101 protein-coding genes (1 of these 101 only partly in view) are annotated in these 115,343 nt (G+C 53.2%); 38 read left to right on the top strand and 63 right to left on the bottom strand.

The genetic code is table 11. The annotated features are described in order from the left end of the window. A protein-coding gene (locus ACFQ88_RS27540) for a DHH family phosphoesterase (protein ID WP_379459188.1) crosses the window boundary here: on the top strand, positions 1-1,193 show its 3' portion. Its footprint begins 16 nt before the window's first position; the window shows 1,193 of its 1,209 coding nt (coding positions 17-1,209); its start codon lies beyond the left edge, outside the window; its stop codon occupies positions 1,191-1,193. Positions 1,194-1,282: 89 nt separating this feature from the next. On the opposite strand, the gene ACFQ88_RS27535 is transcribed toward ACFQ88_RS27540, so the two are convergent. From ACFQ88_RS27535 to ACFQ88_RS27510, 6 genes are all read right to left on the bottom strand, one after another. Continuing rightward, positions 1,283-1,432, bottom strand: coding sequence for a hypothetical protein (locus tag ACFQ88_RS27535; protein ID WP_239630710.1), 150 nt, complete (start codon positions 1,430-1,432; stop codon positions 1,283-1,285). 4 nt (positions 1,433-1,436) lie between these two features. Continuing rightward, complete coding sequence (locus ACFQ88_RS27530) at positions 1,437-1,733, bottom strand: ferredoxin family protein (protein WP_379459186.1); 297 nt, start codon at positions 1,731-1,733, stop codon at positions 1,437-1,439. Then, on the bottom strand, positions 1,733-3,028 hold the full coding sequence (locus ACFQ88_RS27525; RefSeq protein WP_379459184.1) for an FAD-dependent oxidoreductase: 1,296 nt from the start codon (positions 3,026-3,028) through the stop codon (positions 1,733-1,735). The genes ACFQ88_RS27530 and ACFQ88_RS27525 overlap by 1 nt, the downstream gene beginning before the upstream one ends. After that, the gene (locus tag ACFQ88_RS27520; protein ID WP_379459182.1) at positions 3,012-4,046 is read right to left on the bottom strand and encodes an electron transfer flavoprotein subunit alpha/FixB family protein; all 1,035 of its coding nucleotides are present in this window, start codon (positions 4,044-4,046) and stop codon (positions 3,012-3,014) included. Before ACFQ88_RS27520 ends, ACFQ88_RS27525 begins: the two co-directional genes overlap by 17 nt. Further along, positions 4,043-4,876, bottom strand: a complete 834-nt coding sequence (locus tag ACFQ88_RS27515; RefSeq protein WP_239630706.1) for an electron transfer flavoprotein subunit beta/FixA family protein — start codon at positions 4,874-4,876, stop codon at positions 4,043-4,045. Before ACFQ88_RS27515 ends, ACFQ88_RS27520 begins: the two co-directional genes overlap by 4 nt. 307 nt (positions 4,877-5,183) lie before the next feature. Then, on the bottom strand, positions 5,184-6,446 hold the full coding sequence (locus ACFQ88_RS27510; RefSeq protein WP_239630705.1) for a Glu/Leu/Phe/Val family dehydrogenase: 1,263 nt from the start codon (positions 6,444-6,446) through the stop codon (positions 5,184-5,186). 217 nt (positions 6,447-6,663) lie between these two features. Here ACFQ88_RS27510 and ACFQ88_RS27505 point away from each other — a divergent pair, with 217 nt between their 5' ends. Together ACFQ88_RS27505 and ACFQ88_RS27500 are read left to right on the top strand one after the other, a co-directional pair. Further along, a complete protein-coding gene (locus tag ACFQ88_RS27505) occupies positions 6,664-9,345 on the top strand; it encodes an ATP-binding protein (protein WP_379459179.1) in 2,682 nt (893 codons plus the stop codon). Then, on the top strand, positions 9,332-10,033 hold the full coding sequence (locus ACFQ88_RS27500) for a response regulator transcription factor (RefSeq protein WP_379459177.1): 702 nt from the start codon (positions 9,332-9,334) through the stop codon (positions 10,031-10,033). Before ACFQ88_RS27505 ends, ACFQ88_RS27500 begins: the two co-directional genes overlap by 14 nt. Before the next feature lie 408 nt (positions 10,034-10,441). Here the strand turns inward: ACFQ88_RS27500 and ACFQ88_RS27495 are convergent, their stop codons facing one another. After that, entirely contained in the window at positions 10,442-11,350 is a 909-nt protein-coding gene (locus ACFQ88_RS27495) for a LysR family transcriptional regulator (protein WP_379459445.1), read from the bottom strand. 114 nt (positions 11,351-11,464) lie between these two features. Between ACFQ88_RS27495 and aroA the strand changes: the two genes are divergently transcribed. After that, positions 11,465-12,817, top strand: coding sequence for a 3-phosphoshikimate 1-carboxyvinyltransferase (gene aroA / locus ACFQ88_RS27490; protein ID WP_379459175.1), 1,353 nt, complete (start codon positions 11,465-11,467; stop codon positions 12,815-12,817). Between the two features lie 1,049 nt (positions 12,818-13,866). Here the strand turns inward: aroA and ACFQ88_RS27485 are convergent. The 8 genes from ACFQ88_RS27485 to ACFQ88_RS27450 all read right to left on the bottom strand — a co-directional run bounded on the left by ACFQ88_RS27485 (position 13,867) and on the right by ACFQ88_RS27450 (position 24,940). Next, on the bottom strand, positions 13,867-15,018 hold the full coding sequence (locus ACFQ88_RS27485; protein ID WP_379459173.1) for an FtsW/RodA/SpoVE family cell cycle protein: 1,152 nt from the start codon (positions 15,016-15,018) through the stop codon (positions 13,867-13,869). 237 nt (positions 15,019-15,255) lie between these two features. Further along, positions 15,256-16,482, bottom strand: a complete 1,227-nt coding sequence (locus ACFQ88_RS27480; protein WP_379459171.1) for a beta-propeller fold lactonase family protein — start codon at positions 16,480-16,482, stop codon at positions 15,256-15,258. Between the two features lie 128 nt (positions 16,483-16,610). After that, positions 16,611-18,080: an S-layer homology domain-containing protein gene (locus tag ACFQ88_RS27475; RefSeq protein WP_379459169.1), complete on the bottom strand. Its 1,470-nt coding sequence runs from the start codon at positions 18,078-18,080 to the stop codon at positions 16,611-16,613. Positions 18,081-18,487: 407 nt separating this feature from the next. Continuing rightward, a complete protein-coding gene (gene pdaA / locus ACFQ88_RS27470) occupies positions 18,488-19,279 on the bottom strand; it encodes a delta-lactam-biosynthetic de-N-acetylase (RefSeq protein WP_379459167.1) in 792 nt (263 codons plus the stop codon). 58 nt (positions 19,280-19,337) lie between these two features. Continuing rightward, positions 19,338-20,624 (bottom strand): polysaccharide deacetylase family protein, encoded by a 1,287-nt coding sequence (locus tag ACFQ88_RS27465; protein ID WP_379459165.1) that lies wholly within the window; start codon positions 20,622-20,624, stop codon positions 19,338-19,340. 15 nt (positions 20,625-20,639) lie between these two features. Beyond that, on the bottom strand, positions 20,640-21,827 hold the full coding sequence (locus tag ACFQ88_RS27460; protein ID WP_379459163.1) for an MFS transporter: 1,188 nt from the start codon (positions 21,825-21,827) through the stop codon (positions 20,640-20,642). Between the two features lie 52 nt (positions 21,828-21,879). Then, positions 21,880-23,022 (bottom strand): MGDG synthase family glycosyltransferase, encoded by a 1,143-nt coding sequence (locus ACFQ88_RS27455; protein WP_239630696.1) that lies wholly within the window; start codon positions 23,020-23,022, stop codon positions 21,880-21,882. A gap of 352 nt (positions 23,023-23,374) precedes the next feature. Further along, complete coding sequence (locus ACFQ88_RS27450) at positions 23,375-24,940, bottom strand: AraC family transcriptional regulator (protein ID WP_379459161.1); 1,566 nt, start codon at positions 24,938-24,940, stop codon at positions 23,375-23,377. A gap of 169 nt (positions 24,941-25,109) precedes the next feature. On the opposite strand from ACFQ88_RS27450, the gene ACFQ88_RS27445 reads away from it, so the two are divergent. From ACFQ88_RS27445 to ACFQ88_RS27435, 3 genes are all read left to right on the top strand, one after another. Continuing rightward, positions 25,110-25,964, top strand: a complete 855-nt coding sequence (locus ACFQ88_RS27445) for an ABC transporter ATP-binding protein (protein ID WP_379459159.1) — start codon at positions 25,110-25,112, stop codon at positions 25,962-25,964. Positions 25,965-27,111: 1,147 nt separating this feature from the next. Continuing rightward, a complete protein-coding gene (locus ACFQ88_RS27440) occupies positions 27,112-27,315 on the top strand; it encodes a hypothetical protein (protein ID WP_239630693.1) in 204 nt (67 codons plus the stop codon). A gap of 233 nt (positions 27,316-27,548) precedes the next feature. Beyond that, positions 27,549-27,821 carry a hypothetical protein gene (locus ACFQ88_RS27435; protein WP_379459156.1) on the top strand — a complete coding sequence of 91 codons (273 nt, stop codon included), beginning with the start codon at positions 27,549-27,551 and terminating at the stop codon, positions 27,819-27,821. Positions 27,822-27,858: 37 nt separating this feature from the next. On the opposite strand, the gene cidR is transcribed toward ACFQ88_RS27435, so the two are convergent. Beyond that, positions 27,859-28,749 (bottom strand): cidABC operon transcriptional activator CidR, encoded by an 891-nt coding sequence (cidR, locus tag ACFQ88_RS27430; RefSeq protein ID WP_239630691.1) that lies wholly within the window; start codon positions 28,747-28,749, stop codon positions 27,859-27,861. Between the two features lie 111 nt (positions 28,750-28,860). Between cidR and ACFQ88_RS27425 the strand changes: the two genes are divergently transcribed. After that, a complete protein-coding gene (locus tag ACFQ88_RS27425) occupies positions 28,861-29,238 on the top strand; it encodes a CidA/LrgA family protein (RefSeq protein ID WP_239630690.1) in 378 nt (125 codons plus the stop codon). Further along, complete coding sequence (locus tag ACFQ88_RS27420; RefSeq protein WP_379459153.1) at positions 29,235-29,921, top strand: LrgB family protein; 687 nt, start codon at positions 29,235-29,237, stop codon at positions 29,919-29,921. The genes ACFQ88_RS27425 and ACFQ88_RS27420 overlap by 4 nt, the downstream gene beginning before the upstream one ends. A gap of 400 nt (positions 29,922-30,321) precedes the next feature. Here the strand turns inward: ACFQ88_RS27420 and ACFQ88_RS27415 are convergent, their stop codons facing one another. Further along, complete coding sequence (locus ACFQ88_RS27415; RefSeq protein WP_379459151.1) at positions 30,322-31,155, bottom strand: helix-turn-helix domain-containing protein; 834 nt, start codon at positions 31,153-31,155, stop codon at positions 30,322-30,324. A gap of 123 nt (positions 31,156-31,278) precedes the next feature. On the opposite strand from ACFQ88_RS27415, the gene ACFQ88_RS27410 reads away from it, so the two are divergent. Genes ACFQ88_RS27410 through ACFQ88_RS27395 form a run of 4 tightly spaced genes read left to right on the top strand, consistent with a single transcriptional unit; the run spans position 31,279 to position 35,630 of the window. Continuing rightward, complete coding sequence (locus ACFQ88_RS27410; protein ID WP_379459149.1) at positions 31,279-32,823, top strand: GMC family oxidoreductase; 1,545 nt, start codon at positions 31,279-31,281, stop codon at positions 32,821-32,823. A 21-nt stretch (positions 32,824-32,844) separates the two neighbouring features. Continuing rightward, positions 32,845-33,273 carry a gluconate 2-dehydrogenase subunit 3 family protein gene (locus ACFQ88_RS27405; protein WP_239630686.1) on the top strand — a complete coding sequence of 143 codons (429 nt, stop codon included), beginning with the start codon at positions 32,845-32,847 and terminating at the stop codon, positions 33,271-33,273. After that, positions 33,218-34,192 carry a helix-turn-helix domain-containing protein gene (locus ACFQ88_RS27400; protein WP_379459147.1) on the top strand — a complete coding sequence of 325 codons (975 nt, stop codon included), beginning with the start codon at positions 33,218-33,220 and terminating at the stop codon, positions 34,190-34,192. The genes ACFQ88_RS27405 and ACFQ88_RS27400 overlap by 56 nt, the downstream gene beginning before the upstream one ends. Beyond that, positions 34,176-35,630 carry an aldehyde dehydrogenase gene (locus ACFQ88_RS27395; RefSeq protein ID WP_379459145.1) on the top strand — a complete coding sequence of 485 codons (1,455 nt, stop codon included), beginning with the start codon at positions 34,176-34,178 and terminating at the stop codon, positions 35,628-35,630. Before ACFQ88_RS27400 ends, ACFQ88_RS27395 begins: the two co-directional genes overlap by 17 nt. 57 nt (positions 35,631-35,687) lie before the next feature. On the opposite strand, the gene ACFQ88_RS27390 is transcribed toward ACFQ88_RS27395, so the two are convergent. The 6 genes from ACFQ88_RS27390 to ACFQ88_RS27365 all read right to left on the bottom strand — a co-directional run bounded on the left by ACFQ88_RS27390 (position 35,688) and on the right by ACFQ88_RS27365 (position 42,881). Then, entirely contained in the window at positions 35,688-36,782 is a 1,095-nt protein-coding gene (locus ACFQ88_RS27390) for a Ger(x)C family spore germination protein (protein ID WP_379459143.1), read from the bottom strand. Next, the gene (locus tag ACFQ88_RS27385; protein WP_379459141.1) at positions 36,779-37,870 is read right to left on the bottom strand and encodes a GerAB/ArcD/ProY family transporter; all 1,092 of its coding nucleotides are present in this window, start codon (positions 37,868-37,870) and stop codon (positions 36,779-36,781) included. Before ACFQ88_RS27385 ends, ACFQ88_RS27390 begins: the two co-directional genes overlap by 4 nt. Continuing rightward, the gene (locus ACFQ88_RS27380) at positions 37,851-39,305 is read right to left on the bottom strand and encodes a spore germination protein (protein ID WP_239630681.1); all 1,455 of its coding nucleotides are present in this window, start codon (positions 39,303-39,305) and stop codon (positions 37,851-37,853) included. Before ACFQ88_RS27380 ends, ACFQ88_RS27385 begins: the two co-directional genes overlap by 20 nt. 243 nt (positions 39,306-39,548) lie before the next feature. Then, complete coding sequence (locus ACFQ88_RS27375; RefSeq protein WP_379459139.1) at positions 39,549-40,418, bottom strand: transglutaminase family protein; 870 nt, start codon at positions 40,416-40,418, stop codon at positions 39,549-39,551. Then, positions 40,415-41,368 carry an alpha-E domain-containing protein gene (locus tag ACFQ88_RS27370; RefSeq protein WP_379459137.1) on the bottom strand — a complete coding sequence of 318 codons (954 nt, stop codon included), beginning with the start codon at positions 41,366-41,368 and terminating at the stop codon, positions 40,415-40,417. Before ACFQ88_RS27370 ends, ACFQ88_RS27375 begins: the two co-directional genes overlap by 4 nt. Positions 41,369-41,414: 46 nt before the next feature. Then, positions 41,415-42,881, bottom strand: a complete 1,467-nt coding sequence (locus ACFQ88_RS27365) for a circularly permuted type 2 ATP-grasp protein (protein ID WP_239630678.1) — start codon at positions 42,879-42,881, stop codon at positions 41,415-41,417. A gap of 422 nt (positions 42,882-43,303) precedes the next feature. Between ACFQ88_RS27365 and ACFQ88_RS27360 the strand changes: the two genes are divergently transcribed. After that, positions 43,304-43,960: a cell wall hydrolase gene (locus tag ACFQ88_RS27360; RefSeq protein WP_379459135.1), complete on the top strand. Its 657-nt coding sequence runs from the start codon at positions 43,304-43,306 to the stop codon at positions 43,958-43,960. Positions 43,961-44,018: 58 nt separating this feature from the next. On the opposite strand, the gene ACFQ88_RS27355 is transcribed toward ACFQ88_RS27360, so the two are convergent. Continuing rightward, positions 44,019-45,437, bottom strand: coding sequence for a YfcC family protein (locus tag ACFQ88_RS27355; RefSeq protein ID WP_239630676.1), 1,419 nt, complete (start codon positions 45,435-45,437; stop codon positions 44,019-44,021). Continuing rightward, positions 45,430-46,638, bottom strand: coding sequence for a M20 family metallopeptidase (locus tag ACFQ88_RS27350; protein ID WP_379459132.1), 1,209 nt, complete (start codon positions 46,636-46,638; stop codon positions 45,430-45,432). Before ACFQ88_RS27350 ends, ACFQ88_RS27355 begins: the two co-directional genes overlap by 8 nt. Before the next feature lie 543 nt (positions 46,639-47,181). Here ACFQ88_RS27350 and ACFQ88_RS27345 point away from each other — a divergent pair. After that, entirely contained in the window at positions 47,182-47,727 is a 546-nt protein-coding gene (locus ACFQ88_RS27345; protein WP_379459130.1) for an NAD(P)H-dependent oxidoreductase, read from the top strand. 42 nt (positions 47,728-47,769) lie between these two features. Here ACFQ88_RS27345 and ACFQ88_RS27340 read toward each other — a convergent pair whose 3' ends face one another. Genes ACFQ88_RS27340 through ACFQ88_RS27330 form a run of 3 tightly spaced genes read right to left on the bottom strand, consistent with a single transcriptional unit; the run spans position 47,770 to position 49,724 of the window. Continuing rightward, complete coding sequence (locus ACFQ88_RS27340; protein ID WP_379459128.1) at positions 47,770-48,660, bottom strand: LysR family transcriptional regulator; 891 nt, start codon at positions 48,658-48,660, stop codon at positions 47,770-47,772. A 42-nt stretch (positions 48,661-48,702) separates the two neighbouring features. Beyond that, positions 48,703-49,458 (bottom strand): twin-arginine translocase subunit TatC, encoded by a 756-nt coding sequence (gene tatC, locus ACFQ88_RS27335; RefSeq protein ID WP_239630672.1) that lies wholly within the window; start codon positions 49,456-49,458, stop codon positions 48,703-48,705. Between the two features lie 35 nt (positions 49,459-49,493). Then, positions 49,494-49,724: a MerR family transcriptional regulator gene (locus tag ACFQ88_RS27330; RefSeq protein ID WP_239630671.1), complete on the bottom strand. Its 231-nt coding sequence runs from the start codon at positions 49,722-49,724 to the stop codon at positions 49,494-49,496. Positions 49,725-49,961: 237 nt separating this feature from the next. Here ACFQ88_RS27330 and ACFQ88_RS27325 point away from each other — a divergent pair, with 237 nt between their 5' ends. The 3 genes from ACFQ88_RS27325 to ACFQ88_RS27315 are packed head-to-tail and all read left to right on the top strand — an operon-like array spanning position 49,962 to position 52,424. Beyond that, positions 49,962-51,572, top strand: a complete 1,611-nt coding sequence (locus ACFQ88_RS27325; protein ID WP_239630670.1) for a flavin monoamine oxidase family protein — start codon at positions 49,962-49,964, stop codon at positions 51,570-51,572. Between the two features lie 22 nt (positions 51,573-51,594). After that, entirely contained in the window at positions 51,595-52,149 is a 555-nt protein-coding gene (locus ACFQ88_RS27320) for a RidA family protein (RefSeq protein ID WP_239635618.1), read from the top strand. 50 nt (positions 52,150-52,199) lie between these two features. Further along, positions 52,200-52,424 carry a twin-arginine translocase TatA/TatE family subunit gene (locus ACFQ88_RS27315; RefSeq protein ID WP_379459124.1) on the top strand — a complete coding sequence of 75 codons (225 nt, stop codon included), beginning with the start codon at positions 52,200-52,202 and terminating at the stop codon, positions 52,422-52,424. 276 nt (positions 52,425-52,700) lie between these two features. On the opposite strand, the gene add is transcribed toward ACFQ88_RS27315, so the two are convergent. From add to ACFQ88_RS27290, 5 genes are all read right to left on the bottom strand, one after another. Further along, positions 52,701-53,747, bottom strand: a complete 1,047-nt coding sequence (add, locus tag ACFQ88_RS27310) for an adenosine deaminase (protein ID WP_379459122.1) — start codon at positions 53,745-53,747, stop codon at positions 52,701-52,703. Positions 53,748-54,201: 454 nt separating this feature from the next. Beyond that, positions 54,202-55,089, bottom strand: coding sequence for a DMT family transporter (locus ACFQ88_RS27305; protein WP_379459120.1), 888 nt, complete (start codon positions 55,087-55,089; stop codon positions 54,202-54,204). An 80-nt stretch (positions 55,090-55,169) separates the two neighbouring features. Then, positions 55,170-55,970, bottom strand: a complete 801-nt coding sequence (locus ACFQ88_RS27300; RefSeq protein ID WP_239630667.1) for a helix-turn-helix transcriptional regulator — start codon at positions 55,968-55,970, stop codon at positions 55,170-55,172. 39 nt (positions 55,971-56,009) lie between these two features. Then, complete coding sequence (locus tag ACFQ88_RS27295; protein ID WP_379459117.1) at positions 56,010-57,029, bottom strand: leucine-rich repeat domain-containing protein; 1,020 nt, start codon at positions 57,027-57,029, stop codon at positions 56,010-56,012. A 197-nt stretch (positions 57,030-57,226) separates the two neighbouring features. Next, a complete protein-coding gene (locus ACFQ88_RS27290; protein WP_379459115.1) occupies positions 57,227-58,165 on the bottom strand; it encodes an alpha/beta hydrolase in 939 nt (312 codons plus the stop codon). Positions 58,166-58,369: 204 nt separating this feature from the next. Between ACFQ88_RS27290 and ACFQ88_RS27285 the strand changes: the two genes are divergently transcribed. Then, complete coding sequence (locus ACFQ88_RS27285) at positions 58,370-59,107, top strand: MBL fold metallo-hydrolase (protein WP_379459113.1); 738 nt, start codon at positions 58,370-58,372, stop codon at positions 59,105-59,107. Positions 59,108-59,165: 58 nt separating this feature from the next. Then, complete coding sequence (locus ACFQ88_RS27280) at positions 59,166-59,756, top strand: CGNR zinc finger domain-containing protein (RefSeq protein ID WP_379459111.1); 591 nt, start codon at positions 59,166-59,168, stop codon at positions 59,754-59,756. 195 nt (positions 59,757-59,951) lie between these two features. Here the strand turns inward: ACFQ88_RS27280 and ACFQ88_RS27275 are convergent, their stop codons facing one another. Next, on the bottom strand, positions 59,952-60,662 hold the full coding sequence (locus ACFQ88_RS27275) for a TetR/AcrR family transcriptional regulator C-terminal domain-containing protein (RefSeq protein WP_379459109.1): 711 nt from the start codon (positions 60,660-60,662) through the stop codon (positions 59,952-59,954). Positions 60,663-60,758: 96 nt separating this feature from the next. Between ACFQ88_RS27275 and ACFQ88_RS27270 the strand changes: the two genes are divergently transcribed. Further along, positions 60,759-61,475 carry a DUF6022 family protein gene (locus ACFQ88_RS27270; protein ID WP_379459107.1) on the top strand — a complete coding sequence of 239 codons (717 nt, stop codon included), beginning with the start codon at positions 60,759-60,761 and terminating at the stop codon, positions 61,473-61,475. 78 nt (positions 61,476-61,553) lie between these two features. Here the strand turns inward: ACFQ88_RS27270 and ACFQ88_RS27265 are convergent, their stop codons facing one another. From ACFQ88_RS27265 to ACFQ88_RS27210, 12 genes are all read right to left on the bottom strand, one after another. Then, positions 61,554-62,546, bottom strand: coding sequence for a siderophore ABC transporter substrate-binding protein (locus tag ACFQ88_RS27265; protein ID WP_379459105.1), 993 nt, complete (start codon positions 62,544-62,546; stop codon positions 61,554-61,556). 99 nt (positions 62,547-62,645) lie between these two features. After that, a complete protein-coding gene (locus tag ACFQ88_RS27260) occupies positions 62,646-63,404 on the bottom strand; it encodes an iron ABC transporter ATP-binding protein (RefSeq protein WP_379459103.1) in 759 nt (252 codons plus the stop codon). After that, complete coding sequence (locus tag ACFQ88_RS27255; protein ID WP_379459101.1) at positions 63,401-64,348, bottom strand: iron chelate uptake ABC transporter family permease subunit; 948 nt, start codon at positions 64,346-64,348, stop codon at positions 63,401-63,403. Before ACFQ88_RS27255 ends, ACFQ88_RS27260 begins: the two co-directional genes overlap by 4 nt. Next, positions 64,338-65,291, bottom strand: coding sequence for an ABC transporter permease (locus ACFQ88_RS27250; RefSeq protein ID WP_239630657.1), 954 nt, complete (start codon positions 65,289-65,291; stop codon positions 64,338-64,340). The genes ACFQ88_RS27255 and ACFQ88_RS27250 overlap by 11 nt, the downstream gene beginning before the upstream one ends. A 10-nt stretch (positions 65,292-65,301) precedes the next feature. Then, positions 65,302-65,871: a nitroreductase family protein gene (locus ACFQ88_RS27245; RefSeq protein WP_379459099.1), complete on the bottom strand. Its 570-nt coding sequence runs from the start codon at positions 65,869-65,871 to the stop codon at positions 65,302-65,304. A 272-nt stretch (positions 65,872-66,143) separates the two neighbouring features. Further along, complete coding sequence (locus ACFQ88_RS27240; protein WP_379459097.1) at positions 66,144-66,872, bottom strand: glycerophosphodiester phosphodiesterase; 729 nt, start codon at positions 66,870-66,872, stop codon at positions 66,144-66,146. A gap of 26 nt (positions 66,873-66,898) precedes the next feature. Then, positions 66,899-68,242 carry an ABC transporter substrate-binding protein gene (locus tag ACFQ88_RS27235; RefSeq protein ID WP_239630654.1) on the bottom strand — a complete coding sequence of 448 codons (1,344 nt, stop codon included), beginning with the start codon at positions 68,240-68,242 and terminating at the stop codon, positions 66,899-66,901. A gap of 495 nt (positions 68,243-68,737) precedes the next feature. After that, positions 68,738-70,552, bottom strand: coding sequence for a rhamnogalacturonan lyase (locus tag ACFQ88_RS27230; protein ID WP_379459443.1), 1,815 nt, complete (start codon positions 70,550-70,552; stop codon positions 68,738-68,740). A 266-nt stretch (positions 70,553-70,818) separates the two neighbouring features. Next, a complete protein-coding gene (locus ACFQ88_RS27225; protein WP_379459073.1) occupies positions 70,819-71,235 on the bottom strand; it encodes an SRPBCC family protein in 417 nt (138 codons plus the stop codon). 69 nt (positions 71,236-71,304) lie between these two features. Next, complete coding sequence (locus ACFQ88_RS27220; RefSeq protein ID WP_379459071.1) at positions 71,305-72,195, bottom strand: AraC family transcriptional regulator; 891 nt, start codon at positions 72,193-72,195, stop codon at positions 71,305-71,307. Positions 72,196-72,492: 297 nt separating this feature from the next. After that, positions 72,493-75,174 carry a phosphoenolpyruvate synthase gene (locus ACFQ88_RS27215; protein WP_379459069.1) on the bottom strand — a complete coding sequence of 894 codons (2,682 nt, stop codon included), beginning with the start codon at positions 75,172-75,174 and terminating at the stop codon, positions 72,493-72,495. Between the two features lie 15 nt (positions 75,175-75,189). Then, a complete protein-coding gene (locus tag ACFQ88_RS27210) occupies positions 75,190-75,744 on the bottom strand; it encodes a TetR/AcrR family transcriptional regulator (protein WP_239635615.1) in 555 nt (184 codons plus the stop codon). Positions 75,745-75,929: 185 nt separating this feature from the next. On the opposite strand from ACFQ88_RS27210, the gene ACFQ88_RS27205 reads away from it, so the two are divergent. After that, positions 75,930-76,751 carry a class I SAM-dependent methyltransferase gene (locus tag ACFQ88_RS27205; protein WP_379459067.1) on the top strand — a complete coding sequence of 274 codons (822 nt, stop codon included), beginning with the start codon at positions 75,930-75,932 and terminating at the stop codon, positions 76,749-76,751. A gap of 179 nt (positions 76,752-76,930) precedes the next feature. Here ACFQ88_RS27205 and ACFQ88_RS27200 read toward each other — a convergent pair whose 3' ends face one another. Both ACFQ88_RS27200 and ACFQ88_RS27195 read right to left on the bottom strand, forming a co-directional pair. Then, complete coding sequence (locus tag ACFQ88_RS27200; RefSeq protein WP_379459065.1) at positions 76,931-77,572, bottom strand: NAD(P)-dependent oxidoreductase; 642 nt, start codon at positions 77,570-77,572, stop codon at positions 76,931-76,933. A gap of 352 nt (positions 77,573-77,924) precedes the next feature. Further along, entirely contained in the window at positions 77,925-78,386 is a 462-nt protein-coding gene (locus ACFQ88_RS27195) for an SRPBCC domain-containing protein (RefSeq protein WP_379459063.1), read from the bottom strand. 419 nt (positions 78,387-78,805) lie between these two features. Here ACFQ88_RS27195 and ACFQ88_RS27190 point away from each other — a divergent pair, with 419 nt between their 5' ends. The 7 genes from ACFQ88_RS27190 to ACFQ88_RS27160 all read left to right on the top strand — a co-directional run bounded on the left by ACFQ88_RS27190 (position 78,806) and on the right by ACFQ88_RS27160 (position 87,430). After that, positions 78,806-79,429, top strand: coding sequence for a TetR/AcrR family transcriptional regulator (locus tag ACFQ88_RS27190; protein ID WP_379459061.1), 624 nt, complete (start codon positions 78,806-78,808; stop codon positions 79,427-79,429). Positions 79,430-79,452: 23 nt separating this feature from the next. Continuing rightward, positions 79,453-81,822, top strand: a complete 2,370-nt coding sequence (locus ACFQ88_RS27185; protein WP_379459059.1) for a PEP/pyruvate-binding domain-containing protein — start codon at positions 79,453-79,455, stop codon at positions 81,820-81,822. 341 nt (positions 81,823-82,163) lie between these two features. After that, on the top strand, positions 82,164-83,216 hold the full coding sequence (locus ACFQ88_RS27180; protein ID WP_379459015.1) for an LLM class flavin-dependent oxidoreductase: 1,053 nt from the start codon (positions 82,164-82,166) through the stop codon (positions 83,214-83,216). A gap of 335 nt (positions 83,217-83,551) precedes the next feature. Further along, positions 83,552-84,355 carry an AraC family transcriptional regulator gene (locus ACFQ88_RS27175; RefSeq protein WP_379459013.1) on the top strand — a complete coding sequence of 268 codons (804 nt, stop codon included), beginning with the start codon at positions 83,552-83,554 and terminating at the stop codon, positions 84,353-84,355. Between the two features lie 98 nt (positions 84,356-84,453). Continuing rightward, positions 84,454-85,425 (top strand): ABC transporter substrate-binding protein, encoded by a 972-nt coding sequence (locus ACFQ88_RS27170; RefSeq protein ID WP_379459011.1) that lies wholly within the window; start codon positions 84,454-84,456, stop codon positions 85,423-85,425. Between the two features lie 2 nt (positions 85,426-85,427). Beyond that, entirely contained in the window at positions 85,428-86,450 is a 1,023-nt protein-coding gene (locus ACFQ88_RS27165; protein ID WP_379459009.1) for a FecCD family ABC transporter permease, read from the top strand. Then, the gene (locus ACFQ88_RS27160; RefSeq protein WP_379459007.1) at positions 86,447-87,430 is read left to right on the top strand and encodes a FecCD family ABC transporter permease; all 984 of its coding nucleotides are present in this window, start codon (positions 86,447-86,449) and stop codon (positions 87,428-87,430) included. Before ACFQ88_RS27165 ends, ACFQ88_RS27160 begins: the two co-directional genes overlap by 4 nt. Positions 87,431-87,515: 85 nt before the next feature. Here the strand turns inward: ACFQ88_RS27160 and ACFQ88_RS27155 are convergent, their stop codons facing one another. Together ACFQ88_RS27155 and ACFQ88_RS27150 are read right to left on the bottom strand one after the other, a co-directional pair. Beyond that, entirely contained in the window at positions 87,516-87,779 is a 264-nt protein-coding gene (locus ACFQ88_RS27155; RefSeq protein ID WP_239630637.1) for a hypothetical protein, read from the bottom strand. A gap of 80 nt (positions 87,780-87,859) precedes the next feature. Further along, the gene (locus ACFQ88_RS27150) at positions 87,860-89,623 is read right to left on the bottom strand and encodes a methyl-accepting chemotaxis protein (RefSeq protein ID WP_379459004.1); all 1,764 of its coding nucleotides are present in this window, start codon (positions 89,621-89,623) and stop codon (positions 87,860-87,862) included. A gap of 467 nt (positions 89,624-90,090) precedes the next feature. Here ACFQ88_RS27150 and ACFQ88_RS27145 point away from each other — a divergent pair, with 467 nt between their 5' ends. Together ACFQ88_RS27145 and ACFQ88_RS27140 are read left to right on the top strand one after the other, a co-directional pair. Further along, complete coding sequence (locus ACFQ88_RS27145) at positions 90,091-91,659, top strand: methyl-accepting chemotaxis protein (RefSeq protein WP_379459002.1); 1,569 nt, start codon at positions 90,091-90,093, stop codon at positions 91,657-91,659. Between the two features lie 10 nt (positions 91,660-91,669). After that, a complete protein-coding gene (locus ACFQ88_RS27140; protein WP_379459000.1) occupies positions 91,670-92,113 on the top strand; it encodes a chemotaxis protein CheW in 444 nt (147 codons plus the stop codon). A 71-nt stretch (positions 92,114-92,184) separates the two neighbouring features. Here the strand turns inward: ACFQ88_RS27140 and ACFQ88_RS27135 are convergent, their stop codons facing one another. Continuing rightward, positions 92,185-92,499 carry a hypothetical protein gene (locus ACFQ88_RS27135; protein WP_379458998.1) on the bottom strand — a complete coding sequence of 105 codons (315 nt, stop codon included), beginning with the start codon at positions 92,497-92,499 and terminating at the stop codon, positions 92,185-92,187. 139 nt (positions 92,500-92,638) lie between these two features. On the opposite strand from ACFQ88_RS27135, the gene ACFQ88_RS27130 reads away from it, so the two are divergent. Together ACFQ88_RS27130 and ACFQ88_RS27125 are read left to right on the top strand one after the other, a co-directional pair. After that, complete coding sequence (locus tag ACFQ88_RS27130) at positions 92,639-93,595, top strand: helix-turn-helix transcriptional regulator (protein WP_379458996.1); 957 nt, start codon at positions 92,639-92,641, stop codon at positions 93,593-93,595. A gap of 2 nt (positions 93,596-93,597) precedes the next feature. After that, entirely contained in the window at positions 93,598-93,873 is a 276-nt protein-coding gene (locus ACFQ88_RS27125; protein WP_239630631.1) for a TfoX/Sxy family protein, read from the top strand. Between the two features lie 143 nt (positions 93,874-94,016). On the opposite strand, the gene ACFQ88_RS27120 is transcribed toward ACFQ88_RS27125, so the two are convergent. Continuing rightward, positions 94,017-94,409, bottom strand: coding sequence for a winged helix-turn-helix transcriptional regulator (locus ACFQ88_RS27120; RefSeq protein ID WP_379458994.1), 393 nt, complete (start codon positions 94,407-94,409; stop codon positions 94,017-94,019). 141 nt (positions 94,410-94,550) lie between these two features. Between ACFQ88_RS27120 and ACFQ88_RS27115 the strand changes: the two genes are divergently transcribed. Next, positions 94,551-95,798: an MFS transporter gene (locus tag ACFQ88_RS27115; RefSeq protein WP_379458992.1), complete on the top strand. Its 1,248-nt coding sequence runs from the start codon at positions 94,551-94,553 to the stop codon at positions 95,796-95,798. Positions 95,799-95,942: 144 nt separating this feature from the next. Then, positions 95,943-96,785, top strand: a complete 843-nt coding sequence (locus ACFQ88_RS27110; RefSeq protein ID WP_379458990.1) for an aldo/keto reductase — start codon at positions 95,943-95,945, stop codon at positions 96,783-96,785. 58 nt (positions 96,786-96,843) lie between these two features. Here ACFQ88_RS27110 and ACFQ88_RS27105 read toward each other — a convergent pair whose 3' ends face one another. Next, positions 96,844-97,320, bottom strand: a complete 477-nt coding sequence (locus tag ACFQ88_RS27105; protein WP_379458988.1) for a MarR family winged helix-turn-helix transcriptional regulator — start codon at positions 97,318-97,320, stop codon at positions 96,844-96,846. A 225-nt stretch (positions 97,321-97,545) separates the two neighbouring features. Here ACFQ88_RS27105 and ACFQ88_RS27100 point away from each other — a divergent pair, with 225 nt between their 5' ends. Further along, positions 97,546-97,857: a putative quinol monooxygenase gene (locus ACFQ88_RS27100; protein ID WP_379458986.1), complete on the top strand. Its 312-nt coding sequence runs from the start codon at positions 97,546-97,548 to the stop codon at positions 97,855-97,857. A 107-nt stretch (positions 97,858-97,964) separates the two neighbouring features. On the opposite strand, the gene ACFQ88_RS27095 is transcribed toward ACFQ88_RS27100, so the two are convergent. From ACFQ88_RS27095 to ACFQ88_RS27080, 4 genes are all read right to left on the bottom strand, one after another. After that, entirely contained in the window at positions 97,965-98,330 is a 366-nt protein-coding gene (locus ACFQ88_RS27095) for a DUF4180 domain-containing protein (RefSeq protein WP_239630625.1), read from the bottom strand. Positions 98,331-98,377: 47 nt separating this feature from the next. Beyond that, a complete protein-coding gene (locus tag ACFQ88_RS27090; RefSeq protein ID WP_239630624.1) occupies positions 98,378-98,689 on the bottom strand; it encodes a hypothetical protein in 312 nt (103 codons plus the stop codon). Next, positions 98,686-99,252 (bottom strand): hypothetical protein, encoded by a 567-nt coding sequence (locus ACFQ88_RS27085; protein ID WP_379458983.1) that lies wholly within the window; start codon positions 99,250-99,252, stop codon positions 98,686-98,688. Before ACFQ88_RS27085 ends, ACFQ88_RS27090 begins: the two co-directional genes overlap by 4 nt. Positions 99,253-99,425: 173 nt before the next feature. Beyond that, a complete protein-coding gene (locus ACFQ88_RS27080; protein WP_239635614.1) occupies positions 99,426-100,013 on the bottom strand; it encodes a TMEM175 family protein in 588 nt (195 codons plus the stop codon). Between the two features lie 306 nt (positions 100,014-100,319). Here ACFQ88_RS27080 and ACFQ88_RS27075 point away from each other — a divergent pair, with 306 nt between their 5' ends. Beyond that, positions 100,320-102,611, top strand: coding sequence for a glycosyl hydrolase family 95 catalytic domain-containing protein (locus tag ACFQ88_RS27075; RefSeq protein WP_379458981.1), 2,292 nt, complete (start codon positions 100,320-100,322; stop codon positions 102,609-102,611). Between the two features lie 62 nt (positions 102,612-102,673). Here the strand turns inward: ACFQ88_RS27075 and ACFQ88_RS27070 are convergent, their stop codons facing one another. Then, entirely contained in the window at positions 102,674-103,639 is a 966-nt protein-coding gene (locus ACFQ88_RS27070; protein WP_379458979.1) for an aldo/keto reductase, read from the bottom strand. Positions 103,640-103,944: 305 nt separating this feature from the next. Between ACFQ88_RS27070 and ACFQ88_RS27065 the strand changes: the two genes are divergently transcribed. Next, positions 103,945-109,272, top strand: coding sequence for an S-layer homology domain-containing protein (locus ACFQ88_RS27065; protein ID WP_379458977.1), 5,328 nt, complete (start codon positions 103,945-103,947; stop codon positions 109,270-109,272). Positions 109,273-109,422: 150 nt separating this feature from the next. Here the strand turns inward: ACFQ88_RS27065 and ahpF are convergent, their stop codons facing one another. The 5 genes from ahpF to ACFQ88_RS27040 form a co-directional block, all read right to left on the bottom strand. After that, positions 109,423-110,952 (bottom strand): alkyl hydroperoxide reductase subunit F, encoded by a 1,530-nt coding sequence (gene ahpF, locus ACFQ88_RS27060; RefSeq protein ID WP_239630619.1) that lies wholly within the window; start codon positions 110,950-110,952, stop codon positions 109,423-109,425. Positions 110,953-110,966: 14 nt separating this feature from the next. Beyond that, on the bottom strand, positions 110,967-111,530 hold the full coding sequence (ahpC, locus tag ACFQ88_RS27055) for an alkyl hydroperoxide reductase subunit C (protein WP_239630618.1): 564 nt from the start codon (positions 111,528-111,530) through the stop codon (positions 110,967-110,969). Between the two features lie 218 nt (positions 111,531-111,748). Continuing rightward, positions 111,749-112,444 carry a Na-translocating system protein MpsC family protein gene (locus tag ACFQ88_RS27050; RefSeq protein WP_239635613.1) on the bottom strand — a complete coding sequence of 232 codons (696 nt, stop codon included), beginning with the start codon at positions 112,442-112,444 and terminating at the stop codon, positions 111,749-111,751. 322 nt (positions 112,445-112,766) lie between these two features. Beyond that, positions 112,767-114,236, bottom strand: coding sequence for an ATP-binding protein (locus ACFQ88_RS27045; RefSeq protein ID WP_379459440.1), 1,470 nt, complete (start codon positions 114,234-114,236; stop codon positions 112,767-112,769). 240 nt (positions 114,237-114,476) lie between these two features. After that, positions 114,477-115,172, bottom strand: coding sequence for a Na-translocating system protein MpsC family protein (locus ACFQ88_RS27040; protein ID WP_379458974.1), 696 nt, complete (start codon positions 115,170-115,172; stop codon positions 114,477-114,479). Positions 115,173-115,343 lie beyond the last annotated feature (171 nt).

The raw sequence follows: 115,343 nt of genomic DNA, 5'->3' as shown, positions 1-115,343 counted from the left end.
CTCATAACGATCTGGATGGCGTAGGCTGCGGCATCGTAGCAAGATTCGCCTTCGGGTCGAAGGTGGAAATCCGTTACAATTCCGTCGGTGGCCTCAACACGCAGGTCGCACATTTTTTGGAAAAACCGCGAAAAAAGAAGCAATTGTTCATAACCGACTTATCGGTGAATGAAGATAACGAACGCGGACTGGACGATTTTGTAAAATCCGGCGGCAAAGTCAGGCTGATCGATCACCATAAATCCGCGCTTCATTTGAATCAGTACAGCTGGGGCATGGTGAAGGTGGAGGAAGAGGACGGAAAGCTATGCTCGGCCACTTCGCTGTTTTACGACTATTTGATTCAACACGGCTTGTTGACCCCTTCGAACGGATTGAGTGAATTCGTGGAGCTGGTCCGGCAGTACGATACGTGGGAATGGGATCAGAACAACCAGCTTCAGGCCAAACGGCTGAACGACCTGTTCTACATGGTGTCCATGGAGGAATTCGAGGAGAAAATGATCGACCGGCTGCGGCACAGCGAGCATTTCTCATTCGATGAGTTTGAAGAAAAAATTTTGGATATGGAAGAAGAAAAGATCGAGCGGTACGTACGGAGAAAAAAGCGAGAGGTCGTGCAGGCAACCATCGACGATCGTTATGCGGGCATTGTCCATGCGGAGTCGTACCACTCGGAGCTGGGGAGCGAGCTTGGAAAGGAGCACCCTCACCTCGATTATATCGCCATCCTGAACATGGGCGGGAAAAAGATCAGCTTCCGGACAATTCACGATCATATCGACGTCTCGGAAATAGCCGGCCGCTATGGAGGCGGAGGCCATGCCAAAGCGTCCGGCTGCTCCATGACGGAAGAGGCTTACCGGAAATATGTCGCCGAAGCGTTCCCGATCGAGCCGCTGCGAACGGACGCAGTTCACAACTCGTTCAATCAGAAGGACTCGGTGTACGGCTCGCTGTACGAAAACCGCCAAGGGCAGAGCCTGTTCGTCTTTCCGTCGGACGGCGGGTGGGAGATCGATGTCGACGGCAATCCGGGCGGAAGTTTCGCCACATTTGAGGAAGCGGAGCGATCGGCGAAAAGGCAGTATGCCGCTTGGCTGGCCCGGGACGAAATCTATGTCTCGTATCTTATGGAGCAAATGGCGGCGAACCGGAAGACGGCTTCGGCACCGAAAGGCGTCTCCCCTTAGATAATTCCGTTTCTCCCGATTCCATGAGAAAAAACCGCACACTGGGTATCCCAAGTATGCGGCATCACTCTTTTGAAAGCGCATTCGAATCAGTCCTTCACTTTCTCGAGCATCTCTTCTTTCTCCCAGCTGGTGAAATGGTCTTCCCAGACGATGTGATAAAAGCCCTGCTCCGCTTCCATGACGATGCCTCTCGCACCGTCCAGTATGAACATAACCCGATCTCCGACTTCAAACATATGATCACCCCAGTCTAAAGACGATTCCGTGACCACCTTTCGGGTATTCCCATTTAATATTTTGGTGAGGACAGCCGATCCGGCAGCTGCCGCACTCATGACAGCCCTCGTAGCCGACGTGCATACGGATATCCTCCCATTTGTACACTTCCGCCGGGCAAAAGATAGTGCATATTTTGTCCGGACATTTCGTCAAACAAGTATCCGCATCCAATACGGTAAGATGTGATTTTGTATCCGCGTTAAAGCGAAGTAGATACTGCTTTTCCTCGATAGACTGGCCTTTCGCCTGCTCGCTCATTACTTTATCACCTTCCATGCCCGGTACATATCGCGGGCGATTTTCAGCTTTTGTTTGACCGTGCCGATATCCTGCCATATTTTTTTCTGCTTCTCCCGCTTCGACGTGCCGTCCACGGTGAACATTTGACTCGCCGCGCGGTTCATCATCGGGATATATTGATCAAAATATTGCGGGAACTTGTCAAAATGGTGCGTCGCGTCCTTGTACTTCTTCAAATCTTCGCCGACGAAGCTTTCCATCAGCCGCTGCCGGTAGTAATCGAGCATATCCTCCGAGAAATTGCCCGCCTGTTTGGCCATCACGATCGTTTCCGCCGCCAGCCTTCCGGAGGTCATCGCCATGTTCGAGCCTTCGCGGTGAATGGCATTGACGAGCTGCGCCGCATCGCCGACGACCAGAACGCCGTTGCCGACCACCTTCGGCATCGAATGGTAGCCCCCTTCGGGAATGAGGTGGGCCAAATATTCCTGCGGCTCCCCGCCCTGCAAATACGGACGGACCATCGGATGCGTCTTGACGTACTCCAGCAGTTCGTACGGTTTTATCTTATGCTTGATGAGCCCGGATAGTAACGTCCCTACGCCTATGCTGAGCGTATCTTTATTGGTGTAGAGAAAGCCGGTGCCGAGAATGCCTTTGGTCGCGTCGCCGAACAGCTCGATCGTACAGCCTTGGCCTTCCTCGAGATTGAACCGGTCCTCGATCACTTTGCGGTCGAGCTTGATGATCTCCATCGTGGCCAGCGCGACTTCATCCGGCTTGAACTCCTTATGGAACCCGAGCGACTTGGCGAGCAGCGAGTTCACGCCGTCCGCCAGCACGACGACATCCGCATACAGATCGCCGTCGGGACGATCCGTGCGCACGCCGACGACGCGGTCGCCCTCTACGATGCATTCGAGCGCCACGGTCTCGTTAATGAGCAGTGCACCTTGATCGACCGCCTTTTGCGCGAACCATTGGTCGAACTTGGCGCGCAGCACGGTAAAGTTGTTGTACGGCTCCCTCGCCCATTCCATGCCTTTGTAGCCGAAGGTGACGGCCGATTCCTTATCGAGCATCATGAACCGCTGCTCTACGATGGGCCGTTCGATCGGCGCCTCTTTGTAAAAATCGGGGATGACGTCCTCCATCATTTTGCGGTACAGGACCCCGCCCATGACGTTCTTGGAGCCGGGATACTCCCCTCTCTCCAAGAGCAGCACATGGATGCCGGCCTTGGCCAGCTCGAATGCGCAAGCGATTCCCGCAGGTCCGGCACCGACGACGATACAATCAAACTTTTCCGACATTTGCGTCTTCCTTTCTGCCCAGAGCCTTGGTAAACTGCTCGATCAGCATCGGAACGATTTCGAACGCATCGCCGACAATGCCGTAGTGACAGCTGCTAAAAATCGGCGCCGCCGGATCCTTGTTGATGGCGATGATCAGCCCGGAATTTTGCATCCCGACGATATGCTGAATCGCTCCGGAAATACCGATGGCAAAATAAATTTTGGGCGTCACCGTCACTCCGGTCTGCCCGACCTGGTGATGATGTCCTATCCATCCCGCCTCGACGACATCCCGGCTCGCGCCGACAGCCGCGCCGAGTGTCTGCGCCAGCTGGTGGACAAGCTGGAACCCGCTCTCGCTGCCGAGCCCTTTGCCCCCGGCCACGATAATGTCCGCCTCGTCGATGCGCACCTTGTGCGTCGTCTGACGGACGATCTCGAGCACCTTGGTACGCACGTCCTCCTCCTGCAGCGGAATCGTCTCCTCGATCAGCTTCCCTCTTCTTCCCGCTTCCCGGGGCAATGCTTTCATCACCTTCGGCCGGACGGTCGCCATTTGCGGCCGATACTTTTTGCACAGGATCGTCGCCATAATGTTCCCGCCGAACGCCGGACGGCTGGCCAGCAGCAGACCCGTATCCTCCTCCACGTCGAGGATCGTCGTATCGGCCGTAAGTCCGGTCGGCAAATCCGTCGCTACGGCGCTCGCCAAATCTTTGCCTGTCGAGGTCGCGCCGTACAGTATAATTTCCGGCTTATACTTCTCCGTACAAGCCAAGAGCGCTTTCATAAACGTCTCCGTCCGATAATTCTTGAATATCGGAGCGTCGTATACATACATCGTATCGGCTCCGTACTCGAAGGCTGTTGCTGCGAGCTGCGTCACATGGTCGCCGATAAGCACGCCTGCAAGCTCGGTTCCCCTCTTGTCGGCCAGCCTTCGTCCGGCCCCTAGCAGCTCCAGAGAAACCGGCGCGATGACTCCGTCTTTTTCCTCTACAAACACCCATATCCCGCGATAATCGTCGAAGTTCATTCGGAAGCTCCACCTCCGGGCTGAAAAAACTCGCGTTTCTCCAGCAAAATAGCAAGCAGCCGCTCCACCTGTTCGTTAGCGGAGCCCTGCAGCATTTCGCCTCCCTGTGGCTTCTGCGGCGCCCATACCGACGATACGATCGTCGGGGACCCTTTCAAACCCAACTGGGAGCGATCCACATCCTCCAGCTCGTTGACGGACCAAATGTGCGGCTGATAACGGGCCGCCCGGATGACGTTCGGCATCGACGAGTACGGAACCTCGTTAATCTCCTTCTCCACCGACAGCAGACAGGGAAGTGTCGACCGGATCACCTCATGGCCGTCCTCCAGCTTGCGGTGAATGACCGCGAATCCTTCCTGCTTGTTGATCTCCACCACCTTGTTGACCGAGGTCAGCGGCGGGATGTCCAGTCTGCGGGCGATCCCCGGCCCTACCTGGCCCGTGTCACCGTCAATGGTCATTTTCCCGCAAATGACCAGATCGATCGGCTTCGTTTTGCCGATTTTCTCCAGCGCCTTCGTTAACGAATAGCTGGTAGCCAGCGTGTCCGCTCCTGCAAAAGCGCGGTCGGTGATCAGGTACCCCTCGTCCGCTCCAATCTCGATACATTTGCGGATCGCCTTCACGGCAGGGGGAGGCCCCATCGTCAGCACGGACACCGTTCCCCCGTACCTTTGCTTGAGCCGGACGGCTTCTTCCACGGCATGCGCGTCATAGGGGTTCAAAATCGCCGGGGCGCTGGCCCGATCCATCGTGTTCGTCTTCGGGTTCATCTTGATGATCTTCGTATCCGGTACCTGCTTGATACAGGCGACAATATGAAGCATTCGCAGCACCTCTTCACGTTATGATCCGTTAGGTCTGAATACTCTAGTATATAAGCCGGTTCCGGATAAAATGCATAAATTGGCAGGCAGAGCGGCTCGCCGGGCGCGAACCCTATCTACCCGTGCCGGCGACATGCCGATCAGCCGCCTTCCCTTGCGTTGAATAATTGTTTGTGCAGGGGAAACGCTCCTAAATCTGTGCATAAAAAAAAGGCTGTCCGCCAGCTTATTAAAGCTTTGCGGGACAGCCTCGATGATACATTACCGTTATAAAGCATGAAGGTAAATAAAAAGTCCGGTTATTCGATTAAACCCAACCGCGAGCTTCCATCGCTTTCGTGATGCGCTCCAGAGAGATCATGTATGCCGCTGTACGGAGGTCGGTTTGGTAACGGGTTGCCAAAGACTGCACTTCACGGTATGCGTCGGACATAGCTATTTTCAGCTTGCCGTTAACCTCGTCCTCGCTCCAGTAGTAGTTCATCAGGTTTTGTACCCATTCGAAGTAAGAAACGGTTACGCCGCCGGCATTGGCCAAAATGTCAGGAATGACTTTAATCCCTTTGTTGAACAGGACTGCGTCCGCTTCCGGAGTCGTTGGGCCGTTAGCCGCTTCCGCCACGATTTTCGCTTTGATGTTACCAGCATTGGCGGACGTAATTACGTTCTCCAGTGCAGCCGGTACGAGGATATCTACGTCCAGCTCAAGAATTTTCTCTGCCGCGATGCTGTACGATGCGCCGTATTCCTGAATCGAGGATTCGTCCTTCAGGCGTTCCACTTTGGCCAGATCCAGACCTTGCGGATCGTAGATCGCGCCTTTGGAGTCGCTGACAGCAACAACCTTACATCCGAGCTCGGTCAGCAGTCGAGCGGCGATTCTTCCGGCATTGCCGAAGCCTTGAATTGCTACAGTCGCGCCTTCCGTCGATTTGCCCATGTCATGAAGCGCATCTTGAATGACGAATACGCAGCCGCGGGCCGTCGCTTCGTTTCTTCCTTTGGAGCCGCCGATAATAAGCGGTTTGCCCGTAATAACGCCCGGGGAATTGAAGCCTTTCAAGCGGCTGTACGTATCCATCATCCAGCCCATAATTTGAGGTGTCGTGTAGACGTCCGGAGCAGGGATATCTTTCTCGGGACCGACGATTTCATGAATCGCTTCCATGAAGGCGCGGCTTACGCGTTCCAGTTCCCCTTTGCTCATTTCGCGCGGATCGCAAATAACTCCGCCTTTGCCGCCGCCGTAAGGCAGACCGACAACGCCGCACTTGAAGCTCATCCACATGGACAGCGCTTTGACTTCATCCAGCGTTACGTCCGGATGGAAGCGGATGCCGCCTTTGGTAGGTCCCACCGCGTCATTGTGCTGGGAGCGGTAGCCTTCGAACACTCTTACTTTACCGTTATCCATTTTGACAGGGAAAGTAACGGACAATACCCGTTTCGGATGCTTCAGAATCGCGACAACTTCCTCCGGCAATTGCAGCAAAGCAGCCGCCTTCTCGATTTGTGTCTGAGCGATCTGGAACGGGTTCAGATTCTCTGGGGTCAATGTTGATTCAACCATGAAAAATACCTCCTGGACCAAGTAGAGTTTGTCACCTTTTCTCCTAACTTACGTAAGGTTGTTATTTATTTTATATTTTTTTTCTCAATTTGACAATTGATGATAAATATTTCGTTTTTTCGTGGACAAATCATCAGCGTGAAGGTGACTAGGTGTAAGCTTTTTTATGTTACAATACAACTACGAGTAATGACTTACGATACAGATGGAGGACACCGTGAATAACCCATCGCTGCGGCTGCATTTGACGATCACTTTTGCCATATTGGCTTTGATTCCCATCCTCGTTCTCGGCAGCATTCAAATATTCCAAATTAAAAATATTACGAACGACTATAACAAAACGCAAATGCAGACGACCTACCGGCTGGCGGACGCCGTACAGACGTATACGTACTACCACCGCAATGCCGTAGAAACGCTGGCAACGACGATCAGCGCGTCCAGTCCGCCGTTTCGGACGAGGGAGAGCATGACGCTCAAGCTGCAGTCGGTCAAAAACAACCTGCCCGGCTTCTCCGGACTGTTCGTTGTGAACCGCAGCGGCGGTGTCAGCGCGCAGTTTCCTGAAGCTGCAGCCGGCCAGAAGCCTCTGCTCGGCACGGACTTGAGCGGGCGCAGCTACTTCCAGAACGTCAAGGCGGCCGAGACTACGACGATTACGCCTTTGTTCCGCGGTCCTGAAGGAGCGGACAAGCCGGCCATCGCCATCGCCGTGCCCGTGTACAGCGATCAAAAGCAATGGGACGGCCTGGTCGTCGGCGTTCTGGACCTGCAGGAGGTCGCCAGACTCGTAACCAAGTACGATTACGGCACGGACGCTTATCCGGTCGTTCTGGATGCGGAAGGAAGGGCAATTTATCATCCGGAGGCGGCCATTTCCGACTCGTTAACCGACTTGTCCGGCGAGCCGGTCGTTCAGGATACGAAGACGCATGACCAAGGCCAGGGCAAGTACCGCTCCGGCGTTTACCGCCAGGACGAGCTCGTCACCTACAAAAAAATCGGCGACCTCGGCTGGACCGTCTGGGTCGGAAGATCTTACAAGGCGGCCAATGCCGCTTTTACGGATACGCTGCAAACGACAATCATTCTGCTTGTGCTGACGCTCGTGCTGACCGTAGTCGTCGGCAACCTGCTGGCGAAGCGGCTGAACGGTACAATCCATGCCTTGGTCGGCTATACGCAAAAGCTTGCCGACGGCATCTTCAGCGTGCCGGACAAGAAGCTGGCCTCCCGCGGAGCCCCGTACGAGCTGCAAATGCTCGCGGATCACTTTTTCCGGATGGCCGGCCAAATCCGGGAAAATCAGCGCGCGCTGATCGAGCTGAACGCCGAGCTGGAGAACCGCGTCGCCGACCGGACGCAAAGCCTGTCGCGCAAAAATCAGGAGCTGGAAATCGTGAACGGCCTGCTGACTCCGATCATGACGCGCCGCAATGCCGGCGAATTTATCGAGGACAGCATGGCTCACTTGCGCGGGCTGATTCACCGCGAGGTCCGCTTGCGCCTGCACCCGCTCACCGTCTCCACTTCCCTCGGACGCTTCAAGGACGCGGAAGCGACGGCGGCGCCTGACGGAGCGAGTCATCCGGACGGATCTGCATTGGGCTCTGGCTCTGATTCAGGCTCTGATTCGATTTCTGGCGCGATAGTTCCGATTCAAACCGGAGGACAAACGCTCGGAAGCATCGTCGTAGGGGGGAACGCAGACTCCGATTCGACATTGACCGACAATGATCGAAAGTTTCTGCTTACATTCGCCAATACGGTCGCCATCATTTTGCAAAACGATATGCTGCTCAGCAGCATCCGGCATGAACATGCGACGCTGAATGCGGTGTTGGAGAGTATGTCCGATGCGATCGTGCTGATCGATGCGGATCGCCATGTCGTCTATGCGAACCGGAGAATGACGGAGCAGTTCGGCATTCCGATGCCGCAGCTCTTGTCGATGACGGAGGAGGCGCTGTTCAGCGCAATCGCTGCGAAGCTGCCGGAGCCGGACGACGAGTGGGCCGCTTTTACAAGAAAACAGCGGCTGCACGCGAAATGTAAGGTTACGGGAGAAAACGGCAAGGAGAGGTTCATCTCGGTTTCCGCCTTCCAGGTTTCGGGAGACGGGCACAGCTTCGGCAGAGGCTACGTGTGGCGGGATATTACGAAGGAGCACGAGGTCGATGCGCTGAAAAACGATTTGATCTCGCTCGCTTCGCACGAGTTCAAAACGCCGATTACAAGCATTAAAGGCGGCGTAGAAACACTGCTGCGCCCGGACGCCGTCTGGGACGAGGCCTTCAAGAAGGAGCTGCTGGAGGGCATCCATGAGGACATAGGGCGCATTCAGGACCTTATCGACGAGTGGCTCGATATTTCCAAGATCGAAGCCGGCGCGATGCGGGTGAACGTGCAGCCTGTCCGGGTCGCTTCGATAGTGCAGAGCGCCATCCACCGCCTGCCCCAGCATGCCGGTGCCGAGCACGCGGAGTTCGAGCTTGAGCTCGACAGCGAACTGCCGCTGCTAAAGGCGGATAAGCTGCGCATGGAGCAGGTGCTTGTCAATTTGTTCACCAATGCGATCCGCTACAACCAAGGCAAGCCGGTCATCCGGATTTCGGCCGAATCCGACGATTCGTTCGTCCATATCCGCGTTCAGGATAACGGAATCGGCATTGCACCGGAGCATGCGGATAAAATATTCGATCGGTTTTACCGTGTCGACGTATCGTCCAGCCGCCAGACCGGCGGTACGGGACTGGGGTTAGCCATAAGCAAAGGGATTATCGAGGCTCACGGGGGCCGCATCCGTGTAGAAAGCGAGCCCGGTTCGGGAAGCACCTTCATCATTTCCGTACCGAAGTTTCGTTGGGAGGAAGGTCATGAACATGAAGAAGCATAAAATTCTCATTGTGGACGATGAGCCCAAAATTATCCGGTTCATCTCCGCCAATCTGAAATCGCTGGGCCATGAGACGGCAGCCTGCTCCAACGGCCCTGAAGCGCTGGAGACGATCGACAGCTTCGATCCCGATTTGCTGCTGCTGGATATCATGATGCCAGGCATGGACGGCTTCGAGGTGCTTCGGCGGCTGCGCAGCTTCTCGAACGTGCCGGTCATCGTCTTGACCGCCCGCAGCGACTCGAGCGATAAGGTGCAGGGCTTGAATCTCGGCGCGGACGATTATTTAACCAAGCCCTTCTCGCTCGACGAGCTGTTCGCCCGGGTCAATGCCGTGCTGCGCCGGTTCGAGGGCCGGACGTCGGCTCCTTCGTCCTCATCAAGTGAGATCGAGCTGGGCGCGGTAAGGCTGAATCTGGCGCAGCGAAGGACGTGGCTCGGCGAAACGGAGGTCAAGTTTACCGAGACCGAATACAACTTGTTCGTCCTGCTGATCCAGAATGCAGGCAAAGTGATGACGCACGAGCAGCTGTTAAGCGATGTATGGGGCAGCGAATACCGCGACGATGTCGAATATTTGCGGGTCGCCATAGCGCGGATTCGCCAAAAGCTGAAGCAAATCGACGATACGCTGGATCTCATTGTCACTTATCCGGGCGTCGGTTATATGGCCAGATCGGGCGAATAATCGGCTTCCTTGTTGGAGACAGAAGCTATGTTAGGTATCTTCGCTTGGCCGCTATCGATCCGCAGCACAGAACGGGAGCATGCGCAGGGTTCGACTGACCGTTTCGCAAACTGCTGAATCGCACGTCCGGGACTGGTGCACATTGGATGATTCGTGGGCTGGAATCTAGAGCTCGATTGGTTTTACACGGTTTATACCTAACACGATATGTTATATTTAATCTTAAACGTTCTTACCTAACCTCCGGGACATTCGCTCGTATTGCGTGCGTTTAGTCCGGGAGGTTATTTGCACATGGCGGAGGACAGCTGCCGTGAACCGGCTGGCAGGGCCTCAGGGCTCCTTCTGCGCAGCTTCGGCGGCGGGAAGCACCCCATGATGCATCGGCAGAGTTGAAAGGCGGAGAAGCTATTCTCCGCCTTTCACAGAGCCAGGGAACGCCGACCTCAGCATGTCGAGAAACCGGGATGCCGCGAGCGACAGAGGCATCTCGCGATGGACGGCTATGCCGATCGTCCGCGATGGAAGCGCGTCGCCGGTCTCCAGCTCAATCAGCGTGCCTGAGCTTAGCTCGCCCTCTACGAACGAGCGGGTGACGTAGGCAATGCCGAAGCCCCGGCGCGCGAATTCGACGAGCAGGTCGATGCTGCCGAGCTCGATATCCGCCTCGATCTTCACTCCCCTGGCGGAGAACCACTGCTCGACGTGCCGGCGCGTGCTGCTTCCTTGCGACAGCAGCAGTAGGGGCTGCGCCCCCAGCTCGTCGGCAGGCAGAGGCCGCCCTGCCAGCTTACTGTACGTCTGTCCCGCGACGAAAGTATCCTGAATGACCGTTAGCGCCTCCGCTTCAATCTGCGGGTCGGCCACAGGCATATGGACGATGCCGAAGTCGATCTGGCCTTCCTTCAAGCGCTGCACAATATCGGGTGTTTTCCCGTGGGAGAGGCGGATGCGGATGTCCGGGTATTGGGCATGGAACGAGTCCAGATGAGGAAGCAGCAAATGCTTCAGCAGCGAATCGCTGGCCCCGACCCGGAGCTCGCCTCCGGCTAGCCGCTTCAGGTTGTGGAGCTTCGACTCTCCTGCATCCAGCAGCGCAAACGAAGGCTCCACAAAATCGAGCAGCGCCTTCCCTTCAGCGGTCAGCTTCACCCCCTTGGGCAGCCGGTGAAACAGCGCGACGCCAAGCGCCTCCTCCATTTGCTTGATCGCATAGCTGACGGAAGGCTGGGTAATGTACAGCTCTTGCGCCGCTTTGGTCAGGTTACCCGCCCTTGCCGTATGCAGAAAGATACGATACCATTCGAGATTAAACATGACATAAACACCCTCTATGACATAATGGAAAAATCCGAATTTCATCTATTTCATCCTGTTCATTATAATCGGGTTACACGATTCCATCAACGAACGAAAGGGTGTATCCGAATCATGAACCATACGACTGCACAGCCGCCGGACCGCGAGGCCCGCTCTCCCTGGTCGCGTTATAACGAGAAAGCCGAAGTTCGCGTCATGCCGGCGGGCTCGCCTATCGAAGGGACCATCACGATACCGGGAAGCAAAAGCTTGACGAACCGAGCCCTCATCATCGCCGCCATGGCGGAAGGAACCTCACGCGTGAAGGGCATTTTGAAAAGCGACGATTCGTACTGGTGCATCGAGGCTTTGCGCCGGCTCGGCATCGAAGTGGAGCTGGAGGACGATACGGCCGTTATCGCCGGGGGCGGTGGAAGCTGGCCGGTCCAGCAAGGCGAGCTGTACTTCGGCGCTGCCGGAACGATCGCCCGCTTCCTGCCCGGGGCGCTTGCCGCAGGCAACGGCATCTGGCGGCTCACGGGCAGCGCCCGGCTCAGCGAGCGGCCGCTTGCGCCGCTGCTCGATACCTTGTCCAGCCTGGGCGCAGACATCCGCTTCGACGAGGCGAGCGGGCGCCTGCCCTTGACGCTGCACGCTCGCGGTATCTGGGGAGGGGAAGCCGTCATGTCCGGCTCCACCTCCAGCCAGTTCATCAGCGGCATGATCCTGGCCGCTCCTTATGCGCAGAGCCCGTTGACGGTGCGGATCAACGGACCTGTCGTGCAGCGCGATTACGTGGAGCTGACGCTCGACATGATGCGGGCCTTCGGCGTCGATCCGAAGAGCGGCGAAGACGGGCAGACGATCGCCGTACCGGCCGGCAAATACACAGCGCAATCGATCGCCCTGGAGCCGGACGTTTCTACCTGCGGCTACTTCTGGTCCCTCGCCGCCTTGACGAACGGACGCATTCGGATTGACGGCATAACGGCCGGCACACGGCAGCCCGATATTGAGCTGCTGGACGTTTTGGAGAAGATGGGCTGCTCAGTCACACGAGGGAACGATTTCGTAGAGGTGCGCGGCACCCGGCAGCTGAAAGGCGGATTCACTGTCAGCATGAAGCGGTGGTCCGACCAGACCCTCACCGTAGCGGCTCTCGCGGCTTTCGCCGACGGTCCGATCACGCTCACCGATGCGGCCCATATCCGGCATCACGAATGCGACCGGATCGCCGCCATCTGCACGGAGCTGACGAAGGCAGGCATCCGAGTCGACGAGCATCCCGACGGCTTGACCGTCTACCCGGGAGAGCCGACGCCGGCGCTGCTGGATACGCACGATGACCATCGGATGGCGATGGCGCTGTCCTTGCTTGCCGTCAAAGCGGACGGCATCCGTATTGCCGATCCGGGCTGCGTCTCCAAGACATGTCCGGACTACTGGGAGCGGTTCCAAGCCTTAGGCATCGAAGTTCAATTGTGAGAAAAGCCTCTATCGAGGCCTTTTCACAGAGGAGTGACCTTAAAGTTATGCTTTAGCAAAACCCGCTTCGTAAGCAAGGCTGTTTTTATCGCCAAATAGAATTTTTACATCCGATGACCTCGGAATCTTATAAATTCTATTGTGGTAAAAAGCAATAGGCGGAACCCCCTTCTCAGGGTGGTTCCGCCTTATTTCCATCCTTTGCGTCCTAGGCAGCAGCCAGGTGCATTTCTTTTTACGACGCCCGTTCTCCGCGGGAGTGCATTCTCTCACGTTCGCTTTCGGTTTTCGTCCGCTGGCCGTCAACGAACCTTGCGATATTCCAAAAATCCAAACCGTTCGAGCGTGCAGGTATCCCTAGGAGTACGGTAAGTGCTTGCGGACCGTAGTTCCGCTATTTTAGAACAAATAGCTCAATTCGCATGGTGATCGGACACCAGATCCTTTATTTCGCCAAATTACGCTGCTTTTGCTGGTAAAATGGGCAAATAAGCGCACCTGTGTCCGATAGCTCAGTAAAAACAGCACGTTTTCTGGAAATAACGTATCTCTCGTCCGATAACCCGCATCCAGCACCGATAGTCTGCCCCGAATTCCGTTAGCCGCCCCCCCTCCCAACTCCGAGGGGCAGCTTCGCTCATCCCATTGTCTTCAATGAAATTTTAGATAGAGCTTAGACTAGAGCCAGCAAGGCTAATGGCAAAGGACTCATCAAAGTTATGCTTGTATAAGCACTCAAATGCACTCTACATGGGTTTGACCGACCGCCGCGCAGCGCCGAAACACGCGCTTAGGGAGGCCGGAAAAAGGCGGTGGGCAGCAGTTTTATGGTGTGGAGCGGTCTTGGGCGGCCGGTAACACGGACAGAAGGCGGATGCGCTGCTCCCATGTATGGCATACAGATTGCATTTAAGGATTACAACATTTTTCAGGGCGTCAACATGTGTCCTTGGAATAATTTTGAAACATTCAAGCTTGCCGGCCTATTGGCAGGGGTCGTCCGGTCACGGTTTCTTTTTATTTCAGCAAGCTTTCTTCCTCCCCATCACCTACTCGATAGAATCGTCATAAATGTAAATATTCAGAACAAGCCCGATAGAAAGCATATTGATCAACAGCGATGTCCCGCCGTAGCTGATAAAAGGCAGCGTAATCCCGGTAATTGGCATCAGACCGACGAGCATGCCGACGTTCTCGAATATTTGAAACAGCAGCATCGCGGAGATGCCGGCTATAATGTATACTCCCGATTTGGTTTTCAGCCTTTGCGCAATGATCATCATCCGGTACATGAGGAGCAAATAAAGCATCAGGAGCGCCGAGGAACCGAGGAAACCGAACTCCTCTGCAATAACGACGAAGATGGAATCCGAATAAGTGTACGGGACTTGCCCGCTGTGAATCGAGGAGCCCTGGAGATAGCCTTCTCCGAGCAAAGAGCCCGAGCCGATGGCCATGACCGCCCTTTTCATATGGTACGTCGCTTTGTCCGAAGCTTGATCCGGCAGCACCACGGCATCGATCCGGTCCAGCCAGTAGGCCTTGTTCTTGGATGCCATGAATTGCTTCACTTCATCGTGGTGCTCGACGTAGCTGTATAATGCGGTCACGCTTACGACAGCGACCAAGACCAGGCCGATCAGCGCATGGCTGTAACGGAGGTTGCCGATCCAGCACATAACCGCCCAGATGACCACATAGCCGATCGAATTGCCCAAATCCGGCTGCATGAGTACCAGGATAAACGGAACCAGCGTAATGATACCCATCGGCAGTACGTCCCGAAACAGCCCGAGCGTGTCCGCATTCCTTTTGGTCAAATAGAACGCCAGCATCAAAATAAGAAGCAGCTTGCAAAGCTCGGCCGGCTGAAAGCTTAATCCCCCCGGCAGCGAAAACCACCCCTGCGAATTGTTTATCGTATCGCCTTTAAAATATAGGAAAACCAGCAGCCCGAGCCCTATGGCATAATAGATCGGCGCAAAGCGCAGCACGGTTTTGTAATTGAAAAACAGGCTGGAGAACAGGGCGGCAAACCCGATGCCGTAAAAATACATCATTCTGATGTGGGAGCCGGCCAAATCGGGATGGATCAATGTAGCGCTGTATACGCAAAAAATACTGATTGTCATCAAAATAAGAAGCAGCAGCAGGATCATCAAATCCAGCTTGCGCGCAATGTTCTTAAGCAGAAATCCCATCAGCAGCCTCCTATCCTACTTCTTAACAATGGCCCTATAATATAGACGAACGATGTCTACATTTTGTTACATTCCTTGGTGGCGGCCTTCAACGCAAAAAGCCCCTGTGCATAAGATGCACAGGGGTGCTTCGATAGGAAGTAGTGATTAAACAAACTGCCAGGCGGCTGGAATATGAGCCCGGGCTGCCGGCTGAGCATCCATACTCCGCCTGCCGGTCTCAGCCCCTCTCCCGCTTCAGCTCTTAGCCGCATCAGGCTGCTGTTGGACTATTTTGACGTCCAGCGGATAATCCGGCAAAGCCATCTCCTTGGTCGTGCCTTTCTCCAAGTCGACGATGGTTAGACCGTCCCAGCCGGTATCGGCATATGTGACACCCCCTGTAAGGTATGCCAGTTTTCCGTCCGGACTGGATGCCACCATCTGATGGACGCGGTTCAGCGGGATGATTTTCTCACCCAGCGTCCGCATATCCAGCACGGTAAGATTAGGGCTTCCGGTAGCGCTGCCTGCGGCTCCATTGCCGATGATCAGCATATGGGTACCGTCCGGCGTCAGCGCTACTCCTTCCTGATGCGAATTCCCGTTCAACGGCTTGGTCTCGTACGTGCCGCGGACGGGATCAAAATCTACGAGCCCTCGCCCCTGATACGGCAGCAGCAGATGGCCGTCCTCCCTTATGACAGCGTAGTGCGGCTTTTCAAAGCCTCCTTTGCCGTATGGGGCTACATCTATTTTGCGGGCGGTCCGTTTCATGGGATCGACTATGGTGACGGAATACGAGTCGTGGTCGATTGAGTACACTTCATTGCCGTCCTTGCTGACGACAACATCGAACGGTCTCGTCCCGACGGGGACCGCTCCAACGATGGCAAGCTTCTCCGTATCCAATATTTCCACCTGGCTCGCCTTGCCCGGCAAATAGACGCCGACGTACACGAAACGACCGTCGGGCGAGACGGCAATCCCCATTCCTCCCGGCCGGTATTCACCGAACTTGATGGCCTGGATAGCCGATTGATACGGCACGAGCGCAGTTCGTTTGCGCTGCTTCGTATCGACTACGGCCACGCCTTCCGCTGTAGAGACGTAGGCTCTGCCGCTTCCTGCGTCGAGCGCTAGAGCGAATGGAGCCGTTCCGGCTTCCAGCTGTTTTTCTATAACGCCGCTTTCGGGGTTGACGAAAGAAACGGTATTGCTTTTGGAGTGCGTAATCATCAAGCTGTACGCAAAAGCTTTGGCTGCCGGTGCCTCCTCCTGCTTGGGCGCAGGCGCCGGGGTCGGGGTCGGAGGCAGCGTAGGATCGGCGGCTGCGGAGCCTTGACCAGCCAAGCCTGGGATCGGCGCCGGCGCCTCCTGTCCGCTGCGATCCGGCTGAAGCTGGCAACCTGCCAAAGCCAGTACGACCATCATCATCAGCAGCAGCCTAGCTATGTTTCTTGATCGGTTATGCTTTCGATTCATCATCTTCACCTCGCTTATTGTTGTACGGCGGCCAATGCCATAAATGAGAAAGAGAGCACCCTCTTCCACATACAGGGCGCTCTCCTTTCGTTGCCGTTTTTCCTGTCTATCTCATGTTCCGATAATTATTACTTAGTCGTCAGTGTGACTGAAGCTGCAGTCGCCCATCCGCCAACAGGCGCTACCGTATATTTCGTACCTGCCGCCAGCTTCGCGCCGTTCTGCAGATCGAATGTTCCTGTCGCTCCTTTGCGGCTGGTCAGCTTGTATTGAGCCGTGATAGGAGCACCGCCGCCTTCCGGCGTCAATGTTACGCTGCGCAATGCGAACAGCTCGTCTTTAGGATCTTGGGCCAACGTAATATCGAGGGACGTTTCGCTGACTTGTGCAGCCGACTGGATAGCAAGCGGTGCGATCTCTTTAGCGGTGAACGTACCGCTGGCAATATCAGCCCAATCGGAAGTCACGGTGTACTTCACGCCCGGCTTGAACGTTTGACCGTTCGGCAGGCGGAACTTCGGAGCTTGTCTTCCGTCCGTAGCTTGCGTGAACGGAATGTAGTTGGCGATCATCGCCTCTCCGCCCTCAGGAGTAATGGTCACCTGCTTGTCTCTCATGGACGAAAGAATTTCGTACTGCTTGCCGTTGTACACATTGTTGTCATCCACGATGAAGGCACCTTTGCGGCCGGCGCTGTAAGCTGCCACGATATAGCCGTAATCGGCAACGCCGTCTTCAAGGCTGGATTCCACTTCGAATGTATCGGCGGCCACTTGTTGTGCGGAGCGAAGCTGAAGCTTCTCGGTGTTGGCCGTAAAGGTCATCGAAGCTTGACCTTTGTAGCTCATCGTATAGGTCGTTCCTTCTTTTTGCGTAGTTACCGGAACGATGTAGGTTGCTGTCGCTCCTGTTTTCAATTGCGGGATGTTCAAAATTTTCAAGCCGTTGTCGAAGGAAATATTAGCTTTCGCTTTATCCACGTCCGTGTTCTCTTTCGGAAGCGGAGCGGAGAAAGTAACCTGAAGCGTGATCGCATTCAACGGCGTAATGCTTGTAATTTGCACCGGTGCGATTTGCTGTGCTGCATACATGAGCAGTGCCGCTTCACCGCGCGTTGCAAACTTGCCTTTAACAAACGAGCTGCCGAGCAGAGCCTGCACTTGAGCGGCGTCTACCTTCAGAACTGCGGCCGTTACTTCTACCAGCTGCTCATGAGTAACCGGCTTGTTAGGCTGGAATTTGCCGTCTTCGCTCTTCATAGCGCCGACGCTAACAAGCGCCGCGGCATACGATTGATACCAGTCGCTGTCCGCTACGTCGGATAAGGACAGCTTGCCGTCGGTTTTCAATTCCACGTGAAGCGCCAGAGCAACCATTTTTGCCAATTCCGCGCGAGTAACGTTCTGGTTCGGCTTAAACTCCTGGTCGCCATAGCCTGTAATGACGTTTTGCTTAGCCATTTCTTCAACAGCTGCTTTATAAGGCGTCGCCGCCCCGTTATCGGTAAAGTTAACTGCTGCGGATACTTGAGGAACGATAGCGGATAAGCCTACGGCCGTCGTAATAACCCATGCTGCGAACTTTTTGCGTTTCATCATTAGTAATCTCTCCCTTATGGTTTGCTGCTTGCTTGAATAACCTAGGTATAGATTACTGAATCGCCCGTTACAATCGAATAAAAAATCAGCCCAAAACATTAAAAAAACATAACAAAAGCATTTCGCTTGTTAATATCGCCTGCAATTGTGACAAAATCCGGTGGACGCCGCCTTCTGCAACGACGTGAATCCGTACGTGCAGCAGCTGAGCGAGAGTCTCGATATTTCCAGCGAAGGTCGCTTATGTGAAACAGGAGAAATTGCGGGGCCGTCCGAAGAAAATTTACCGGATCGATTTTCGGTCTCCCGCAGGAACCGCTCCATCCGGAGGATAGTATGGGCAGAAAAAAGGCACCGTTCTCTTAATCAGAGGATCGATGCCTTTTCATTTTGCAATGGGTATTCGGCTAATAAGTTCGTGCCTGCATTTGATCGAGACTTTTGAATTCGTAGCCCTGCTCCTTGGCTGCGATAATAATCCGGCTTAATGCCGCCGCGTTGTCACTGGATACGGAATGGAGTAAAATGACCGCTCCCGGGTGAAGCTGGTTCATTACGCTATCGTAAGCGTACTGCGCCCCTCTTTGCGCTTTCGTATCCCAATCCTTGTATGCAATGGACCAGAATACGCTGGTGTAGCCCAGCTCCTTGCTCGCTGCAAGAATCCGGTCGTTGAAGATGCCTCGAGGCGGGCGCAAATATCGCATCTCCTTTTGGCTCGTCAGCTGGCTCACTCCCGATTTGACTTTGTCGAGCTCCTCCTTGAGCCTTTGATTGGAAATTTGGCTCATATCGGGATGGCTCCAGGAATGATTGCCGACGAGATGCCCTTCATCCACAATCCGTTTGACCAGCTCCGGCTGATCCTGTACATAATGTCCGGTTACGAAGAAAATAGCGGGCACCTGATGCTCCTTGAGCACATCCAAAATTTTGGCCGTATAGCCGTTCTCGTAGCCGTTGTCGAAGGTCAAATAAAGTTCCTTCTTCGTAACATCACCGAGGAATATCGCCTCGTTCTTTTGGACGATTCCTTTGAAGCCTTCCTCATTGATGGAGGCTGGCTCCTGATGCTTGCTTTTCTTAAACCCGAAGTGATACGGATTCAAGGCAGCCGCATCCGCCGCCGCAGAAACGGGCATCCACCCGATGCCGGCCGTCAGCAGCAAGCATAATGCCCAACCAGCTGCTCGCTTCATGCCTTCACCCCTAACCCATAAAATCAGATCAGGGATAATATGCCCTAACCGCAGGCGGTTATGTACCGTGGGAAACCGAATACCTTTTTTGCAATTCCTTGGTGGAGATGGCAAGAATTTTGGGTGTGAGCAGGTCGCTTTTGAGCTCGAGCCGCTTTTTCCCTTGGGGATGAATTACCCAGAGCAGCATACGCAAATACAGCTTGGTCATGATATAAAATACCCCGCGGGGCATATCTCTCACCGTGAATCCGAACTGCTGGGGCCCCCTGTAAATCATGGTAATGCCGTAAATCCCCTTGATGTCCGAATTGCTGAGAATTTGCTCCGTCATTTTGGGCATCAGCTCTTGCACCAGGCGGATCAGCTGTACGGCCAGATGCATCATGGAACGGGTGCCGGAAGCCAGCCGGAAGATCATCTCGTTGTTAAAATGAAGCTCGACCACCCGGTCGCCCTTGCGTATCTCTTCTCCGTCGGGAAGCGTAATACGGATTCCTTGATACGTGCAGATGCGGTAATACAGAAGTCGGTTATTCGGATCTACGGGAGTAAGGTCAAATACGGTATGAAACAATTGCTCCCACTTCAGCCACAGGGCGATCGGCAGCCTGCGGTGCCACCCGAGGACCGTGGTCTGATCCTGCGGCCATGAAGATACGGCATCTACTCGCAGGAAGGTGTACTTTTGCCGCTTCATTTCCTCCACAAATTCCTGCAGCGCCTCCAGCATAAAGCCAGGAGCATCCTCATTCGCCCCGAACGTCTGACCGCTGTCATGAAGGACGATAACCGCCCCATTTCGCACCTTCGACAGGAGCCTGCGCTTGATTTTATCCTTGCCGCCGCGGCTTCTCCAATCTCCTACGATGAGGGACCAGAGCACCATGTGAAACCGTTTGAGCAGCAAAAAATCGAACAGATTGATGACTCCCCACGGCGGCCGGTAATACACCGGCTTCTCTCTCGTGATGCTCTCTACAGCCTGTACCGCGTCATCGATTTGTTTTCTTACTCTTCGCGGCGTCATGAGCGCATTAGCCCGATGGGAATAATTATGCAGCCCGATCAAATGCCCTTCTTCATGCATGCGCCGAATCAGCTCCGGATGCTGCTCCGCCTTCGATCCGAGCACGAAAAAAGTGGCCTTGCAATCGTATGCTTTCAGCAAGTCCAACAATTGCGGCGTATATTGCGGATCGGGACCGTCGTCGAACGTAAGGAACATGCACCGCTCGGTGGTTCTCTCTTTATACACGCCCAATCTGAACAAACGAACGAGTATCGTCGGAATGATCGTATAAATGCACAACACTCCAATGATGATCCAGAACAAATGCCCCATATGCCTTCGTCCTTCCTAATTCTTAAGTGCCACCCTTTCCCCTGTTCCCTCGGGCGGGGCGATCCAGTAATATACCGCAATGGCCCCTAGCAGCACGGCGCTGGCAAGCACAGCCATACTCTCGCTGAACGTATCGGCAATCCAACCTCCGATTACGGGTCCTATAATGACGCCTATCCCTTCCACGCTGGAGAACAAGCCCCAGCCCAAGCCTTGATTGTTATTCGGAACATATTGCGCAAGAAGCGCGTTCCAGGCTGGCAGAACCGCTGCATAGGATATGCCGAGCAAGCCTGCAAGAGTAAGCGCCATCCACAGCTGGGACGCTAAAGTTAAGGAAAATAACGTTACCGCAAAGGCGGTGAAGCCGAGAATAAGAAACCACTTTTTACCGAACCGGTCGGACAGCTTTCCCATTGGAATCAGCGCCGCTACCGTAAGTACGCCTCCGGCAATGAGCAAGTACGAATATTGGGAGTAACTAAAGCCTAGGGCATGGGATGCGAAGCCGGGAAGCACAGGGACCAGAATGCCTGCTGCAGTCGTTTGCAGAGTCATCCCGGGGAGCAGCTTCTTCATGGAACGCAGCCGGTCCCACAGCATGGCCAGCTGGTCTTGAAGAGGAATTTGTGTCGGAGTGGAAAGCTTGGTGTTGGTTATAAACAAAGACAAGAGCAGGCTGACCCCCCACAGCCCCATCATGAGCCAGAAGGTGATCGAATAGCTCTTATCGATAATAAAGTTGATGACGATCGGGCCGGCTCCAAGACCGGCCAGCCAGCATGTATACAGCATGCCCATTTGCTCGGCGCGGTGCTCCGGCTTGACCTTGCTGAGGCAGACAAGCCAGATCGGCGACAGCCCGATGCCGAACAGCGCGGATGCGCCGATTAGCAGCCACACGGAATGCACCTGATACAGCAGCCATAAACCTGCCATGGAGACGGCAAGGCCGCAAGTAACGGTAAATCTTAAAGAGAAGCGGTCCAGCAAATAGCCTGCGTAGCATTTGATGACGGTATCGGCAATGTAATGGATGGATACGGCCCACCCTACGGTCGTTACCGTAAATCCGAGCGCATTAACAGCGTACGTAGGTAGGAAGGAAACGAGAAACGCACCCCGCACGAATTCGACGAGAAATAAAATGATGCCATACCATATTCTATGTTCGGCAAAGGACGGTTTATGAACAGTCTGCATTCTGCGCTTCCCCTTCCTCCATTATACTTTTTTGCTTAGTATCCCCCGCTTATTACGGATTATTTACCATCGGCACGGTACGGTCGATCGTTCGGAGGACATCCTCCACGATGAATTCCGCAGCGCACTTGGATTGGATCCGCTCCATGCGGTATTTGATTTCTGCAGACAGCAGCTCATCGCCGAAAAAGCGGCGGATCTGGTCCGTCAGCTCCTCGGTGCTGTAAGAAATGGATGCAACTCCTTTATTGGACAGAAAAATGGCGTTTTCTTTCTCTTGACCCGCGAACGGCTTATAAATAAACAGCGGGATGCGCAGCGCAAGCGATTCCGATAAGGTAAGCCCGCCCGCTTTGGAAATAATACAGGAAGATAAGGCCATAAGCTGATGAATATTATCGAGGAAACCGAAAATATGAACGTGCTGCTCATCCGAATATTGAGCTAGAAGCTTCTGCTCCAGCTTGGCGTTTCGTCCGCACACCACGGCGATTTGACAATCGTCGATGGCCAGAAGCGGCCGGATCATATCATCCACATTGCCGAGAACGCCGTAGGAGCCGGCCAATATAAGAACCGTTTTGCGATAAGGATCGAGAATCGTCCGGAATTCATTATGGCTCGAAGCATCGTAACGGATAAAATCGCTGCGGATCGGAATCCCGCTTACTTCGATTTGGTGCCGCGAGCAGCCGTACGATGCAAGCTGATCCTTGATCTCCTCCGCCGCCACATAATATTTGTCGATATGCGAGTCCACCCACCGGGAATGAAGGGCGAAATCGGTAATGATGGTAAAGCACGGGATTCTCAAGCTGCGGCACAGCTCGGCCGTCGCCCCGAACGGAAACGTGTTGATGATCGCGTCCGGCTTCTCTTCGTCGATAATTTCCTTGAGCTTCTTTTTGCCGATAATCTTGAAATACCGGTTCCAGGCAAGATCCGGCTTGGTCTCGCGCGTCATATAGTAGCTCCAGCCGTAATAATCGAGGCCGAATTTGGAGGATTGCGTGCTTTTTAAATATAAGGTCGTTGTAATGCTATTCAAAAAAGGATGCGCTTCTCTCATGAGATCGACGACTCGAACTCGTTCCGTACCCCGGGATAAAAAGGACTGTTTAAGCGCTCGCGCCGCTTGCAAATGTCCGTCACCATAGCTCGCCGTCAAGATCAAGATGGTCGGTTTGTGGTTCATAGGAGCCTCCTCTCTCGGTCAAACAATCATATTACCACCATCATAGTTATTTCCCCGCGGAAAATAAACCACTCTGCAGCCCGATCATCAATATTTCACTCCAAATACATATCTACGTAGCACACCCTTAACAAATGACTGAATTGGAGGACGACGGGCAATCGCCCTATCGCGAATTAACAAAAAAGCCTGCCGATGGAGATGGTTGTCATGCGAACCATTCTTATCAGCAAGCTTATTGTATCACGGTTTGAGCGGTCGTTCACGCGAAACGCTCTATTGGACGACTCTGCAAAGCAAATCCCTTCAACTTGCAGCAAATCCTTCTTGAGATTTTTGGATTTGCGAAACTTCAGGAGCCTTTGCTCATTAAATGGTTGACCGTTTGGTCCACCAGTCCTTCATGAGCCGCCGCGTTGTACAGGAGAGGGTCTTCATGGCGGATGAACAGACACCGCTTTTTCCCGCGGCTTCGTCTCAGCTGCCTCCATCTTAGCGCCAGATGATCGCAGAAATCTTCCGATTTGGCGTGTCCCACCAGAAACAGGATATTATCGCAATCGATAGCGGCGACATCACTGAGCGAGGTGACGTCCAGCGCCCCGATCTCACGGGCGGGCTCCGGCGGCTGCACCTGCAAATCGTCGTAAAACAAATCCTTCATCTTCTTCATCTGCATGCCGAAGACGCGAAACCGGTGTTCGTCCGCTGCGTGTACAAGCAGTACGGGATCGTCCCCCAAATGCTGGCGGACATGAAGCCGGGCGTTCTCCACCTTCATGTCGAAGTACGACAGCCAGTGCTCCGCTATGCCCTGCAGGTCGAACAGCTGGCTTATATCGAGCAGCCGCTCTTTCCAAGGATACTTTTTCCACGGAATGACGATAACCGGCGCTATTTGGATCAGCTCCTGGTGAATATCATTCGGGATCGGAGGAGCCAATATGAGCTCGGGCTCCATCTGGCGAATTTGCTTCAGCGGGATCTCGGGCTGCTCGACCCACCCGCGCTCCAGACTTAGCTCCGGCGTAATTCCCAAGACGGACAAATCCCCGCGCAGCACCGGTGACAGGCAGGCGAGCCGCTTCTTCGTACGGGCCGCAAATTCGGTCGGCGTGAGTCCCAAGTGCTTCTTGAACATTCGGCTGAAGTAATATTCATCCGGATAACCGACGGAGTGAGCCGCCTCGATGACCGAGGACTTCGATCCCGCCAGTAAGGTCAGTGAAGCGTCAAGCCTCCGCTTTGTGATGAATTTATGCGGGCTGAGCCCGGTCTGTCTGCGAAAAGCCTGATAAAACCGGCTCGGGCTCGCTCCCGACAAGCGGGCGATATCCTCTATGTCCATAGGCTCGCTGTAATGCTGCATAATATAGTGCCGGGTCTGCTCTACATACTCCACCAGACTCTTCTCCATTTCCCGCGGCTTCTGCACGATCATCATCAATGCGGCGGCCATGGCGTATAGATGCGACTGAAGCTGGTAGAACAATGCAGGCTCCCGGCTCCCGATATCGCCGAGGAAATCCTGCACCCAGCTTCGGGCTTGAGGCGTCCGGAAGGTATACAGCCGGAAGTCTTCGACCAGACGGAACGGCTGTAAGGGAGAGCTGGAGGCCGGCACGCTCGCGGAGCACTGGAAGCGGATGATCAGCATAAAGGCGGTCGAGGCGGAACTATTATCAATAGCGCACCGGCAGTCAGGCGGAATTAGGAACGTCTCTCCGCACAATACTTTGCCCGAGCTGCGCATGGAGTTTGTTTGCAAACTCACGTTGCATTTCTCCTGCAATACGAAGCCGAACGCATGCTCATCCCCGGTTACGATAACTTGGCTCTGCTCGGCCTGGAGCTTACACTCTTCCGTTGCCATGTATTCCAGGTAATAATGACGAATGGAGTCAGGCTTGTACCGCATTGTTTTCACATCCCTATAAGAGGTAGCTATTCCATAAGATTTTATGTGAAAATGATTATCATTGTCAAACGAATTTTGTATTGTCTTTTGCCCGTTGTTTCTTTATAATTGAATGAAAATGATTATCATTATTATCGGAACGACTATGCTTCCTGAAGGAGAGGAACAGATGGAACGCTTATACACGAATCAGTTAAATATTGCTTATGGAGAACGCTCCATTGTCGATAACCTGAATATTAGCATCCCCCCTGGTCAAATTACCGCCCTAGTAGGCGCCAACGGATCGGGCAAATCCACCATCTTGAAGACGATGGCGAGGATTATGAAGCCCAAAAGCGGCGGCGTGTTTCTGGACGGCAAGTCCATCCATCAGCAATCGACCAAGGAAGTCGCCAAGCAGCTGGCGATTCTTCCGCAAAATCCGATTGCGCCCGAAGGCTTGACCGTATCGGAGCTTGTCACCTACGGACGGTTCCCGCATCAAAAGGGCTTCGGATCGTTATCTCCCGACGACAAGGCGATCGTCCGCTGGGCGATCGATATGACCGGCATGTCGGAGTTTTACGACCGACCTGTCGATCAGCTGTCCGGCGGACAGCGGCAGCGCGCATGGATTGCGATGGCTCTCGCGCAGGGCACCGATATTTTGTTCCTCGATGAGCCGACGACGTTCCTGGACATGGCTCATCAGCTCGAGGTGTTGAAGCTTCTGCAAAAGCTCAACGATGAAGAAAAGCGTACGATCGTCATGGTCGTCCACGATCTCAATCATGCCTCCCGCTACGCGCACCATATGGTCGCGATCAAACGCGGGCAGGTCGTCAGCAGCGGCACGCCGGAAGCGGTCATGACCCTCGATGTGCTCAGGGAAGTATTCGGCATCGAGGCGGACATTATCCGCGACCCACGTTCGGGTGTCCCTTTGTGCCTGCCGTACGAGCTGGAGCGCGAGCTTGCTAGCGCCAAGCAGAAGGAAGCCGCCGTGGATGCCGCTCAAGAGAAGCTTGTAGCTGCACGATAGGCGTTGAAAATCCCCGTATTCCGACTGGAGCGTTTGCTGTCGAGATGCGGGGATTTTTTTAGTATGGGCGGGCATATTTCCTTTTGGGGGAGACACTGTCGTTTGCCACGCTGCGGGTCTTACAGGCGGCGCAGCCTGCGCTCCGGCGTGCTGTAAAGCGGAAAAAGCGCCTTACAGCTCTGAAAAACCTTGCGCCTCACGGTTTCAAACGCTTGTAAGACGGAAAATCCGTCTTACAGGTGGCGCAGCATGCGCTCCGGCGTGCTGTAAGGCGGAAAAAGCGCCTTACAGCTCTGATAAACCTTACGCCTCGCGGTTTCAAACGCTTGTAAGACGGAAAATCCGTCTTACAGGCGGCGCAGCCTGCGCTCCGGCGTGCTGTAAGGCGGAAATAGCGCCTTACAGCTCTGATAAACCTTACGCCTCGCGGTTTCAAACGCTTGTAAGACGGAAAATCCGTCTTACAAGCGGGGCAGCCTGCGCTCAGGCGTGCTGTAAAGCGGAAAAAGCGGCTTACAGCGTATATGGCGGAAGGGGCTACATTTTAGAAGGCCTCCGCGGACCTAAAGAAATCAAAGAACGATAATAGCGTTATCCAATTAATTCCACATGCAACATTTGCAACCCCTGCTCCGTCTAGATGGATGTCGACACGATTTACTTGTTAAGGATTAATCCTTCTATACACAAATAGAGATAAGCAACATCAGAGGAGCATCACCACGAAAAAGGTTAGGATTACCCATTACCGCAACGCGCCCATAGTACTCAGCATGACCTTGGCTGCAGCCACTACTCGCCAATTCCGGCGCACGAGGAGCAGGCTTATTCCGAGTTCGCAGGAAACCAAGGCCGGCTGCACCCAGGTCAATCAGCTGATGCTGCTGTTGCGCAGTAAACGGGGCGCTCGGCTGCAAAGTCGTGTGGCACCGAAAAAGCGAAAAGGCTGTTATGTTACGCTGCATGCGTGTCATAACGGCCTTTTTCCTTTAATGTAGTTAAACCTGCTGCCCTTACGAACGATCACAATGCCCCCATATGCCTGAATGCAGCATGCCGCAAATATGTGTTTGCCAGATGCTCCTTCGCCTAAACCTCAAGGACATCCCTTTCATATGCTGTTATTACAGGATAAGGGGGATGCGCTATGGCTAAATCCAAACCGAAAGCGAAGTCAAAAACAAACGTAAAGACCTACAAGCATCGCATCGGCAAAAATCTGTATATCGTCATTAACATATCCCAGTCCGCGAATGCAAAAACAGAGCTGGGCAATGCGTTGGCAAGCAATGCGGTCAATGTTGCCGTTTTCAAAAAACAAAAAGAGGAAGCCAAAGCAAAAAAGAAATAGCGAAGCCCAAAGTTGAACGACGTTTCTATATACCGGCCATAGAGCCGGTTTTTTTGCGTTTGCTGCCGGTTGCTGCCAGCTTCGCTAAGACGACCAGCCTCCTTCTCAAGAGCGGTGCCCTGCAATACCTTTACGGTTGCCACTGAACCATCCATTTCCACTATTTGGAACACATCTGGTATAATGGTGAGATGAATGCATCCACCTTCATGCCAAAGGAGGCCGTTACCCCTATGATGTCCGTTAAGGATAGCGACAATAAAGCAGACATGGAAGCCCTTCATACCGAGTTGTGGAGCAAGCTGCAGGACCGGGACGAAGCTCATGCGAAGCAATTGCTGCAGCGCTGGATCGGCCAGCTGGACCGCCCTCCCCGCTTGAGCGTTATGGCAAGCGCTAAGGAAATCGTCTTCACCAAAGGCTTCTGGGTCGCCGTCTTCGTCGGCTGTACGCTGGCTCCCTTGCTGTTTACCTTCATTGTGTGGGCTGCCCTGCTGGTCGAGTAAAAGGAGTCCTGCAGCTGCTGCGGTCCTAGGGACAGATTCAAGTGGCAGGCTGCAGCATGCTTTTCGCAAAAGCAATCCACTCCCGGGCCGCGAACGATAGATAGCTGTCCTTGCGCCAGATCATCGCCAAATGCCACGGGATGGTCGGATCGGTCAAAGGAATCGTCCGCATCCGCTCCGGGTCGAGCTCCCGGCATATCGCCTCCGGCAGCAGCGCAATCCCCAAATTCGCCGCGACCATCTCGCTGATAAAATCCCATTGGGAGCTTTTGTACACAACATTCGGCTGAAACCCCAGCTTCTCGCATTCGTCCAAAATCCGGTCATGCAGCGCAAATTCCTCATGAAACAATAAAAAGGAGTCGTCCCTCAAATCGATGAGCGAGGCGGTCTTATGCCCGGCCAGCCGATGTGCAGGATGAACGACAAGCATCAGCCGCTGCTTGACGAAGGAAAACGACTCGAACAGGTCCTCCTTCGTAGGCAGCAGAATGACGCCGATGTCCAGCTCTCCCGCCCCTACGTCCGCCTCCACCTTTTTCGACCCGTGCTCGAACAGCTGCAGCGTAATGCCGGGAAATTGCTCGCGGAACCGTCCGATCACTTTGGGGAAAAAGCTCGCTCCCACCATCGGCGGCAAGCCGATCCGGATCCGCCCCCTTCTCGCCTGCATCAGCTCATCCAAATGCGCCGTCATCGTATCGAACGACTGTACCATATGCTGTGCCTGTCCGAGCAAAACCATCCCTGCATCCGTCAGCTCGATCCGCTTGCCGAGCCGCTCGAACAGCAGAACGCCCAGCTCGTCCTCGAGATTTTTGATCATTTTGCTGATGGTCGGCTGTGTAATATAGAGCGCCTGCGCGGCTTTCGTGAAGCTCTTCCACCGGGCAACCTCTACAAAATATTGCAAATGCCGCATATCCATACGGGGAGCCCCCTTTGATCCATAGACAAATGGAATGAAAAACATTCTGTATATGTATTTTACCTATGAAAGAAGCTGCTGTACACTTTCCTATGAAAGGGGCTGGCAGCCATGCAAAAAGCTTTGAACATCATAGCGCAAATTGCGCTGTTAATTATATTCTCCTGGGCGATGAACCTACTTATCGCCTGGCTTCATCTGCCGATTCCCGGCAGCATTCTTGGCATGCTCGTCTTGTTCGTGCTGCTGCAAACGAAAATAGTGCGCAGCGAATGGCTCGAGGCCGGCTCGAACTGGCTGATCGCCGAGCTGCTGCTGTTTTTCGTCTCCCCTGCCGTCGGCATCATCGGTTACCGCCAGCTGCTCGTCAGCGACGGCTGGCGGATTGCGCTTATCGTTGCCCTCGGTACGATTGTGGTCATGATGAGCAGCGGCTGGGTAGCGCAAGCCATAGCCGCAGCCAGACGTAAGGAGAGTGCCCGTCCATGATCATCGGCGCGTTGAGCTTTCTTGCCACCGTCATTATTTATATTGCAGCCAAAAGGCTCCACCGATTCAAGCCGTCGCTGCTGCTGTCGCCTATCATCGTGACGCCTGCGGTACTCGTCATTCTGCTTCTGGCGACGGGCACTTCCTTTGAATCCTACAATACCGGTGCTCATTGGCTGTCCGATATGCTGCAGCCGGCGACCATCGCGTTTGCCATTCCGCTATCCAAGCATTTTGCGCTCATCAAAAAACACGCTGCCGAAATTCTGGTCAGCGTGCTGTCAGGCTCGGCAGTGGCCGTCGCCTCTTCCGTATGGATGGCCCGTGCTTTGCAGCTTAACGATCAGCTTGCGTTCAGTCTGCTCCCGCATTCGGTTACCACGCCGATTGCCATGAACGTCTCCCAGTCCATCGGAGGCATCCCGACCATTACGGCTGTAGCTGTAATGATGACGGGCATCTTCGGCTCCATCGTAGGCCCTTATGTCATCCGGATGTGCAACATCCGCGGCGATATCGCCCGCGGCGTGCTGCTCGGTACGAGCGCTCATGGAGCCGGCACGTCCAAAGCCTTCGAGTTCAGCAGCGTTTCCGGGACCGTATCCAGCATCTCGATGATCCTCGCGGCTGTCATTACGCTGTTCGTCACGCCATGGATATTGGCCGCAGCTGCCGGTATTTAAAACATAAACTTTAGTTCCAATATTAAGAAACCATTTCCTCTGTTGCAAAGACGAACGGCACCGCCTTGATTTATGATGGCCTTGTATCGGCTTCTCGCGAAGCATCGATTATGGGCCCATAATCGTTTGCCGGGCGCCGTTCGCCGTCTTGGCGGACCGCCTCCTGATCTTAGAAAGCCGCAATTCCTCTCTTCTGCCGGGGCCGGGGCCGGGGCCGGGGCCGAGTCCTGCTAATAGCTAACAGCTAACGGTTCCCTAGCGGCCAAACAACGCTCGGCTGGCACGGCAGCACTCCTTAGAGCAACACGGACGCATGACGTATTGGTTTTACAGCAGCCCAGCAGCTTCATCATGCATTTTCTGCTTCCGGTCATTCTGCTCCCCGGCATCCCTGATACCGTCATCCGCTTCTGTCGGGCTCTTGCATTTTATGCAGCGTTCGATATTTGTTCGGCGGCATTTGAACCGCATCTTTGAAGATGCGATAAAATGTGGAAACGGTTTCAAATCCGAGTTCAAAGCAAATGGACGCGATGTCCTTGTCCGTCTCGGCCAGCATTTGCTTCGCCATGCCGATGCGGATATCGGTCAAATATTGCATGGGAGTCAAGCTGTATTGCTCCTTGAAAATGTTGTTGATGTAGCGCAGACTGATCCCTTGCTTGGCGGCGATATCGCCGGCGTTCACAATCTCAAAGTAATGAGTATCGATATAATGGCGAATGCGCTCCGCTCTCAGGCTGTTGGCATCCGTCGCCTGCTGCATATGCAGCGAACGGGCCAGCACGATCAGCAGCTCGGACAAAATAATTTTCATCGCAATAGCGCCCAGCTTGCCTGCGCTCGACTGCTCGTACAGCATTTTGCGCAGCAACTGCCTAAGCTCGCCGCCGGTTAACGGATTCGGCTTGCCCAATTGCGACATCCCGAAATACGGATGCAGCAGCTCTTGCCTCATAGGCGTATCGAAGATCCTTTCATCAAAAGCAAGCACAAGCACGGTCAGCCTCGAATCGGATACGATCGCGTGCTCCGAATTCGGCACGATTACGGCGACCCGGTCTTGACTGTACTCGGAGCTTTTTCCATTCAACGTAATCTTGCCCTGACCTTCCAACGCATACAAAATCTGATGCACTTGATGATGATGGGGTTTTACCACATCGCCGTCGACATGTTGAAATTCATACATCAGCATTCCCTCAGCCGGTAATTCGATCCACTGCAAGCTCATATGGAATTAACTCCCAAATATTCAAATATGCTGCCTAATGCTTATTGTCATTATATGCCGTCCATCCGTTCCATAACAAGTGCAAACACTTAAATCCAGCTTATTGGGAAAGGGGTTCAACAGATGCCAACACAGCCTGTCGATGTCATCGTCGTCGGCTCCGGAGCCTGCGGCGGACTCGTCGCCAAGGAGCTGGCCGAGCATGGCTTCTCCGTTACCGTTATCGAAGCAGGTAAGCGGTTCCAACCGGATCGGGACTTCGCCAATGCGGAAGCGAATCATGCCCGAATCCAATGGACCGAGCCCCGCGTATACGCCGGCAAGCACCAGGTCGTGCCCAAGACCGGCATCGGCGTCGGCGGGGGCACGCTCACCTGGCTCGGCGTCATGCCGCGGTTCCATCCGGAGGATTTCCGCACCTACAGTCTGGAGGGCGTAGGGGCGGACTGGCCGATCGGCTACGAGGACCTGGCGCCTTACTACGCCAAGGTTGAGCGTGATTTCGGCGTCGCCGGCGACTGCGGGCCGTACGCGCCCGAGCCGTACACGCTGCCGATGCCGGCGCACCGCTTCAGCTGGCACGCGCAGGTGCTCGCCCGGGGCGCGCACAAGGCCGGGGCGCAGCCGTTCGCGCCGCCCATCGCCGTGAACTCCGTCGAGTACGACGGGCGTCCCGCCTGTACGTACTGCGGCTGGTGTGCCGCCGGCTGCCCGACGGAGGCTAAGGCGACGAGCCAGGGCACGTACCTGGCGAAGGCGGAAGCCGCCGGTGTGCGAGTGATCAGCGAGGCGTTCGTGCATCGCGTCAATTACGACGCCGCCGCCGGCCGGGTAACGGGCGTCCTGTACCTGGACGCCGAAGGCAACGAGCGCGAGCTAACGGCGCGGCTCGTGATATTGGCGGCTCACGCGGTCGAAACGCCGCGCTTGCTGCTGCTGTCGGCCTGCCCGAGCTTCCCGGACGGGCTGGCCAATTCGAGCGGCGCCGTCGGCAAGTATATGCTCAGCCATCCGACATGGCAAGTCTTCGGCACCTTCGACGAGCCTGTCAATGCCTATAAGGGCATTCAGATGGGACAGGTGATGGTGCAGGATTATTACAAGCCGGATGCGCGCAACGATTATGCCCGAGGCTTCATCCTGCTGTCCTATATGATGACGCCGGTCACCTACGCAACCTTGAGCGGCGACTTCGTAGGAGCGGAGCTCAAGCAATTTCTGAAGGACTACCCGTACACGGCCGCCTGGTGGGCTCATGCCGAAGGGCTGCCGAGCGAGCATAATACGGTGACGCTGGACCCTGACGTGAAGGATCACCGCGGGCTTCCAGCCGCCAGAGTCGCCATCGAGTGGCTGGATAACGATATCAAGCTGGCCGGCGCGGCGCGAGATAAGGCCGTCGAGCTGATGGAGGCTTCCGGCGCACGCAAGGTGCGCGTAGGCCTGAACTACGGAGCCCATGCTATGGGCACCTGCCGGATGGGCAGCGACCCGGACTCCTCCGTGGTCAACGAATTTTGCCAGTCGCACGATATACCGAACCTGTTCATCTGCGACACGAGCGTATTCGTCACCGGCAGCGGGCTGAACCCTACGCTGACCGCGATGGCGATCGCGAGCCGCGCTGTCGATTATATCGCCGCCAATGCGCGGCAGGGGCAATGGTAACCCAGGAAGGAGAGCCGACCAATGAGTACGCAATACTTAAGCGAGGCGGAGCAGGCCAAGCTGCTCGCCCTATTGGCTAACGGCGTTATCCCCGCCGACGAGACGGATCGAGGCGCAGCGGAGGCGGATGCCGGCGCCGTATTAGCCGCGAGAATCGCACAAGGCGTTCACGCGAAGCTCTATTCATTAGGATTGGATGCCGCATGCACAGCAGCCCAAACGCAGTTCGGCAAGCCGCTCGATCAGCTCGAGCCAGGGCAGATCCATGAAGTGCTGCTCGCGCTAAAGGCCACCGTCCCCGGCTTCTACAAACAGCTGCGGGGCGATGTGACCTCGCTGTACTTGAACACTCCCGGCGTATGGGAACGGATCGGCTTCCCGGGGGCTTCGGCCCATGCGGGCGGATATCCCGATTTCGACCAGCCCCAGCAGGACCGCCGTAAAGGCTAAATCCGGTCCCGGCAGCCGTATAAAGTACAAGGTTCCGGACGCTCTCTGCCGGCAAGGAGCGGACGCAAAACCGCAAGGGGTGGATCGGCTCATGCTTGGCATCCGTTTATATGAAATCCGGCATAGCGACGGCGACGTCATGACGGAGCACCATCATGACATCCATCAAATATTGTACGCGCTCGACGGCTTCGGCCAAGTAACGCTGGACGGGGTGAGCTCCGATTTCGAGCGCGGCAGCGGCGTCGTCATCGTGCCTCATTGTCCTCATTCCATCGTCTCCGCCGCCAACTTAACGGTGCTCGTTCTCGAATTTGACGAGCAGCTGCTGGAGCAAGACGTCCGACACCGGCTGCTCCATATGGAGTTTGCCGGCTCCAGGCTCGTCAAGCTTCACGGGTTCGGGGACAACGAACTGCGGCAGCTGACGCGCAAAATGCTGTTCGAGCAAACCCGCAGCGCGCTCCTTCACAAGCTCGCTATCGGAACCTGCCTGGCGGAGCTGCTTCTCCTTCTCGCGCGGTGCCAACCGGTCTCCGGCATGAACGGCATGCGGGCGGAGAAGCTGCGCGACTATATCGATACGCATTACTATACCATAGCGAATCCCGGCGACTTGTCCGCCAGACTCGGCGTCAGCGCCCGCCATTTGAATAACATTTTCAAAGAACGGTATCACATGACGCCGCTGCAATATGTAACCGAGGTTCGAATGCGTCTTGCGAAGCAGCTGCTTGCGGAAACGGATAAAGACATTGCTTCCATCTGTTTCGAGCTCGGCTTCGAGACGCTGTCCACCTTTTACAGAACGTTCAAAGGAGCCTTACAGATGACGCCGAACGGCTACCGCAAGCTGTACCGTACCGGCTGCGCCACACCCAATCCAAAGGAGGAGCTAATCCATGGAAACGATTGTTAAAGGTATGGATTGTCTGCATTTCATCGACGGGAAGTATGTCCACTCCCAGGAGCCGAAGACGTTCGCCAATATCAACCCGGCGACGGAAGAGATTCTCGGCCAGGTGGCCGAAGGCGGCAAGACCGAGGTGGATCTCGCCGTGGAAGCGGCCAAGCGCGCGTTTCACGGAGGCTGGAAGCAGTCCAAAATCAGCGAGCGGGCGGCCATTCTCCGCAAGATCGGCGACCTGATTCTGGCGAGAAAAGATGAGCTCGCCATGCTCGAGACGCTGGATACCGGCAAGCCGCTCTGGCTGTCAACGAACGTAGACATTCCGCGCGCCGCGGGGAGCTACCACTTCTACGCCAACTTCATCTCGACAATGGGGACGGACGCCTACCCAATGGAGGTCGGCGCGATGAACTTCGTCGTGCGCCGTCCGCTCGGCGTCGTCGGCATGATCAATCCTTGGAACCTGCCTCTGCTGCTGCTGAGCGCGAAGCTGGCGCCCTGCCTCGCCATGGGCAACACCGTCGTCCTGAAGCCCGCGAGGTGGACGCCGATGACCGCCACGCTGCTCGGCGAAATATGCCAGGAAGCCGGTCTGCCCGACGGCGTCATCAACATCGTCAACGGCGCCGGCCGCACCGTCGGAGAAGCAATGTCCGAGCATCCGGACATACGCGCCATCGCTTTCACCGGAGAGACGACGACCGGGAAAAGCATTATGAAAGCAGGCGCGGCAAGCCTGAAACGGGTCTCCTTCGAGCTCGGCGGCAAGAACCCGAACATTATCTTCGCCGACTGCGACCTGGACGAAGTGGTGGACACCTCGCTTCGCAGCAGCTTTATCAACCAGGGCGCCGTCTGCCTGTGCGGCTCTCGCATCTATGTGCAGCGGCCGATCTACGATGAATTTCTGGAGAAATTCATCGCCCGCACCCGCCAGCAGGTGGTGGGTGACCCGCTGCAGCCGAATACGAACATCGGCGCATTGATCAGCGAGCAGCATTACGAGCGCGTGCTGCAATACATTCAGTCGGCCCGTGAGGACGGCTGCGTCATCGAGACCGGCGGCGGACGCGCCAACGTCTCGGAACGGGGCTTTTACGTCGAGCCGACGATCATTACCGGCGTGAACGACGATTGCCGCGTCATCAATGAGGAAATATTCGGCCCCGTAGTGACGGTACAGCCGTTTGATACCGAAGAAGAGGTTATCGGCTATGCCAACGATACGCATTACGGCCTAAGCGCCTCCGTCTGGACTAAGGACAGCAGCCGAGCCTTCCGCGTAGCGCATCAGATCGAAGCCGGACTCACCTGGGTGAACACCTGGTTCCTTCGCGATCCGCGAACGCCGTACGGCGGCGAGAAGCAGAGCGGCATCGGCCGGCAGGGCGGGATGTTCAGCCTCGACTTCTACAGCGAAGTATCGAACATTTGCATCAAATACTAGCATAGCCTAAAAGCCGCCTCCCCTTATTGCCGTGAGAGGCGGCTTTTTCCCTGCCGCTCAATAGATAATTCCCGGTCTGGCTATTTCCACCATAACGCTCGGCTGAATCTTAATATGCGGATAGGTACGGTTCCAATCGGTCTTTTTCCAATAATCGTGATGGAAAGCAATAAGCCTTCGGCCTATGCCGAATATGTCGCAATTGGCCTGCTGTAGTCTCCTTATGACCTCTTGAGCATTTCGGTTCAGCTCTTTGGTTATCCGGGCATTCAACTGCTCAACCCTTTCCCGATCCACCAAATGGTCTTCCGCAAACTCCTCTACCTTCACCTTCAGCTGCAAATCGATATTGGCAAAGACCTCGTCGCCCTCCATCCACACCTGAAGATTTCGCTTGATCTGGAACACCTGGAAGGTCATGAAGCTTCCTGTTTTGCCCGATGTCCCTGCAGGCACCGTGATAGCAGCCCGCTTCCCCATCTGATTGGCCAGCAGCAGGCAAATGATCGCATCACGCCCTTCGAGCGCGCCTGTCATCGTCTGACTGTTAAATAAAGCAATCCCCGTCACAACGGCCCCCTCCGTCCCATGCTCAATATAAGGCAGGACAAAGTCTTGCCCGGGATCAAACATGGTCGTACAGATGGATTGAATATTGACGTTGGGTACAAGTGACGCTGTTTCGGCGCTGACAATTTGCTTATCGAGGTTCAAAATCAGATTCGGCTTGATTTCGTACTCCTTTTTCATAAATGCTTCGGCCCGTCCCTTTACGACGGCGATTTTGGCGTTGAGCGCGCTTTTCGGATCACGGTAAAACACATCGAGAATCGTATAGATCTTCTTTGTCGCCATCTCCTCGCCGATCAGCACGAACCGGTTTTTGGACCCGTCCGGCACCAGATTCAATCTTTTCCCCAGATTTAATCTGGTTTCCCGGGCTGTATGCCCCGTTACCGAGATGACCTGCGGCGTGTTTTTTTGGTTCGTCACGTCGGGCAGCACGAAGGTATCCAGTATATTTCCATCAGCATCCTCATCAATGCCTAGCCCGATAATAAGCCGAACATCCTTTAGCAGCGTCTGATCCCAGCATCCGGTAACCAGACTAAGAGAGATCAGACCGATAACGACAGGGCAGCCTCGTCTCATCCCCCCACCTTCCTTCTCCCCCTAATGCCGCTTACGGTGAGCATCAGTAAAGGTAATATATAAATAAACACGATAGTCACGTCCGCAAAGAAATTATTCACATCCTGGATGAGAAGATAGTTATGGGAATACCAGGCCAAAACCGAGCAGACGACTACCACAACCAGCGTGACTTTGGACGTATTGCTCACCTTCAACAGCTTGCTCAAGCTGACGGATGCGAGGAACATGTAGCTCACGATAGACGTCATGACGATCACTACCCATATCGACAGAAACAACAGATCGGTCCGCTCCACAATTCGGAACGAGAATGTTTTGAGCATATACAGCACAGGCTCAGGGATGAGCTTGAGCTCCTCCGGGCTGTAAAAGATGAAACACGACAAGGTAACCAGCAGGTAGAACAGAATAACGAAGCTATAGGATAAGATCATGCATTTCAAAATGTCTTTGCTGTTCCCCTTAATGTGGGGGTATGCGACGAACAGCAGCTCGAACCCGGCCAATGTAATTACGGCCTCCTTAATTCCCCTCCAAATATTCTCCATACCGGATTGACCTACCGGCAAAATATAAAGCATATTTCCTTCGGATATCGGGAAAAAGACCAGCACGATGAGTACGAGTAAAAGTACCGAGATCATTACGTCAAATCGGGCGATGACACGAAGCCGTTCTTTGGCCAAATAATAGCTGGTGACCGCCATTAATGCGACAATGACCCATTTGGGCGTCGTGGGAAAAATCCATGCATTAATAATCCGGGTATAATTCATCAGGACTATACTGGCTATGCCCATAAAGTAGCCTATATACAATGCGCTGATCAAATTACCCGCCAATTTCCCAACCAACCGAGGGAGGATTTCGACCAGCATCTGGCCGGGGTATTTCCTGCATACCATCCATACCAAAACAACCGCGATTTGCGTAATCAGGCCCGCCAGGAGCATGGATATCCAGCCGTCTATGGAAGCCTTGGAATGCAGGTTGTAAGGGAGCGTTAGCGCCCCCTCACCAATCGCCGTCTGGACGGTAAAGAAGCCGAGCTGCGCGACCGATATTTTATTTTTTTCGGCGATCATGCTTTTCCCACCCTCTAGAGAACAATTGACGCAGCATTTTATTGGGGAGGCTGTCCGACGGGCGCGTATTCATCAGCCATAAGGGCATACGGATGACGGAATCTTTCAGACCCTTCCATCGGAAAGGAGCAATCGGATAAAAATACGGAGTCCCGAAGCTTTCGAGCTTGCACAAATGAATCATTATAAAAGCGAAACCGAATGTAATGCCGAGCAGCCCGAACGTCGCAGCCAGCACCATCAGCGGGAACCGCAAAATGCGCACCGTTTCCCTGAACTCATAGGAAGGGACGACAAAAGAAGCGATGGCTGTGGATGCTACCACAATGATCATGATGTTGGAGACAAGTCCCGCCCTCACGATGGCTTCTCCGATGACAAGTCCTCCTACGATGCCGATGGTTTGGCCGACGGCCGTATGCAGGCGAAGACCGGCTTCTCTCAGCAGCTCTATGGTTAATTCCATCAGCAGGGCCTCAATAATAGGCGGGAAAGGAATTTCCAGAACGGCGCTCTGCATAGGCAAAATCAATTCATTCGGGATCGTCTCGAAATGAAAGCTGACTACGGCTATATATAAGGCAGGCAGGGTCACCGCAATTAGAAAGCTCGATATTCGCAGCATCCGGAAGAAGCTGCCGTTAAGCCAGCGGATGTTGTAATCGTCCGGAGACTGATAAAAGGCGAAGAAGCTTACAGGAAGCAGCAGCGCCTTGGCCGAGCCTTCCGCCAGCAGTGCCACTCTCCCTTCCATCAGGTTTGCCGTGACCCTGTCCACCCTCTCCGTGCTTACGGTTTGCGGGAACGGAGAGAGCGGCGTGTCCTCGATAAACTGCTCGATAAAGCCGATCGACGAGACATGGTCAATTCGGATAGAGGCAATCCGCAATTCCACCTCCGACAGCAGCTCTTTGTTGGCCAGCGTTTCCATATACAGCATCGCCAGCCTTGTATTCGATTCCATACCGACGCTCATATAGCGAATCATCAAATCTTTCGATACGACTTTTTTGCGGATCAAGTGGAGATTCGTGTCCAGCCTCTCGATAAAGCCCTCGTGGGAGTCCCCGTATACTTTCTCGTTAACGGGCTCCGTCACGCTTCTTTCAATAGAAGAGGACGTATCCAGCAGGTAGGCGTCATCCATTCCGTCCACAACTACTACGCATTTGCCTATCAAGAGCGCCTCAACCGCATGCTCCAGTGAATCGGTCATTTGCAGCAGCCCCGGAGGCAATACATCCGTTATTTGCCTGTCCTGATTTCGCAGCAGCGGCTGGATGAGCTGCTCATCCAGCTTTTGATGACTGGTCAACGTAAGCAGGTAAATAATGTCAATCAGTTGTTGACGCCTATGCAACGTATGTATTTTCAAATCCTCGGTTCCATTGAACACGGCAAGGAAATATTCCCGCATGTCTTGCAAGGAAGACATCAGCTGCCACCTCCTGTACCCGTAAATTCGTCATCCGCTGTTTGTTCCAGAATCCTTCGGGAGCAAATAATAACCAAAATCCTCCTTGTACGGTAGTTTGCTCTTGAACCCCACGTAGTTATTCAAGCCGGGCACGGACGAATGAACGGTCCGCTTCAAGCTGCGAAAAAAAAGGATAAAAGACGCGGATCGACACACCCGCTCTTTTATCCCTCATTATAGCTTGTGACGACGGCACAAAGCTCACGCCTCAAGCAGCCGTACGTCCACCTTCACCTCAAGCTGCTGACGGCCCGAGCCGCGGTAGACGCCTTTGACCGGGACGATGTCCTGATAATCCCGGCCATGGCCCAGCTTCACATAACGCCAATCGACCTCCGAATTGTTGGTCGGGTCGAAGCCGAGCCAGCCGGTGCCCGGTACGTGCACCTCGACCCACGCATGGGAAGCCTGCTCGAAATCGGCGCTGCCGCCTTGCAGATCGCCGACAAAATGGTAGCCGCTTACATATCGCGAAGGCAGCCCCAGACTGCGGCAGACCGCTATCATCAGATGCGCGTAATCCTGGCATACGCCCCTACGCAGCTTCAGCGCATCGTTAACGGTAGTGAACACGTCGGTAGCCGCAGGATCATACGTGAAGTCGGCATGAATGCCTTGCGACAGCGTTCTCGTCCATGCCAGCAAGCCCGCGCCGGTAAACGGATATTTCATTGCGTACTGGCGTACCTCCTCCGTTATTTGCGTATACGCCGTCGGCAGCAAAAACTCAATGTAGCGGTCCTGCAGCGGGTCGCTGTGCAGCAGATTCAGCTCTTCCTCCGCCGTAAGCGCCGATACCGGTCCTTCGCCCGGCTTGCGGTCCAGCGTGACGACTGTAGCTTTGGTCTTGATCACAAGCTCCCGGTGAGCCTTGTTGACCGAAAAGGCATGAACCCGGTTGCCGAAATAATCCTCATAGGTCAATAAGGAAGCGGCCGGCTCTATCGACACTTCATGATGATAGCACGACTGGCGGTAATTGGTCCGTGGTGTCAGCCGCAGCTCATTGACACTGTCCGTAGCCGGGTCCTCGTAGCGGTAGCGCGTCACGTGACAGATCTCGATCTTCATGCGCCGACCTCCTCGAGGTGAAAAAAGGCCGCGGCCATCGCCCTCCCCAGCTTGCCGCAGGACTGCATCAAGCCGTCGAGCAGCGGCTGAACCAGAGGCAGCGCCATGTCCTCGCGCTCCAGGCAGGCCAAATCCGCCTTCAGCTTGCCGGCCTGCCGGATCGCCTTATCCCGCGGGCCGTTCAGATCGAAGGAGGCGAGCTCCATCTGCCCCATATGCTCCTCCAGCCGCTCGAAGGAGAATTGGATCGACCGCGGAAATTCGGCGTTGCCGATGAGAAATTCCATGATCGGCTCCACGGTGACTTTGTCCGCGTAATATTTGCGAAACGTCTGGTAGCCGCTGACCGATTTCAGCACCGCCAGCAAATACGGGTATGCCGGCGCCTGATCCTCGCGAATCGCTCCAAGCACCGATTGCAATATGCGCACCGTATTTTCCGCCCGCTCCAGATAGCGCCCGCTCTCCATGAAATGCCACTCGTTTTCTCTTGGCATCACAGACTGCTGGACTCCATAGAACATGGCCGAGCGCTCCTTGATTTGCTTATAGAACGGATGCGGCGATTCCTGCAGTATATCATCCACCTGCTTCTCGCCAAGCCATAAGTAGAAGGCGTTCAGTACCTCCCACAGCTCGCTCGGCAGCTTCTCCCGCAGCGTCCGCAAGTTGCCCCGCGCCTGGCTGACGCAGGAGAACAACGAATTGGTATAGCCGCGGTCGAGCGTAATGAAGGAGAGCACATCCTTTTGCGTAAACAGATCGAATTGCTGCAAATAATCCGTCCGTGCTCCCAAAGTATCTATGAGACGCTCCCATTTATTCGCCTCATTGTCGAAATCGCCCTCGTGCTGAATATGGTAATGAACATCGATCAGTCTCGCATGATTTTCCGCTCTCTCGATATACCGTCCGACCCAAAACAATGCTTCTGCGTTACGATTCAGCATACGGAGTCTCCCTTCCCGTTATCGCCATAGTACATAGCTTTCCTTCCTACGCCAATACCCAAGTATCCTTGCATCCTCCGCCCTGAGACGAATTGACGACCAGAGATCCTTCCTTCATCGCAACCCGCGTTAAGCCTCCGGGGACGACATGCAGCTCTTCCTCCGCCCCCATCAGGACGAACGCCCTTAGATCAATATGCCGCGGCATCATGCAGCCGTCGCCAAGAATCGGCGCCCGGGAGAGCTGCACAGTAGGCTGGGCAATGTAGCGTCCAGGGTCTTGGCGGATTTGCTCGGCGAATACGGCAATCTCCTCCTTACTTGCCGTTGGTCCGATCAGCATGCCGTAGCCGCCGGAGAGGGACGTCTCCTTGACTACCATCTCCGGGAGCCGTCCCAGCACATAGTCTCTTTCCTCCGGTCGGGAGAGCAGATATGTCGGGACATTTTGCAAAATCGGCTCCTCCTGCAAGTAGTACCGGATCATTTCGGGTACGTAAATGTAGATCGCCTTGTCGTCCGCTACTCCGGTGCCCGGCGCGTTCGCGATCGCCAAATTGCCTGCGCGGTATGCGTTCATAATGCCGGCAACCCCAAGCATCGAATCGGGCTGGAAAGCGAGCGGGTCCAAATAATCGTCGTCAATACGGCGGTACAGCACGTCAACCTGGCGCATCCCTCCGATGCCGCGAATGTAAAGCTTGTGATCCATAGCGACCAGGTCCCTTCCTTCCACCAAATGGATACCCATCTGCTGCGCCAAAAAAGCATGCTCGTAATAAGCGGAGTTATACTCTCCTGGCGTCAGCAGGGCGATCACCGGGTCCGGTTTGCCGGATGGAGACAGGCTGCGCAGCGTGCTGAGGAACCGGTTCAAGCTCAGCTCCACATCGCGTATCGAGCAGGAGAAGGATAGCTCCGGGAACAGCTCGTTCATGATGGAGCGACTTTTAAAGAGGTAGGAAAATCCTGATGGAGAGCGCAAATTGTCTTCCAGCACATAATATTGCCCATTCGCATCGCGGATAAGATCAATGCCCGACGTGGTGATATATGCGTTATGAGGAACCTGGAGCCGCATCATTTCCGGCCGGAAATAGCGGTTCGCTACAATCATGCGCCGCGGCACGATCCCGTCCTTAATAATATGCTGCTCGTTGTAGACGTCCTGCACGAACCGGTTCAGTGCCTTTACCCGCTGGATCAGACCCGCTTCGAGCATCCGCCATTCTTCGGGGGGGATAATTCTCGGAATGAGGTCAAAAGGGAGTGTCCGCTCCAGCGGCTGAAGCTGCTCGGGTTTATACAGCGTGAACGTAATCCCTTCCTCCATCATTCTCCGCTGCACGGCTTCCTGCTTTAACGCCAATTCCTCCGGACGCGACCCCGAGAACCGGGCGTAGACCTGTCTGTAATGCTCTCTTACGCAGGCGCCCTCACCCCCGCCGAACATTTCATCGAAATACGGCCCTAACGGATAAGGCGTACCGGGTACAGGATCCATTTTGTTCATGCAGCCATCCCCTCTCCAACAGCATCATTATGTTAGATTTAATAACACAAATTCTCGTTTCCAGTCCAAAAACCCGAATGTTTTTGTAATATATGTATATTATCATATGGTTTATGCGATTTTGTGTCAATATAGTTGACACTAGTAAGCGTTTTATTCAAAAAATAAATTTAGCTGCCTGTTCTCTTTGGAATAACACCCTTCTAAATTCGTTGGAGTTGAATTAGAGTCGGCCGGACGGCAAATACTACTTCTAACAATATGGAATCCAAATATATGGAAATTTACCGCAATACTTCATCGTCTCGACAGCATTAACTAAAGCCGCGCCAGCGCTGCTTTTTCCGGCACATTCCAATAAATACTGGTTGAACATCGCCACTTGCTGCTTCATAATCAGAACCCGAAAGGGGAGATGCAGGATGAAGGCCAAACACTGGAAATTTTTCACCTTCCTTATCCTATTATGCTTGACCACGATAAATGGACTGGCTCCGCAAGCTCAAGCGGCTCCGGCACCACTATTACAGCAAGGCAGCACAAGCGGCGACGTATGGGACTTGCAGTTCCGATTGAAGCTTGCCGGATTTTATCAGCTTCCGCTGGATGGTCTTTACGGCCCGAACACCGTGTCCGCCGTCAAACGATTTCAGACGAACTACGGGTTGAATCCCGACGGACAAACAGGCCCGCAAACATGGACCGCTTTGAAGAAATACTCTCTGAATAAAGAAGAGTTGGACATATTGGCTAAAGTCATTTACAGCGAGGCTCGCGGGGAATCGTATACCGGGCAGGTTGCTGTCGGCGCGGTTGTGATGAACCGGCTGCAGTCCGGACAATACGGAGATAATATTAAGGACGTTGTCTTCCAAAAAGGCGCCTTTACGGCTGTAGCCGACGGCCAATACTGGCTGACACCGGACAGCACGGCTTATATGGCCGCCCAGGACGCAGTACGCGGATGGGATCCGACCTACGATTCGATGTATTACTTCAATCCGCAAACCGCTACAAGCAAATGGATTTGGTCGCGGCCGCAAACTGTTCAAATCGGCAATCATATTTTTGCAAAATAAATCGGCTTTACAACAAAAAGGCGTTTCGACGGTCTCTCGACCGCGAACGCCTTTTTCCTTACGAATATTGAATCACATTGGCGACGATGACGAAGATCGCCCCGGCCACCAGCCAGGCAGCCATCAACGGCCAGAAAAACCGGACCCATTTCTGATATGCAATACCGGATACCGCCAAGCTTCCCATCAAGGCCGAGGAGGTAGGCAGGATCATGTTCGTAAACCCGTCTCCCAGTTGGAAGGCAAGCACCGCCGTCTGTCTCGTCACTCCAAGCAGATCGGACAGCGGAACCATGATCGGCATCGTAGTGACCGCCATGCCGGTTCCCGATGTAATGAAGACGTTCATTACGTTTTGGAACAAGTACATACCCAGTACCTGTACCGAGCCCGGCAATTCTCCAACCAGGACGGACAAATGATACACGATCGTATCGATGACGCTGCCATGATCCAGCACCACCATAATGCCGCGGGCCAGGCCGATAATAAACGCGCCGTACGTGATCGCGCTGGCTCCCTTCACGAACTCCTTGGCGATCCGGCTCGGGCCGTAGCCCGCACAGAAACCGGACACGATCCCCATTGTCAGGAATAGCGCAGCCAGCTCCTCCATCCACCAGCCCTTTTTGGAGACGCCCCATATCAATAGGCCGAAGCCGATAACTACCGTGGCAATCGTCAAATAGTGTTTCAGCTTCATGACCGGCAAATGCGAGAAGTCGAGCTTCGTTCCCGTCCCCTCCGACTCCTGCTCCAGTTCGTACACAAGCCCGCCTGCCGGGTTAGCCTTGACCTTGGCCGCATAGCGCATCAGATAGAAGCTTGTAATCGCGATCAAGCAGACGAGGAGGATGATCCTGAGCCACATGCCCGAGAACATCGGGAGCTGGGCTATCGTTTGGGCCAAGCCTACGTTGAACGGATTCAGGATGCCAGCCGTGAAGCCGCAGGAGGCACCGAGCGAGATCATCGCCGTTCCCGTAAGCGCGTCGTAGCCGAGAGCCCTGGCGATGGCTATGCCGATGGGCACGAACACCATCACCTCCGTGGACATTCCCATCGTGAAGCCGCCTACAGAAAAGAGGGAGAGGAATACCGGGATGACCCAGATGCCCTTATTGGCGAAAGCCTTCGCTACCCTTCCCGTGACGGCTTCGATCGTCCCCGTAGACGAAATAATTTGAAATGCTCCGCCGATGATGAAGATGAAGAATACGACATCCGCCGAATCGACAAGCCCGTGGACGATCGATTTCGGAATGTCCACCAAGCTTACGGGACTGGCCTCGACCGGATGGTAAGAGCCTGTTACGAGCAGCGATTTGCCCGTCGCTGTATCCTTGACCCGGTCGAACTTCCCGGCAGGCACGGCATAAGTAAGCACGGCCGCCACCAATACCAGAATGATCAATATGACGTAAGTATGAGGCATTTTCAGCCATTTGCGAGGGCCGGCCGCCTGCGCATTATCCATGTTGTCGTCCTCCCTCTTTGTCCCGCTTCCACTGCTCGAATTCCTCGCGCACTTCACGGAACGCTTCCTTATCGACGCACAAATCGTAAGCGGTCATCGCGAGTGACTTCGCCGCCTGATTCAACTCGATCATACCTTCCTCCGCTCCGGCCAGCCGGCAAAAATCCGGCGTATGCGTCGTCGCGTCGCCGATGCGGATATACGGGTGAATCGTAGCCGTTATCTGACCCACATTGCCGATGTCGGAGGAGCCGACGCCGCCTTTCTTCGGTGGATCGCATACTTCGATGCCCATCTGCTCCAGGTTGCTCCGAAACAGCCGCGCCATAGCCTTGTTGTTGTTGCGCTCGGCGTAGATCAGTCCTTCCGCGATATCTACCGTCGCTCCGACTCCTTCCGCCGCACTGCGCACGGCCCGGTACACCTTCTCGCGCACCGTCTCCAGCTCCCCGACCGTCGCCGCCCGGAGAATGAATACCGCTTCGCACAGCTCCGGCACGACATTCGGGGCATCGCCGCCCTTCGTAATGATGCCGTGGATGCGCACATCCTCCTTCACGAACTGGCGCAGCGAGTTAATCGCTACGAAAGCGTTGATGAGCGCATCCAGCGCGCTGATCCCCTTCTCCGGCGACGACGAGGCGTGCGCCTGCTTGCCGTGGAACGTGAAGGTCGCATCGACGCAGGCAAGAGCGCCCCGCAGCACCATCGTCTTGCTTTGCGGGTGGACCATCATCGCCGCATCGATGTCGTCGAACACTCCCTCGTTGCACATAATGATCTTGCCTCCGCCCTCTTCCTCGGCCGGAGTCCCCAAGACGACGATCTTGCCCGGCAGCTGTGGGCAAGCATCCTTCAATGCCAGCGCCGCCCCGACGGATGCGGTTCCGATCAGGTTATGGCCGCAGGCGTGCCCAATCGCCGGAAGCGCGTCATATTCCGCCAGCAGCGCGATGACCGGCCCGCCGGGAGCTCCTTCCCACGTCGCCCGAAACGACGTTTCGAGCCCGGCAATCCCCCTCTCCACGGCAAAGCCCGCCGCCTCCAGAGGCTCGATCAGCCATTCGCGGGCTTTATGCTCATGGAAGCTGAGCTCCGGATTCGCATGAATTTGGGCCGCAATCGCACGCAGCTGTCCGTCTCTTGCATCGACAGCTTGTTGAATGCGCGTTTTTTCATTGCTCCATTCGTCTTTATTCATTATATCTACCACCTTGTGTTATACTTCATCACATTCATTGATCGGCCGAATATTTATGCAACATGTTTGAATTATTGTAAAACGGCTCGGGCGATAAGTAAAATCAATAGTTTTTTGCGCTTCACCGAAAAAAATTTAATGGCATGGAGCTAATAACCGTTAGTATTATTGGGTTTGTTGCGTTGATCTGCAATGCCAGCTCCATCACCTATCGATCAAAGACGGTTCGGCGTCTCATCGTTTCGTGAAGCAAGCTTCCGTTTCACTTACAGTCAAACAGCATAATTATTCATCGCTCGCCCGGGCAACAGATGCGATTATCCCCAGGCGGCACCTTATCGGCCTGCAGCGACGGCTTGGGGCGTACCTATTCGTTTTCGGCAATATTTTCTACTTCCCATAAACCCTTGATCCTGCACTTTTGTACGGTTTGGCGTACTAAGTATGAAATAAATAAGTACTTTTCAAGCCCTTCTCTCCCGGCCATAATGAGCGTACCGAAAGGCACACCAAAAACTTTACACAAAGAAAGGCTGATGAACGATGAAAATCATGGTTATTATTGCGCATCCCAACCTTGCTCAGTCGCAAGTAAATAAGGCTTTTGCCCACGCTCTGGAGGGGCAGGCGGAAATTACAGTGAGAGACCTGTACCGGGAGTACCCGAATTGGGAGATCGATGTGGCGAGGGAGCAGCAGCTCCTGCTGGAATATGACCGGATCGTGTTTCAATTCCCATTCTACTGGTACAGCTGCCCGCCTCTGCTCAAAAAATGGTTCGACGACGTGATGACCTACGGCTGGGCTTTCGGCAAAGAAGGTGTTCATCTGAAAGGCAAGCAATTTATGCTCGCCACTACAACCGGAGGTGCGGAGCACGGCTATCACGCGGGCGGAGATAACTGGTATACAATAGACGAGCTGCTGAGACCGATTCAGGTGACGCTGCTACGCTGCAACGGGACGTTTCTGCCGACCTTCGTCACCTACGACACGACTTATGCCACGGCAGACTATATTGCGGAGGAAGCCGCACGGTATGCCGAGTCTATTCGTGCTCCCTTACGCTTAAGCCGGTATTCGTCTTAAAAAAGAAAAAAGTGCAGTACTCCCCGGGGAGTATTGCACTTCTTACTGCTTATGCCGTTCTTTCATAAAATCGACGAACCGGCCGATAGTTGCGAGCTGCAGGCTCGTTTCTTTATACACCATCCACGTGTTTCGCTTCATCGGCTCGCCGTTTTTCCGGTACAGCTCGACTTTGTGCAGCCGGTCCTCCGGCGTGACAAAGATGCCGGGAATGATGGTGTAGCCGAGCCCGTGCTTGACCATCTCCTTACAGGTTTCGTAGCTGTCCACCTGCATCGTGACGAGCGGAGGCGCATGGAACCTCTCATGCCACCAAGCGCCGACCGTCTCGCTGAAGGGCAGCGGAGCGTAAGTCCCTGCGTGAACCCGGGGCTGCTTGTAGCAAATTTGCGGCAATCTCGGAAGGTCCTCGAGCTCCAGCTTTTGCTGGGAGATAAGGCAGATGTGCTCATCATGCAGCAAATGTCTGCCTTCATACCACGGATAATCTCCGCGGACGACACCGACATGAATTTCCTCCCGCGTCAGGAGCTCGAGAATCTCCGTGCTCAACGCGCAGGTGACGATAAGCTGCACCTCGGGATATTGATCCCGGAACGCTTTCAATAACGGCGGCAGCTTGTAGAGTCCGAAGTAGCTGGATACCCCGATCCGCAGATGACCCTTCACCTCGTTGCGCATGTTTGTGATATAATCCTTCATCCTATGTAAATTATCCAGCATTTTTCTGGCATATTCGACTAAATATTCTCCCTCGGGCGTCAGCTTCGTCCCTTTGGAGTTTTTGACGATAATCGGTACGCCGAGCTCCTTCTCCATCTGGTGAAGCCGGTACGTCAAGGCGGGTTGAGTAATATACAGGCGCTCCGCCGCTTTGGTCAGACTCTGCTCCTCCGCTACGAACTGAAGCATCATGTAATCTTTTTCGTTCATGAATCCACTCCTTTCCACTACCGGCTGCATTTGAGCCTCGGATTAGGCCGTTTGCTCAAGGGAACCCGACTGCTGAAGCCGCAGCTTATTTCTGTAAACCACCCTGGACAGCCATACGCTGATTTCGTACAGAACGATAAGCGGAACCGCCACCATCAGATGGGATATGAGCTCCGGAGGCGAGATCAGGCTCGCCACGATCACCAGCACCAGGTAGGCATATCGACGCATAGTATGCAGCCGTTTCGGATTCAATATTCCAATTTTCGTCAGGAACATCACGATGACCGGAAGCTCGAACGCCACCGCGAGCGGAATGACGATGCTGAACATAAAGCCGAAGTACTGGGAAATGCCGTATGTCTCTGTGAACTGCAGGCTTCGGGCAATTCCCGTTGTAAAGCTGAAGCTCATCGGAAATACGATGAAATAGGCAAAGGAGAACCCTATCACGAAGCAGAGGACTGTAAACGGAATATACTTTAGCGCCGCGTCCTGCTCCTCCCTCCGTAGTCCTTTATTCACGAACTTCCACAGCTGGTATAGGGCGAAGGGCATCGTAACCGCAATTGCAAAAGCCAAGGCAATACTCATGTAAATGCGGATTGCATCCCACGGCGAGAACACGTTCCAGCTAATGCCCGATGCGGGCGGCACGCCTTTTAAATATAACAAAATTCGAGGTGCAATAAACAGCCCCGCTATCAAAGTAACGACCAGCGCCAGCATGACGAGTATAATACGCTTGCGCAGCTCGGCAACGTGATCCCATAGCGCCATTTTTCCGTCTTCCTCCATCGGCTTACCTCACCTGCCTTTTCTCCGTTTGGCCTTCAGTTTCCCTTGTACTGCTTCATCGACTTCAGCTCGAACGTATGAAAGCCGTCCTTCAGCTTTTGCTGAATCTCCCTCAGCCGGCTTACATCCTCAAAGGAATATCTGCGCGCTCCCCCTTTCGTCCTGTCCGGAAATACCAGCTTCCGTTCCTCGTAGTAACGGATTTGGCGCTCCGACAAGCCGGTTAATTCTTTTACCGTACCGATGTTCATCACTTTTCCTTCCATTTTCATAACCTCCGATGTTAACTAAATGTTATAAATATGCTGAATTTTAAAAAATAATGAACTTCTTGCCTTAATCTTGAGTTGATTCTAACAAAAATGATTTTCAAAATGCAATGGTTTTTGAAAAAAGAAAAAACCGTGTTAGAAAACCTAACAAAAAGTGAGTCAAATAAAAATTTTTTTGGTACTATCTCGTTGTGAAGGTGAAGCCACTTTACCACGAAGGAGAAGAGGAGCATGGAGACAAAGGAATCCACTAAAGAAATGACACGCAGGCAGTTCTTGACGACTGTCGGCAAAATCGGAGGCTCGGCTGCCGTGTTTAGCATGATGGGGACATTGGGACTGCTATCGCCGGAGACGATAAAAGCAGCCGAGTTCACCCCTCCCGGTCAAGGCGACCTGTCTTCCACTCATCGCAACGGCAAAAAAATCGTGATCCTGGGCGGAGGCATCGCAGGCTTGACCGCAGCCTATGAGCTGGGGCTGGCCGGATACGATTGCACGATTCTGGAGGCAAGAGCTCGTTCAGGGGGGCGGATCTGGTCGGTACGGCGGGGAACCACAGTAACGGAGATTGGCGGCGTGAAGCAGGTCGCGCGCTTCGATGCAGGTCAAGGGTTGTACCTGAATGCAGGGCCGATGCGGATTCCTCAGTTCCATGTCACCATGGAATACTGCCGCAAATTCGGCATTGCGATCGAGCCGTTCAACAACGTGAACGAGCACGGCTACTACTATAACGAGAACGTCGGCGAGCTGTCCGGACGCAGAGTCCGAAAGCGCGAAGCCAAGGCCGATGTCAAAGGCTACGTTTCCGAGATGCTAGCCAAGGCGGTCAACCAGAACGCGCTCGACCTGCCGCTGACTCCGGAGGAAAAAGAAAAGCTTGTCGCCTATTTGAAGCGCGAAGGCGATTTAAATGCGGATCTGTTCTATAAAGGGTCCGAGCGGGGAGGATATACCGAGGAGCCGGGAGGCAAGCTGGATGCCGGCGTAAGAAAAGATCCGTTCGATATGAAGTCGATTATCAGCTCCGGGTTCGGCAACTTCTTCAGCAATGAATACTCTTACGATCAGCAAATGATGATGTTCCACCCGGTCGGCGGCATGGATCAAATCCCGAAAGCATTCGAGAAGCGCCTGCAGGGCAAAATCCAATTCCATTCCGAGGTCAAGGAAATACGTCAAAACGAATCCGGCGTCCGCATCACTTATACGAATCTGGAGACCGGCGTAACGAGAGAAATTACCGGCGACTACTGCATTTGTACCATTCCTTTATCCGTTCTCAAGAGCATCCCGGCCGACTTCTCCGCCGAAATGGCCGACGCCATCGCCAAGACCAACTATGCTTCGGCAGGCAAAATCGGTCTCCAATTCAAACGCCGCTTCTGGGAAGAAGACGATCAAATTTATGGCGGCAGCTCGTTGACCAATATGGATATTACCCAAATGTACTATCCTCCGACGGAATATTTTGCGAAAAAAGGCGTCCTGCTAGGCTACTACGTTACCGGCGCCAATGCCGACAAGCTCGGGAAAATGTCGGTTGCCGAACGCGAAAGCTACGCCTTGAGCCAAGGGGCCAAAATTCACCCGCAATTCCATAAGGAGTTCGAAGCGTCCTTCTCCGTCCACTGGAAAAATATTAAATACAATGTCGGCGCATGGGGCAGCTTTACGGCGGAGGAACGCCAAACGATTTATCCAACACTATGCAAACCGGACGGACGCATTTACTTGGCGGGTGAGCATATCAGTTACATTCCGGCATGGATGGCCGGCGGGATCGAGTCGGCGCGGAAAGTCGTTACTGAAATTCACGAGCGCGTAATGAAAGAATAGATGAAGGGACGGTTGAGTGACCATGAATAAAAAGATCAAATCCATCCTGGCCATCGGATTATTATCTACTGTAGTAGGAATCAACGCCTATGCCGACGATACGGAAACGCCTAACAAGTATTCTGCCGAGCCGGTAAATGAAGCGGAATTTTACGGAAGCCCTTCTTCCTCAATTTCAAGCGGAGTCTCCGTTCCGGGCGGAGCGGCCTATCTATACACGAGCGGAACGGTGCCGCCGGTATTGAATAAAGATGGCGCCACCGTCTACGACCGTTACGGCGATACAAAAACCCAGGCGCAAGGTGTTCTGAAAAACATCGAGAGCCAGTTGAAGGAAAAAGGCTTGACGATGAAGGACGTCATCTACTTGCGCGCCTACCTCGTGGCCGATCCGGCCAAGGAGAACAAATTCGACTTTGCCGGCTGGAACGCCGCTTATGCGGAATATTTCAATAATGAAGCGAACCCGGTGAAGGTAGCGCGGTCCACTGTCGGCGTCGCCGGATTGGTCAACACCGACTGGCTGATCGAGATCGAAGCCGTAGCCGTATATCCCAAGAAGCATGACCAGAACTAAGATGAGGAGCGCTTAGCCCTCTCTCACTATCATGAAGGAGATGATTGCGCATGCTGCAAAATATCGGTTTTCCCGGTCTCATGTTGATTTTGATCGTTGTCCTGATCCTGTTCGGACCATCAAAGCTTCCGGAGCTCGGACGCGCGGTTGGCCGTACGCTGCACGAGTTCAAATCGTCCGCACGCGAGCTTGTTTCGGAGAACAAGGATGACGGCGAGGATCCCAAAGACATCGTCAAAGAGCGCAAGGACGTTACGGAGAAAAGTCCTGCCTAAGGGGAATAAGAAGAGCCGCCGGTTTGGCGGCTTTTTGATTGTCGGGAAACCCGTAAGTATAACAATTAACCATTATACTCCGGTGGGATATCTCTCTCCGGCGGCTGTTGAAATCCGTAAAAATTGATTAGATTTATCGGTATCTTCACGGATTTCAAAGGCGGACGCTCACACTCCTCCAAGAGACATTCCCACCTACATTCATGGTTAACTCAAAAAAACAGGCTTGACAACAGCCCGAGGAGCCGCAAAGCAGGCGGCTCTTCTGATTTAGATCTAAAGAACTCCCAGCTCCTTCATCCGCATGCCGAACTCCTGCCTCAGCGCGCGCTTCTCGTCCTCCTCCAGGAAGGCGGCTCCCACGCCGTTCATGATCAGGACCGCGATTTCCGCAGGCGTAAATCCGAACGTATCCGCCAATACTTCATATTCCTTCGTGATCGTCGTGCCGGATACACCGGGATTATCCGTATTGACTGTAACGACAATTCCATGGTCGAAGTATTCCCGGATCGGATAAGCATCCCAGCACGACACCGCTTTGGTCTGAATATTGCTGACCGGGCACATCTCCAGCGGGATGCGGCGTTCTCTGATCATCTCGAGAACGGCCTCGTTTTCCCTCATGCGGACACCGTGCCCGATCCTTACGGCGCCGAGGTTTACGACCGCTTCATACACATTGTCCGCTCCAGCCGCTTCCCCCGCATGGATCGTGACCGGAAGTCCCCGCTCTCGCGAGGCGGCGAACACCTCCCGGAACAGCTCCGGCGGAAAGGACGCTTCATCCCCCGCCAAATCAACGGCCGCCAGCCCTTTCCCCTTAAAGCGGGCTGCAGCTTCAACAACCTCCAAGTTGTCCGCGACGGAATGGTGTCTCATGCAAATTGCAATAGCCCGTGCTTTCACACCGAATTCCCGCTCCCCCCGCTGCAATCCCGCAATAACATGCCGAATCGTCTCGTCTACCGTCAACCCCCGCCTCCTGTGAAGCTGAGGCGCGAACCGGACCTCGATATAAAGGCAGTGATGCTCTGCGGCCTGCCGTACCGCCTCATAGGCTACACGCTCCAACGCCTTTGCCGTCTGCAGAAACGGAAGAACAAAGTCGAACTTGCTCAAATACTCCTTCAAGCTGCCGCAATCATCGGTAACTTGAAGATGAGGGAGCAGCCCTTCCCTCTCATAAGCCGGAAGCTCTACCCCCTGCTCTCTCGCTAAATCGAGCACGGTCTGCGCCTCTACACACCCGTCCAAATGCACATGAAGATCCACCTTGGGCAGCCGCCTTACTAGAAGCTTGCTCTCGTTGTTGTTTATCATCATCGACCACTCCCTTCAGTTATCAAGAACTTCACTCGCTGTAATTTTTATATACTTTATATCAATGTTATTATTATGTCAATATATATAACATGTATTCTTTTTGTTACAAGATATGTGTATTTTTACTGAAGGAGCGAGGCAAGCTAGCTGCAAGTCCAGTATTGCATGGATAACCATACACAACGGGTGCTACTCAAGACGAGTAGAGTAGTGTGATTCATTCAACTATCCCAAGAATGACTACTGTTTGACAGGGGATGTTTGATTGAAAGCAAAGCAAAAAGAGGGAGCACGCCTACGAGAAACAAGGCGGGTGCTGTAAGTATCCAAGGCATTTGGCCCTATAGGGATACAAGTATGCTCCCTCTCCGCCCAACACAGGTCAAACCGGGCATGCAAAAGTTCCACGGGGAACAATCGGCATTTCACAGACTGCGCAGCGGCTGCGCTCTTAGTTCTTTTGCAGCTTTATCCGTCTCGGCTTCACATTGACCATAACGATACCGGTAATAACGACCGCTCCTCCGACCAGCTGCAGAGGCAAAACCGACTCCTGCAAGAAGAGGTGGCCTCCCACTACGCCGACAATCGGCACAAGATTTAAGTACATTGTCGTTACCGTGACATCCAGCTGCCGCAAAGCGTAAATGTATAGTAAGTAACAGCAGGCGGAGCAAAAGACGGCCAAAAACAATACATGCAGCAGCACCGCTGCAGGAATCGGCCCCCACTGCCTATATTCGGTTAACGATAACGGCAAAAGCAGCAGAGTGCCGAACAGGTTCTGGTAAGTGGTCATGAACAGCCCGGAATACTGGCTCCGGAACGACTTATTGCACAGCGTATACAGCGACCAGGTTACCATGGCGCATACGATCAGCATGTTGCCCTTAAAATGGGCCGAAGCGAACTGTACTTGTCCATTGGCTGTAATCGCCAAATAAGTGCCGGCGAACGCTACCGCCATCCCTGACCATTGAAGTCCCGTAAGCCTCGTCTTGTAAATCAGCTGATCCAGCAGCGTAGCCAGGATGGGAATGACCGAGGCAATTAACGCCGCATTCGAGGCGGTTGATAGTTGAACTCCCGAGTTTTCAAAGTAAAAATACAGCGTCACCCCCAAACATCCGGCCGCCATCATGCGGAGCACATCCTGTTTATCCAGCCGGGACGAAGGCTCCTTCTTTTTCAGCCACAGCCATAATAGTGCCGAAGCGATTGCAAACCGGATCAGCGCCATCGTAATGGGCGGAATAAAGCCGACCGCGATCTTTATGCTGACGAATGAGCTTCCCCACAGCAAGACAACGATCAGCATGCCTATATGTCCATATTTCACATCTGTCCCCTCCTCCGTCGATATCACCATTGTACGGACGGAGCGAGAGGACGTATTGTATAAAATTGCGGAACTAGGCGTTACAAGGAGCTTCTATAATGTTGGGGGGTGACACCGGCAAAATGCTTGAACAGCCGCGTAAAATGGCTTTGATCGTAAAACCCCGCCTCCAAGGCAACGTCAGAGATGGATCGCTCTGGACTCAACTGCTTTTTGGCGTAGTTGATACGAAGCATGTTTTGGTAAGCGTGAGGAGGGATATTATGCTCTTTCTTAAAGGAATGAATGAGGTGGTATTTGCTGACGCCCGACACCCGCTCCAGCTCTTCCAATGTTATGGGCTCCAAATAATGCTCATGCAGATAGTCCTTCACACGGATCATATGAGGCTTCAGCACTGATGCATCGGAGCGTTTCCCTTCAACGGCAGCGGATGGGAAGATAGCCTTGAGTAACGCTATGGCAGAGGATTCGGTTTCGAGCGGCGACAGATTTCTCGTCATGCATGCGGCAAGACGGTTCAGCAGACCTAGGCCGAGTCCGTTCGTACTATGGTCCGGGAGGAACGGCTGACGAGCCGGCATAGCATCACGGATCACGCCGTGTACCCAGTCAGAGTGAAAAAAGACCATCTTGTACCGCCAATCGGACGATTCCTGAGGATTGCACGCGTGAGGCAAATACGGCGGAATCCAGATCAGCCGGCCCGCCTCCACATCCAGATGGCGACCGTCGCACCAGACGGTACTGGAGCCTTCTTCAATAACGCCGAGCGAATATTCTTCATGAAAATGCTTCTTGTACGAGGCGCTCTTATCGGTACATAGTTTGAGCTCAAGAAAAGGAAGGGAACGCTCCCGGTAAAAGGCAATAGCTGTCATCGATGCACCTCCATCTCTATTACGATACAACACGGAAGATCATGGTTGGCTGCCGCTGACCGGATTGTTATACATCGCGACATGCTGCAGCTTCGGCAGCTTTAAGAGCTCTACGGGCTCCGCATCGAATAAATTGTTGCTTAAGTCGGCATAGACGAGATTGCGCAGGTTCGCCGCTTCCGAAGGCAGCCTCCTCAGGCTTGTGTAGTTGATGGACAGATGCTCCAGCTCCGTCAACCGCCCGATTTCCGCCGGCAGCCTATCGAACGAGACGTCCTCCTTACGAATAATGGACTGGCCTTCGTCCAACCGGTAATAGCTGCCGCAGCCTACCGTCAACCGTTTCAGGCGAGTCAGGCTGCCGATCTCCTTCGGAAAAGGCAGCAAGTCGGCCGTATAAACCGTCAGCTCCTCCAGCTGCCTGAGCTCCTGGAACATGTTTTCCGGAAGGCTCCGGATATGGTGCTCGAATATGTACAATGTTATGAGCGTGTGGATCCGGCTTACCTTATCAGGCAGCTCGTACAGATCAAAGCCCGTAATATGAAGACGCTCCGCCCTATGCCTTAGAGCATCATCGAGCAAATCGTCCAGCCCTGCGTTAAACTCTCCCCGCAAAAACAAGCCGTCGATTTGACGCGAGAGCGCATTCGCCTCATCCTCTTCGAGATGAATACCCGCCATATCCTCGTGCGCTACCGTAGTGAGCCAATCGTTACCATCGGCGTCCAGGAAGCCTAAATCCTCCGGCAAGTGCGGATGGCTCCAAGCCAGCAATCGCTCGGCTTCGGTGCGGAGCACATGCGCAGCTTCGCTATGACAGGCGTAAAAGTAGACGGTCCCTCCGTTGGAGTAAGCGATGCTGTGCTTCCCCCGCAAGCTGTCGCAGCTTTCCTGCTTGATCAGATAAGGTTCCAAAAGCCGGAGCACGCGATGGCAATTTTCATTCATGTACATCTGCTCCCGTGTCGCCAGTACGAACATCGAGGAACGCTCTATCGCATAGTCGATGAGCCTGCGGTAGGCTTCTCCCTTAGGATCGTTATAAATTTGTATCATGCGCCGGTCACTCCTCCCCCTTGTGTTTAACCCTAGCGCGCTTTATTTCTTTTATTTGAAATGACAGCATGTGTTTATACGGAAAAATCATCCTCGCGTATATTATAGTCCTTCTCCTCTGCCGGAAACAAACAACCCTCGGCAAATGACAAAAGCACCTCCCCCCTGATATCCAGGCTGAAGAGGTGCTCTCCCGCTTACATATGCTTCGCCAAAAATGCAGCTACCGCCGATTCATAGCCTACCGGATCGACACGGCGGGACATCCCGTGGCCGGCGCCGGGTACAACGTACAGCTCTTTATCTCCCGCGGCCGCTTCGTACAACCGATACGCCATATCGAACGGCACGAACGCATCAGCCTTTCCGTGAATGAACAGCATGGGCATCGCGGTCCGGCGTACCTGCTCTATTGCCGAGGCTTCCCCGAAAAAATAGCCCGCCCGAACCTTGGTCAGCAAACTGGTCGAAGGCAGAATCGGAAAGTCCGGCAAATGGTACAGCCGCATGAGCTGGTAAGACAGCTCGTCTTTAGCCGACGTATACGCGCAGTCGGAGACGATGGCTTTGACATTGCCCGGCAGCATCTCTCCGCTCGTCATCGATACGGTAGCGCCTCCCATGGACACTCCATGAAGCGCTATGGCAGCGTCCGGCCCCACGATCTCGATCATCCGCTGAATCCACTGCAAATAATCTTTGCGCTCGGGCCAGCCGAAGCCGATATAGTCCCCCTCGCTTTTTCCATGCCCTCTGGCATCCGGCAGCAGGACGTTGAAGCCTAAGCCGTCATGGTAAAACTTCGCGAAGGCATCCATGTCGGCTGCTTTACCCGAGTATCCGTGGGCGATAATAGCCGTTTTGTTCGTAGGGGCTACCGCTTCGATATAGTAGCCGGACAGCGTCAACCCGTCGTGCGATTGGATCGATAATTGGCGCAACGGTTGGCTGTTCATCCAGTTCGACCGATTGCTGTCCGCTAGTTGTTCCAGATCAGGATCATCCGCGAGGAAATCTTTCGGCGACCGCTTGATCGCAACATGATAAAAATAAAAGCTGGCGATAACGTCCGCAAGAAGCAGGACGACGATCAGGCTGAGTATGCCGCGAATCCAGCGAGATGTACGTACATTCATAGCTTCCGACCCTCCAAGAGCATTCCAGACTGTCATTAGCAGTATGCCCCAATGGATTCTGCCTTCAACCCGGATACCCCGACAAAACACGCTTTTTATATAACCACTAAAATAATATTTTACAGGTTATATTTCTTGATATATAATACCAATATAACCCTTAAAGATCAATTATACAGGTTATACAAAAAAGGAGTGATTCGCATGATCATTCAGAAGCTGCCGTGGGCAGGCATTCGCGTACAGACGGAAACAACCAGCTTGGCCATCGATCCGTTATTCCATTTTCCTTCCAAATTCGGTCAGCCGCAGGAGCCGCTGTACCCTTTGAACGAGTTCGGACCAGTCGATGCCGTTCTGATTACGCACCATCACGGAGATCATTTTGATCCCGAGGCTATCGCTTCTTTTTATGGCGAAGCGATTCCTGTGTACCTGCCTGAGGCATCGGTTGAGCTAGCCGGCCATAGCAGGCTGACCCATGTTATGGGCGCAGCCGTCGGACAATCGTTCTGCATCGGTTCCTTCACGATTACAGCAGTCCCTTCCGTCGACGGGATGGGAGATCCGCAAGTCGCCTGGATCGTTCGAAGCGAGGATACCCAGCTTATCCACTGCGGGGATACGCTCTGGCACGGATACTGGTGGAGCATCGCAAGCACGTATGGTCCGTTCGATGCCGCCTGCTTGCCGGTGAACGGGGCCGTACTCGAGCTTCCCGGACGGAAGCCGAGCGGACAGCCGATCTGCCTGACTCCTGAGCAAGCCGTGTCCGCCGCTGTTGTTCTGGGGGCACGAACGTTAATCCCTATCCACTACGGAATGATCCATCATCCTCCTATCTACACGCAAACACCGAATCTTTTGGATCGCTTAAAAGCCAGCGCAGATGGTACAATGGACTTGACCATTCTTCAGACTAAGGAAATTCATGTGCTATGAGGAGCAGCTAGTGTCCTGATAGTCTGAATCTGATATGTAACGGAAGGATGATGTAGCAATGGAACCGGCCATTTTCGTATTAGGAGGCACACTCTGGATCAATCTGCTGAATACCGTCTGCATGCATAACAAACTTCCTGCCGATTTGTTATCGCACCCCGCCACTGCGCTTCCTTGGCTCGAGGCGAACGGGCTGGTGCCGGCCGGAGATGCCCCCCTTTCCGAAGAAACATGGAGCCAGCTCAGCACAGAGCTAGTTTCGCTTCGCAATTTGTTCGAGGAGGCCCTGTACGAGCTCGGGCAGCATGGGCCATTGTCCGATCGGCTATTTGATTCGGTAGCCCGAAGAACCGATGCGCTATCGGTCAGAGTCAAGCTTACCCGAACGGAGACAGGCGCTGCGCTGGCTTACGAAGGCAAAACTGTTGTGGACGACGTTCTGTATCGCATCCTCCGCTCGTTCACCGATACATTGGAGCTCGGCTCCATCGACCGCATCCGCAAATGCGAGCATGAGGAATGCATCCTCCGCTTTATCGACACGTCCAAGAGCGGCAAAAGACGCTGGTGCAGCATGGAGCTTTGCGGAAACCGCCATAAAGCGGCCGAGTTTTATGCCAAGAAGAAGCTTAGCAAGGCGATCCGTTAAGCCCTTGACTTGACCTGCCCTACCCTGCTATCCCATCATCATCTCATATATGACATGAACCAACGGAAAGCACCCCTGAAACCCTGCACAAGCAATATAGGCAGCTGGTTCAAGGGTGCTTTGTTGTTGTCCGGACCGTTCTGTCCTGGGAATGATGAACACGCCGTACGCGGTGCGGTCTTGGAGGAACATAACTTACACTTTCCCGGCCTTTGCTTCAAAGCCGTCCATCAGAGCTTCCAGTCCGAACTGAAACTCCTCATCTCCGTTCGGCCTCGTCGTGTAGACGGCAAGACGGATCATATTAGGGAACCGGTCCTCCGGCAGCGAACGGTAGGCTTCTGTATAGCTTCCATCCCTCTGCTCCATCCCGCCGTCCTCGGGACCGGTCAAAGCCTTTAGGCGGGCTTCGTCCGCAGCGAAGCCAATCACATAATTTTTCAGGATGGAAGCCATCCAAGGAATATGCTCGTCCCGGAAACCGGCTGCTGCCAAAATGTGAAACAACCGTTCGATCTGGGTCAATCGGCCATATCCCATGGCGATGGTCGCCTGGAAAATGTCTGGCGCATCCCTGCAGCCGCGCAGGGCCGTTAGAAAAGCGCCCGACCATTGGACCAGCTGTTCGCGCCAAGGAAGCGCCGGGTCAGGTTCGGCCATTTGATCGCTCAATGTATCGGCAAGCAGCTGAAGCAGCTGATCTTTATCTTTCACGTGGTAGTACAAGGAAGCGGTCTTCACACCCAAGGCATCCGCAATTTTCCGCATGCTCAGCTCTTTGAACCCGGATTCGTTCAACAGCCGGAGCGCGGTCTGGATAATTCGCGCACGCTCCAAGGGCGTGTGCCCCGGCTCCCCCCCTGTACTAGCGGTATCGTTCTGCGGATAAATCCTTCTTCTAGCCATAGCTCTACTCCCTTCTCTTGACAAGTATACCATAAGCAATTATTCTAATACCATTAGATTATTCTAACATTATTAGATTAATGGGAGGTATATCCAATGAAACCTTTGCAAGAAGCTCTTGAAAACAACCAAAAACTCACCATCCAAACGCTGGTCAAACATTTAAATGAAGCATTATCGGAATTATGGGATGAGGTATGGCACGATAATGAAGAGGAGCTGACGCGAATGTTCGCAGAGTACGGCGACCGGGCTTATGGAGCTTACGTCCAGAAGCTGGTGACCCCCTTATGCGAGCAAATCCGTGGAGCAGGCTACGGAATGAAGTCCGGGTTCCATTATGCCGATTCCATAGAAAATTGGGGGCCGCCCGAGGAACGGGAGCGCTGTGCCTGGTATGTGATCGAACGGCCGGAAAGCGATCCGCTTGGTACCGCTGTGCTGCAATTGTACCACTCCCATGCCCGCTTCCACCTTCCGCAAGCTCCTGCGTTCTTCGCTCTGGAAGAAACAGAGCGCGAAGCCATTGTGACCGCCATTACCTACGCCGCTGTACGCACGAACCGCTATGTCTCGGGCGGATACCAGGATCGAAGCGCCGACAGCTTGCAGCAATGGGAGTATGCAACGGACACCGGCCTCGGTGACTATATCCGTTCCAGTCAGGCGCAGCGTGCCGCCGGCCTCGATCCGGCGTTGGCACCTTGGGGGCGCAACGGCTGGGAGCTCGTCTCGGTTGTTCCGCACAACGACCGTTTGATCGGCTTTTTCAAACGCCCGGCTGCTCATCCCCCGTTTGCTGCGGAGCAGTAGCCGCACATTGCGCAAAAAGCCCGCCCCCATTAAGGGACGGGCTTCACATTTTGCTTCACGTGGAACGAAATCCACGTCTTATTTATAAGCCTTTGCCACTTCGCCAACCATCTCCGCTACGGAAACAAGGCCGCCGCCGGACAAGTACCAGTAGTTCTGATCCAGGTAAACGATATTTTTGTTCGCATACGCTTTGGTCTTCTTAACCAGCTCGTTTTCTACCAGTGCTTTCGCGCCTGTTTTGGCTTCGCCGCCAACCGCAGCACCGCGGTCTACTACGAACAAGTACTCCGGATTTTTCTCGGCAATAAATTCGAAGGAAATGCTTTGTCCGTGAGTGGACACTTCCAGGTTTTTCTCAACCGCAGGGATTCCCAGCACGTCGTGGATCAAGCCGAATCGGGAGCCTGGTCCGTAAGCGCTGATCGTGCCGTCGTTAGCCAAGATAACCAGAGCGTTTTTGTTGGATGCCGCAACCTTCGCTTTTACGTCCTTGATCGATTGCTCTATTTTCGCTACTTCCGTATCGACAACGGATTCCTTGCCGAAAATTTGACCGATCATTTTCATGTTGGTTTTAAACGAATCCATGAAGTTTTTGTTGTCTACGCCAACGTACAGGGTCGGAGCCAACTTGCTGAGCTCAGGGTATGCAGCCGATTGTCTTCCGGAAATGAGGATAAAGTCCGGTTTGATGGAGCTGATTTTCTCGTAATCCGGCTCCTGCAGCGTTCCGATGTTTTGGTACTTCGCATCTTTATATTTTGCCAAGTAAGGAGGCAGGTTCTTTTGAGCGACGCCCGTTACTTCCACGCCCAGCTTATCCAGCGTGTCCAATGCGCCGAAATCGAATACGATGACTTTTTTGGGGTTTTTCTTTACTTTGGTCTCACCCAATTGATGCTTGAAGGTCAGCTCTTCATTGGACGCCGGTGCCGGTGTTGCCGTCTGTCCGCCGCCGCTTCCTGCTGCAGGAGCCGCACCATTCGAGCTCGAGCCTGTAGTGCCGCAAGCTGCAGCGAATACTGCCAAACAAATCATCAGCATAAGCATAGGTAAACTTTTTTTCATATTAACCACCTCTTTAGTTTTTTGAAAAGTAATTATTTGAACGGCAGCTTGTCACAAACAAACCACCAAATAATTCTATAAACCAGAACTCCATTTAGCTCAGCTGAAGTAAACGCAAATTTTGTTGCCGTTGATCGTCTCGATCGGGATGTCCATATCGTAAACCTCGCGCAGGACGGAGGATTCGATGATCTGATCGGTTGGTCCTTCCTTCACAACCTTCCCGTTCTTCAGCGCGACGATATAGTCGGAGTAACAGGAAGCGAAGTTAATATCGTGGATGACGATGATCACCGTCTTGCCGAGCTCGTCGACCAGGCGTCGCAGCACCTTCATAATTTGCACGGAATGGCGCATATCGAGATTGTTCAACGGCTCATCCAGCAGCACGTATTCGGTATTTTGCGCAATGACCATGGCGATGTACGCCCGCTGATTTTGCCCTCCGCTCAATTGGTCCAAATATTTGTGCTGCATGTCGCCAAGCTCCATATATTCAATCGCTTCATCGACATGCTTCCAGTCCTCCGGAGTGAGCTTTCCTTGGGAATAAGGGAACCGTCCGAACGAGACGAGCTCCCGGACCGTGAGCCGGACATTGATATGATTGGACTGCTTCAGGATCGAGATTTGCTTTGCCAAATCCGTGCTTTTGCACTGCCCGATCTCCTTGCCATCGATGTAAACCTCTCCAGCATCTTTGGCCGTAATACGGCTGATCATGGACAGCAGCGTGCTTTTACCGGCCCCGTTAGGTCCGATGAAGGAAGTGATTTTCCCCTTGCCGATTTGCAGCGACACGTTCTCTACGACCGGCTTGCCTCCGTATGCTTTGGATAGTTGCCTGACTTCAATCATGATTTGTTCTCCCTCAACAGAAGATATAGAAAGTAAATGCCGCCGATCAAATTGATGATGACGCTGAGCGTGGTGGTGAACGTAAATACTCTCTCGACGATCATCTGCCCGCCGACCAATGCAATAATGCTGATGAGAATCGACGCGGGAATCAGTACGGCGTGCCGGTACGTTTTCATAAATTGATAGGTGACGTTGGCCACGAGCAGGCCGAGGAACGTAATCGGTCCTACCAGCGCGGTCGCTACGGAAATGAGTGCGGCGATGATGATCAGCAGCCGTTTGACGACAAAATGATAATTGACGCCGAGATTGATCGCCTGATCCTTGCCTAACGACAGCACATCCATATATTTCGCGAACCGGGAATAATAGACCGCGATCAAAACAATGACCACGCAGCATATCGTCGTCAGCTGGCCTTGCACCTTGTTGTAGCTGGCGAACATTTTGCCCTGCAGGACGAGGAACTCGTTCGGATCGATCAGCACCTGCATGAACGTCGTCAAGCTTCCGAGCAGCGTCCCGAGCACAATCCCGATCAGCAGCAGAAAATACAGATTGTTCCCTTCGCGCTTGAACATCACCTTGTACAGCAGCCCGGCAAACAGCATCATCAGAACGAGCGTCATGGCGAAGTTGATATTGTTGTCGACCAGCAGCTTCGTAGTCGAGCCGAAGGCATAGACGACGGCGGTCTGCGCCAGCATGTACATCGAATCGAGCCCGATGATGTTCGGCGTCAGGATCCGGTTGTTTGAAATCGTCTGGAAGATGACGGTGGAAAAGGCGATACAGGCGCCGGTCAGCACGATAGACAACACTTTCCAGCCTCGGCGAGGCAGAATATAGCTCCAATTGTCGCCGACTTGAATGAATAAGAAGAGGGCGATAAGCGCCAGGGCGACAACGGATAACGACGCGATTTTTGCTCTATAAGTCATAAGCCTTTCTCCTCAACAGTAAGTAAAGAAAAATACCGCTTCCGAGCACTCCGACCGTTAGGCCGATTGGAATTTCAAACGGGTAGATGATCACCCGGCCCAAAATATCGCAGAACATGACGAATACAGCCCCCAGCAAGGCGGTATGCGGAAGGTTTTTCTTCAAATTATCGCCGTGGTACAAGGTGACGATATTAGGGATGATCAGCCCGAGAAAAGGAATCGTCCCTACCGTCAGCATCACGACGGAGGATACAAGAGCTACGATGACGAGACCGAGGTTGACGACTTTTTTGTAATTCAGCCCGAGGTTGACGGAGAACTCCTCCCCCATCCCGGCAATCGTAAATTTGTTGGCATACAAATAGGCGATAATAACGACCGGTATGCTCAAGTACAGCAGCTCATAGCGGCCTTTCATCGTCAGAGCGAAATTCCCCTGCAGCCAGGACGAAAGATTTTGAATCAAATCGTACTTGTAAGCAAAAAAGGTGGAGAACGATGAAATGATGCCTCCGAACATCAACCCGACGAGCGGGATGAAAATGGCATCTTTATATTTCACCTTGTCGAGAATTTTCATAAAGACAAACGTGCCGAGCAGAGCGAACACGAAAGCGACAAGCATCTTCTGCATCGGCGTCGCGGAGGTGAACAGCAGCAGCGAAACGAGAATGCCCAAACGGGCGGAATCGTCGGTGCCTCCCGTCGTAGGAGACACGAACTTGTTGCGGCTGAGCTGCTGCATGATCAGTCCGACGACGCCCATGCTGACGCCGGCAATAATGATGCTGATCAAGCGCGGGAAGCGGCTGATGAACAGCACCTGCAGCTGGTCTTCGGTCAGCTTGAACAGCTCCCACGGTTTGATCTCTTTGACCCCTATGAATATAGAGGCGATCGATAGCACGATAAGCAGGACAACCAAATATCTTAATTTCACGTCATTTCACCTAGTTGGCCTGATTAATAATCGTAGTCAGCTCGGCTGCCGGTATTCTCGGCTGAGGCGCCGGCACCTTGCCCGGATAGCCCAGATGGAGGCTTCCGACGATTTTTTCGCCGGGTCCGACGCCGTAAGCGTCCCGGAACGCCTGCACATGGAGCAGCGGATACGTCTCCCATACAAGCCCGAGCCCTTGCTCCCACGCCAGCAGGCTGAAGTTCTGCACAATGCAGCTGACCGAGGCGTAGTCTTCTTCCCATACGACAGGCTGCGTATTTTCTTTCATTACTACGGCAATGAACATCGGCACCGAGGTGAACCGGTTGTAAAACTTCTCGGCAAGCTCCTGGCTTTTCTCAGGATTGCTCTCCCGCTTCGCAGCAAAGGCGCTGGCAGCGTCCGCCAGTCTTTTGCGGCCTTCTCCATGGACGATAACAAACCGCCACGGCTGGGTCATTTTATGGTTAGGAGCCCATACCGCCGTATCGAGAAGCTCCTGCACAAGCTCGATATCGACAGGACGATCCTCGAATTGATGGACAGAACGTCTTTCTTTAATCAACCGGGCCAATTCCATGCTACTTTTCCCCCTGTTTTTCTTATCACTTGCTTGCATCGTATGATCTAATCGCAAGTGATAATCATTATCACTGAGATTCATTTTCACATGAATTGCGCTGCAGAGGAATGGACTTTTCTTTTTTTTGTTTGGACTTTTCTTGATTTGTAACAGGATTTCCACATGTTTACAATAAAAGAGACCCTTTGTGCAAGAAACGCACAAAGAGCCTTTGGATTTAAACCATGCACTTCATCGGCAGGCAGCCCACTCGGGCAGACAACCATCGTCTAAGACAAGCTAAGGTTTTTTAATGCGATCAACCTGGATACTTCCTTCGTCGTCATGGCATCGACTCCGGATTCGATCAGCTGCTTCATCGTATCAGGATCGTTGACGGTGTACACCCATACCGCAAGACCGTTCCGGTGAGCCAGCTCGATCACCTCCCTGCGGCACGTGGCATGGTGCATATTCAAGCCGTAATACCGGCCCTCCACACCTTCTCTGCACACTTTTTCCGCAAATAAGCTATAGCTTGCCGACTCCTCTGGCGTCAGCTTGGTAGCCGTATTGAACACTACCCGAAAATCGCCGTTACGGCTTGTCATTCCGTCGCTGCTTCCGGTAATATACACCTGCCCGGCCATCTCGTGCTCTCGGACCAGCCGAATACACGGCTCTATCGCGTCCGTCGTTTTCAAATCCAGATTCAACTGCACTCCGTACTGTTTGGCTATGGGCAGTACATCCGCCAGCCGCACGATTTCAAGCCGCTCATACAGCGGACTGATTCTCGATCTGACGGGCAAGCTGTTCAAATCCTCGTAATCATATTCGTGAAGATACGGGGAATCGTCATGCAGCAAAACAACAGTGCCGTCCCGTGCGACGCGCAAATCGACTTCTATTACGTCGGCACCGAGCCTGATGCCCTCCATGAACGATTCTACCGTATTATACGGCGTATTATCGCATCCGGTATGCGCTCCGATCATAGGAAACGCCAGCGTCCCCATCTTCATCCGCTCCTTTTTCCGTTCCGCTACTTGCCCTTCTCCTCCTGCACGTTCTTGAGCGCCCTCTCCTGGGCATCCTTCAAGGCCGTGTTCACGTCTTTATTGCCCAAAGCCATGTTCTTTTGCTCGTCCCTAATAATGCTGGACGCCTTCGAGCCGTATACAGACGATTTGGGGGAAGGCGTCATTTTCGTCAAAAAGATGTTTTGAACGTTCTTCCCGTTGTAGCTGGGAAAATTTTTGGCATAATTGGCCTGTATCGCTTTATCCGGTATGGAGCTGATTCGGGCGTTCGCGCTGACCAGCATTTGCGTTTCCCTGGACACCGACTCGAGCAGTACCTGGAACGCTTCTTCTTTATGCTTGCTCGTTTTGGATATGAAGGTCATATGGGAGTCGACGGTCCTGCCGCTGCCGAGCTTATCCTGGAAATTCGGCAGCGCTGCGATATCCCAGTTGGTAAAGCCGGCTTTGGACGCCTCCTCCAGAGGAGCCGCCGCATCGTTCGTCCATTCCAGAAACATCGCGACGTTGCGGTCTTTGATCAGGCCGTTCCGGCCCCAGTTAAATTTGCCGTTCGGCCCGATTTGCCCCGGAATGTCATACACCTGCTTCAAAAAGGTGAATACACGCTTATATTCGGGCGATTCAAAATTCGGCGTGTCGTTGCTGTCGATGGCCAGAACGCCCAATTGGCCGGCTATCGTATCGCCGTAATTCGGCTCAAAGCCGATGTATTGGATTCCATCCTCCGTACGGTTGATTTTGCGGGCGAGAGGCAGTATGTCTTCAAAGCTCATAATGTCTTTCGGGTAGGGGATGCCGAACTTGTCGAAAATGTCCTTGTTATAGACGAGCATCCCGTAGTTAAGCGAAAAAGGGATCGAATACAGCTCTCCTTTGTCTCCTATCGACCGGATCTTATCCATAATCGCCTGATCGTAAATCGATAAATCCACCTTGTATTTCTTGACATATTCGTTCAAATCCTGCATAAGATCCAGCGACTTTAACAAAGCGAAATAACCGTTGCTGGCAAAGATAAGATCCGGTGTCTTGCCTGCCGCGATAAGATCCTCCAGCTCCGTTCCCTTCTCCGGCTTAATGTATTCCAAGGTAATATGCGGATATTTCTTTTTGACCGGCTCGGCGAAATACGTCTGGAAATCCTTCTCCGTGAAGCCTACGCTTTTATGGTTGGTCATCGTCAAGGTTACGGGCTCGGGGGCAGCCGTCGGTTTAGGCTCCTCCGCTTTGGCCGGCTGATTGTCCTTGTTCGCGGTCTGGCCGGATTGTCCGCTGCTGCAGGCTGGCAGCGATACGAGGAGCAGCGATAACGCCAGCATCCATACGCCCCATTTCTTATTCATCTTATCCCTCCATGCGTGCCATTGTTTTTTTCTAATCCTAAAAGTACGAATTCATCAATAACCGTCACACTAAAATTGAATGCGCTTTCACAAAACATCTCTTTTGTTTTCCGGTTGCAGCAGAGTTTCTACTGGATGATTGTACAGGATGGAGTAAGAGTACGAAGAAGGTTTGAGTTAATGCGGGTCAATAGCCTGGATGCCTTGGACTGATTCAGCACTTAACAATGGCTGTCGATGCAGATATTTCCTTGACTGATCGTCGCGAACGACACCTCCCGGCATAAAAAGATCATGGTTAGCATGAATGCGGCTCTTCACGAAGGAAAGCGCTTAACCTATTGTTTCCACTATACTACAGCGGTTTGACTATTGACAATTATTTTTTCAATGGGCTTGACTGCCTCTGTAAAGCCGCTTCGATAGAGGGGGTACGGCATGTCATATCGCTAAAACAAAAAACAACCGGGAGCCCTCCGTTCTCCCGGTTGTTCCTTATTTTTCCGTTCCTTCATTATGCTTCGTAACGTAGATAGCCGGAGCCGGAGGCTGTTCCATGCCGTGTCCCAAATAAAATCCGGGATGCGGCGGCTGGTTGTAGCAGACGTTCTGCCAGGCGACGCTCAACCGGTACACCGGATCGTGCATCAGCGTATGGATGCGGTGTTCGGTCACCTCCGTCGTAGAGTAGATGCGAAGCTCCGTGCTGTCCGCTGAACGCCAGATCACTTCCTCCCTCCAGTCCCCGAACAAATCGGCCTGCAGGCACGGATTGCCCTTCGTTCCGTTGTTGGACCGGGTCCCTTCCGGAGTCATCAGCGTGATGAGCCTTTCCTTCTCATAATCCCATTTATAAATCCGGCCTTCACCGATGCCGGTGTCCGGGTCATATTCGTGATCGAGCAGCTCGCGCAACAAATCGCCGTCCCACCATATGGCGAAATTGAACGATTGCGGAGTGACATCCGATATTTTCTCGCCGCGAATGTTATACAATCCGAAGCCGCCTTGCTTCCAGTGGTCCGATGACCACACCTCCGCTCCGTCATAGCGGGGATCGATATCGGCGGCAAGACCTCTGCCAATATCCGTGCTGGTCGGCAGTCCCCACAAAATTTCGCCGGTTCGGGCGTCATGGACTTCAATGCCCTTGTCCGAAGGGTTCTCATGGACCTGGTATACCTCCAGGCCAGGCCTGCTCGGATCGAGAGAGCCGACATGCATGGCATCGCCATGGCCCAGGCCGGTGACGTACAACCCGGTGCCGTCATGGTCGATGACGCAGGAGCCGTAGACGATCTCGTCCATGCCGTCTCCGTCGACGTCCGCCACGGCCACGCTGTGGTTGCCTTGCCCGGCGTAGCCGGCATAGCCCGGATTGTTGCTGTCGAACGTCCACACCTTGGTCAGCTCGCCGTCGCGCCAGTTGAAGGCAGCCAGCACGCTTCTGGTATAATAGCCGCGGCACATGACCAGGCTCGGCCTAACCCCGTCCAAGTATGCGACGCAGGCCAAAAACCGGTCGACCCGGTTGCCCTTGGAGTCACCCCAAGCGGACACATCGCCACGCGGCGGATCATAGTCGGTCGTCGCCAGCGCCCGGCCCGTCAATCCGTCGAAGACGGTGAGAAATTCCGGGCCTTCGAGAATGAAGCCCCGCTCGTTGCGGTAATCGGCATCCGGATCGCCGATCACTTGGCCTGTGCCGTCCACGGTGCCGTCCGCCGTCTTGCAGGCAATCTCCGCCTTGCCGTCTCCGTCGAAGTCGTACACCAGAAACTGTGTGTAATGGGCGCCGGCGCGAATGTTGCGGCCCAGGTCGATCCGCCATAGGAAGCGGCCGTCCAGCTTGTACGCATCCAAGTAGGCGTTGCCCGTATAGCCGGAGTGGGCGTTATCGTGCGAGTTGGACGGATCCCACTTGAGAATGATCTCGTATTCGCCGTCCCCGTCAACGTCTCCCACGCTCGCGTCATTGGCGCTGTACGTATACTCCTCCCCGGCCGGGGTAACTCCGCCTTCCGGCTTGCGCAGCGGAACCGAGTGGTAGTTGCTGCTCCACACGCTAACCGGGGCCGACTCCTCCAGCTCCTCCTCCCCGAATACAGGACGGACCGTGTAGGTGGATTCCAGCGTTCCCCGCTCGTCCAAATAATTGGTGCTTGTGCGAATCGGCGCGGCATTCACCTTCTCCCCGTCGCGGTACAAGTTGAAGGCGAAGTCCGCCGGCTCGGTGCCGAGCAAGCGCCATCCGACATAGACGCCCTTCTCTACCTTAATGGCGACGAGACCGCGCCCTATATGCTCCATCTGCCGAGGCAGAATATCTGTGTTTGGCTTGGTTACAGGGGTAGACTGATTGCTTGTCACAAGTAACATCTCCTTCTTCGAACAACGTTACTTTATTCATACCCTGTATAGTTCTTGCATTCAATTGCACTTTTTTGCAAACCGGTAGGAAACTTATTGCGCTATTGCACTTTTCTTGGCCTTCCCGCTTTAACTATGGCAAAAAAGCCAATCGAACGCTGCTGGAATGCTGCGTCGGTCGGCTTTTTCTTACATGCATAAACCATCTAAAGCTCGGTCCGGCTTTCGAGCACTTTTTTCAAGCTGTGCAAATCCCGCTCTACCATCCCGGCGTCATGCGCGAACTGCTCGTCCGACATGCCCGGCTGCTGGAACATGGTGAAGAGAAACTCGCTTCCCGAACCGTTCGCAACAACGCGCATCGCATTCATAATCGGCTGCCCGTCGCCTACGTAAACGTGATGATCGAGCACACCGAACTCGTTTCTTTCCACGAGCTTGAGATTCATCGGACCGTCTGGCGTCGTTACGACCCACCAGCCGTCATGCGACGGTTGAATGGACAAGCTAAACGAAGTCGCCCATTCGGGAAAATGTTGAAGCTCAAACACATAATCGTACACCTGTACAGGTGTCCTTTCAATGGAAACGGATAACGTTCTGGCATTAGCAATGGCTGCCATCGGCAGTTCTCCTTTCATCCTTCGGAAGATGGGGTGTAAAGAAGCGTTAGTCTTAAGTATACCCGCCGATTACCGTTTAGGATTGTAAAAATCGGACGCCAGATGGAATTCACGGGCGGCCACGACAGGAGAATCGCCGTAAAACCGTCTGAACTCATGAATCATATGTGATTGATCGAAGTAGCCATACTGCGCCGCCAAGGAAGCCCATTCCCGCTGCGGCTGGGATCTGATCTGCCGGACCAGCGATTGAAACCGGACGATTTCGGAAAACTTCTTCGGACTGACGCCGATCCATTGATCGAAATCCCGGTTCATCTGCCTGGAGCTGAGCACGGCTTCGGCAGCCAGCTCCTGAACGGAAGCCGTGCCGCCCGACGTAAAGATCCGGTGCAGCCAACCGCTCATCCGGTCGTGCAGCGGAGATGAACAGGCCGGCTGCAGCCAACGGGTAAGGGACTGCTCCAGCAGATGCACCATCCCATCCAGCGTCGGAGCCTCGGCGATCCGTTCGCCCAATTCATCCAGCTCGCCTGCCAGATCAGGTGCAGCGTCGTCCAGAAAGCACGACCGGTTCGTGAATTCGGCAATCCGCGATTTCAATAGAGGATATGCGCCTCCCGGGAACAACCGGACTCCAAGCTTGAATGACGGACGTACATCATCATACGCAATAGAAAAAGGGCGCTCCAGCAGACCGATGTACCTTATACGATATTGGCCGTTCGTCAAATCCCGCTCGAATAAAATGTCCGTACAACCATCCGGAATCACCCGATCCGGCACCGAGTCCGGATCCGAAGCTTCGGGAGTCCCGTCCGCCACCGGCTCCGACGCCCAATAACACGAAACGTAGGGCTGCAATAACGGCGACGGCTCGATTTCCACATACGAGCTGGAAGTGACTCTTCCGTTTCCTTGAACCGGCCGGAACAACGAATGCAGCTTGGCTTGTTGCATAGGCTCCCTCCTTTGACTGCCGAAAGCCGGAATGTCCCGGATCATAGAATAGATCCGATTATAGTACCTTCAGGATACGTCCTGAAGCGGTGCGATGCAAGCTGCAAAAGGTTTCTTGGCTTAGGGGAAGCGGGCTGCAACAGAAAAGGATAATCGAATGGAATCACGACCGCTTACTTACGACCGGTACAACAAGAGCAAGGTAAGCAGCGCCTTAACCTCTTTCATAACGGAAGCCGGGGACATAAGCGTTCTGTCCCCGGCTTCCGTTTTATCTTTGAGGAGTCGGGTCCAAGCCTATTCGGACGGCTCCGGCTTCTCTAGTATGAGTACATAGCCGCGGGTCCCGTCCAGGCGGATCCGGTCCCCGTCCTTGATGCGCTTGGTCGCATCGTCGATGCCGACCACTGCCGGCAGCCCGTACTCGCGGGCCACGACCGCACCGTGCGTCATGAGCCCGCCGACCTCCATGACCAGGCCGACCGCCGAATGAAACAGCGGCGTCCAGCCCGGGTCGGTGAACGGGGCGATCATGATCTCGCCCTTGTTCAGCTTCGCTTCGTCGGGCCGCAGCACGACGCGCGCGATCCCTTCCACCACGCCGGCGGATACGGGCGTGCCGAGCAAGGCCCCTGCCGGCGCGTCCTGCTGCCTGCGCCGGCCGGTGATGATTTCGCCTTCGCTGGTCATCACGCGCGGCGGAGTCAGTGACTGGAAGCGCGAGTAATCCCGCTTCCGCTCCTCCAGCATCTCGGCCAGCCCGGGCATGGGCTGCCCTTCGGTCAACTGCAGCAGCTCGTCGAGCGTCAAATAGAAGACGTCTTCCTCCGACTGCAGTACACCCGCCTCCACCAGCCGCCGCGTTTCTTCCTGCATCGCCTGCCGGATAAACCCGAACAAGCGGATCATCATATATTTCGGATGCTCTCTTAAGCCCATCATGCTGCGGTATACCCGCACCAGCCGGGACAATAGCTTCGCCCGGAGCCAGCCGAAGGGCAGGGCCCGCACGCGGTTCGCGAGCTCGCGGGCGGCCGCTTCGGCTTCCCGGGCTCCCTCGGCAAACCGCTCTCTATGCTCGCCCGGCTTCATGGTGCGCATATGGTTATCGATCGACGGCAGCAGCGTGCTCGCATCCTCGCGCCACCGCTTTCGGGTCATGTCGATCTCCCCGGGGCAGCGCATGCCGTACAGCTCCATGAACCGGTCCCACTCCCGCAGGAAAGCGGCTCCCCCTTCCACCGTCTGCAATTGACTACGGAAGTGGACGGGATCTCCATGCCGGATCAGCTCAACCACCTGCGGCTTATCTCGCGCCGCATCGGCCAAATCGCCGATCATAAGCCCGAGCTCGCTCGTTACATTGCCATGCAGCGACTTGTTCAGCACCGGCATGATCTCCGTGTCGCCGAGCCATTTCGCCGCCAGCTTCTTAATCCAGATGGAAGCAATAATACCGGACAACGGGTAGCCGATCATTCGGGCAAACAAGGTGCGGAGAATGATCCCGGCCAGCTCCTGAATCCGGAGGATCCGCTGCGAGCCGGTGACGCCGGACAAGCGGACCATTCCCTCGTGGACGAACGTCTCCATCCACTCGTTCGCTTCCTTGGCCGCCCGCTCCGGTACGGCGAAGAACAGGTTGCTCGCCGCTTTGCCCGCAATCGGAACAAAAAACCGCAGCAGCTCCATCTTCATCCCGGGCTGAGGCGGCAAGCCCCTGACGAACGAATCTTTGCGGATGAACTCTTCGATGCCGCTCGCTATCCGCTCGTCGATATTGCTCAGCACCTTCGGCAGTGCCCGGCGGGCCGGCTTCAGCGTGAACGCCTGCGTAATATCGATGAACATTCTCCCTCCGGCGACATAAGCCTGGTCGCTCTCCGACCGTACGGAACGTTTGCCGAACGGAACCATCGTTCGCAGGACGGACAGCCCCATCGGCTTGATCGCATCCGTCATCATCTGCTGATGGCCGAAGGAGATCAGAATGTGCGGGGATTCTCCCTCAGCTACAGGCACGTCAGGCAGCGGATACAGCGAGGTGATCGGACGGCTCTGCACGATAAAGAGCTTGCCTTCGGCCCAGCACCATTCGATATCCTGATCGGAGCCGTAGTGCCGTTTGATCGTTTCGCCAAGACGGGCGAGCTCCACAATCAGCTCGTCGCTTAAGGCCTGCCGCTCCTGCATCGACTCGGGCAGGTCCCTTGTCTCGGTCCCGCCCTCGGGCAAGGAGTAGATTGCGAGCTTCTTGCGTGCGATTTTTTTCTCTATAATGCGCCCGGAGCGTACCTGGTACAAATCCGCCGAGACCAAGCCGGATACGAGCGCCTCACCGAGGCCGAAGCTCGCGTCGATGGAGACGGTCCCCCGATGCCCGCTGATCGGATCGGCGGTGAATAGGATTCCCGACACCTCCGGAAATACCATTTGCTGCACGACGACCGACAGCAGCACGGCCCGGTGGTCGAAGCCGTTCTTGGCCCGGTACGATATCGCCCGGTCGGTGAACAGGGAAGCCCAGCAGCGGCGGACGGCTTGAAGCAGCTGCTCTTCTCCGCGAACATTCAAATACGTGTCCTGCTGGCCGGCAAACGACGCCGTCGGCAAATCCTCCGCCGTAGCGCTGGAACGAACGGCATAAGCCTTGGACTCTCCGGATCGTCTCCAGCTGTCCACCAGCGCTTGACGGATGCCGCCGGGAATCTCGATCGTGACCAAATAGTCGCGAATCTCCCGCCCTAATGCGGCGATTTCGTCCAGCTGATCGGCCGTTACCGCGGCCAGCCGGGCGAAATAATCCTCCATCCTCGCACTCTGTCCGATAAAGGCCCGATAAGCTTCCGTTGTCACGCAAAACCCCGGAGGAACCGGAAAGCCCGCCCGGGTCATCTCTCCCAGGTTGGCTCCCTTGCCGCCTACCAGCGGCAGACTGGATTTATCGATCTGCTGGAAATCAAGCACGTAACCGTTCATGGAATCCACGCTCCCTTATTTTCGAATGCCCTCGATAAACATCGTAAATAACGTGTTCCCGACATCGACCATCCCCACCCCGTGCTTGGCGGCAAAGTCAGGCCGGGCAAAATGGCGGATGCTTTCGAGCATGATGACGGTAGCCAGCCTCGGATTTAGATCGCGGATCAAGCCGTCCTGCTGTGCTTGAGTGATCAGCTCTTCCAGAAACGACAGCTGCTTGACCCGAAACGCCTCTATCCGTTCCCACAGTCCGGGGATGAACTTTTGGATGTCCTCAAGAAACAGCGGGTTCAGCTTCACAATCTCCTGCTTAATGGCGGCAAAAACGAGCCCGATCATCGTCACGGCATCCGCCTCCTGCCGTCTCACTTCGGCGATGGCCGCTGCTATCGCCTTCATCGTCAGCTCCATCACCGCCTCGGCAATCTGCTCCTTGCCGCTGAAATACAAATAGAGCGTCTTCTTGCTCATCCCAAGCCTGGTTGCCAGCTCGCTTAAAGTGACGCTTCGGTATCCTTTTGCTTGAAACAGCTCGGCCGCAGCCTGCAAAATCCGCGTACGAATCATATCCTCCACTGAATTACCCTCCACTCCAGAAACCAAGGAAACCGAAATAATACTTCTTGGTTTCCATTTTACAAAACCTTAAACTATTCGTCAACGATGGACAAGCCCGACTATTGGACCCAATTTACATAGATTGGTACAATATAATCATCTTCATACCATTATTCATGAGCGGAGGAATGGGAATGATTCCGGAAGGCAACCTTAAAAGCAACATCGACCGATTTACAGGCTACCAAAATTTGTACGACAAATACCGCCCGGAGGCACCGCAAGCAGTCATCCGTATTTTAACGAATTACTTGGGTAGAAGACCCTCGATCGTTATGGATGTCGGCTGCGGAACAGGCTTGTCGACCTTCGTATGGAACGGCCATGCAGACCAAATTATCGGGGTGGAACCGAGTGACGACATGCGAAGCAAAGCTTTGGAAAAAGCGGCTGAATCCAGCGGTGACAGCGGCATCCGGTTTGTACCCGGTTATTCCAATCAATTGAACATGGAATCGGACAGCGTGGACATCATTACCTGCTCCCAATCGTTTCATTGGATGGAGCCGTCCAGCACCCTGCAGGAGTTTGCCCGAGTTCTTCGGGACGGCGGGGTGTTCGCGGCTTACGATTGCGATTGGCCTCCGACATTGACCTGGACCATTGAGCATGAATACAATAAGCTCATTCAAAAGTCGGACGCGCTGTTAAAGCAGCTCGTTGAGGAGAATAAGCAGGCGGTGAAACGCAACAAGGAGGAGCATTTGCAGCATATTCAAAACAGTAATGCGTTCCGCTTCGCCAAAGAAATCGTCTTTCACAATATGGAGCCGTGCGATGCCGAGCGTTATGCCGGACTTGCCATAAGCCAAGGTGGACTACAAACGATTCTGAAGCAAGGTTCAACCGCATTGGACGAAGATATTGTAGCATTTAGGTCTGTTGTGGAGGCTTATTTTCAAGGCAGAACGCTGGATGTCCTGTTCAGCTACCGGATGCGGCTCGGAGTGAAGTAGATATAGTCTCTTTTGTTACCGGCAATCTTGCTGAAATAACCCCACAAAGTGGACCTTTGGCTTCAAAGTCCATCAGATACTTTGCGGGGAGCCCCGATTATAAATTCTATATGTAAAAATGGAAAAAAAGCATCGGAGACCGATCTTGCGATCCTAAGTCTTCGATGCTTTTTGCTATCTTACTCGGCTTCGCCTACAACGGTAAACCGTTCATTGATATGCTGCGGATTCTCCAGCTCATCCAATACGGCAATCGCATAATCGGCGTAGCTGATGTAGCTGTTGCCTGCGGCGTTGACGATCAGATTGTCCTTGCCTTTGCGATAAGCGCCTGTTTTCTTGCCTTCCGGGTTGAAAAATGCCGCAGGGCTGAGGAAGGTCCAACGAATGCCCTCCGACGCCTGCAAGTCGACCAAGTTCTGCCCTTGATTCGACGCCGTTGCGAAGTACAGCGCAGGAAATTCCGGCGTATTCATCAAACGGGTTGTTTGCTGTTCGTCCACGAACAAGCTGCCTGCGCCGCCTACAACGAGCAAGCGGGTGTTCGGCGTGCCTTGCAGAGCTTGAATCAGAACTTTCCCCGCTTCTACATGTTGGTGCTCCTGACCAGGCGCTGCGCCGAACGCGTTGACGACGGCGTCAAACTCTTTTACATCCTCCGCTGTCAGCTGAAACACGTCCTTTTCCACTACGCGAACGTTGGCTTCGTTGATTTTGGAGCCGTCCCGTACCAACGCCGTCACTTCGTGACCGCGGCTCAAAGCTTCCTTGACGATCAAGCTTCCTGCTTTGCCTGCTGCTCCGATAACTGCAATTTTCATAGTATAGCCTCCTATTTTATATTGTAACTACATTAGTTACATCTTATAGTGAAAAAAACTCCAATCGGAGTACATCTAGGATGAGCGACCGCGTTTAGTAGTAGTTTTTATCGCCAAATAGAATTCTGCATCCGATGCGGAATTTTATAAATTCTATTGTGGTAAAAAAATTTTAGTTCACCATGCTGCTTAGTAAACAACGGCTTGCGCCATTACCTGTAACCATTATAGTTACAATATAAACTTGTTGTCAACCTCTTTCTTTGTTAGCATGATCCGATTCGGGTCAAAATACACAGCAAGCAGCGCCATACCGCCGTTTCCGGGGCTGGAGCTGCTTGTTATCGGATGCCTACCACGTCAGCGGCTTGCCTGTCTCAATCCATGTCTTGGTGCTGCTCAGCAAAAACCACCATGCCGAGACCGTGTTTTTATATGAAGGATCTTCCTCATGCCATTGATCGTGAGTCAGCATAAGCTTGGTGGAAACACCTGCCGGCTCGATCCGGTACGTAATCCGGGACTCGTAACGCTCCTGCCCCTCGTAATAGGATTCCCCGACATAGTGGGTAAAGCTCAACGTCTTGTTTGGCTCGCAAGCCAGAATCGTTCCGTACACATGAACCGTGCGGTCGCCCAGGTTTCCCGGACCGACATACTGAATGGAAGCCCCCGCCTCGAACGTCGACTCAATAACGCAGCCGGCATACACCGCCTTCACTCCTTCGGGAGATACGAGCGCTTCCCATACTTGCTCCGGCGTTCCCGCGACATAAAACTCATAGTACAAATCTTTCACATCATTGGCAGCCATTGCTCAGCTCCACCTTTCGCTTAAGCCTGTTATTCGTTGCTTGATAAGCATAGCATCGCTTTACTGACAACTACGGTCAGGGAAGCTTGAACGAAATGGCTTAGTGAACCAGGTACGGACTCGCCGCCGCGTGCTCCTAATCTGCATGGGTCGCTACCGCAGGTTGCTGCTTTTGTCGACCGTAGGCTTGGAAAAGGATCCGCAGCCGGTTAGTGCGGCAAAAGCAAGTAAACCCCCGGCTCTTCTGTAGGAAAGCAGCGGCGGTTTTGCAATGGATCGCTTGATGTTCGGATTGTTATTATTGGGCGCAGCATCCATACGAATACTCATTGACCAGAGTGGTCAATAGTGCTATGATGACTCCATTGACCAGAGTGGTCAAAGGGCATGGACCATTTTTTCGAAGGAGATGTTCCGGAATGCATGAGAAGTTTGTAAATCTGGAGCCGGAAAAGCAGGAGCGCATATTAAACGCAGCCATGAAGGAGTTTGCACAGAAAGGCTATAAAAACGCATCGACGAATGAAATCGTTGCTGAAGCAGGCATTTCCAAAGGGCTGCTGTTTCATTATTTCCACAATAAAAAGGATTTGTACCTGTATTTGTACGACTACATTATGGAAGTCATTGTGAAAGAATTTTTCGAGAAAATCGATCTGCAGCAGCGGGATATATTGGCCCGATTACGCCAGTGCGCCCGATTGAAAATGGAGATCATTCATAAACACCCGGAAATGTTCCATTTTGCGCTGTCAGCCAATCTGGAGGATGCCGAAGAGATCAAGTCGAAGCTGCAGCCGAGAAATAAAGAAATTTTGGCCAAGAGCTATGCCGCCCTGCTCGAGAACGTCGATACGACGGTTTTCAAGGAAGGGATCGATACGGAAAGAGCCGTCCGCATCATATTTTGGACGATCGAGGGCTATTCGAATCAGGAGCAGCAGCGGGTCAAGTCGCTCGAGTTGACCGAGGAATACTATGAGCGAGCGACAGCAGAGCTGGATCTGTATCTGGAGATGTTGAGGAAAAGCTTTTATCGATAACCGCCGCGAAGGAGATGTTTCATGTGGAACATTCGGTTGTAAGCTTTCAAGAGATCCGTCCGGAGCAAAAAGCGGATGCAGGAGGCAAAGGCGGCATGCTTTCCGTCTTGTACCAATCCGGCTATCCGGTACCGGAGGGCTTCGTCATTTTGCCGCCCGCTTTCGACGGTGATAAGCTGCTCGACTCGGCTTGGGAGCAGGTACTGTCCAAGGTGAATGCCATGAGATCCGGGCAGCGGGACATCCTGTTGGCGGTTAGATCCTCAGCCTTGAGCGAAGACTCCGCCCATGCCTCCTTTGCCGGTGAATTCGAGACCGTGCTTCAAGTGCGAAGCAATGAGGAGCTTATGGCGGCCATCGATAAAGTGCACGAGTCGGCACAATCCGAAAGAGTGAAAGTATACAGCTCGGTTCAAGGCATCGATGCAGCGCATGCCATGGCCATCGTTGTCCAGCGGATGATCCGGTCGGAGCTGTCCGGCGTCCTGTTTACCGCAGATCCGATAACCGGCAGCCACACGAGAATGGTAGGAAACTACGTACACGGCCTGGGCGAACAGTTGGTATCAGGAGAGTCGGACGCTCATGCCTTTGTATTAACCAGACCGAAAGGCATCTATGAAGGACCTGCGGAATGCAAAAAACACGCCACGGCCCTGTACGCTTACGCCTCCCGGATGGAAGCAGAGCTCGGCGCCCCTCAGGACATCGAATGGGCAGCGGCGGAAGGCAAGCTGTACATTCTTCAGGCACGTCCCATTACGACGTTAATGCCCGGAAACAAAGATACGTATGAATGGAACGATTCGCTCGACGGCGATTTCCTGTGGACGAATACGAATATCGGCGAGGCGATTCCCGATGTGATGACCCCTCTCACCTGGTCCGTATTGCGGTTCATCGACGAGGAGCAAAATATCATCCCGGGCTATTACATTTGGTCGGGCAATATTTGCGGAAGAGCTTATACGAATATAAGCGCTGCGCTGTCCCTCTTCCCTGCTGTCGGCGTCCCTATCAAGCTGACGCTGAGAAAAGTGAGTCAGGCGCTCGGCCAGGTACCGGAAGGGATGACGATCCCTGTGTACCCGTTCCCCCGGCTTCAGCTCCTGAAGGAGGTCATCGTCAAGCTGACGCGCTTCTTGAAAAAGCTGCGGAAAGCCGCGGCCTATACGCCTCATCATATCGAAAGTTCGCCTGAACGGTGTGCCGATATGACCTTGCGTATACGTAACATTTCAAGCAAGCAGGAGCTTTTGGCCTTATGGAAGGAACAGCTGCGTCCTTACGTCTTGACCGCCTGGTGGTCGCTGCTCTGGGGCGGGCGGAAGTACGGCGATATCGCCTATGCGCTGAACAAGAAGCTGACGAAGCTCGTCGGAACGGAGGATACCAATCTGCTGCTGTCCAATCTGCGTGGAAGCAGCGGCTTGGCCAGCCTCGGACCGGTTACTGGCATCGCGCAGGTTCTTCGCGGGGATCTGAGCCGCGAGCAATATTTGCGGCAGCACGGGCACCGCGGACCGCACGAGCTGGAGCTGTCGATCCCCCATCCTGCGGAGGATACACGCTGGTTGGACCAGCAGATCGAGGAATACCATCGCTCGGCTACGGATGTGGATGCGCTTCTTGCGAAGCAGCAGCGCCAGTACGAAGAGGCTTGGAGACGGTTCGAGCAGCGTCACCCCGGGCAGGCCGCACGGGTCCGCAAACAGCTCGCCAAGGCGTCGGCGAACGCCCAGCTCCGCGAATCGGCCCGTTCCGAATTCATTCGCGTCTACCGGGTTATGCGCGCGTTCCTGCTAAGAGCCGGTGAGCTTACGGCATTGGGCGACGATCTGTTCTTCCTCTACATCGAAGAGGTTCTGGATGTATTGTCCGATCATCGCGAAGCGGTGCAGCATATTCCCGCCCGTCGGATGACGTATAACCAATACCTGACGCTCCCTCCCCTGCCTACTCTCATCCGGGGGCGGTTCGATCCGTTCCGCTGGGCCGAGGATCCGAATCGGCGGGTGGACTATTACGACGCCACCCTTCCGGTTGCCGTCGCGGACGATGCCGCGGCGCTGCACGGGTTCGCCGGAGCCGCGGGGCGTATTGAAGGCAGCGTACGCGTGTTATCCCGTCCCGAGGACGGGGCTCAGCTGCTGCCGGGAGAGATCCTCGTCGCTTCTACGACGAATGTAGGCTGGACGCCGCTGTTTCCTAGAGCGGCTGCGATTATTACCGACGTCGGCGCCCCGCTGTCCCATGCGGCTATCGTCGCAAGAGAGCTTGGCATTCCTGCCGTCGTAGGATGCGGCAACGCCACGGCGAGATTAAGAACCGGTGACCGGGTCATCGTAGACGGAGGTCAGGGCGTCGTCGAGATCGTCGATCACCACATCTAGCTGCAATGAGAAAGGAACGTCTGTCCGGGACCGGATAAGACGTTCCTTTTTCGCGCATTTTTGTGAAATATACAGCTATCGCAGTCGCATTACTCTGACCTCTTACCAGACTGCTTACTCCGGACTTTTCCCCGCTTCCGGTCCAATAGTATCTTTTTGATACTATCTTACAAATAGGTTGGTACTTGTTATTAGGAATGTAATATATAATAATAAACTTTAGGGCTGTTTTTTATTTCAGCTGATTTTGCGCATGATGCCGTTCACATTGGTTACCCTGTTTAACATACGTATCCAATTACGATACATTCATCTTAACTTTCCGGGGAGGTTCTCATCCGATGGTTCAACCAAACGCAGCAGCAAATCAAGGAAAATCCATTGAACATATTACGCTGTCCGTTCTCGATCTCGCTCCTGTCGTTGCCGGCAGCACGCCTGCGGCTTCCTACCGCAATACGCTCGACCTGGCGCGTCATGCCGAGCAATGGGGCTATCACCGCTACTGGCTGGCGGAGCATCACAATATGCCTGGAGTGGCCAGCTCCGCCACATCGCTCGTCATTGGGTATGTCGCCAACGGCACGGAGAAAATCCGTGTAGGCTCCGGCGGCATCATGCTGCCGAACCACGCCCCGCTCGTGATCGCCGAGCAGTTCGGGACGCTGGAATCGATGTACCCGGGGCGCATCGATCTCGGCTTGGGAAGAGCGCCGGGATCGGATCAGCCGGCTATGCGGGCTCTGCGCCGCGGCCTCGGCAGCGACGGCCACGATTTTCCCGAGCAGCTGAGCGAGCTTCGCTCCTATCTCAATCCATCGCTCGGCAACCGTCCGATGGGAGTAAGAGCCGTTCCGGGCGAGGGCCTGAACATTCCGATCTGGCTGCTCGGCTCCAGCGGCTTTAGCGCCCAGCTCGCAGGCCAGCTGGGACTGCCCTTCGCGTTTGCGAGCCATTTCGCTCCGGACTATCTGCTCGCCGCGCTGGAGCTGTACCGCACTAACTTCCGCCCGTCCGAGGCGCTGTCCGAGCCTTATGTGATGGTAGGGCTCAATGTCGTTGCAGCCGATACGGACGAAGAAGCCACCAGACTGGCTACATCGATGCAGCAGCAATTTCTTAATATTATCCGCGGACGCACCGGTCAGCTGAGTCCTCCCGTCGACTCGATGGACGGCTTGTGGAGCGATCAGGAGAAGGCCATCGTTCATAAGCAACTCAGCTTTTCGATAGCGGGCAATAAAGAGACCGTCCGCGACAAGCTGCAGCGTTTCCTCGACTTGACCGGGGCCGACGAGATGATCGTGACCTCGCAAATTTACGACCATCAAGCCCGCTTGCGCTCGTATGAGCTGCTAATGGAAGCCGTGCGAGGCACAGCCGCAGCGAAATGAGAAAAACTCCTATCGGAGTACTTCAGGGATGAGCGACTGCGTTAAGAGGTTTTTTTATCGCCAATTGGAAAGATCTTCAATGAGCTTTATCGCTTTACCGAACTTAAACTTTCCAATGTGGTAAATGAAAAGCCCGAGACAGCCGGAGTACAAGGCTGCCGCGGGCTTTTTTCCCTTTTCATGGCACGACCCTGCGTTAGGCCGGCCGCTCTAGCGATTTTTGCTTGTGCTGGTCATAATAAATGTGTCAATATCAAGTAACGAGCATTTATGCAGTATGCTTTTAACATTTCATTTCATGTCTACCTATCCGACAATCGAAAGGGATGCCCTCTATGGATTTTCAACAGCTTGTGGCAATGATTCCGGTATTCGGACAATTGGAATTAAGCTCCCTCTCCCAGACCATTTCCGCGTCAGCGGGAACGCATCTTTTGATCATGGTACTGCGCGGCCATATTAGCGTCTCGTCGGAAGAGCAAGCCCCTGTCGTAGTGACACAAGGCTTCGCCTGCCATCCGAGCCGCCTGCCTCTTCATATTCAAGTTCCCAAGACCAAGGCTGCCGAGTACGCCGTCATCTCCTACCGCGTCTTTCCGGAGGAAAGCGTCTGGACCTTGCACGGGCCGCTTCGTACCCATAGCGAAATCAAAGTGAAGTATATGCTGGACGAGCTGATCCGCACGATTCACGAAATCAAAACGCAAACGGATGAGGAAGTCTCCATTCAGCAAATGCGCAAGCGTCTGATTTTGGAGCGGATGCTGTTTATTTATATATATGAGACTCATATGGGGGAAGACAAGAAAGCTTCGGCTGCGTCGATCGAGGAATCCGTGTCCTATATTAACGAGCACTATATGCTGAAGCTGACCCTCCCTATGCTGGCCCAGCGGGCCGGGATGAGCGAAGGCCATTATACGGTGCTGTTCAAGCAGCATACGGGCTCGACCATGACTCATTACCTGCGCCAAATCCGGATTGAGAAAGCGAAGGAAATGTTCATGCAAACCCGGCTGCCTGCCAAAGAAATCGCTCAAAAGGTCGGATTCGCCGATTATTTCCATTTCAGCCGCATTTTCAAGCAGGAAGTCGGCTGCTCGCCGACCGAATTTCTGAAAAGCCTCACCAAAATCTAAAAATATAACATGTCCGATCATGAAAATAGATATGGTACGCAGGGGGAGTTCCGGCTAAAATCAATTGAGAATAATTATTATTATCAGGAGGAATCATCATGCATCGCTGGTTTAACCGTACCCTACATACCGCTCTATTGCTTGTTTTTACAATCGCTCTAGCCGCCTGCGGCCAGTCGGCTGCTCCTCAAGCCTCGTCCGGAAATGCCGCGCCACAGCCTGCACCGGCAGCGCAAGCCGATACAAAGATTACCGTCGAGGACGCCATGGGCACAGTCACCTTGGCCAAGAAGCCGGAACGCATCGTCACGATGGACTTCAGCTTTACGGATATGCTCGTCACGCTGGGGATCTCCCCGACCGGCATCGCGGACGACAGCAGCCCGGATCTGTTCATGGATTCCGTCAAAAGCCAGCTGAAAGGCTACACTTCCGTCGGCTCCCGCTACGAGCCCAACATTGAATTGATCAGCTCGCTGAAGCCCGATTTGATCATCGTCGATATCAATAAGCACAAGAACGCGCTGCCGCAGCTGAAGGCTATCGCCCCTCTGCTCGTGCTGAACGATTTTCAAGCCGATTATGACCAAATGCTCAAAAACTACATAATTACCGCCAAAGCCGTCGGCAAAGAAGCCGAAGGAAAGAAGCGTCTGGATGAGCACAACAAGAAGATGGAAGAGGCGAAGAAAAAGATTAAAACCGCCAATTTGACCGTGCTTCCGGCTGTTGTGAATCCGAAAGGCTTCTTCGGCCACTCCGACCATTCCTACTCCGGATCAATCGTTAAGATGCTTGGGTTCAGCGATCCTCTGAAAAATGAAACCGCGTATCCGCAGCTGACGCTGGAGCAGCTCGTCGAAACGAATCCGCAGGCGCTCTTCCTGATGCCTACGGAGAAAGTGACGATTGCAGACGAATGGGCCAACAACCCGCTATGGAAAAAAATCGACGCCGTCGCCAACAAGAAAGTGTACACGGTCGAAAGACGCGATTGGTCGTTATCCCGCGGTATGCTGGGCTCGGAAAAAATCGCAGAAGATATTTTGAAGCAACTGGGAGATAAATAAGGATGGTCAAGAGCATCCCGATGGAAAAGCAGAGCCGGACATGGTTTCTGCTCTTCCTTTTTTCTTTGTCCTTCGTCCTGCTCGCCGCCGGCATCCTGTTCAGCCTCAAATGGGGCCAAGCGCAAGTGTCCTGGAGAACGCTGTACGAAGCTTTGACCTATCAAGGGCAGGAGAAGGCTCATTTATATATCCAGACGCTGCTCCTCCCGCGCACGCTGACGGCTTGCATCGTAGGCGTTCTTCTGGCATTGGCCGGATTGCTGACACAGCTGGTGACCAAAAACCCGCTCGCCTCCCCCCATATATTCGGTATCAATGCGGGGGCTTCCCTAGCCGTCGTGTTCGGCCTGGTCGTATTGTCGGATCTGTCGCTCATGGGGTCGATTTGGCTCGCTTTCGCCGGAGCGGCGGCGGGCGCCCTGCTGGTCTGGTCACTGGCCGGCTCCGGCCATAAACAATATGTCCGGCTGGCGTTGGCGGGCATTACGGTTCATTTCCTGCTGTCGTCATTGACCGAGGGGATGATTATCCTCAATCAGCAATCGACCGACAGCATGATGTTTTGGCTCGTCGGCTCGGTGAATCAGGCCGGTTGGCCGGAGGTGCGGGTGATCCTGCCGTTCCTGGCCGGCGGGCTGCTGCTGCTCGGGTTCATGCTCCCCTCGTTCCGGCTCCTGCTGATCGATGATGAAGTCGCAGCAGGCTTGGGCCAAAGGGTAACCGTCGTCAGAGCGATCGGCATGCTGCTCGTCATCGTCATGGCCGGCTCCTCGGTAGCCATCTGCGGACCGATAGGCTTCATCTGCCTCATCGTGCCTCATATCGCGCGAGCCTTGGTCGGCAGCCAATTGACGGTGCTTGCTCTGCTCACCGCGCTGCTTGGCGGCATCCTGCTCGTCTATTCGGACTTGCTCAGCCGCTTGATCGCGTTTCCGTTCGAATCGCCTGTAGGCATCGTCACCTCGGTAATCGGAGGTCCCTTCTTCATTTATTTGGCCCGCCGAAAAGGGGGTGCCTCGCGATGAGAAAACCGCTTGCTCTAGGCTTGGCGCTGCTTGCCTTAATTGTGTTGTCCGTTCTGTCCGTAAGCGTCGGCACCGTTGCCGTTCCCTTCGGCCAAGTGGGAGCCAGCCTCGTCTCGCCGGACAGTCCGACGTATTTTATCGTCCACGAGGTTCGGCTGCCGCGGGTGCTCGTCGGTATTCTGGCCGGCTTCGGCCTGGCGGTCGGCGGGGTCATCCTGCAGAGCGTGATCCGCAATCCGCTGGCCAGCCCCGATGTCATCGGCGTGACCAAGGGTGCCGGTCTCGCCGCCGCGGCGGTCATCTTCCTGTTCCCGAAGGCGCCCGGCTACGCGATTCCGGCAGCCGCGTTCGCCGGAGCGATCGTGGCGTTCGCGCTGCTGACGCTGCTCAGCCGGCGGTTGACCTTAACCCCCGCATCGCTCGCCCTCGTCGGCGTGGCCATTGGCGCGGTGCTTCAAGCGGGGACGCAATATTTGATCGTCACACATCCGACGAACATTAACATGGCGCTGCTGTGGCTGTCAGGCAGCTTATGGAGCCGGGGCTGGAAGGAGCTGTACGCCCTTCTGCCGTGGGTTGCCCTGCTCGTGCCCGTCGCATGGGGTAGCTTCTCCAAGCTGAACGTGCTCCAGCTTGGCGACGAGACGAGTGCCTCGCTCGGGCTGCGCCTCACCCGGCAGCGGTTCCTGCTCCTGCTGCTGGCCGTAGCCATCGCTGGCATATCCGTCTCGGCCGTCGGCGGCATCGGGTTCGTCGGGCTGATCGCCCCTCATATGGCACGCAGCCTCGTAGGAGGACGCCACCAATGGCTCATCCCATTGGCGGCATTGATCGGCGCCGATCTGATGCTGCTCGGCGACTGCCTAGGGCGCATCCTCATCATCCCGCGGGAAGTGCCGGTCGGCATTATGACCGCGATCATCGGCGCACCGTATTTCGTCTACCTGCTGCGCAGAGAGCGCTCCCGCCGATGGCGGTAACACTTGCTGGTGGCTCACAAAAAAATCCCCGGGCTCGTCTCTCCATGAGCCCGGGGATTTTCTATATCAGCTTGCTATCGACCGTTTAATCTTCGTAGGTTACGAAGCCTTTTTTGATCAAATAATCCATTTCCGCCTCGAGAATCGAATCTACGGTAAGCTCGTTCAGCTTGACGTCCGGACGGCGCAAAATGTAATCGATAATGTCGTCGATATCGACATCATCGGATTTGGCATTGTTAAGATAGGCTTGCTCGTGCTTCAATACCAATTGGATGTGCTTGACGTCCGCCTTCGTTTTGTCGGCAATGTATTGAACAAGCTCCTGCTCGTTTAATTGTTCGCTCATTAAGGTTCAACTCCTTGTCTTGATCTCCAAACGACATTGTAACATATCGCACCGATGGATACCTAGACCGTTCAGACGAATTATACCTTCACCTGCTTGACTGCCTCCCGCATATCGTGGGTCATGCCGCTAAGCGTCTCGGCGGAAGCCGCAATCGTCCGTACCGCATTCAGCTGGATGTCCGTCAGCTCCAAAATTTGCTTCGTTTGCTCGGACGAATCTTTGGCGATATCCGCGATGCCGATGACCGAGGTGGCGACCTCCTCCGATCCGGCGGACATCTGCTCCGTAGCTGCCGAAATATCCTGGATTTGCTCGGAAACGAAGCGGAACTTGTCCACGACGCTCGCGAGAGCTTGCTCCGCATCGTCCGCCAGCACGGTCCCCGTCTTCACTTCTTTGGAGCTTGTCTCCATAGCCTGACTGATTTGCAGCGATTCCTGCTGAATATGATGAAGCAGCGTAGAGATGACTTGCGCCGAACCGGCTGCATCATCCGCCAGCTTCCTTACTTCCCCCGCCACTACGGCGAACCCGGCCCCGTGCTCCCCTGCCCGGGCAGCTTCGATAGAAGCGTTAAGTGCCAGCAGCTTCGTCTGATTCGCGATCTCCGATATCGCGCCTAGAGCCCCTTCGATCTCCTGTGAATACCCATTCAGAGCGGCAACGCGCTTGACCGCTTCCTCGGCTGCCACGGAGATGGTATGAATCTGCTCATTCATTCGCTGCAGCGTATGTCTTCCGCTCTCGGCATCCTCCAGAGCTTGCTGCGAGGCGTCGGAGACAGTCAAGGACGCTTCGGATATGCGCTGGATGGCCGCCGTAATTTCTTCCATGGAACGGCCGCTCTCCACCGTGCTGACGCTCTGGGTGTATGCACCGTCGGCCACCCGGCTTACGGCGGCGTTGACCCGGGTATTCATCTCCAGCACATGGCGCGCTTCTACGGAGAACCGGTCCGATGACGCCACGAGCTGCTCGGATGTCTGGGCGATGTTCGATACGATCCTGCCTATGATGGCGTTCAGGCTGACAGACATTTGCACCATCGCCTCATGGACGGCGCCGATCTCGTCCTTGGACTTAACGGGATGGTCCTGCAGCAGCTTGTTCGCTTGCGCCAGCTCGCCGTCCGCGATATGCCGGGCTCCGGATACGATCCAGCGGAGCGGACTCAACGCACGGACAAGCACCCAAGCGACGAACGCAAGACCGGCAGCGGTCATCGCGATCAGCAGCAAATAGAACGGGATATTGCTGCGGATCACACTGGCCGAGATGCTGTCCAAGACGGCGGCATCCGTATCGATGCCGAGGACGCCCAATAGCGTACCGTCCGCACGCTTTAACGGAACATATGAAGAAATGTACTTGCCGTACTGCGGGTTATCGATAATTTCCGAGCTCGTGGCCTGCCCCTTCAGCAGGAGCTGCACCGACTCGGGAGAAATGTCCGTCACTTCATTGATGGGAGACGCCGAGTCCGAGTTTTTCGGCTGGCCGTCTATCATAATCAGCGGCTGGCCGTTCGCGTCGATGCGAACCAAGTACACATACAGAGCGCCAATCTGCGTTCGAAACAGATCCAGCTCTTGCCGGATCGACCAGTACAGGTCGTTTTCCTGCGGATTTTTCATAAACGTCTCCAGCTTCCCCGTATCCAGCTGCTGGGAGTAGCTTCCGGCCATCCTAATGCCGTACGTTGCAATGACGTCCTCCGCCGCCTTCTTGGCGTTGCTTATTTGCAAAAATAAATACCCCGACGACAATACGAGGATAACGCCCATCACTGCGGCAGCAATCTTTACCGCCAAACGCTTCTTGAACCATTCCAACGATTTCATTGATCCCATGCCCCTTCTGTCGCGACCATCCGAAATTGCGCTTCATCGATTTCATTGATTCAATTCGACATTTTCTTCCACTTCCCTTCCTGTCTATCGGACTAATTCACTACTTTTTTTAGCTGGTTTCTTCGGTTAATCCATTAGCACTACGTCTTTACTACAGATTCCTTCGACACGATCCTTGGAAATATTTTCACTTGACCGTTTACACCCTGCAGGTGCGCATGTATAATGAGGTTGCCATAAACAAATTCGACATTTTTTTACAATTTCTCCACAATGCAGCGCAGCCTTAGCCATGCTGGTAATCCCGCTATACTGCCAGATTTCCCTAGGGTTAGCGTTCTTATAGGAGAACCCTTGGCTTAGCCGTTGGTTCTTTTTTTCACACCAGGAGGTGACTTTAAGTACCATAGTCCTGTAACACCAGCTCTCGAAACACATCCAATCGGAGGCGAGTACAGATGAAAATAGCAACCTTGTTAAAAGTCATCGGATCTGTGTTTATTATCGTTTCGGTTTTGTTAGTGGCATGCACTTTCATGCTTCGCAGCAACTATGAGGGTGTTCAGGAAACGTCGGAGCGCAGAGCGGAGCTGAAGCAAATCGGCTTCGATCTGGTTAATGCCTCCGACTATTTAACGAATGAAGCCCGAAAATATGTCCAATTCGGCCAAAAAACGTATTATGACAACTATTGGAGCGAAGTGAACGAGACCAAAACGAGAGACCGTGTCGTTACCCGACTGAAAGAACTGAACACTCCCGAAGCCGAGCTTAGCTTGATTGAGAAAGCCAAGCAGCTGTCCGATACGCTGGTCCAGACGGAGGAAGCCGCCATGGACGCCGTCGCCAAAGGCAATATGGACGAAGCACGCAGGCTCATGTTCGACGATAATTACGAGAAGAACAAAAAAACGATTATGGACCCCATCTACCAATTTCAGGACAAGATGAACGCCAGAGCCGAAAAAGATGCGGAGCAAGCGCAAGCCGCCTTCCACTTTTATCTGGTGACTACAATTGTTCTGATCGTTGTCGTAGCGCTGATTATGCTCGCGTCGGTGTGGCTGCTCATTTACAAGCTGAGGCCGTTGCAAACGGTCGTACATAAATTGAAGGAGCTGTCCAGCAACGAAGGAGATCTTACCTCACGGCTGCCGGATACGAGCAAGGATGAGATCGGCGACCTGTCCCGCTCCTTTAACTTGATGCTGTCGAATTACCAATCGTTCGTGCAAAACATTATGACGTCGGCCCAGCATGTCGCTGCGGCATCGCAGCAAATTTCGGCCGCCACCGAGGAAATTGCCAGCGGCAGCCAGAGCCAGGCTTACTCCGCGCAGCAAATCAATCAGCTGTTCAAGGAATTGAATGACGGTATAGACTCGATCACCAAAAATGCCGAGGAGGCCGCAACCTTATCGGAAAATATGTCCATGGTCGCCCACGAAGGCGGCAATGTGATTAAAGGCTCCATCAAAGGCATTACCGAATTGAAGCAGCAAATCGGCATGCTGGAGAAGGATTCGGATAAAGTCGGGGAAATCATCGAAGTGATAGATGAAATTGCCGAGCAAACCAACCTACTCGCTCTTAACGCCGCCATTGAAGCCGCAAGGGCCGGTGATCAAGGAAGAGGCTTCGCCGTGGTTGCCGACGAGGTCCGCAAGCTGGCGGAGCGCAGCAGTAAGGCCACGAAGGAAATTTCCTCCATTATCAAAGGCATGCAGAGCAATATGAAGGACAGCGTCGGGGCTACGAACGAGGCGGTTATTAATACGGATAAAAGTGGTGCCGCCTTTGAGAACATCATCTCCATGATTCAGCAAGCTTCGTCCAAGATCATGGAAATTGCAGCGGCCATCGAAGAGCAGTCCGCCCAGTCGTCAAGCGTTATGGAGTCGGTGGAGATGATTGCCGCCTCCTGCGAGCAATCGGCTGCCGCATCGCAGGAAACCGCCGGGTCGTCCCAGTCGCTGTCTGTGCTGGCCGAGCAGCTGAACCGATCGGTTGCCGCCTTTAAAGTTTAGGGCGCAGTTTATGATGAAGGAGCCTATCGGTCATAAATTCATCGAGGTTCGTGTCGGCGCCGAGAAATACGCTTTAGCCATTCATTGGATCAAGGAAGTGATACGGGTTCCTGCGATTACGACCCTTCCCGCTTCGCATCCCTACTTTCGGGGCGTCATTCATTTGCGCAACGCGGTGCTTCCGGTATATCTTCTTTCCGTTCTGCTTGGCTCCGATCCTGCGCCTGCCGAACGCTCGGCCCGTATCGTGATCTTACAGCTTGCCGACAGCTGCATAGGAGTAATGGTCGACGAGGTGATCAAGGTGACCGGCACAGCAAACGTACAGCCTCCTCCCGATGCCGGCGGAACCGCAGAGCCTGCACTGTTGTCGGGACTGTATCTCGAGAACGGCGATATTGTCGGTATTCTGGACATTGTCCGGCTCGCCTCTTTACTTGGCATTGAGTCCTGATAAGGTAAAGAGGGCACCCTGTGACGGGTGCCCTCTTTGCTGTTTTCTTCAGGAAACAAGGGTGGCAGCAGTTATCTAATCTTGAATTCAGAAACTTTGTCATAGTAATGCAGCGATACGGTCTCCATATTCAGCAGCCGGAATCCTTCCTTGCATTCGGGCATGCTCATCAGCGTCTTTTCCGCATCCTTGGCAGTCGGAAGATCCTCCCATTGAATCACCTCTACCCAAGTCTCCGCCTCGGAAGAGTAATATACGTCACGGCTAATAAATCCTTTGATTTGCGGCAGTACCCGATTAAGCACATCAACGGCTTTCAAGTACAGCTCCGTATCCGCGGGCGATTGCAGCTTGTAGTGCGTAATCTCTGTGCATGTTTTGTTCATTCTTATCTCTCCTGTTCATTCTCCTCATCGAAGATCATAACTGGCCGGTTGCCCTTCTCATACACAGAATAGCATGGAATGGTGTCAAACCTTGTCACACATGTAGGATAAACTTAGAAAGGAAAGGAGGCGCTATAGAATGAACAAGACCCAGCGTTTGATCGCATTGATTCTGACCCTGAACTCCAGAAAAAAATATACCGTGAAGCAGCTGGCCGAAGAGCTCAACGTTTCACGTAGAACAATGCTCCGCGATTTACAGGAGCTGGGCGAGCTTGGTATTCCCCTTTATTCGGAAATGGGTTCCCATGGAGGCTATCAGGTATTGAAGGAGCGTACACTACCTCCGATTGCATTTACCGAGAACGAAGCTATCGCGCTCTTCTTCGCCTGCCAATCGCTGCAAAATTACCGTCAGCTCCCTTTCGAATCGGAGAGCCGCTCCGCGCTGAACAAATTTTTTAACTATTTACCCCGCGATACGCAGCAGCGGATTTCCGAGCTGCAATCCAAGCTCTTGTTCTGGGTTCCGCCCCATGATTACGATACGCCTTATCTCCGGCAGCTGTTGAACGCCGCATTAGACCGTCAAGCTCTGTCCGTAACGTATGCATCGGAGAACGCATCAAAACAGCGGGACATCCAGCCGATGGGCCTGTACTCCATGAACGGTATCTGGTACTGCCCCTCCATCGATTGCGATACCGGCAAGGTACTGACTCTCCGGGCGGAACGATTCCGCAACGTGGAGCCGAGCCAGCGGACATATCAGCGCGACCGGCTGGATAAGTTAACCGTTAAGGATTTCATTTTGTGGGAGGATGAGACCGAGGAAGCCCTTCCATTGGAGGTTGCCTTAACAGCAAGAGGTGTGCTTAGATGCCGGTCTGACTTATGGTTGTCACAAGGGCTGACGATAGAGGAAGACGGCTCCGGCCATATTGTGAGGCAAATCAGACCCTCGTTCCTGCCGCGGGCAGCCACGTTCTTCCTGTCCTTGAGCAAAGATGCGGTTGTCCAACAGCCCGATGCGCTGCTGCAGCTTATGAAAAGCCATATCGAAGAGCTCCAATCGTTGTATATGAAGGAGAACTGAAATTGAAAAAAACGTTGAATTTAAAAAATATCGGGCCCAAAAGCGAATTCATGTTAAAAGAGATCGGCATTCACAGCTACGATGACCTGAATGCAATGGGCTCGGTCCAAGCATATATAGCCATGCAGGAACACTACCCCGGCCGCTTGACTTTAAATGCACTGTACGCCATGGAAGCCGCTTTGTGGGGAATTCATTGGCTGGAGCTGCCTGTTGAGGTCAAAGAAACATTAAAAGCGGAGCTGTCGAAGGCAGCCAAAGAAACTTCTTCAACATAAACGGAAATACGGCTCCCTGGCCCCTTCTATTACATGATCGTGAACCGCGGCGAGCGCCCGTTCCGGTCATTTTTGCATCTATAGGACAGGTGTTCCCCCTCCGCAAGGCTGCTCCGCGCTGCCAGCAGTCGCGATATCGGCGGTCAGCTCTCATCGTCCTTCTTGTTCAACACGTTGTCTTCCAATACGGCAAACTTGTCTCCGTATTCCCGAATAATGTGTCTCTCTCCCCAGGAGCATAAGGAATCGAGAATCGACTTCAAGCTCCATCCGTATTCGCTCAGCTCATATTCCACTTTCGGAGGCACCTGATTGTAGACGATGCGATTGACGATGCCGTCATCTTCCAGCTCCCGCAGCTGCTGAGTCAGCATTTTTTGCGTAATGCCGGGCATAAGCCGCTTCAGATCGCTCGTCCGTTTCTTCCCATGCGTTAAATGGCACAAGATGACGCACTTCCACTTCCCGCCAATTACCTCCAATGTTGCTTCTACAGAAATATTGTATTTCTTCTTCAAAACCGCCTCTTTCACCATCGCTAGTCCTCCCCTGCTGACTGTATAGGAACTTTTCAGTGCCTATAGTACTTCAAAGTACGTACTGTTCAATTTCATCCTAATAACTGATAATAGCACTTACCGGCCGGATATCACAATATTGCAGCTAGGAGTGAAACCATGTCACTAGAGAGAAACCGAAGTACCTTAGCGTTGCTGGCTTTGGCCGTCAGCGCCTTTGCGATTGGAACAACCGAGTTTATCAGCGTCGGGCTGCTGCCGCTCATTGCTGAAGACCTCCATATATCCGTTACCACTTCCGGACTAACCGTTACTTTATATGCTCTGGGGGTTACATTCGGAGCCCCTGTGTTAACGTCATTGACTTCCGGCATTCCGCGCAAAACGCTATTGCTGTGGATTATGCTGGTATTTATCGCAGGCAATCTGCTCGCCGCGCTTTCCAGCGGGATTGTCCTGCTGCTGGCAGCCCGTGTCATCTCGGCATTGGCACATGGCGTATTTATGTCGATCGGCTCAACGATAGCGGCCGACTTGGTGCCCGAGAATCGGAGGGCGAGCGCCATTTCGATTATGTTCTCCGGGCTTACCGTTGCGACGGTAACCGGGGTACCGATCGGGACCTTCTTGGGTCAACAGCTTGGCTGGCGGGCTGCTTTTATCGGGATCGTGGCCGTCGGGATTATTGCTCTGATCGCCAATTTGATCCTTGTCTCTTCCAATTTGAGCAAGGGAGTGTCGACCCGTCTGAGCGATCAAGTAAAGCTGGTCACTACCGGACGGCTGCTGCTTGCCTTTAGCATCACGGCTTTAGGCTACGGGGGTACCTTCGTCGTCTTTACCTATTTATCCCCGCTGCTGCACGAGATAACCGGCTTTGGCGAAAAAACCGTAGCCATCATCCTGCTCGTCTACGGAATCGCCATAGCGGTCGGCAATGTGATCGGAGGCAAGGCCGCCAATCGTAAGCCCGCTGCAGCGCTATTCTATATGTTCGCGATTCAAGCCGTCGTGCTGCTGGCGCTGACCTTCACCGCACCGTTCAAGACGGCAGGGCTGATCACGATCTTTTTCATGGGATTGTTCGCCTTTATGAACGTGCCAGGCTTACAGGTGTATGTGGTCATGCTCGCCGAACGGTTCGCGCCGAAGGCCAAGGATGTCGCCTCCGCCGTCAATATCGCCGCGTTTAACGCCGGCATTGCGATAGGAGCTTATCTAGGCGGGGTCGTTACCGATTCGATGGGGCTCATTCATACGACGTGGGTAGGCGCCTTGATGGTGTTCGGAGCCGTGCTGTTGACCGGCTGGGCAAGAGCTTTGGAGAAGAAAGACGCCTCCGGACACAGCCCTGCTGCAGCGAACCGGGATGCCCATTCTAATAGCCTAAGCGCACAAAACGGATAATTCATTATCCGCTCGATTGCCTACAGCGGGCGGGTTAACATTTTCTAATCGAATCATAAACAGGTAATGCTAATTTGCATTTATATTTGCTTGCATTTGTATCAACACTACTCATCATACCAACCTATAGGAGGCTATATTCTTATGATTACTCATCTTCAAGACACTGTAACGCTGCATAATGGAATCCAAATGCCGGGTCTGGGGCTCGGCGTGTTCAAAGTAGAAGAAGGACCGACTCTCGTTCAAGCAGTCATTACAGCTATTCAGCACGGGTACCGCAGTATCGATACCGCGGCTATTTATGCCAATGAAGAAAGCGTCGGCGAAGGCATTCGCCAAGCGTTGGCTGCGACCGGACTCAAGCGGGAGGATCTCTTCATTACGTCGAAGGTATGGAACGCCGATCTGGGGTATGAAGCGACATTGGCCGCTTATGAGACGAGCCTGCAAAAATTGGGTCTCGACTATCTCGATCTTTATCTCATACATTGGCCGGTACAGGGCAAATATAAAGAGGCGTGGAGAGCTCTGGAAGCTTTGTATGCACAAGGACGGGTCAAAGCTATCGGGGTAAGCAATTTCCAAATCCATCATCTTCAGGATGTAATGAGCGACGCCACTATCAAGCCTATGGTCAATCAGGTCGAGTTCCACCCGCGCTTAACCCAAAAGGAGCTGCTCCAATTCACGAAGGAGCACGGGATTCAGCTCGAAGCCTGGTCTCCGTTAATGCAGGGCGAGCTGCTCGATACCCCGGAATTGAAGGACTTGGCTGCGAAATATAACAAATCCGTTGCCCAAATCATTCTTCGTTGGGATGTGCAGCACGGCGTCGTGACGATTCCGAAGTCTATTAAAGAGCACCGGATCATCGAAAATGCGGCTCTGTTCGATTTCGAGCTGAGCCAAGACGATATGGACCGGATTGATGCGTTGAACCAAAATCTTCGCGTCGGACCCGATCCGGACAACTTTGACTTTTAATTGACAATGTTGACAAAAAAAGACGCCTTCCTCTGAGCGGGAATGGCGTCTTATTCATTTAATCAGAAGCGGCCGCTGCTTGCACTGAAGCCTCCAGCTGACGCAATATCTCCTTATTGATACGGAGTAGCTCCGTGCGGTCCTCTTCGCTCATAGTGTCCAGGATCGCCGCCATCGCCCGGTACGAATTGGCGTTTTCCATCGACTTCCTCGCTGTGTCTTTCCCCTCCGGCGTTAAGGTCAGCTTAACCTCTCTCCGGTTCTCTTCCGGGATGTCCCGAACGACCAGACCCGATTGAACCAGCCCGTCAATATTGACGCTGACCGTGCTTTTGGGAGACATCAGCCGCTCCGTTAATTCCTTCAAGGTCACATTAGGCGACAGCATCAGTGTATTCAAAATGGCCATCTGCGCCAAGGTAATTCCCAGGGAAGCGGCATTGTGCTGCGACAGCTTGACGGACGCCCTGTTAATATTCCAATACGTTTGCATGATGTCCCTAGCTAGCACATTGTGTTCATTCGAAAAGTCCATCCCTTGACACCTCGTCTTTTGTCCAACTATGAACTGTTCAATAGTGAACTATTTTAAAGACATTATAATAGTTACCCGCTCACTGAGTCAAACCCCGTGCTACTACGTGTTATTGAACACGGATCATTACCATGCTTCTATCAGAGAGATTGTCAGTTGATATTGTCCACCTAGTAAGAGAAAATAATAGTGTTGTATACCAAATGAACGATAAGAGGTGTAGGAATGAGCAAATACGGGATGTACGTGAAGTTTACGGCTCAAGCCGGCCAGCGGGACGCTCTGGCCGCCATTCTGTTAGAGGCGGCTGTTGGCGCACAGACCGATCCGGATTGCGAAGTCTACATAGTCAATGTGTCGGAGACGGAGCCAGATACCATCTGGGTCACCGAGGTATGGAGCCACGAGGAGGCGCATAAGGCTTCCCTGCAGCTGGAGGAAACCAAAGCGGCCATTCAGCGCGCCATGCCGTTAATAGCCGGGGTTGAATCTATCCAGGTAACGCCTATCGGTGGCAAAGGGATACCGCATGCCTAATTCATTGCTCCATTTATTGCACAGGAAAAAACCGGGAGAGCCGCTGCTTCCCCGGTTTTTTGCTTGCCCTGACTGCTCGGCTGAGAGTGCGCTCCCTAGCCTGCTGCCTAATTCACACTATGAAGCGCTTGAAGCGCCGTCGATTCGTCGGGCAAAAAGAACACCTGCTTGCCATGGTTGCTTTCATAAATAAAATCCTTCAAGCTTTTGCTTCCATACATGTCAAAATTGCCGACAATGGCCAGCTTCACATGGTAATTCGTATATTTTTGCAATATTTCGCCTGCCAGCCGGGTACTCAAATCGAAAAACGATTCCGTAATATTCGACTTGTGGAGAAGGATTTTGTAGCAATCCTCGTATTTGAGTGAAGCCATCAGATCGAGCGCGTCTTGAACGTCGTTGATTATGATGTCAGAGCTTGTAACTACGGCTACTTTCGAGTCTCCTTGCTGGTTGATCTGAATTTGCATGTCCTCGCTACCTTTCCGTCGATGGGATAGTGTTTCATTTAGCCAAATTATACCACGGTCACTTCCACTTCTATACTTTTTGCTACAATCTCGAGCGAAGCGCAGTCCAACTCATCCCAATTCGTAAAAATAAATTTGCGGAACGGTTCGCTTTCTTTCATTACGCTAACGGCGTACAGCATCATCCCAATGGGCTTGTTGGAATGAATCATTTGGACATCGCAAAACGTCAGCACAACCAGCTCCCCCTCGTACCCTCTTAAGGAAACGGAGAAATTGTGGTTTTCCCAATGGGTTGAGGTAATGTAGCTGTCGTGCACCCTGTCATCCCCAACATAAGCGATAAATTGATTGTTCATCTCTCCGCCGCTCCCTGCTCTCTCTTAACAAGCGCTGTAGAGAATTGAACGGTATTGCCTTGAATCGTATTTCTGAGTACGTCGCGGAATACAAAGGCGGCTGCGTTATTATAATTTCCGTAAAAATCGGACAGATCGTCATTGTAAAATTGGATGACTTTGGCCTTAAACACAGGGTACACATACGTAATTCCAAAAACGGCGCGGGTAGCGGCGAAGTTGAACAGCCGATTGGTGCGGAAAGCGGTACGGTAGAGCCGGGCGATTTCGCGCGGCTTAAGCGCAGCACGGATAGGCTTTGCTACACTGCCTTGAAAGGTTTTTACTTTGACTTTGACCCGGGTACTCCCGAACGTTTTGTTCAGCACCAGGAGCGTAGCAAGCGCCCGGGCTTTTTGCAGCCCTCGAACTCGAAGCGTAATGATGAAACTGCCGTTCTCCGTAGTGCGCAAAGGTGCTACTCGTACCAACGGATCATTGCCTACGGAATACTTGATTTCATTGTAATACGTGGCCTCGGGCGGAGATAACGCGACCCGGGCCTGCTTTGCGGGGACAGCCATGCCTTGGCTCCTTTCCAATACCAACAGGATTCAAAAAGTGAGAACTCACTATTGAATACCATCCTATTGTGCATAGGACAGGTTGGAAACAGCACCCACCTAGGGGGAGAGCCTTTTTTTGCAGGCTTGTCGTCCGTCTCTTCTTAGTCCTTTGACCCTGTGGAACCGGCGTTCTAGTCTGTCGCTTTCCCTCTCAAGACGCTTTCGATCCGCTTATCCGGCATGAACCAGATCACAGCCATCAGCACGAAGAAAAAGCACGCTACCCACGGGCTGATGTAAGCCGCCACGACGGCGAGTAAATAGAGCAGCGGTGAAGCCTTGCCTTTGATATCCTTGCCCATCGCCGCCACGATAGCGGAATCGGAAGGATGCTGCTTAAGAATGGCCTTTTGCAGCAGCCGGTATGCAATCGCCGCTAGCAGCAGTACAATCCCATACAGAGCAGTCGGCGTGGAGGCGAAATTGCTCTCTCCCATCCAAGCCGTTGTGAAAGGTACGAGCGAGAGCCAGAATAGCAGCAGCATGTTCAGCCACATCAGCTTTCCATTCATCACATGAACAGTATGGAGCAGATGGTGATGGTTATTCCAGTAGATCCCGACATAAATAAAACTGAAGACGTAGCTGATAATCTTGGGGACAAGACCTAATAACGAGCTCCAGTCATGACCTTCAGGCACTTGAAACTCCAGTACCATGATGGTAATGATGATAGCCAGTACGCCGTCGCTGAATGCTTCCATTCGGTTTGTTTTCATCATTTCACTCTTTTCTTTTCGCATGGATTTCCCCTCTGGCCGTCGATTCGGCGTTGCGGTAAGGGACTGCTGAGTGGTTTCGACATCAAGGAAACCAATTCCTTTTTATTCTGTTGAAGCGACATAGTCCTAATCACTCTATATGGGCGCGGAGGCCGAAATTCAGGCTGCTATTTTTTGGTAAATTTACGACAAAGCCAAAGGAATTGTTCAAATACAGGAAGGGCCAAACTCGTTAGAATAGCAAAGAAGAACGGAACAACCCCAATTAATGAACAAACAGTCCATGATGAGGTGAGAAAACCAATGCTAACTTCTAAGAAACAAGCTCTGAGCGAATGGGAAGAGCTGTCCGGTATTTTGTCAGGGATTACGGGCCGTTACACGTCTCCGCCGCCGATTGAGACCGTTATAACCAACGGTTACACTTCCGGTCAGCTGCTGGCAAACGGCGATCTGTCCATAACTTCCGACGGAAGGGACGGAACGCAAACGTACTATATAGCCAAGTCCGACTTCTGGGCCCCGTCAAGCCAGAAGCTGACGTTTGGATCCGTGTCCGTCAAAGGGCCGAACTCCGGTACCGAAGCACAGCCGGACCCCGATTATTTGCAGGAGCAGGATATTTTGAACGCCGAAGTCCGATCGACTATGCGAATCGAAGGCGAGCTCGTTCATATGCGGACATGGCTAGCGGCATCGGAGAACCTGCTCGTGACCGAGCTCCGGACAAATCCGAATGCCCGAGCCATCCCGATCCAGGTGGAATTGGCCGTACCCGATAATCCCGGCTACCCTTACCAAAGCGGCACCGAAGACGGCATCATCTGGGTTACAAGAACGAGCGCCCCAAGTCCGGAGGATCACGCCTGGTTCTCCTTGGCCGCTGCGGCTGCGCGAGTTGTCGGTGCGGACGCGGTACCGTCCGTCCCTGTGCCCGGCTCGAGCTTCGCCCGCTTCGAATTCGAGCTTACGCCAGGCCAGCCGGTACAGGTGTACACAGTCATCCAAGGCGATGGCAGACCTTATGAGCAAATCAGACACGATATTCCGCACTACCTGAACTCCGTCAAGCAGCGCGTAGAGCAGCTGATTGCAGAAGATGTCGCTCAGCTTCATCAGGAGCATTTGGACTGGTGGAAAGAATTTTGGCTGAAGTCCTACGTGAAGCTGAATGACGAGGTGCTGGAGAAGTACTATTATGGGGCGCTTTATGCGCTAGGAGCTGCGGTACGGGAAAGCTTCCTTCCGCCGGGCGCCTACTCCTCGTGGAACAATAACGATACTACGGGCCCACTATACGGCTCCGGCTATTACTTGAACTTTAACTACGAAGCCGCCTTTTACGGCGTATTCAGCGGCAACCGTCCGGAGCTGGCGAATGCTTACTATCCGCCGATTATGGCGGAAATTCCTTTCCAGCGAAACGCGACGGCTAAGGCAGGCTACAAGGGCGTCTCCTTCTGCCGGTCGTTCCGGCCGATGCGTATTTACAACCGTCCTCCCGAGCCGTTGGACATCGCAGATACGAAAGACTACAGCAAGCTTCCAGCCGACCAGAAGACTAACGGCACGTTTGCCGCGCTGCCCTTCCTGTGGCGCTACCAGTACATGTACGACGTCGATTTCTTCCGCAGCGTCACCTACCCGTTTCTGAAGGAGCTGGCCGAATTCTGGATGGACTATTTGGAAAAAGGCGAGGACGGCTATTACGATGTACTGCACACCGGGGTGAACGAAGGCGGCGACGATATCAATCCTACTTATGACTTGGGCTTGATCCGCTCGTTATTCCAGGCTTTGATCAAGGGAAGCCGGGACTTGCAGGTCGATGCCGATCTGATTCCTGTATGGCAGGAAGTACTCGACCATCTAACGCCGTATCCTAGAGGCGAAATGGACGGCAAGGAAGTGTTCTTGCTGGCCGAAGAAATTCACAACCATATCAAGGGCAATGCTCTGATCAACAAAAGCGACCAGCCGATCATGCTGGAGGGAGTGGTGCATCCGAGCGACAATCTGGCGATCGGATCGGATCCGGAGCTGCTGCAGGTGGCGAGGAATACCCTGGAGTACATTAATCCGTTCGAACCCGGGGTACGGGGCTCGTCGCTCAACGGCTTCCCCAAGACGTTCACTATCGCCGCCAGAGTAGGCTGGGATCCGGAGGATTTGATCGGCAAGTTCAAGACCGTCATCAACCACTTATGGCGGGAAAACCTGACGGTCCGCCAGTCCGGCGGCGGGCTGGAGACATCCGGCTCCATCGAGACGATCCATTCGATGTTCCTGCAGACGAACGACGATACTCTGCGCGTGTTCCCTAACTGGCCGCAAGCCCGTGACGCCAAATTCGTCCGGCTTCGCGCCAAAGGAGCTTTCGTCTTGTCCAGCGAGCTGAAGGACGGCCGGGTCACGCACGTACAATTGACGAGCGACAAGGGCCGTCTGCTGAGGCTGGTCAACCCTTGGGGACAGCAGCCGATTCGCGTCGTGGGCGAAGATGGAGCTCCTGTCGAGCATACTATCGAGGACGGAGTTATCCTCTTATCGACGTCGGCAGGCGCGACCTACACCTTTACAGCTGATTCGAAGTAAGCTTCTATGTAAAAGCAAAAACACCGGCGAAGTTAACCGCCGGTGTCTTTTTTATCATGCGTTTATTTAAATCGGTTAGCCTCAGGATCCTCCGTATCGAATCCAACGGCTTCAATTGCGGTCCACAGCTCGGAAGGAATCGGGAAGCTCGCAAGCTCTAATGTCTGGGTGACTCGTTCCGGCTTGGTCATGCCGACAACCGTACTGGTGACACGCGGGTCACGCATAGAGAATTGAAGTGCCGCTGCAGCCAGTGGCACATTGTATTGCTGGCAAATTTCCGCATACGCTCTTGCACGCTCGATGATCAACGGCGGCGCTTCACTGTAAGCGTAGCGGGAGTATGCATCCGGACCTTTGGCCAACATGCCGCTGTTATAAGGAGCTGCATTGATTACTGCAACGCCCAAACGATTGGCGACATCCAGCAAAGGATCAGCGGATCGATTGAGCAGCGTATAGCGGTTATGGGTCTCAACGGCGCTGAACTCTCCCGTTTCTACGTACTGAATGAGCATGTCGATAGGACCGCCGGACATGCCGATGTGCTCGATGACTCCTTGATCCTTGAAGCTTTTCAAAACCTCCAGCGGACCACCCGGACCCATAACATTTTCAAAAGTTGTATGCTCCGGATCATGAATGTACACATATTGCAGGCGGTCTAGTCCTAGACGTTCAAGACTTCCTTCGATGGAGCGCTTGATCTGCTCACCGCTGAAGTCGCCGGTCTTCAGGCAGCGGTCCGCTTTGGTAGCAAGCACGAAGCCCTCAGGCAGTCCGCCGTTTTCTTTGATAACCTTGCCGATACGACGCTCGCTCTCACCATCGCCATAAGCGGCAGCTGTATCAAGGAAGTTGATCGAGCTTGCAAACGTAGCACGAACCGTTGCCAGCGCATTTTCTTCCGGAGCGCTATAGTTAAAGGTTTCAGGCATATCGCCGAGTGGAGCACCGCCAATGCAAAGCGGCGAGACTAACAGGCCGGTCTTGCCAAGCGGCCGATGGGACAGCAAAGAGTTAGACATGGAGTGATCCTCGCTTTCTTTTTTGGGAAAAGTGTATTGCTCGCTAAGTAACAAAAAATTGCCTAATTGCTTTCCTGCTTTGCTACTTTAATAGACTATTATATTTTACAATACTATTTCCTACTTTTGTTAGTAGTATTTTCGAAAAGTGGGACATTTTTTGTACCCGCCCGATCCTATCATGCCGTGGGTTTTTTTTCCTAATTTTAGAGGTTTTTCGAGCTTAATCGCGAATCTATAGTACTTTCAGCATGTTATTACTAGCAGTATCAGAATACATTTAGTTTGGATGAGGAGCGACAAGAATGAACAAGAAACGAGTTTCCATGGTGCTGGTGATGGTACTGCTCGTATCGCTGCTTTCGGGCTCACTATTGCCTGCTCGAGATGCGGCTGCAGCCGACATATGGATCCCCATCAGCACCCCGGGTGAGCTCAGTGCTATGAGCAGCAATCTATCGGGGAACTATATGCTCATGCAGGATATTGACCTAGCGGATTTCGACAACGGCGATCACCAAGGATGGGATCCGATAGGCGTCTATTTATCCGATCCGTTTAAAGGAAAATTCGACGGCAATGGGCATACGATCCGAAATCTGACCATAAACAGGCCTGACCAAAATTACGTCGGATTGTTCGGGTATGCTGACGGAGCTATGATTTCGAATTTACGTTTGGACAATGCGATGATCAGTGGACATTCTTATGTTGGAGGGATTGCCGGACAAATGACGGCATCCACTCTCTCGAATTCTTCCGTACAAGGGACCATTACAGGAAACAGATCTACTGGTGGTTTGGTAGGCTACAGCGGCCAAAACACACTAGCGGATAACTATGCGGAAGGAACGATGCTTCTCGGTTCATCTCCTGGGGGAAACTTCGGCGGACTCGTTGGATATAGTACAGGCAACGGAATTGCCGGCACCGTTTCTCGATCGTATTCGACCGCTACAGTCCCCTCAGGTCCGGCCTCCGGCGGTCTGATCGGCTTCAATGGTAACACTGCGATTTTATCATCTTATTGGGATACTCAGACAAGCGGGAAGAGCGACTCTGCCGGCGGGACAGGCAAGACCACTGCCGAGATGAAGCGTAAAGCGACCTATGCGGAATGGGATTTTACCACGACCTGGGGGATCATCGAAGAGAGCACCTACCCGCTGCACCGCAACGACTATTTGAATGTCGCGTTAGCCTCACTCACGGTTAAAGATGCAGGCGATAACTCTACTCTGCCTTTAGACCGTGCTTTTGCCAGCGATTATGGTGTCTACTCCTTACAGGTCGTCAACAAAACCGGTCAGATCGTCGTTGCCGGTACTCCGGTAACAGGGACCTCCTCCGTATCGGTTGACGGGGGCGCCGACTCGAAGACCCTTACGCTTTCCACGGGTAAAAATGAATTTCAAATTAAAGTTACAGCGACAGACGGATCGTACGCTGAGTACAAGTTAACGGTTTATCGCGATGCCGGTACGAACCAGTATCCGCACCGCATCACAACGGCCACTCAGTTGTCCAAAATTGGCGATCCCGCCGAAGGCTACGGTATGAGCCAAGTGTACAGGCTGGATGCCGACTTGGATCTATCCTCTTTCATCTCAGGAACGGGATGGTCGCCGATCGGCACCAGCTCCAACCCTTTCGCGGGAGTTTTGGACGGCAATGATCATACGGTTTCACATATGACCGTTAATGCACCAATGTCAGATCATGTCGGATTATTCGGCTATGCGAACGGAGCAACGTTGAAAAACATTGCCCTGATCGACGCCCATATAACGGGGAACGAGAAGGTTGGCGGATTAATTGGAGCCGCAGAAAACGTCAACGTCAGCGCAACTGCAGTACAAGGAGCCGTACACGGCAGCAAGCATGCGGGAGGCTTGGTCGGCAGCGGAGACAATATGACCGTGAGCGGTGCAGCAATGCAAGGAGCCGTATACGGCAATGAAAACGTCGGCGGACTGATCGGTGAACTGTTGCAATCGGGATCCTCGGTTAGCGAGTCGTACTCAGCTGCTTTGGTTTCCGGCGACATCCTCACAGGCGGTTTGATCGGATTCAACAACGGAGGAGACGTCTCCAATTCATTCTGGGATACGGATAGCAGCCGCCAATCCAATTCAAACGGAGGAACCGGGAAAACGACGAGTCAAATGATGACAAAGGCTACGTATACCGGCGCAGGCTGGCTGTTCGGCAGCGGCCATCGCTGGGGCATCATTGACGGCACAACTTACCCGATGCCGAATACCGCCTTAGACAGTGTCTCGCTTAACGGTTTGACGGTAACCGCACCAGGTGCATCGGTTTCGATGGGCAGCTTCGATAAAAACAACGGCATCTATTCGGCAGCGCTCAGTACGCCTGTAGCCAGAGCTACGGTAGCAGCCACAGCTGCTGCCACAGGCGCAACCGTCACGGTGAACGAATCGGCCGGCAGCAACATCGCTCTTACGCTTGGAAATAATCCGGTTGACATAAGGGTTAAATCACCCGACGGCTTATGGCAGGGCCTCTACCGCTTAACGATCATCGTGCCTACACCGCAGCCGAAGTCGGTTCAATTACCGGCCAACGGATTTTACGGTATCGGTCAGCAGCTGGATTTTACCGTTACCTATGATAAGCCTGTTGATGTTGCAGGAACGCCGACGATTCCGCTATATGTGGGGACAACAGTTAAAGCTGCCCAATATATCGGCAAGCCGCCCGGTGAGCCGGCTAAGCTGTTATTCCGCTACACGGTACAAGCCGGCGACAAGGACATGGATGGTATCGCTTTAGGAAGCGAGATTACTACAGCAGCTCCTGCAGCGATTACAGCACTTGGCTCTAACGTTCCGCTAACTTTATCCGGCATAATCCCTTCTACGAGCAACATATTGATTAACGGCGTTGTCCCGTCGATAGTCCTGACACCTTCGACAACAGCGCCAACGAATGGACCTGTAACGATTTCCGTAACGTCGGACGGAACGATCCTTAAATGGGCTGCCGGCACCCACGCTGCTTCCTATTTTACCAGTGCAGGCACGGCAATCGCTTCCGGCGGGTCCTTCCTGGCATCGAGTAACGGCAGCTATACCGTCTATGCCAAGGATGACGTAGGAAACGCAACGGTTCAAATCATTACCGTTTCCAATATCATCACGCAAAATCCAGCTATTCTACTTGATTACAGTCCGAAGAGACTTGTCCATTCCGGTGTAAATGTCTCCGTAAACGCATCGGTTTATGAGGAGGATAAAGGCAATACGTTGGCCGTCTTGAAATGGGCTAATGGCATTAGAACTGTTAGCGATTTCGCCAATCCCGCATTCGGAACGGATGTGTTGGACTCAAGAAGCTTTCATGTGATTCATAACGGGACTTACACTGTTTATGCAGCCGATGCAGCAGGGAATTCCAAAGTCGAATCGATTACTATCAGCAACATCGTCACACAGCTCCCAGCCCTAACGTTGGACTATAGTCCGAAGGGTCTTGTCCATTCCGGTGTTGATGTCTCCGTGACCGCATCGGTCTATGATGGAGGGACCGGCAATACGTTGGCCGCCCTGAAGTGGGCGCCTGGTCAGCTTACTGCAAGCAGCTTCACGGATCCTTCGTTCGGGACGGATCTGTTGGGGTCAAGAAGCTTTCATGCGGCTCAAAACGGCATCTACACCGTTTACGCAGCCGATGCGGCAGGCAATTCGAAGGTTGAAACGATTACTGTCAGCAACATCGTCACGCAGCTCCCAGCCCTAACGTTGGACTATAATCCGAAGAGTCATGTCAAATCCGGTGTAGATGTCTCCGTGACCGCATCGGTCTATGATGCAGGGACCGGCAATACGTTGGCCGCCCTGAAGTGGGCGCCTGGTCAGCTTACTGCAAGCAGTTTTGCGGATCCTTCGTTCGGGACGGATGTGTTGGATTCAAGAAGCTTTCATGTGACTCAAAACGGTATCTACACCGTTTACGCAGCCGATACGGCAGGCAATTCGAAGGTCGAAACGATTACTGTCAGCAACATCGTCACGCAGCTTCCGGCCCTAACGTTGGATTATAGTCCGAAAAGTCTTGTCCATTCCGGTGTTGATGTCTCCGTAAACGCATCGGTCTATGATGCAGGGACCGGCAATACGTTAGCCGCCCTGAAGTGGGCGCCTGGTCAGCTTACTGCAAGCAGCTTCGCGGATCCTTCGTTCGGTACGGATGTGTTGGATTCAAGAAGCTTTCATGTGGCTCAAAACGGTATCTACACCGTTTACGCAGCTGATACGGCAGGCAATTCGAAGGTCGAAACGATTACTGTCAGCAACATCGTCACGCAGCTCCCGATCCTTACTCTGGATTACAGTCCGAAAGATTCAGATCAACCTAGCGTCGATGTAACCGTGTCGGCGTCGGTATACAATGCAGATGCCGGTAATACGTTAACGGCCTTAAAATGGGCGCCTGGTCAGCTTACTGCAAGCAGCTTCGCGGATCCTTCATTCGGGACGGATCTGTTGGGGTCAAGAAGCTTTCATGTCACAAAGAACGGAGCCTACACAGTCTTTGCGGCCGATTCGGCTGGTAATCAACAAGTCGAATTTATCGAGATTACGAATATTTTGAATCCAACAACACCTGTCGATACGACTCCAACAACGAATCGGAGGAATCCTTCGAGTCAGAGTCAGTATGGTATAGTTCCTGGCCAAGCCTACACCCTTACAATCGATGGAATTACGCTGCAGATCCCTGTGGGTGCTATCACAGAGCCGATGAATATTACTATGAGGAACGCGACGAGCGAAGCACTTCAACTGCTCGGACCTGATCAGAAGCTGCTGAGCGATGCCTTTGCTATAACAAAAGATGTATCCGGTAAGTTTGCCATTCCGGTTACACTTAAAGTGCAATGGACAAGTAACCAATTAGGTGCTAATCAACGGCCAGCGATATTCTATTATGATGAAACGGTCCAGCAATGGGTAGAAATTGAGAGCAAGCCCGATGGCAGTGTCGTCATAGGGCAAACCGATCACTTTACTTTGTTTGCCGTCATGCCTGTTCATCTGGCAGTGGAGACGCAGCAGGAAAAAACCTTCTCGGATATCGCCGGCCACTGGGCGGAGGCAGAAATCCGGGAAAGTGCTGCACTGGGCTGGATCGATGGCTATCCGGACGGCACATTCCTTCCAGACAAACCGATTTCCAGGGCGGAATTCGCGGTCATGCTTAACAATGTATTGCATTTGCCGGCTGGTTGGGAACTGCCTTTCGCGGATAAGTCAGACATTCCCGGATGGGCTTCCCCAGCAATAGCGAGCGCTGTCCGAGCCGGTATCGTAAACGGATATTCAGACCGTACCTTCCAGCCGGATGTACGAATCGTTCGCGCGGAAGCAGCGGTTATGATCGCCAAAGCCGCAGGACTGAAGGCTGAACAAGCTGCAAAGCCAACTTTCTCGGATGACGCCTCCATTGCCGTTTGGGCAAAAGCCTATATCGAGGCTGCGTATAGAGCGAAGCTCATTCAAGGCCAATCGGGCAACTTATTCAACCCGCAAGCTCCCGCAACACGGGCAGAAGCAGTAGTTCTGCTCAAGCGGCTGACTGCCCATCTTCACCCTCAGGCAGACAGGTAATTTCTTATTCGGAGAAGCCTGCGTTGATGAGAAAACCGTCCTTCGGCGTCTTCCGAAGATGATCGAGCGCGTTCATCGGTAGTTTTTATCACCAAACAAAAAGAGCCCCCATAATAAATAGGGGCTCTTTTTGTATATACTAATATTCACTTAATTTCTAATGAGATAATCGAAGGCTCCCAAAGCTGCAGTAGCGCCGGATCCCATCGAAATGATGATCTGTTTGAAAGCACTATTGGTGCAGTCGCCTGCGGCAAACACTCCAGGAACGCTTGTAGCGCCGTGACGATCTACCACGATCTCACCAAAGCGAGTGCGTTCCAGCGTTTCGGCCAGCCAGTCCGTATTCGGTACAAGACCGATCTGAACAAACACGCCTTCCAGCTCGACATGATGCTCTGCTTGCGTCTCACGATCGATGTAAGTAATCCCGTTCACTGTGTCCGTACCGGTAATTTCTTTGGTTTGAACGTTCTTGTGAACAGTCACATTCGGCAGGCTGTAGAGACGATCCTGCAAAACAGCGTCAGCTTTCAGCTCAGGCATGAACTCGAGGACCGTCACGTGCTTGACGATGCCTGCAAGATCGATGGCCGCCTCGATACCGGAGTTGCCTCCGCCGATCACGGCTACGTGCTTTCCAGTAAACAGAGGACCGTCGCAATGAGGGCAGTAAGCTACCCCTTTGTTCTTGAACTCGACTTCGCCCGGTACGCCGACATTGCGCCAACGAGCACCCGTGGAGATGATAACGGTTTTGCTCTTCAGAACAGCCCCGCTCTCAAGCTCAACTTCGATGAAGTCCTTCTTCTCCAACCGTGTGGCACGCTGCAGCTTCATTACGTCAACACCGTATTCCTTAACGTGCTCCTCAAGACTGGCTACCAGCTTAGGACCTTCGGTATATTTGACGCTGATGAAGTTCTCGATGCCCATGGTGTCCATCACTTGACCGCCGAAGCGCTCGGCGACAATCCCGGTCCGGATGCCTTTGCGCGCCGCATAGATCGCTGCGCTGGCTCCGGCAGGTCCGCCACCGACAACAAGCACGTCGAACGGCTCTTTGTCCGCAAGCTCGGATGCGTCCGGTCCCGTTCCCAGCTTGGCCAGGATCTCTTCGAGCGACATGCGGCCGCTGCCGAAGAACTCGCCATTAAGGTATACCGATGGCACTGCCATGATGTTCTTGCTCTCGACTTCCTCTTTGAAAGCCGCGCCGTCAATCATAGTATGAGTAATGCCCGGGTTCAGGATGCTCATCAGGTTCAACGCCTGAACGACATCAGGGCAATTGTGGCAGCTCAAGCTAATATACGATTCGAATTGATATTCGCCGCGAATGCTTTGAATCTGGTCAATGACCTGCTGCTCCACCTTTGGAGGTCTTCCGCTAACCTGCAGAAGCGCGAGCACCAGGGATGTAAACTCGTGTCCCAATGGGATGCCGGCAAAAGCAACCCCAGTATCTTCACCCTTGCGGTTCACGGTAAAGCTCGGTGTACGAGGCAGCGAAGCTTTCTCGACGGTGATCATGGAAGACATGCCGGCGATTTCATCAACCAGCTCCAGCATCTCTTGGGAAACGGCATCGGACCCGGCACTCACTTTAATCAGGACGTCGCCTTCCATGAGCTGCAGGTATTGATTTAATTGTCCTTTGATCTCTACGTCCAGTGCCATCAGCTTTCAGCTCCTTAGATCTTTCCTACAAGATCAAGGCTTGGCTTCAACGTTTTGGAACCTTCCTGCCATTTCGCTGGGCAAACCTCGCCCGGGTTGTTTCTTACATATTGAGCCGCTTTGACTTTGTTAACCAAGATGCTTGCATCACGGCCGATGCCGCCTGCATTGATCTCAACCGCTTGGATTACGCCGTCTGGATCGATGATGAATGTACCGCGATCTGCCAGACCGTCCGCTTCGATCAATACGTCGAAATTGCGGGAGATTGTGTGGGAAGGATCGCCGATCATGATATAAGTAATTTTGCCGATAGTCTCGGAGCTGTCGTGCCATGCTTTATGTGTGAAGTGAGTGTCCGTGGATACGGAGTATACTTCAACGCCAAGGCCTTTCAAAGTTTCGTATTGGTTTTGCAGATCTTCAAGCTCCGTTGGGCATACGAAAGTAAAGTCAGCCGGGTAGAAGCAAACTACGCTCCATTTACCTTTGAAATCAGCTTCAGAAACGTCGATAAATTTACCGTTGTGGTAAGCAGATGCTTTAAATGGTAATACTTCAGTTCCGATAAGAGACATAATGTATTTTCCTCCTTAAATTGGGCTTAATTTTTGTTATGTAAAAATGATAGCATTAACCACCATTTTCATCATGAAGTAACCATGAAGGTTTCATGAAGTTTTGATGAAGATTTGCGACAAGGCGTCCTGCATCTAAGAGCAATACAAAGTTATCATTCCAATTTAAGATAATTCCATACTCATTATAAAACGGCCCTCCCCTTGCTTACAAGACTTCACGCTTTCGATCTTACAATAAACAAGATGACGCTTCGATCCCGTTCAAAATCCCAATCCACGAACACGTCAAGCATCTTCACATTCAGAATTTGTTCAATATACTTGTTATCCCGCAAATAACTTTTTTCGAGATGATTGATCGCCTGCTTTAAATGATCCTCATCCCGCAGCCGAATCAATTCTTTGCTGAGATCAATAAGAATACCGGTTCGTACGATCAGAAGCGTTCGTTTATTGATCATGCGGGAGCTGATATGATCCGGCTTTTTTTGGACCCGATGACTCATACGGCCAATCTCTTGATGCAGCTCCTCTTTTCCTGGATACTTCTCCTGCGAACCGGAACCAAATGGAGGATCCTCGCATTGACGCCCAACAAACATGCCTGAGTGATTATGTAATTCCCAATCATAATAGAACTCTAGAATGTTCATTCCGGTTAGCAGCAGTAAATAAGCTTTGATTTCAGGTAATAGCGACCTCATCACGATATCTCTAGTATGTTGAATGGCGCGGATTTGCCCCTGCTTCAGAAGTATTTTTTCGGTAGGAGTCAAAAACTTTTGTAAATAAATAACAATATACGGACGGTCTATACTTACATAAATGGATTGGGGCCCTTTTCCAAATGCATCTCGGAGCATTTTCCCTATGTGGCTAGCAATTTCATTCTGGAAATGGTTTTCATTCATATTCAAAAAGATTCATCCTCGGTCTAGGTAAAACCATTATAGTTTTACCCTAATTATCAAGATAATATAATTCACCGTAGATTTTGTCCTACAACCTAGTAACAAAAAAAGCCTAAATAAAGGTTGCTACGCAACGTTTATTCAGGCTTATGTCCAGCGCTATCTCTGGTTCATTACGGCCAACTAAATCCTTATTCCTGCTGGTATTGCTTCAACTTCAACTGCAAGTTCCTCACACGTGGTTGATAAGGCAAGAGCGTCATATCTGTTACCCACACCTATTTTAATAATTTTAAACATAATAAGCAAGATTAAGCTTGTACTATTTGGAGTATTCCTCAAGAGCTTGCTGCAAGGACCCCCTCGTCTCTACTTTTTCGTGAAACGAAATCCCTAATTCGACCATAGTATTCGTAATTTCAGGACGTATACCGGTGATGATGGCTTTGCATCCTTGGATTATAATGCCGTTCACTATTTTAAACAGATGCGACACAATCGCCGTATCCATGTAGACGACACCGGATAAATCAATAATGACTTGCTTGAGCTTCAATTGGTATATGCGGACTAATACATGTTCCTGGATTTTTTTGGCGCGGAGTGTGTCTAATTTGCCGACAATCGGGAGTATGGCCATGTGGTCGGAAAGGGGAATAACCGGGAGGGACAGATCCTCTATAACCTCGCGTTGGGATTGGAGAACCTCATTCTTATATTCGGAATAACTAGACGCAAAATGTTTCATGTAGGTGTCTAAATTAAAGTTAACCTGCCGCTCCAGCTCGAAAAATTGCTTCTGGCTTTGTTCGACGTTTATGTAATAATTAAAGAGAAAATCCCAGTAGGTCTTGCGCAGCATTTGAAGCCATTCAAGCTTTAATATTAAATCCAAATTATGGCTCGCCCAGTTCCTCCCGTGCTCCTTGGCATGCGCGATTAAGCCATGCTCGTCCCGATCGTTGAGCAGGAGCACCACCTTGTTCGCCGATTCAAGGATAAAATCGGAATCGATTTCAGTCGATTTGATAATTTCAAATAACTCTTTTCCCTGCAGCTTAAGCAATTCGAAAAAATCAATTTTATTAGCCGTATAAAATTGTGAAAAGCTCTGATCATGGACATAATGTAAGTTCAAAGGAACCACCTCCAGCTTATTCGTCAAATTTTGAACAGGAAACTGTACCAAAAATTCGGTACCGACACCAACCTTGCTTTTAACCCGGATGATCCCGCTGTGTTCGTAAATGGTTGAAAATACTTGAGTTAATCCCATGCCGGTGCCTTCCGTTTTGGACGTATAGAAAGGAGTGCCCAGCAATCTTATTTTTTCCTCCGGTATCCCGCTCCCGGTATCCGAAACCTTAATCATTAATTTGCCATCGGCTTTATAATGCTTAATAGTGATGGTCCCTCTGTCCGAAATAGCTTCAAATGCATTTTTAATTAGGTTAAAAAAAGCTTTTTTTAACTGGTTCCTCTTACCATACACTCTTGTATCCGTATCCAAGAATTGTTTTTGAATAGAGACTTGATACGATCTTTCTTGAAAAAGATACAGTAAGGACTCCAATTCGGAACAGAGATTAATCGAATCGAAAGGCTCGTTTTCCAAATCGGGCTTAGAGACGTGCAATAAATTTTGCAATGTGGAAAGTGCGTTCTCCAGCTCGGTATAGGCATAGTCGAGGTACTTATGCGGCGATTCTTCCTTTAGCAACTGGAGAAAGCCCTTTACCGCGGTTAGCGGGTTTTTGACCTCGTGTGCGATTCCCGCTGCGATTTGACCCACAGAAGCCAACCGGTCCAGTCTCAGGTCGGACTCGCTTACCTGATTATTTCCATCTGATTCGGACAATGTACGGTACTCCTTTCGACGTATTTAGTTCAAGCCATTCCATCAATCACATGAGCCGGCAATCCCTAATCCTATATCCATAGGAAGAGTATAAAAAAAGCCTAAAGAAAAGCTGCTGTTCGCAACTTTTATCCAGGCTTATGTCCAGCGCTATCTCTGGCCCATTACTACCTTCTATTGATTAGGATTTAGCACGAAAACGATGACGCTTTTGTCAAACTGAAAGTCCCAATCTACAAATGTATCAACTATTTTCGTTTTCAAGATGGGTTCGAGATGATTGTTGTTATGCAAATGGCTCTTTTCCAGACTTCGTTTCGCCACCTTTAAATTCCCTTCAAATCCATGCCGGATCAACTCTTTCTCAATGCTGATCAGAATGCCGTTTCGGATCACTAGGAGCATACGACCGTTAAGCATGCAGGAATACGTTTCTTCCGGGGTCTTCTGCACCAGATGACTAATATCATTGATTTCCCGGTGAAGCTCTTCTTTTCCGGGATACCCCTCTTGCTTGATTGCTTGCAGGCTGTCCTCATCCGATTCAATCCCTACGAATACTCCTGATAAATTATGAAGCCCCCAGTCGTAGTAAAATTCCCGAAAGTGAATGCCCGCTATTAAGGACGTATATGCTCTAATCTCAGGAATGAGCGACTTCATTAGCAAGTCTCTTGTATTCTGTATGGGAATAACCTGATCCTGCTCAAGAAGTATTTTTTCCGTAGGTGACAATAGACCCCTAAAGTGAAATACAACAAAAGGCCGGCGAATACTTACGAAGATCGATTGCGGTCCTTTCCCGAACGACTCTCTAAGCAGCCTTCCGACATGACTGGCTAGTTCCGATTGGACTGTTTTGGGTTCCAACAACGATCATCCTTACATTAAGGCAAAAGCATCAAATCTTTCACCCTTTTTTATTGTACCTATATTTTTGGAAGCGTTCAACTACTCTGTTATTATTTACTTCCCCGTTCCGTCTCATACTGCTTTATGCATCATCGTCGCTTACGCCAAAGGGAGAACTGCTATTATTGG

The sequence above is a fragment of the Paenibacillus sp. NPDC056579 genome (genome assembly GCF_042793215.1).
Taxonomy (GTDB): domain Bacteria; phylum Bacillota; class Bacilli; order Paenibacillales; family NBRC-103111; genus Paenibacillus_S.
This window is presented reverse-complemented; position numbering and strand designations above follow the sequence as displayed.

Excerpts from the sequence above, each read along its gene's own strand:
- ACFQ88_RS27465 (WP_379459165.1), bottom strand. The coding sequence starts at position 20,624 with ATGGGGCATTTGTTCTGGATCATCATTGGAGTGTTGTGCATTTATACG.
- ahpC (WP_239630618.1), bottom strand. The coding sequence starts at position 111,530 with ATGTCTCTTATCGGAACTGAAGTATTACCATTTAAAGCATCTGCTTAC.
- ACFQ88_RS27455 (WP_239630696.1), bottom strand. The coding sequence starts at position 23,022 with ATGAACCACAAACCGACCATCTTGATCTTGACGGCGAGCTATGGTGAC.
- ahpF (WP_239630619.1), bottom strand. The coding sequence starts at position 110,952 with ATGGCACTGGACGTAGAGATCAAAGGACAATTAAATCAATACCTGCAG.
- ACFQ88_RS27320 (WP_239635618.1), top strand. The coding sequence starts at position 51,595 with ATGAATAAAAAGATCAAATCCATCCTGGCCATCGGATTATTATCTACT.
- ACFQ88_RS27410 (WP_379459149.1), top strand. The coding sequence starts at position 31,279 with ATGCCAACACAGCCTGTCGATGTCATCGTCGTCGGCTCCGGAGCCTGC.
- ACFQ88_RS27065 (WP_379458977.1), top strand. The coding sequence starts at position 103,945 with ATGAACAAGAAACGAGTTTCCATGGTGCTGGTGATGGTACTGCTCGTA.
- ACFQ88_RS27095 (WP_239630625.1), bottom strand. The coding sequence starts at position 98,330 with ATGCAAATTCAGATCAACCAGCAAGGAGACTCGAAAGTAGCCGTAGTT.
- ACFQ88_RS27205 (WP_379459067.1), top strand. The coding sequence starts at position 75,930 with ATGATTCCGGAAGGCAACCTTAAAAGCAACATCGACCGATTTACAGGC.
- ACFQ88_RS27370 (WP_379459137.1), bottom strand. The coding sequence starts at position 41,368 with ATGCTGAATCGTAACGCAGAAGCATTGTTTTGGGTCGGACGGTATATC.
- ACFQ88_RS27200 (WP_379459065.1), bottom strand. The coding sequence starts at position 77,572 with ATGAAAATTGCAGTTATCGGAGCAGCAGGCAAAGCAGGAAGCTTGATC.
- ACFQ88_RS27265 (WP_379459105.1), bottom strand. The coding sequence starts at position 62,546 with ATGAAAAAAAGTTTACCTATGCTTATGCTGATGATTTGTTTGGCAGTA.
- ACFQ88_RS27230 (WP_379459443.1), bottom strand. The coding sequence starts at position 70,552 with ATGGAGCATATAGGGCGCGGTCTCGTCGCCATTAAGGTAGAGAAGGGC.
- pdaA (WP_379459167.1), bottom strand. The coding sequence starts at position 19,279 with ATGAAGCGAGCAGCTGGTTGGGCATTATGCTTGCTGCTGACGGCCGGC.
- ACFQ88_RS27480 (WP_379459171.1), bottom strand. The coding sequence starts at position 16,482 with ATGAATCGAAAGCATAACCGATCAAGAAACATAGCTAGGCTGCTGCTG.
- ACFQ88_RS27510 (WP_239630705.1), bottom strand. The coding sequence starts at position 6,446 with ATGGTTGAATCAACATTGACCCCAGAGAATCTGAACCCGTTCCAGATC.
- ACFQ88_RS27050 (WP_239635613.1), bottom strand. The coding sequence starts at position 112,444 with ATGAATGAAAACCATTTCCAGAATGAAATTGCTAGCCACATAGGGAAA.
- ACFQ88_RS27385 (WP_379459141.1), bottom strand. The coding sequence starts at position 37,870 with ATGATCGCCGAAAAAAATAAAATATCGGTCGCGCAGCTCGGCTTCTTT.
- ACFQ88_RS27350 (WP_379459132.1), bottom strand. The coding sequence starts at position 46,638 with ATGAATAAAGACGAATGGAGCAATGAAAAAACGCGCATTCAACAAGCT.
- ACFQ88_RS27460 (WP_379459163.1), bottom strand. The coding sequence starts at position 21,827 with ATGCAGACTGTTCATAAACCGTCCTTTGCCGAACATAGAATATGGTAT.
- ACFQ88_RS27280 (WP_379459111.1), top strand. The coding sequence starts at position 59,166 with ATGGAACCGGCCATTTTCGTATTAGGAGGCACACTCTGGATCAATCTG.
- ACFQ88_RS27270 (WP_379459107.1), top strand. The coding sequence starts at position 60,759 with ATGAAACCTTTGCAAGAAGCTCTTGAAAACAACCAAAAACTCACCATC.
- ACFQ88_RS27180 (WP_379459015.1), top strand. The coding sequence starts at position 82,164 with ATGGTTCAACCAAACGCAGCAGCAAATCAAGGAAAATCCATTGAACAT.
- ACFQ88_RS27530 (WP_379459186.1), bottom strand. The coding sequence starts at position 1,733 with ATGAGCGAGCAGGCGAAAGGCCAGTCTATCGAGGAAAAGCAGTATCTA.
- cidR (WP_239630691.1), bottom strand. The coding sequence starts at position 28,749 with ATGGATATGCGGCATTTGCAATATTTTGTAGAGGTTGCCCGGTGGAAG.
- ACFQ88_RS27360 (WP_379459135.1), top strand. The coding sequence starts at position 43,304 with ATGAAGGCCAAACACTGGAAATTTTTCACCTTCCTTATCCTATTATGC.
- ACFQ88_RS27170 (WP_379459011.1), top strand. The coding sequence starts at position 84,454 with ATGCATCGCTGGTTTAACCGTACCCTACATACCGCTCTATTGCTTGTT.
- ACFQ88_RS27155 (WP_239630637.1), bottom strand. The coding sequence starts at position 87,779 with ATGAGCGAACAATTAAACGAGCAGGAGCTTGTTCAATACATTGCCGAC.
- ACFQ88_RS27380 (WP_239630681.1), bottom strand. The coding sequence starts at position 39,305 with ATGTCTTCCTTGCAAGACATGCGGGAATATTTCCTTGCCGTGTTCAAT.
- ACFQ88_RS27390 (WP_379459143.1), bottom strand. The coding sequence starts at position 36,782 with ATGAGACGAGGCTGCCCTGTCGTTATCGGTCTGATCTCTCTTAGTCTG.
- ACFQ88_RS27290 (WP_379459115.1), bottom strand. The coding sequence starts at position 58,165 with ATGAATGTACGTACATCTCGCTGGATTCGCGGCATACTCAGCCTGATC.
- ACFQ88_RS27245 (WP_379459099.1), bottom strand. The coding sequence starts at position 65,871 with ATGGAATTGGCCCGGTTGATTAAAGAAAGACGTTCTGTCCATCAATTC.
- ACFQ88_RS27255 (WP_379459101.1), bottom strand. The coding sequence starts at position 64,348 with ATGACTTATAGAGCAAAAATCGCGTCGTTATCCGTTGTCGCCCTGGCG.
- ACFQ88_RS27220 (WP_379459071.1), bottom strand. The coding sequence starts at position 72,195 with ATGCAACAAGCCAAGCTGCATTCGTTGTTCCGGCCGGTTCAAGGAAAC.
- ACFQ88_RS27090 (WP_239630624.1), bottom strand. The coding sequence starts at position 98,689 with ATGAACAATCAATTTATCGCTTATGTTGGGGATGACAGGGTGCACGAC.
- ACFQ88_RS27435 (WP_379459156.1), top strand. The coding sequence starts at position 27,549 with ATGATGTCCGTTAAGGATAGCGACAATAAAGCAGACATGGAAGCCCTT.
- ACFQ88_RS27165 (WP_379459009.1), top strand. The coding sequence starts at position 85,428 with ATGGTCAAGAGCATCCCGATGGAAAAGCAGAGCCGGACATGGTTTCTG.
- ACFQ88_RS27395 (WP_379459145.1), top strand. The coding sequence starts at position 34,176 with ATGGAAACGATTGTTAAAGGTATGGATTGTCTGCATTTCATCGACGGG.
- ACFQ88_RS27195 (WP_379459063.1), bottom strand. The coding sequence starts at position 78,386 with ATGGCTGCCAATGATGTGAAAGATTTGTACTATGAGTTTTATGTCGCG.
- ACFQ88_RS27110 (WP_379458990.1), top strand. The coding sequence starts at position 95,943 with ATGATTACTCATCTTCAAGACACTGTAACGCTGCATAATGGAATCCAA.
- ACFQ88_RS27080 (WP_239635614.1), bottom strand. The coding sequence starts at position 100,013 with ATGAAAACAAACCGAATGGAAGCATTCAGCGACGGCGTACTGGCTATC.
- ACFQ88_RS27070 (WP_379458979.1), bottom strand. The coding sequence starts at position 103,639 with ATGTCTAACTCTTTGCTGTCCCATCGGCCGCTTGGCAAGACCGGCCTG.
- aroA (WP_379459175.1), top strand. The coding sequence starts at position 11,465 with ATGAACCATACGACTGCACAGCCGCCGGACCGCGAGGCCCGCTCTCCC.
- ACFQ88_RS27535 (WP_239630710.1), bottom strand. The coding sequence starts at position 1,432 with ATGTTTGAAGTCGGAGATCGGGTTATGTTCATACTGGACGGTGCGAGA.
- ACFQ88_RS27115 (WP_379458992.1), top strand. The coding sequence starts at position 94,551 with ATGTCACTAGAGAGAAACCGAAGTACCTTAGCGTTGCTGGCTTTGGCC.
- ACFQ88_RS27365 (WP_239630678.1), bottom strand. The coding sequence starts at position 42,881 with ATGAACAAAATGGATCCTGTACCCGGTACGCCTTATCCGTTAGGGCCG.
- ACFQ88_RS27190 (WP_379459061.1), top strand. The coding sequence starts at position 78,806 with ATGCATGAGAAGTTTGTAAATCTGGAGCCGGAAAAGCAGGAGCGCATA.
- ACFQ88_RS27295 (WP_379459117.1), bottom strand. The coding sequence starts at position 57,029 with ATGATACAAATTTATAACGATCCTAAGGGAGAAGCCTACCGCAGGCTC.
- ACFQ88_RS27140 (WP_379459000.1), top strand. The coding sequence starts at position 91,670 with ATGATGAAGGAGCCTATCGGTCATAAATTCATCGAGGTTCGTGTCGGC.
- ACFQ88_RS27160 (WP_379459007.1), top strand. The coding sequence starts at position 86,447 with ATGAGAAAACCGCTTGCTCTAGGCTTGGCGCTGCTTGCCTTAATTGTG.
- ACFQ88_RS27210 (WP_239635615.1), bottom strand. The coding sequence starts at position 75,744 with ATGATTCGTACGCGGATTTTGCAGGCTGCGGCCGAGCTGTTTCAAGCA.
- ACFQ88_RS27415 (WP_379459151.1), bottom strand. The coding sequence starts at position 31,155 with ATGAGCTTGCAGTGGATCGAATTACCGGCTGAGGGAATGCTGATGTAT.
- ACFQ88_RS27330 (WP_239630671.1), bottom strand. The coding sequence starts at position 49,724 with ATGGAAGGAAAAGTGATGAACATCGGTACGGTAAAAGAATTAACCGGC.
- ACFQ88_RS27340 (WP_379459128.1), bottom strand. The coding sequence starts at position 48,660 with ATGAACGAAAAAGATTACATGATGCTTCAGTTCGTAGCGGAGGAGCAG.
- ACFQ88_RS27520 (WP_379459182.1), bottom strand. The coding sequence starts at position 4,046 with ATGAACTTCGACGATTATCGCGGGATATGGGTGTTTGTAGAGGAAAAA.
- ACFQ88_RS27150 (WP_379459004.1), bottom strand. The coding sequence starts at position 89,623 with ATGAAATCGTTGGAATGGTTCAAGAAGCGTTTGGCGGTAAAGATTGCT.
- ACFQ88_RS27515 (WP_239630706.1), bottom strand. The coding sequence starts at position 4,876 with ATGCTTCATATTGTCGCCTGTATCAAGCAGGTACCGGATACGAAGATC.
- ACFQ88_RS27400 (WP_379459147.1), top strand. The coding sequence starts at position 33,218 with ATGCGGGCGGATATCCCGATTTCGACCAGCCCCAGCAGGACCGCCGTA.
- ACFQ88_RS27525 (WP_379459184.1), bottom strand. The coding sequence starts at position 3,028 with ATGTCGGAAAAGTTTGATTGTATCGTCGTCGGTGCCGGACCTGCGGGA.
- ACFQ88_RS27405 (WP_239630686.1), top strand. The coding sequence starts at position 32,845 with ATGAGTACGCAATACTTAAGCGAGGCGGAGCAGGCCAAGCTGCTCGCC.
- ACFQ88_RS27485 (WP_379459173.1), bottom strand. The coding sequence starts at position 15,018 with ATGGGATTTCTGCTTAAGAACATTGCGCGCAAGCTGGATTTGATGATC.
- ACFQ88_RS27375 (WP_379459139.1), bottom strand. The coding sequence starts at position 40,418 with ATGAAGATCGAGATCTGTCACGTGACGCGCTACCGCTACGAGGACCCG.
- ACFQ88_RS27175 (WP_379459013.1), top strand. The coding sequence starts at position 83,552 with ATGGATTTTCAACAGCTTGTGGCAATGATTCCGGTATTCGGACAATTG.
- ACFQ88_RS27130 (WP_379458996.1), top strand. The coding sequence starts at position 92,639 with ATGAACAAGACCCAGCGTTTGATCGCATTGATTCTGACCCTGAACTCC.
- ACFQ88_RS27325 (WP_239630670.1), top strand. The coding sequence starts at position 49,962 with ATGGAGACAAAGGAATCCACTAAAGAAATGACACGCAGGCAGTTCTTG.
- ACFQ88_RS27075 (WP_379458981.1), top strand. The coding sequence starts at position 100,320 with ATGCTAACTTCTAAGAAACAAGCTCTGAGCGAATGGGAAGAGCTGTCC.
- tatC (WP_239630672.1), bottom strand. The coding sequence starts at position 49,458 with ATGGAGGAAGACGGAAAAATGGCGCTATGGGATCACGTTGCCGAGCTG.
- ACFQ88_RS27285 (WP_379459113.1), top strand. The coding sequence starts at position 58,370 with ATGATCATTCAGAAGCTGCCGTGGGCAGGCATTCGCGTACAGACGGAA.
- ACFQ88_RS27215 (WP_379459069.1), bottom strand. The coding sequence starts at position 75,174 with ATGAACGGTTACGTGCTTGATTTCCAGCAGATCGATAAATCCAGTCTG.
- ACFQ88_RS27275 (WP_379459109.1), bottom strand. The coding sequence starts at position 60,662 with ATGGCTAGAAGAAGGATTTATCCGCAGAACGATACCGCTAGTACAGGG.
- ACFQ88_RS27260 (WP_379459103.1), bottom strand. The coding sequence starts at position 63,404 with ATGATTGAAGTCAGGCAACTATCCAAAGCATACGGAGGCAAGCCGGTC.
- ACFQ88_RS27425 (WP_239630690.1), top strand. The coding sequence starts at position 28,861 with ATGCAAAAAGCTTTGAACATCATAGCGCAAATTGCGCTGTTAATTATA.
- ACFQ88_RS27100 (WP_379458986.1), top strand. The coding sequence starts at position 97,546 with ATGAGCAAATACGGGATGTACGTGAAGTTTACGGCTCAAGCCGGCCAG.
- ACFQ88_RS27235 (WP_239630654.1), bottom strand. The coding sequence starts at position 68,242 with ATGAATAAGAAATGGGGCGTATGGATGCTGGCGTTATCGCTGCTCCTC.
- ACFQ88_RS27085 (WP_379458983.1), bottom strand. The coding sequence starts at position 99,252 with ATGGCTGTCCCCGCAAAGCAGGCCCGGGTCGCGTTATCTCCGCCCGAG.
- ACFQ88_RS27445 (WP_379459159.1), top strand. The coding sequence starts at position 25,110 with ATGGAACGCTTATACACGAATCAGTTAAATATTGCTTATGGAGAACGC.
- ACFQ88_RS27135 (WP_379458998.1), bottom strand. The coding sequence starts at position 92,499 with ATGAACAAAACATGCACAGAGATTACGCACTACAAGCTGCAATCGCCC.
- add (WP_379459122.1), bottom strand. The coding sequence starts at position 53,747 with ATGATAAACAACAACGAGAGCAAGCTTCTAGTAAGGCGGCTGCCCAAG.
- ACFQ88_RS27475 (WP_379459169.1), bottom strand. The coding sequence starts at position 18,080 with ATGATGAAACGCAAAAAGTTCGCAGCATGGGTTATTACGACGGCCGTA.
- ACFQ88_RS27105 (WP_379458988.1), bottom strand. The coding sequence starts at position 97,320 with ATGGACTTTTCGAATGAACACAATGTGCTAGCTAGGGACATCATGCAA.
- ACFQ88_RS27450 (WP_379459161.1), bottom strand. The coding sequence starts at position 24,940 with ATGCGGTACAAGCCTGACTCCATTCGTCATTATTACCTGGAATACATG.
- ACFQ88_RS27315 (WP_379459124.1), top strand. The coding sequence starts at position 52,200 with ATGCTGCAAAATATCGGTTTTCCCGGTCTCATGTTGATTTTGATCGTT.
- ACFQ88_RS27225 (WP_379459073.1), bottom strand. The coding sequence starts at position 71,235 with ATGGCAGCCATTGCTAATGCCAGAACGTTATCCGTTTCCATTGAAAGG.
- ACFQ88_RS27495 (WP_379459445.1), bottom strand. The coding sequence starts at position 11,350 with ATGTTTAATCTCGAATGGTATCGTATCTTTCTGCATACGGCAAGGGCG.
- ACFQ88_RS27120 (WP_379458994.1), bottom strand. The coding sequence starts at position 94,409 with ATGGTGAAAGAGGCGGTTTTGAAGAAGAAATACAATATTTCTGTAGAA.
- ACFQ88_RS27500 (WP_379459177.1), top strand. The coding sequence starts at position 9,332 with ATGAAGAAGCATAAAATTCTCATTGTGGACGATGAGCCCAAAATTATC.
- ACFQ88_RS27240 (WP_379459097.1), bottom strand. The coding sequence starts at position 66,872 with ATGGGGACGCTGGCGTTTCCTATGATCGGAGCGCATACCGGATGCGAT.
- ACFQ88_RS27145 (WP_379459002.1), top strand. The coding sequence starts at position 90,091 with ATGAAAATAGCAACCTTGTTAAAAGTCATCGGATCTGTGTTTATTATC.
- ACFQ88_RS27300 (WP_239630667.1), bottom strand. The coding sequence starts at position 55,970 with ATGACAGCTATTGCCTTTTACCGGGAGCGTTCCCTTCCTTTTCTTGAG.
- ACFQ88_RS27355 (WP_239630676.1), bottom strand. The coding sequence starts at position 45,437 with ATGGATAATGCGCAGGCGGCCGGCCCTCGCAAATGGCTGAAAATGCCT.
- ACFQ88_RS27420 (WP_379459153.1), top strand. The coding sequence starts at position 29,235 with ATGATCATCGGCGCGTTGAGCTTTCTTGCCACCGTCATTATTTATATT.
- ACFQ88_RS27440 (WP_239630693.1), top strand. The coding sequence starts at position 27,112 with ATGGCTAAATCCAAACCGAAAGCGAAGTCAAAAACAAACGTAAAGACC.
- ACFQ88_RS27345 (WP_379459130.1), top strand. The coding sequence starts at position 47,182 with ATGAAAATCATGGTTATTATTGCGCATCCCAACCTTGCTCAGTCGCAA.